Raw genomic sequence first — 112586 nt, 5'->3', positions numbered from 1 at the left:
TACCAGCCCTTCGTTCCCGGGAGTATGACAAAATACGAGGGATGGTCCCACCACCCATCAAATTCTTTGGAGGAATGTCCGCAATTCTGTATATGCAGCCTCGTACTCGTCGCGGAACACGTAGTGACCGGCGTCAGAGATGTGGACCAGACGACCATCCGGTACGGTGTCACTGGCATCAAGATCTCTCACACGCCGATCGACGTCGAGATCGGATCGTAACACGAGCGTTCGACATGATATTTCAGAAAGCGCATTCACAAGCGGCGATGGATACCCTTCACGGGCGATTTCAGCAACGTGTGGACTACATTCGGCTGTGTTGAATCACTAGACGGCGGCAGGATGGGTCGCTAAATCAAAGGCGCTGAAGCGGGAGACTTGAGTTAGCCATGACNGGCTGTGTTGAATCACTAGACGGCGGCAGGATGGGTCGCTAAATCAAAGGCGCTGAAGCGGGAGACTTGAGTTAGCCATGACGCAAATCTCCCGCTTCACTGAGCGGTGCGTAGTCATAGCTCAAAGGGTTACTGGTGATGGAGACGAATCCGCCGCCCCGAACGGTGGCGGCGGATTCGCCGATTACGCCTTTGTTTCCCTGCATTGTCTCCGGATTTACCTCGACGCGTCCTACCGCATGACCATCGACTTGTTGAAGGAGATGCCACAAATAACCGNAGAAATCACCCTGATGTGTGTCGTCTACAACATCAAACGCTCCGTCAAGCAGTGAAATCCACCGCCCTATGGCGATTCAACACAGCCGTTCAGTGCGATTCGCGTCGCTGGGCGTTTCGAACGCGGCCTGCAACTCGTCGACAGCTATCGAGTCCTCATCTGCGAGCTCCAACAAGCGGTTCCGGTGATCCCCGAGTTCATCACGTATGTCGGTTAGCTCGGTTCGAACATCGGTGTAGTCATCCTTTTCAATCGTGTGGATACAGACCATCTCACAAAGCGCCGCTCCGGAAGCACCACCGATGGCAGCGACTGCCCCACCGCTTGGCGTTACNGACAAGGGCTACGACAAGACCGTTCTCCGTGAACGACTGCGTGAGCTCGGGATTCGTCCGCTCATCAAGCACTGCATCCGCGCACCGTACGACCACGCTCACAACGCCCGAATCGACGAGGATCTCTACGCACAGCGGTCGATGACCGAAACCGTGAACTCGGCCGTCAAGCGCTCGCTCGGCTACGCCGTGCGAGCGCGTGACTGGTACCGTGAGTTCCGAGAAATCACCCTGATGTGTGTCGTCTACAACATCAAACGCTCCGTCAAGCAGTGAAATCCACCGCCCTATGGCGATTCAACNAGAAATCACCCTGATGTGTGTCGTCTACAACATCAAACGCTCCGTCAAGCAGTGAAATCCACCGCCCTATGGCGATTCAACACAGCCCTACATTCAAGAGAAGCAGTTGCAAGTCGTCGAGCGTGGGTTTGGTCCGGATCTGGGAAGTGTTCTTCAACGATCTCCTGAACCGTCTGACCGGCGACTTCTTCCAATCGTTCGTGCACGACTCCGGCCCGTTCGTCAGGATTGAGATCGGGCTGATCGTGCAGACCCTCCGGATCCTCAAGCACTACTGCTCGCGGAAAATCGGGGTACTTCGCAGCCGCCCAAGCGACGGTCGCTCCGCCCATAGAATGGCCGAGTAAAATCGGATTACTGAGGTCGAGTTCGTGAACAACAGCACGAAGATCCGTGATTCGATCATCAAGGCTGTACCCCGTCTTTGGAGCATCCGATTGGCCATGACCACGAGCATCGTACGCCACTACCTCGTAATCATCTGCGAGATCCTCGGCGAGCGGAATCCACCGTTGACCGCTATCGAAAAGGCCGTGGGCCATCACTAATGGCGGTCCATTGCCGATTCGGTAGCACTGGAGATCGACTCCATTGACACGCACAGCATCGGTCGTCCATCCATCTGGAAGAGTCATCAGCAACATCGGACAACACGTCGAATGATAAGGATATGGGAATCCACCCTGGCGTGCAAGAGATGCGCCCTCTATCCAGCAGTCGATTTCAGAACTATCACCAATGCGGCACCCAAACGAATGGCTACGAACCCATCAGTCCACGCCTGCCAAACCACTGGAGAGAACCCACTTGCTGGCTGTACTGCGTCATTCGATATCCATCCCGGCGACGATCTCGAACGTCTCACTCCCATCGAACCGTGTCGGATCGAACCGCCGAACACCGTCACCGCCGAGTATCTCGTCCGTGATTCGCTCACCGAGTGCCGGGGAACGCATGAATCCGTGCCCGTGGAACCCCGTCGCGACGAACAGTCCCGGTCGGATTTCTCCAACTAGAGGGTCGCCATCCGGGGTCGCAGTGCAGAGCCCCGCCCACGCCTCACGAACGCCGATCTCGTCCTGCCGGACCCGCTCGGCGATCCGTTCGCGTGTCTGCCGGACGAACGCCTCGTCGGCGTCGCGCTTCCAGTGTTCGGGATCGCTCTCGACTCGTTCCGTCCCGTCGCCAACGAGGAGACCGCCTGTATGCGGACGGAAGTAGTAGTCACCGGTGGCGTCGAAGCACATCGGCACGGTCTCGCTGTTCGGAATGGGGTCCGTCACGAGAGCCTGGACCCGATACGGCTTCAGCGGGATCGAGACGCCAGCGGTGTCGAGTATTCGTTTCGAATGGGCTCCGCCGGCGACCAGTACTGCATCGAACGATCGCTTCCCGTCCTCCGCGAGGATTTGTAACGGATCGGTGGCGATCTCGACCGACGTTTCGGTCCGGATCGATGCGCCGTTTCGTGCAGCTCGTTCCGCTATCGTTTCGACGTAGTTCTCGGTCTCGGCGTAGCCAGCCCCTCGTGCGATCGCCGCCACGGCGACGTCGTCGGTGACCAGGCCCGGAAACCTGTCGTGGAGGTCGTCCGGAGCAACGAGTGAGACGTCGAGCCCCAACTCACGCATCCGTCTCGATTGCGTTCGGATCGCGTTTGCCCGCTTTTCGTCACCGGACCGAGCCAGCCAGACGTAAGGCAGCTCGGTGAACACGTCCGGAAGCTCCCGAAACCGTTCCAGCGATCGAGTGGCGATTCTCGCATCGGTCCGATCGGCGAACGCGTCGTAGCAAACGCCTGCGGCCCGTCCACTACTCCCGGCTGCAAGCGATCCGCGCTCGTACAGCGTCACGTCCGCCCCTCGTGTGGCGAGCGCTGCAGTAGCAGTCACACCGATCGCTCCAGCCCCGACGACGGCGACCGTTGATGGTTCCATTGTCACCAGTCATGCTGCCATCTCAGGTCAACTTTCGGGGTCCGCGGTCGGACGGTTCGCTGTCGTCGAAACGTACTTGTCGTTGCCCGAACAGTCCGAGGGGTGTGGTTCGACGACTTCCGCAACCGGACGACGTGGAACACCGTCGCCAACCAGCGACGATACGACACACCGGCCGATCCGTGGGCGTTCGTCCACGTGGATCCGAGCGAGGTTGAACGGTTCACCGTCGTCTCGCTACGCTCGGGGCTCGGCAGCGTACACGACGGCGACTGGGATCGGCCGGAAAACTGCCACCGGGTCGACGAGAACTACATCCACGAGGGACTGACACAGCGGTTCGTGGCGGGAGACGAGTGGATCGAGACGGCCTACTACGAGGAGGCCAGAGAGCGCATCGACGAAAACGGAGCGTATCACGGCTGCGAGAGCGAAGCGGAGCTCGTCGAGGAGTATCTGCCGGCCCTCGACGATCTGTACGGGGACATCCGCGACGAGGGCTACCGACCGAATCTCGGGGTGGTGTATGATAGCCCCGAGGACGCCGACTACATCCACGATCTGGAGCCGATGGTGCTCGTCGGCCGCGACGGCGTGATCATCTGGACCGAGGGGTTCCACCGGCTCGTGCTCGCCGCCCTCGCAGGGGTCGAGACGATCCCGGTGTACGTCCTCCGACGTCACGAGGCGTGGCAGCGAGTCCGGGACGCGCTCGCGGGGACGACGCCCGAGGAGCGGCCATCCGAACTGGACCAGTACACGACCCATCCGGACGTTCAGGATCTCGTTTCGTCGCCCACGGTCGAAGAGTAATCCTCGAATTCGCGGGTCGAACCACAACCCATTACGCCGTGGAAGCCGTACAGACTGCATCATGCAGGCCCTGCCGGCCGCGACCCTGCTCCCGACTCAGATCGGTGGGTTCGGCGTCACGGCGGGCTACGGCCTCGCGGTGTTCTTCCTCATCGGGCTGTTCGGCGGCGCACACTGCATCGGGATGTGTGGCCCGCTCGTCGCGACCTACGCCGAGCGCATGGAGACCGACGACCGCTGGTCGGGTGCGCTCACCCTCTACGAAGTGCGCCAGCACACGCTGTTCAACCTCGGCCGGACGGTGAGCTACGCACTCATCGGGGCCGTTTTCGGAGCCGCCGGCGCACTCCTCTATGGGACGATCGGCCTCGCCGGGATTCTCGGGCCGTTCCAGGGCGCTATCGGAATCCTCACGGGCGCAGCGATCCTCGTGATGGGGCTCACCCGGCTGGCGGGCTACAGGCAGGGAGCCGTCGAGGGCGTCATCGCCGGCACCGGCATCGGGTCGGTGTTCGCCCGGAGCTACACGGCGATCTCGACACGGATCGATCGCTGGGTCAACGGTGTCGGCATCATGGGCCTCGGCGCGCTGCACGGACTCCTGCCGTGCATGCTGCTCTACCCCGCATTCCTGTACGCGTTCGCGCAGGGATCACCCGTCTACGGCCTGCTCAGCCTCGGCGCACTCGGACTCGGCACCGTGCCGAGCGTGTTCCTCTACGGAACGGTGATCGGGTCGGTGAGCGCCCGCCAGCGACAGGTCGTCCACTACGGGCTGGGCGTGTTGTTCATTGGGCTCGGGTACGTACTACTCGCGATGGGATTCATGCGCTTTGGCGTCATGCTCCCGCTGCCCGACATCCCGTACTACCAACCGCTCGCCGGGTCGGAGATGATGGCCTGAGATGGCGGCCTGCACGCTCTGTGACCTCCATATCGAGGATCCGATCACGAGTGCGGACGTCGACGGTGAGTTTTGCTGTCGGGGCTGTCTGGAGGTCGCACGCCTCGTCGACGACGGCGAGGACGTCGACCTCTCGATCGCGGCCGTCCGCGACCGCGTCGCGGCCGAGGACTCCCGACCCGACGTCCCCGACGGTGCCGAGACCGCCTACCTCTCGATCGACGGGATGCACTGCCAGACCTGCGAGGGGTTCATCGAGCTGCTCGCCGAGGAGGAAGCGGGCGTCCACGAAGCCAGAGCGAGCTACGCGACCGAGATGGTCCAAGTGGTGTACGATCCTGATCGGATCGACCGCGAGGGGATCAGTGCGGCCCTGAGCCGACTGGGCTATCAGGCTCACGGCCCGGACGAGGAGAACGACTCGCTGCGCTCGCGCGTCGAGTTCGGCAAGTACCGCGCGGCGCTCGCGGCCATCCTGATGATGCCGGTGTTGATCCTCTACGTGCTGTTCATCTACCCGGTGTATCTCGGGATCTACCCCGAGAGCTTCCTCTACGGAACCACCGTCGAGGCGATGGTGTTCGGTCCGCTTGCGGTCTGGAGCACGCTGATCCTCGTCGGGCTCGGCTATCCGATCTTCCGCGGAGCCTACGTCAGCCTGCGCGTCGGCCGCCCGAACATGGACGTGCTGATCGCCATCGCGGTGCTCGCGGCCTACGGCTACTCGATGGTTACCTATCTCACGGGCGGGCGCGATCCGTACTTCGACGTCGCGGTGATGGTGCTCGCGATCGTCACCATCGGCAACCACCTCGAATCACGGGTCAAACGCGCCGCGCTCGGCAACCGGGCCGATCTCACCGACTCGCGCGTCGACGAGGCCCGCCGGCTCGACGACGACAGCGACGCCACCGAAACCATCGAGATCGCGGAGTGTGAGCCCGGCGACCGCCTGCTGGTCAAACCCGGCGAGCGGGTCCCGATCGACGGACAGATCGTCGACGGCACCGCCGCGATCGACGAGGCGCTCGTCACGGGCGAGTCCGTCCCCCAGCGCAAATCCGTCGGCGATGAGGTGCTCGGCGGCTCGATCCTCACCGACAGCGCGATCGTCGTCGAAGTCGGCCCCGACGCCACTAGCACGATGGATCGCCTCGTCGAACTCCTCTGGAACGTCAAGAGCTCGGCGACGGGCGTTCAACGCCTCGTCAACCGCTTTGCCGTGCTGTTCGTCCCGTTCGTGCTCGTGCTCGCCGGGCTGACCGCCGCGGGCTGGTTCGTGCTCGGCAACGACCCGAACACGGCCGTGATGGCTGGCGTCTCCGTGCTGGTGGTCTCGTGTCCGTGCTCGCTCGGGATCGCCACCCCGCTCGCGCTCGCGGCGGCCACCCGCGACGCCACCGACAACCGGATGCTCGTGCTCAACGAGACGGTGCTCGAACGCGTTGACGACTCCTCAGTGGTGGTGTTCGACAAGACTGGGACGCTCACCACCGGAGAAATGGAGCTCGCGGACGTCGTCGGCGACGATCCCGACGAGGTGCTCGCGATGGCGGCCGCCGTCGAGCGCCGGTCGAGCCACCCGATCGCCGCCGCGATCGACGACGCCGCACCGCCGACGACTCGCTCGGTGTCGAGCTTCGAGCGCGCCGATCGTACCGTGTCGGCGCTCGTCGACGACACTCGCGTGGTGGTCGGCCATCCCGACTCCTTCGACGCCGACGAGTGGACGACCTCCTCGGAAATCGAGGCAGCCGTCGCGGACGCCTACGAATCGGGCACCCATCCCACGGCGGTCGCGTGGGACGGAGCCGTCCGTGGGATCGTCACGGTCCAAGATACGCCTCGGGAGAACTGGGAGGCCGTAGTTGCCGAACTCGCGGACGCGGGCCGGGAGATCGTCGTTTTGACTGGTGACGACGAACGGATGACCGGGACGTTCGCGAACCATCCAGCCGTCGATCACGTGTTCGCGGGCGTGCGCCCCGAATCGAAGGAAGCGATCGTCCAGGGCCTCCGCGAGCGCGGGACGACGACGATGATCGGCGACGGGACGAACGACGCCCCCGCACTCGCCAGCGCGGATCTCGGGATCGCGGTGTCGAGCGGCACCGAACTCGCCATCGAGGCGGCCGACGCGGTGGTGCTCGACGACCGCCTCGACGCCGTTCCTGAACTGTTCGATCTGGCGAGCAACACCCGCGGACGGATCAAGCAGAACCTCGTCTGGGCGGCCGGCTACAACGCGATCGCGCTCCCGCTCGCGATGGCCGGCGTCATCACGCCGCTGATCGCCGCCGTCATGATGGCGATCAGCAGTCTCATCGTCGTTTTCAACTCGAAACGCCGGCTCCTCCCGGCGAACGAGCAGCGGCCGGTCGAAACCGACCCGGACGACCGCGACGACCGCGACGATCGGCTCGGGACGCCGACACACTCCGACTGACACACCGAATCGGGGCGTTCTTCTCCTCCTCTCCCCCCGCTGCCGGTGCTCCTTCTCTCTCGTCATTCCTTTAAGTGACTCTGGCGATAAGGTATAGATACGAGCGGGACGCGACAGGAGTCGATTCGTGATGGTTTTTCGCAGTAACCCACCATTCAACTGTTAGCGGCGGCTACGCCGTCGGCATGACCGACGACGACACGGCCGAATCGCTCGCGGCGACGGATGCGGACGTGGACTCGGCCAGAGAGTCGACCATCGTCCAGTTGAGCCGTCGGCCTGGCGACAGCGCCGTCGCGCGGGCCGACCTCCAGCGCGATGAAACCGTGCGCCGGTGGGGGTTGGTCACACCGAGCGCGACCCGGATCGGCCGGGCCGACTCGCCCGACGGCGACCTCCGGGAGAACCTCCGCCGGCTGCACGACGAGCGCCATCCCGCGATGGAAGGGTACAGCGAGCGCGCCCACCGCCTCGAAAAGCTCCGGCTGACCCACGCGCTGTGCGGCGATTGCTCGCTCACGCCGTGGCAGCGTGATCGCGCCATCGGGATCATGGTCGATCTCGATCTCACCGCGTTCGGCAGCCAGCGTGCGATCGAGAAGGTCGCGCTGGTCGTGATCCGCCACGTGGTCGACCGCGAGCGCGAACGCCACCTCGGCCTCCACGACGACGAGTGGATCGCCGAACAGTCGCCCGAACGCCTCGCCGATCTCTACGATCAGTTCAGCTCGATCACCGATGAAGATCGATTCAGCGATCTCTGTGCGACGTACGATCTCGACGTCACCGCCCTCAACCGGCTGCGCCGAACCTTGACTGAGCAGCTCGACGAACAGGACCTCCACGGCGCGGTGTACGGCCGCAACCCCTACCGTGATCCGAGCCTCCCGAGTCTCGGATCGCCCGCTACCGCCGTTTCGACCGGTTCCGGTGGGTGAAAGCGGTCGAATCAATACCCGACCGGTGTGATTTCTCGAACGCTCACGATTCGATCCGTCGTCGGCGTTCCTGTTCGCTGAGCGACGTACTGACTCCCGACCGACAGGGTAATTGCCACCCAGTGGAATCACCGAGTAATGCAACGACGGCGATTCATCCGCCGAGCCGGTGCTGGCGTGGCGGGGCTGACGCTGCTCGCGGGCTGCACCGGTAGCAACGACGGTGGCGGAAGTGGGCAGAACGCGTCCAACTCGTCGAACGCATCCGGCACGGACGGGAGCGAGGGAGCGAACGGGACGGCCAGCGGGAACGGAACGACCGGCGGAAGCGGGACGAACGCCACGAACGAGACGGGTACGACGACCGGCAGCGCGTCCTCAAGCGGGACGCTGACCGTCGCGACGTACTCCTCGTTCACCGGCGAGGACACCGCGGGCAACTGGCTCAAATCCGCCTTCGAAGCGGAGTATGCGGACACAACTGTCGAGTTCGTGACCCCAGAGAACGGCGTCAACCAGTACATCCAACGGGCCAAACAGGGCGCGCCGATCGACGCCGACGTGTACGTTGGGCTGAACACGAGCGAGCTCGTTCGTGTCAGCCAACAGCTCGACAGCGCGCTGTTCCAATCCGTCGGCGACGGTCTCGACCGCGCCGACACCGTGAAGGATTCCCTCCGTGTCGACCCGAAGGGCCGGGCGATCCCGTACGATACGGGCTACATCAGCCTCGTCTACAACGAAGAGGAGGTACAGGAGCCACAGACCTTCGAATCACTCCTCGAATCGCGCTACGAGGGAGACCTCATCACCCAGAACGCCCAGCAGTCCGATCCCGGTCGGGCCTTTCTGCTCTGGTCGATCATCACCCAGGGCGAGGACGGCTATCTCGACTACTGGGAGCAACTCGTCGGGAACGGCGTCAACGTGCTCTCGGACTGGGAGCCGGCCTACCAGGCCTACATGGACGACGAGGCCCCGATGGTGGTCTCGTACTCGACCGATCAGGTGTTCTATCACGGGCCGGACGTGAACATGGCGAAACACCAGATCGGCTTTCTGAACGATCAGGGCTACGCGAACCCCGAGACGATGGCGCTGTTTTCCGACGCGGAAAACCCCGATCTCGCAAGGCGATTCATGGAGTTCGTCCTCACCGAGAACGCCCAGTCGAAGATCGCCGTCAAGAACGTTCAGTTCCCCGCCGTCGAGGGCGTCACTCCGAGTGAGGAGTTCGCGAAGTACGCGAAAGAACCGCCCGAACCGGTGACCTTCTCGTACGACGAACTCGCCGGCTCGGTCGGAACGTGGGTCGAGGAGTGGGCGAGGCTGGTCGCGGGCGCGTGACGACGCTGCGGCGGTGGACCGGCCGGCTCGCCCTTCCTTTGGGATTCGCGCTGACGCTCGCGGTACTGCTCGCGATCTTCTACTACCCAGTTGGAAGCGTCCTCGTCGAGGCCGTGGTCCGCGGCGGCCGACTGACGGTCGCCCCGCTGCTCGACGTGCTCGCTGACCCCTTCTACACCGGGGCTGCCCATTCGCTGTTCACCGATCCTGCTGGCGTCCCGGCCGGCGTGCTCGCGTGGGTCCGAGCCGGATTCTCACCTGTGGAGTTCGGGCTGTTCGGGTTCACGGCCTACCAGGCGCTGCTCTCGACGCTGGCGAGCGTCGTCGTCGGCCTGCCGGGAGCGTATCTGCTCGCGCGCTACGAGTTCCGTGGCCGGCGCGCGCTCCGCTCGCTCACCATCCTTCCCTTCGTGCTCCCCTCGATCATGGTCGCGGTCGGTTTCCTGGCGATGTTCGGCCAGACGGGGGTACTCAACGACGTTCTCGGTTGGCTCGGACTCGGCGAAGTGAACCTGTTGTTCTCGCTCGAAGCGATCGTGCTCGCCCACGCCTTCTACAACGCGCCGCTCGTGACCCGGCTCGTGACCGCCGCGTGGGAGACCGTCGACGCGCGACGCGTCGAGACCGCGCGCGCGCTCGGCGCGTCGCCGCTGCGTGCGTTCCGGGACGTCGTCGCGCCACAGCTCCTGCCCGCCCTCCTGACCGCGGCGCTGCTCACGTTCGTTTTCACGTTCCTCTCGTTCCCGATCGTGCTCGCGCTCGGGGGGCTCCGGCTCGCGACCGTCGAGGTCTGGCTCTACGCCCGGGTTCAGGACCTCGCGCTCGCCGAGGCTGCGACGCTGGGGGCCATCGAAACCACCCTCTCGCTCGGGCTGACCTATCTCTACCTCCGATACGAGGCGCGCCAGACGAGTATGCGCGGCGGTGGGGCCTCCCGTCCGCGACAGGCGTTCATCCAGGGCTGGCGGACGCTCCGCGATCCCGTAAGGGTGGGGCTCGGGATCTACGGAATCCCCGTCTTGATCCTGTTCGTCGGCCCGCTCGCGAGCATGATTCTCGAAAGCGTGACCGGTCCCAATGGAGGGCTCACGACGGCGTACTACGAGTTCCTCGTCCGCCAGCAGGCCGCAACGGGGGCCGGAACGGTCAAACCGCTGCCCGCGATCACGAACTCGCTCACGTTCGGGCTCGGGACGCTCGTCCTCGCGGTCCCGATGGGGATCGTGGTTTCGGTGGTCGCGGTGCGAGGCGGGGCCGGCTCGCGGCTCGCGGAAACGATCATGACCGCCCCGCTCGCGGTCAGCGGCGTCGTCGTCGGGCTCGGGCTGCTCCAGACCCTGGTTTTCGGCACCGAAATACTCGGCCACCGGATCGTCGTGAGCGGCGCGGTCGCGGTCGTCGCCGCCCACGCCGTTGCGGCCTACCCGTTCGTGACTCGCAACGTCACGCCTGCGCTCTCCGGGCTCGATTCCCGGTTGCTCGATGCGGCCCGCTCGCTCGGTGCGAGCCGGTTCCGGGTGCTCGTGGACATCGAGCTACCCCTGATCGCTGCGGCCGTGCTCGCCGGCAGCGCGTTCGCGTTCGCCATCTCGATCGGCGAGTTCGATACCACAGTGTTACTCGCAGAAGGTGTGAACAGCTACACGATGCCGGTCGCGCTCGAACGCTACATCGGGAACCGCTCGCTCGGGCCGAGTCTCGGGCCGGCGACAGCGATGGGCACAGTGTTATTGGCCGTGACGGCCGCGAGCTTTCTGGTGATCGAACGCCTCGGCGGGCGGTGGGAGCCATGACTCGATCCGAATCCGGCGTCGAAACGACCGACAACGGGGCGGATCCAGGGATCGCACTCGACGGCGTGAGCGTGACCTTCGGCGGCGTGACCGCGCTCCAGGACGTCTCGATCGCGGTCGGAGACGGCGAGTTCTTCACGTTGGTCGGGCCGTCGGGCTGCGGGAAAACCACGACCCTCCGCACGATCGCGGGGTTCGAGACGCCCGCCGCCGGGCACGTCCGGATCGGCGGCCAGCAAGTCGACGGCATGCCGCCCGAGGAGCGCGACGTCGGAATCGTCTTCCAGAATTACGCGCTCTTCCCCCACATGAGCGTGCGTGAGAACGTCGCGTACGGCCTCCGCTTTCGCGATCCGCCCGGTGACGTCAGTTCTGACGAGCGCGTCGACGAACTCCTCGATCTCGTCGACATGGCGGGGATGGGCGAGCGCGACCCGGAAGCACTATCGGGTGGCCAGGCTCAGCGGATCGCGCTCGCGCGGGCGATCGCCCCCGGTCCCGAACTCCTCCTGCTCGACGAACCGCTCTCGGCGCTCGACGCGCGCCTCCGCGAACGCCTCCGGGTGACCGTCCGCGATATTCAACAGGACCTCGGGATCACGACGGTGTACGTCACCCACGACCAGGCCGAAGCGCTCGCGATCAGCGATCGGGTCGCGGTGGTCAACGGCGGCCGGATCGAGCAGGTCGACACGCCCGAACGGCTCTATCGTGAGCCCGCTTCGCGGTTCGTCGCCGAGTTCGTCGGCGACAACAACCTCTTCGACGGCGAGGTGTCCGCAACCGCACCACTGCGCGCTCGCGTGGACGGCAAAGAGATTCGGCTCCCCAAGACCGCCAACGTGTCGACTGGAGACTCGGTAACGCTCTGTGTCCGTCCCGAGACGATCCGTCTCGGCGGGGCTGAGCGAAGCGAGTCGTCCGAAAGTGAGACGACGCTGACCGCGACCGTCGAGAACAGCGAGTTCCTCGGCGATGCCTACCGACTCCACTGTACGTGGAACGACCGGTCGATTCTGGTGAAGACCGAGGGCCGCCAGCCACCGGACGATACTGTAGAGTTGAAGTTCGACACGGCCGACGTTCACCTCCTGCAGGACAGCTAAGAGTTCGGAACACCCGCAGGACACACACTCGCCACAGTCAGGCGCTGACAGACGGAATTACGCCGGCGCGTCGGGGCGGTGTTGTCGGCTGACCTGCTTCCACTTGTCGGTGGCGAAGCGGTAGTAGTTGAGCACCGCGGGCACCGTCGTCTCGGCGAGGAAGGCGAGATACAGCCCGTAGAGCCCGAGCGAGGTCGTCGCGCCGAGGTAGGCGAAGGGGATGGCGACGCCGAAGATGCCGAGCGCCTGGCTGTAGAACGGCCACCCGGTGTCCCCGCTCGCGTCGAGCGGGCCGGCAGCGGCCCCCGAAACGCCCTGAAGCACGATCGCGACGCAGGCCGCCGAGACCAGCGACACCGCGACCGAGATCACGGTCTCGGAGCCGCCACCGGCGAAAGTGGCGACGATGGGCTCGGCGAACACGAAGACGATCACGGCCGAGACGATGTAAACCGCGACCGCGAACCGAACGATCTCGCGGCCGTACGCTTCTGCGGTCTCCTCGTGGCCGCTGCCGAGCGCCTGGCCAACGAGGCTAGAGGAGGCGAGGCCGAAGCCCCAGCCGGGCGTGTTCATCAGCCCCCAGATCCGGCGCGCGATCACGTACGCCGCCACGACCTGTGGGCCGAACAGCGCGACGATCGCGAGCATCGGGAACTCCGCGACCGTCCAGACGAGGTTCCGGCCGATCACGGGCGTCCCGATGTCGACGACCTCGCGGACGTCGCCGAGGTAGCTTCCTCGCGGGTCGATCTGCACTGTGAGCTCGCCGAGACCGGGCAGTCGTCCCGCGACGAGTCCGACCGCGAAGATTCCCGTCACGATCGCGTTCGAGAACACGGTGCCGAGCGCTGCGCCAGCGACGCCGAGGTCGAGACCGAAGATCAGGATCGCGTTGATGACGGCGTTCGCGACCGCGCCGCCGGAGCGGAGCACCATCGGCGTTCTGGCGTCGTCGACGCCGAGGAACACCCGGCTGCCGATGAGATTGAGCGCCGCAAAGGGGATGCCGAACGCGACGATCCGGAGGTAGGTCGCGCCGAGCGCGACCGCCTCGGCGTCGTTGCTCAGGAGAGCGACGAGATCGGCCCCGAAAAGCCAGAAGATCGCGATGAGCGGCAGCGTGAGCGCGACCACGACGGCGGCGCTCGATCGCACGGCCTGGTCGATCGCACCGAGGCGCTTGGCCCCGTAGCGCTGGGAGACCAGCGCGATCGTCCCGGCGGCGACCCCGCCGCCGGCGGCGAACGCGAGCCCCCAGAAGGGACTCGCGAAGCCCACGCCAGCGATGCCAACGGAGCCGACCGCGACGCCGACCATCGCGATGTCGACCGCGTTCTTCGACATCCGCGCGATACCAGTGAGAATACGCGGCCACGCGAGATCGGTCGTCCGGCGTGCCCGCTCCGCTTCGATGAGATCGGCACGCACGAGGGCGAGTCCGATATACAGTACGACTACTCTGATTGGGTTTGGAAGACGGACCACTACGAACAAGGGCTCTACTGGATGGGGGGATATAGGGCTTCCTTTCTTCTGTTTCGCTGATCTATTTATCGTTACATAGCCGAGAATGTTTCTGATTCGTGCTAGCATTCACCACAATATTGCGTCGGTCACGTAACTGCCGAATATCGCGTCAGAAGAGGATTTCACAGCAATGTACTGCAATCACGCTGCGGGCGGACAGTCAGCAGGAAGCTCGCCCGACGAGACGAACGTGAGGAGTTCTGGGTGGCTCGCTATACTGGGTCGTTGTGGATTCCGAAGTGGGCGAGCAAGAGGAGACTCACGAGAAGCCAAGAACCGACGACAACCCCAGTGACAACCCTCGGGACGACCGCACCGGCGACAGCAGACACCACGACAGCTGCGAGCCCGAGAACCGTGAGCCACCGATAAAATCGCACGAAGTTCTGCTTCGTTAGATACCGATCCTCGGAAGCAGTCTCTTCGGTAGCCATTGTGTGCTCATAGTGAGAGGCCGAACCATCATTCTTTGGCTGGTCTGATGGCCGCGTCCAGGGTTCCCTCCTCCATACTGCCATCCGCGACCTGCCTCACGACACCAGCGATACGTTCGCTCCGAATATTCCACTCGTTGGATCGCCTCACGAGAGCGTGAGAACGGTTCGACGACACACTCACCGAACGGATCGCGACTGCCTGGCTCGATGAACGAGAGCACACCGGAAAAATCCGATGACGCGATAGCCTGCCACAATCGCTGCCGTCGTTACTTGGTCGGTTCGACGGTGAGCGGCTCGTCGATCGAGGCGTGCTGGAGGACGACGCGATGGCGGGTGTGGCGCGCGTGGGTTTCGGCCCACCGCCGTGCGGGGCGTTCGGAGAGGAACGCCTCGTGGTCCGGACAGCGACGGCACTCCGCGAGCCACGGGGTAACGTCGTCGGGGAAGTGACCCGTGTGCTGGCGGTGATCGAGCGCGAACTGTTCGAGCGCCCCGTTGCCGGCGTGGAGTTCGTCGAGTTCGTAGGCGAGATCCCACTCGCGATCGCACCGGCTGCACGCGATCGTGGGCGTGTCGTCGATTTTCTCCCTAGCGTTGTCGATATCGCGTCGATCGGCCATGGACCGATCTACTGGCGTGACGGGCTTCGTTCCTCCGGTCCGGCCTGCCCCGTCTCGGGGAACTACGCAGGGCTCGGCGTCTGAACGTGCGAGATGTACCCCGTGAGATCGCTCGTCGTCACCATGCCGATGACGCCCTCGGGGTCGCTCACGACGGGCACGTGGTGGAACCCGTGTTCGATCATCGCGTCCGCGATGTCGCGAATCGAGTCCTGGGGCGTGGCCGTCACGACGTCGGTGGTCATGTATCGCTCCACCGTGGTCTCGGCCTTCGGGTGGCTCTCGGCGACGATCCCGACGTAGTCGGTGGTGGTGACGATCCCCAGGAGTTGGTTGTCCTCGTCGACCACGAGAACCGAGCCGATCTCGTTGTCGAGCATCGTCCCCGCCACCTCCTCGACGAGTGTCTCCGGACTGACGGTGTACAGATCAGTCGTCATGAGCTGGCCCGCGAAAATATCGTCCATAGCTATGGATGAACCCATCCATCCATAAGTATTTACCATTACTGTCTTGACCGGATATTTGCCGGATCAGAGGGAGGACGCGAGCGTACGATGATTTCCATTGCCTCCGCCAAGGCTGTCAGACGCCACGGGATAGCGGGACGATCCGATTCTCGGAACCAACAGTCGGCCTGACGACAGTGAAACAGGACGAAGTCAGTCGTCCGCCGCTCTCGCGGTCACGCTCTGCGGCGGCCCCCCGGCCAGCCGCTCGCGGTCGTGTTCCGCGCCGAAGTCGTGATTCGGCCCGACCGCGACGATCCGTTTCGGATTCAGATCCGTGTGGGTCTCGTAGTAGTGCTCGGTGATGTGATCCATGTTCACCGTTGCGGCCACCCCAGGCAGCTGGTAGAGCTCCTTCAGGTAGTTCCAGAGGTTCGGGTACTCCGCGATCTTCCGGACGTTACACTTGAAATGCGTATGATACACGTCGTCGAACCGGATCAGCGTGGTGAACAGACAGATGTCGGCCTCGGTGAGCACGTCGCCACAGAGATAGCGCTGATCGGCGAGCACGTCCTCCCAGTGATCGAGCGCGTCGAACAGTTCGGCGACCGCGTTCTCGTAGGCGTCCTGGGTGCCCGCGAAGCCCGCGCGGTAGACGCCGTTGTTGATCGGCTCGTAGACCGCATCGATGGTCTCGTCGATCTCGTCCCTGTGGCCGTCGGGGTAGAGCGTCGCGTCGTTCGCGAACTCCCCGAAGGCGGTGTCGAGCATCCGCATGATCTCCGCGGACTCGTTGTTGACGATCGTGTCCTGCTCTGTGTCCCAGAGGACGGGCACCGTCACGCGGCCAGTGACCTCGGGATCGGCTGCGACGTACGCCTCCCGGAGGTAGTCGAACCCGTTCACCATGTCGGGGGTCGCGCCCTCGCGCTCGGGCGTGAACTGCCAGCCGTCCTCGGCGCGGTAGGGGTCGACGATATCGACCGAAATGACGTCCTCCAGTCCACGCAGCGCGCGCGTGACGAGCGTCCGGTGGGCCCACGGGCAGGCCAGCGAGACGTAGAGATGGTAGCGCCCCGCCTCGGCAGGGAACTCGGCGTCCGGGTCCGGTTCGATCCAGTCACGGAAGCTCGTCTCCTGTCTGTCGAACTCGCCGTCGTCGTTCGTGGACTCGTAGGCGTCCGTCACCCATTCGCCGTCGATGAGTTGATTCACGGCCACAGTACGGTCTCGGGACCCAAAGCCCCGTCGGCGATGCAGACGGCACACGCCGGCTTCGAAGGCTTTATTCGCGCCGTCGGCCTCCCGTCGGTAAGATCATGTCCGAGAAACCTGCCTCGATGTATCGGGAGATCTCGAAGCCTCCCTACACCCGGAAGGAGTACATCACCGGAATCCCCGGCTCGAAGATCGCACAGCACAAGATGGGCGACGTTCGGGCCGATCCCGACGACTACCCCGTCCAGATCAGCCTCTCGGTCGAGGAGGAGCTCCAGCTCCGCCACGGCGCGATGGAGTCCTCGCGGCTGTCGGCCAACCGCCACCTCCTGAAGAACCTCGGCGAGGGCAACTACAAGATGATCCTCCGGAAGTTCCCCCACCACGTTCTCCGAGAGAACAAGCAGGCGACGGGCGCGGGCGCGGACCGTGTTTCCGATGGGATGCGCCAGGCGTTCGGCAAGCCCGTTGGCACCGCCGCGCGCGTCGGCGCGGGCGAGCGGATCTTCACCATCTGGTGTGACGTCGACCAGGCCGACGTCGCGAAGGAAGCACTCCGGCGTGCGTACAACAAGATCGGCTCGCCGTGTGACGTCACCGTCGAGCGCGGCGAGGAACTCCTCGTCGTCTGACGGCAGCCCTCGAACCGTCCCGCTTCTCGAACGCTTTTCCTTCCGGCCGCCGTCGATTCGCCATGCTGACCCTCGCGGTCGCCACACGAGAGGAGACCTTCGAGCGGATGGGCGATCCGTTAGCCGATCGTGGGATCGACGCCCGGCACGTCCAGTGTGAGGAACGGACGACGCACCTCACCGATCCACCGAGCGAGTTCGACGGGTTCGACGTCGGATTCGTCCATCCCTCGCGGATCATGGAGGGCGGGGTCGCCGACGCGCTGCTCGACGTGCCGTGGGTCAACGACCGCGAGGCGATCCTGACCTCCCGAAACAAGGCCGACGTCATCGCGCGGCTGGCTCGCGCTGGCGTTCCAGTGCCCGACACGGTGCTGGTCTCGAACCCGGTCGACGACGACGAACTGGAGGACGTTTTCGAGCGGTTCGAGCCACCCGTCGTGGTGAAACCGAACTCCACGACGCGCGGGACAGGGGTCGTGAAGGTCGGTGATCTCGATTCCTTCCTCGGGGTCGCGGATTACCTCGCGCTGGTCCACGACTACCAGGCAACCGGCGATCGGTCCTTCCTCGTCCAAGAGTACGTCCCGGACGCGAAGGACTACCGCGCGATGTGCATCGACGGCGAGTACGTCGGCGCGGTCGAGCGGCGGCTGCCCGATCCGGCCCGGAGCGTAGGGCGGTGGAAGCACAACGTCCATCGCGGAGCTGAGGCTGAAGGGGTCGATCTCGACGACGATCTCCGCGATCTCGCCGAGCGCACTGCCGACGAACTGGGGATTCCGTGGCTCGGCGTCGATCTGCTCGTGACTGACGACCGCACGGTGGTCTCCGAAACCAACGCGAGGCCGACGATCGACGATAAGACGAAGTACGAACCCGGATTCTACGACGATCTCGCGGCGCTCATCGAGGATCAGGTGTGACCGGCGATGCGGCGGCTGTGGCGGTGCGGGCCTGGCGTCTCGACGAGCGGAGCGAGTCGAGGCTCAGGAGAGCCTGCTCTCCTGGCGGATGAAGGGCGAGATCGCGAACGAAGTGAGTGATCGAGGGCTTCAGCGGTGCTGTGCAGTTGCGGGGGCGGAAAGTGCCGGCAATCCCACCGCGAGCAAACGAAGTGAGCGAGCGGGAGTTTTTGGTCCAGATTTTTGCGAGGGGTTGAGCGAGCCGAAGGCGAGTGAGGCCCCGAAGTAAAAAGGTGGGGCTTTAGAGATCGATGTCCGCGGAGGCGTCGGTCCGGTCGAAGACGACTTCGAGGATGCCGTTGTTGTAGGTCGCGTTCGCGGAGCGTTCGTCGACGCGGACGGGCAGGCGGACACGCTCGGTGGTCTCGCGGCGGTCGCCGGTGGCGTCGATCGTGAGCCGTTGGCCGTCGCAGGTGAGATCGATCGACTCCTTGTCGACGCCGGGGAGATCCGCGACGACGCGCACGCGATCCTCGTCTTCGTAGACGCTGACGTGGGGATCGCTGCCGCCAACGGTGTCGGTCTGGATGTTCACGTCGCCGCCGACCATGTCGTTCATCATCCGCTCGATCTCGTCGAAGATATCCCCGAAAGGATCGTGGTCGTCACGGTCGTCCCGTCTCATGGACGTCGGTAGGTCAGGACGGGACAAAAGGGTTCGCGTCAGAACCCCATGTCGAGTGCGTCGTCGGTGGTGGCGACGCTTTCGGCGGCGTCGGCGGAGCCCGTGACCGCGCGGATCGCGTCGACGTTCTCGGGCACGACGTCGGATTCCTGATGGATGGCCTGGAACAGGTAGAGATCGTCTCCGGCGGCTCCGCCGCCTCCGTTTCGGTGCGTCTTCGACGCACCGCTGTCCTCTACGGTGATGGACTCGCCCCAGATGCAGTTCTCCCAGAGGTCGCCCCGCGGCCGGCCGGCGTCGAGCGCGAACTCCTTCAGTGCGCCCGCGCCGTCGATATCGAAGCGTTCGGGGATCACGAACAGCCGGGATTCGTCACGGAGGAGGTCACGGACCGCGTCGGCGGTCGCGTCGGATTCGAGCGTGACGTTGATCGAGTGGGTGTGCATCAGCGTCGCCGGCACCTTGAGACCGAGGGTATCGATCGCGAGGTCGGGGAAGATCGTCTTGACGTCGGGACCGTGGTGGGAGGGCAGGGTTCGCGGGTTCGGCAGGATGTCGTTGATCGGGCCGCGTCCGCTCTGGGCGGGATCGCCGCCGCGCCGGACGAGCGTCGCGCGGACCTTCTCGATGCCGTACTCCTCTTCGATCGGTGCGACCAGGCGCGAGAGGCCGGTGGTGTTACACGAGACCACGCGGACGTGGTCGGCCCCGGCGGCGTCGGCGAAGTTCGCGCGCGCGTTGAAGCTCGTGTCCACGAGCTCGGCGTCCTCGCCGCCCTGATAGAGCGCGGGCGTGTCGTACTCCTCGTAGAGGGACTTGTTCTCCGCGCCGATTCCCGACGGTGTGGCGTCGACCATCACGTCCGCCGTCTCGATCAGCTCCTCGACCATTCCGGCGAGATCGATCCCCGCCTCCCCGAACTGATCGGCGCGCTCCTCGACAGCGGCGTAGAGCGGAAAGTCCTTCGCGACCGCACGCTCGGCCTCGAAGTTCGGACGGGTTTTCGCCACGCCGGCGACTTCCATATCCGGCTGGGCGCGGACCGCGTCCGCGACGCGCTTGCCGATGGTACCGTAGCCGTTGACCCCGACTCGAAGCATGATCGGCCCTGCACGGGCGAGCGGAATAATCGTTTCGAGGTGGGCCGAAAGCCTAACGCGGTCGGGTCCCCACCGTCGAGCATGAGCCAGGAACGGGAACGTGGGGAGGGCGAGGGGGCGCTCTCGACCGCGGCCGAAACTGCGGTCAACCAGTGTCTCGCGCTCAGGCCGAACGAGTCGTGTGTGGTAGTGACCGACGACAAACGTCGCGCGATCGGGGAGGCGCTGTACGACGCCGCACGCGACCTGACCGAGGACTGCGTGATCGCGTGCTACTCGCCGGGCGAACAGCACGGGACCGAACCGCCAGCCCCCGTCGCGGCCGCCATGCGGGGGACCGATGTCGTGCTCTGTCCGACGACGAAGAGCTTGAGTCACACGCGGGCGCGCTCGCGTGCGAACGAGGTCGGCGCACGAGTCGCCACCCTTCCCGGGATCACCGAGGACGTGTTCCGAACGGGACTCGACACCGACTACCGCGAGATCGAGCAGTGCTGTGAGGAGATCCACGACGCGGTCACCGACGCGAGTGAGATCCGCGTGACGTCGCCGGCTGGCACCGACATCACGTTCGAACCAGGTGATCGCGAGTGGCTCGAAGACACCGGGATCGTCCACGAGCCCGGCGCGATGTCGAACCTTCCCGCCGGAGAAGTGTTCGTCAGCCCCGAAACCGCCAATGGAACGTACGTCGTCGACGGCACGATGATGCCCCACGGGCTGCTCGACCGCGAGCTGGAGTTCGAGGTCGAGGACGGCTCCGTGACCGAGGTGTCCGACGACGCGATCCGCGACCAGATCGAAAGCGCGGCCGAGGAGGTCGGCGAGGACGCGTACAACCTCGCCGAGCTCGGCATCGGGACCAACCTCGCGGTCACGGAGCTCGTGGGATCGGTCCTGCTCGACGAGAAGGCTGCCGGCACTGTCCACATCGCCATCGGCGACGATCACGGCATCGGCGGCGACGTTGAAGCGCCGCTCCACCTCGACGGGATCCTCCGCGAACCGACCGTTTATGCTGATGGGGAGGTCGTAGACCTCCCGACGATCGAACAGTAACACCGTGAGATGGTGCGGAAGTGGAACTTCCGCGATAGTGCGAGCGGCGAAGCCGCGAGCAGGGCGACGAAGTGACGCTGCCGACGGTCGAAGGCTGACGGTTGCCGGTAGCTGAGGGTTCTTTGTCGTCGCCGCCCCGACTCACCGAGCATGGAGGCAGCTGTCTTTCGCGATCCCGGCGACGTTCGTATCGAAACCACTCCCGACCCCGAAATCGAGGCGTCGACGGACGCCGTCGTCCGCATCACCCACACGGCGATCTGTGGATCCGACCTCTGGTTCTACCGGGGCCAACAAGATCTCCCCGAGGGGTCGCCCATCGGCCACGAACCGATGGGGGTCGTCGAGGAAGTGGGATCGGACGTCCGCCACGTCGAGCCGGGCGATCGGGTGCTCGCGCCGTTCTCGATCTCCTGTGGCGAGTGTGAGTTCTGCCGGAAAGGGCTCTACACGTCCTGCGTCCACGACCTGTCGTGGGGCGAAGACGGCGGGGGTGCACAGGGCGAAAAAGTCCGCGCGCCGTTCGCCGACGGAACGCTCGTCCGGGTTCCCGACCGATACGCGAACGACGAGGACGTGCTCGAAGCCCTCCTCCCGCTGACGGACGTGATGGGGACGGGTCACCACGCCGCGGTCAGTGCGGGCGTCGGCGCTGGCGACACTGCCGTGGTCGTCGGCGATGGCGCGGTCGGGCTCTGTGGCGTGCTCGCCGCACAGCGTCTCGGGGCGGAGCGGATCGTCGCGATGGGCCATCACGAGGATCGCCTCGACATCGCGCGTGAGTTCGGGGCGACCGACGTGATCTCGGCCCGCGGCGAGGAAGCGATCGAGGAAGCACGCGAACTCACGGCGGGCGGCGCAAACCACGTTCTCGAATGCGTCGGCGCGGAGTCCTCGATGGAGACCGCTGCCGCGGTCGCCCGTCCAGGCGGCACGATCGGCTACGTCGGCGTTCCCCTCGGTGTCGAGAGCACCGGCTTCCTCGGCACGATGTTCGGGAAGAACGTCTCGCTCCAGGGTGGCGTCGCGCCCGTTCGTGCGTATGTCGACGAGCTGATGGCCGACGTTCTCCAGGGAACGCTCGATCCGTCGCCGATCTTCACGGAAACCGTCGATCTCGACGGCGTCCCCGAGGGGTATCGGATGATGGACGAGCGGGAGGCGGTGAAAGTCATGGTGAAGCTCGACTGACTGGATAGGGCGGACGAGCCCCACGGAGCGCCGTCCCGAACGAACGCTTTTGATGAATCGGAGTGAAATCGAGTGCCATGGACACCAGCAAACAGTGCTACGAGATCGAGGCGACGGGCCGCCAGCGTGGCGTCTACGACGACATCAAGCGGACCTTTCGCGCACCGATCGTCAACTGGATCTTCCGAACGACGATGGCGAACGCCCCGCGCTTTCTCGAGTACGCGTGGGGACAGCTGAAGCCGCTGTTCGACACCCGGGCGTTCGCCCGGTACTCGGTCGCGTACCGCGATACAGTCCTCTCGGAACTCGAAGAGGCAATCGGGATCCCGACCTACCGACGCTCGGTGGTCGACGTCTCCCCGGCGGAGTACGACACGCTCCGAGGCCAACTGGCCACCTTCGACGTCGTCGCGCCCCGGCTCGTGTTCCTCTTCGAAACGATGGATCGGGCGCTCCACGACGGAGCCGTCGGCACCGACCCGGCGGCGACGCGCGCGGCAACGGCCCCGTTTCCCGCGTGGCTCGACACCGACCGTGGCCGCTCGCCGACGATGATCGCCCCCGGCGCGGTTCCCGACGGTCTCGACGAAACCGTCTCGTCGATCCAGTCGTTTCACGGTCTCGGCGACGACCTACCGAGCATCTACCGCTGTCTCGCCCAGTGGCCGAGCGTTCTCGACGCCGCGTGGAACGATCTCGAACCGTTCTTCGAGTCCGACGGGTTCGATCGAGCGCGCGAGAACACGGCGGAGCTGACGACGACGCTCGTCGAGTCGACACCCTACACGCCCCGTCTCGCGCCCGAAGACCTGCGAGGCGCGGGGTTCGACGACGAAACGATCGAGGACGTACGAACGCTGTTCCGGGAGTTCAACACCGGGGCCGTCGAGACCGTCCTGCCGACGTTGCCGATCTACGCAGCGACGGTCGACGCGGAAGGGGTTCGCGACCCGCTCTGAGTGGGGACTGTCGGCCGAACGACCACGAGAATGCTGGTTCCGATCGGCGGGACGTGACCGTTTTGTGCCCGTCCCCCCACGTCCCTCCGATGGAGAAAGTCGATATCGACGATGTCGATCCCGTCATCCAGCCCGCAGCGATCATGCGGCCGCTGACCGAAGCGCTCGGCACGACCGATCTCGCGATCAACTACTACGAGCTCGAACCGGGCGACAGCTTCGCCTACGGCTACCACGTTCACGAGATCCAAGAGGAGGTGTTCTACGTGCTCTCCGGCACGGCGACGTTCGAGACGAAAACGGGATCGGTTTCGGTCGCGGCGGGCGAGGTCGTTCGATTTCCGCCCGGGGAGTACCAGCGTGGCGTCAACGAGGGCGACGAGCGGGTCACCGCGCTCGCGCTCGGCGCCCCCCTCGAATACGGCGAGCAGACCGTGCTGCGCGAGTGTCCGACCTGTGGCGAGCGCACCCCGAACCGGATCACGTCGGCAGACGAGGGCGACGCTCGTCTCACTCTCTGCGAGGAGTGTGGAACCGAAACTGGCCGGTGGACGCTGTGAGTGCCGCTCGACCCCGACCGCCGCCGAACCGGGCCCGACGACCGGCCCGCCACACCGGACGCTTTTACACACTCACGAAGTAGCGGTAGACATGAGCGAAGCTACAGAGCGCGTTGCGGTCGCCTGTCCGTCGTGTTCGCCCGCGGAGCCGGTCGTCCACGAAGTGCTGAAACCGGGCGGCCAGACCACGGTGCGGTGTACCGAGTGCAGCCACACCCACAAGACCAAAATCGAGGAACCAGAGACCGTCGACTGTGACGTGATCGTCTCCCAGGACGGCGAGTCCTTTTCGACGGCGACCGACGTTCCCGCGGGCGAGTCGCTCGCCGAGGGCGAGGAGTTCGTCCTCGACACGCCCGAAGCCCTTCTCACAGTCAGGATCACCAGCCTCGAAGTCGGTGACGACCAGCGCCCCGAGAGCGCCGCTGCCGAGAACATCGACACGATCTGGACTCGCGTCGTCGGGAACGTCGGCGTGGACGTCACGCTCAACCCACAGGACGGCCGCGACGAGTCCCGAAGCATCGAACTCCAAGTGCCGGGCGATTACGAGTTCACCGTCGGCGAGCGCGAGGACCTCGCCGACGAGAGCTTCACGGTGAAGGGGATCCACCTCCGAGCGGACGCGACGGGCTACGGCTTCGCCCGACTCGACCACGACGAGGACATGGCGTTCGCGAAGGACATCGATCGGCTCTACGCCGACGACGAGTCCTCGGGCGCGTGGTCGGTCTGGTGAGATGACCGACCGGGCGGCCCAGCGAGAGCGGCTGGTCGACCGGCTCGATCGACAGGGCCGGATCGAACGCGACGTGACACGGGAAGCCCTCCGCCGCGTGCCGCGCCACGAATTCGTTCCCGAGTCCCACCAAGAGAGCGCCTACGCCGACCGCCCGCTCCCGATCGGCGAGGATCAGACCATCAGCGCACCCCACATGGTCGCGATGATGACCGACCTGCTCGGACTCGACCCCGGTGATCACGTGCTCGAAATCGGCACTGGCTGTGGCTACCACGCCGCGGTCACCGCCGCGGCGGTCGGGGCCAGAACCGACGACACCGAGGCCGGGGGCGACGCCGGCGAGGTTTACAGCGTCGAGTTCCACGAACCGCTCGGCGCGGACGCCCGCGAGCGCCTCGACAGGTTGGGATACGCCGTCCACGTGCGGGTCGGCGACGGCCACGAGGGCTGGCCCGCGGGCGCGCCCTACGACGCCGCCTACCTCACCTGCGCCGCGGCCGACTTCCCAGAGCGTGTCGTCGAGCAGGTCAAACCCGGTGGGCAGATCGTCGCTCCGATCGGCCGGGGGCGACAGACGCTCGTGCGCGCGACCAAGCAGGCCGACGGCGGGCTCGATCGTGAGCGCCACGGTGGCGTGCGGTTCGTCCCGATGCAGTCGGAGTGAGTGCTCGCGGAAGTGAGGTGTGGCGTCGGCCCGGCGTCGACAGTCCGATCGTCAGTCGTTTCTCGTGGTCGGTGTGCGTAGCGGCACTGTCGGGCAGTTCAAGACGTTCGAGGGCGAATTTCGGTCATGGATGCCGCGACGCTTCGCGACGACATGGTCGCGGGCCTCGAGCACGAGAGCAAGGCCGTCGTCGAGAGCGAGCGGGTGAGCGCCGCGATGCGGACGGTCCCCCGCCACGAGTTCGTCGACGACGCGGCCGCATACGCCGACCACACGGTCGAACACGCGGGCACGCGCGTTCTCGCACCGAGCACCGCTGCACGGCTCGTCGAGGCGCTCGCGCCCGAGTCCGGCGACCGAGTGCTGGTGGTCGGCGCTGGTGTCGGCTACACCGCCGCGATCTGTGCGGCGATCGCGGGCGAGCACAACGTCCACGCGATCGATATCTCGCGCCGGCTCGTGATCGAGGCTCGCCGAAATCTCGCGCGTGCGGGCTACGACGGCGTGCTCGTCGACCGACGCGACGGCACACACGGACTGGCGGCGTACGCCCCGTTCGATCGGATTCTCGTCGAGGCCGCCGCCGTCAGCCCGCCGCGCGCGCTCGAAGAGCAGCTCGCCGCCGGCGGTCGTCTCGTCCTCCCCGTCGGCACGCAGGATCAATCGCTCGTCGCGGTCGAGGACGGAGCCACGGAGCGCTTCGGCCCGGTATCGTTCGCCCCGCTGCTCGTCGAGGGCGAACAGTCGGATACCGTCGAGCGAAACCGAACCCACCGTGAGGACCGCGAGCGTGCGGAACGGACCGCACAGCGTCGTTCGGGCTGGGAACAGGACTGGATCGATTGGGAGTAGTCGTCGTTGCAGCTTCGTCCATCCGAACGCACGAATGCGATGCTTCCCCTCGCGGTTCGCTCTCGCACCGTCGATCACCCGATTCGACCCACCATTTCCGACAGCACCCGCACCGTGGAAACACTCCACACTCGCGCGATGTTCCCCAGCTGAGGGATTGTTTCACACTATACCAGAACTAATTATGCAGTCTAGAACGTGAACAGCCAGCAACTACGATCGAATTAATAGTAAACGTAGGTAATTGGCCAGAACGGGTATCTTACAAATGCCTAATGAACAGGTGATGCCGCGCAACGGAGCACGAGGCGACAGCGATAGCACAGGCGAGGGCGTTCGAACGAACCGCCGTACGTATCTGAAGGCCGCCGGAGCGGCCGTGGCGTCGGTACCACTGCTCGCTGGGGAGGGAGCAGCGGAGTCGCGTCACGGAATCAGCTTCGACAACGTCGTCGATATGGTCGATGACGCCGGCTGTGACCCGAACGGCAACAGCGCGTGTGACGGCAAGCTGCAGTCGGCCGCGGGCAGCAACACGCTGCTCAAGTTCCCATCGGGAACCTACAAGTTCAACGGAAAGAACGCACTCAACGGGTACGATAACTTCGGGATCGTCGGCGAGGGCGACGTCACGTTCGTCGTTTCCGGCGGGTTCGACGACAAACTGCTGACGATCAACAACGGCAACGGGCTGCTGATCGAGAACATCACCGTCGACCAGAACGGCGCAACCCCGTTGGTGCAGTGTGCCCCGGACGACAACCTCCAGGTCCACGGTCTCTCGATCGTCGGTCAGGGTCGGGCGTCGAGCGATGCCGCGTCCGACGCGTTCGCCGCGGCCGTCCGGTCGTCCGGTGGCCAGGGCGTCGTTTCGAACCTCACCGCACACAACGCTGGCAAGATGGGTGCGTACGCCCGGACGGGTATCTGGGTCGGTAGCAACCACAAAGGGACACTCACCCTTCGGAACTGCAACGTCGAAGGCTTCTCGAACAACGGTGTGTACGCCAGCCGGACACCTGGTGCCGTCCAGGTCGAGGGCGGTACCTACAAGAACAACGACCTCTCACAGGTCCGGATCGGCAGCTCCGGCAGCTACGTCGACGGTGCCACCATCGAGACCGATCTCTCCGACAGCAACAGTCCGAACCCGGACGACATGCTCAACGGTTCGGGGATCCGGCTCGAAAGCGACCGTGGCGGCTCGGGCGCTGAGGTCCGCAACTGTGACGTCCGCATCGGCCCCGAGGTCAACGCCGACGGCGGGATCCAGATCTTCGGGAACTACCCCTCGTTCAGTATCAAGAACACCCGCGTGGAGTTCAACCCAGACAAAGCGTACGCGATCCGCGGCAAATCGCCCAACGGGTCGAGCGGCAACGCGGGCGGGACGCTCAAGAACGTGAGCGTCACGGGCAACGCCTCCAACGCGGTCGGCGTCCTGATCGAGGATCGACCGAACACCACGATCGAGGACAGCTGTATCCAGCAGACCGGCGGCGGTCGCGTCGGTATCGCGCTCCACAACTGTGACGGCAGCCGGGTGGCAAACACCACCGTCAACGCGAGCGCACAGGCGGTCCGCGTAAAGAGCGGCAACGTGAACGTCAGCAACATCCAAGAGAGCGGGACCTGTCCCGCACCGAGCCTCGGCTCGTCGAACTACACCGGTAGCTCGTCGTCGGGCTCGGATGGGTCGTCGGGTGAGGACACCTCGTCCGAATCGTCCTCGAACGACGATTCGAGTGACTCGTCGTCCGGTGGTTCCTCGGAGGACTCCTCGTCGAGTGACGGCTCGTCGGATGATTCATCGAGCGACTCGGGATCGTCGGATGAAGAGTCCAGTGACGATGGCTCGTCGGATAGCGACTCCTCGGAAAGCTCATCGGATGAGGCCTCGGACGACTCGTCCGACGATTCCTCGTCGGGTAACTCCGACGGTGCCGGATCGGACGACAAGTTGAGCGGCAACATCGACGAATCGGACGTTCCCAAACCGTCCGACAGCGCGAACTTCGTCGTCACGGACACCGACACGTCCGGCGGCCGCATCCCCTACGAGCTCGCGACGAGCGGCGATCTCGAAAAGGCAAAAACCGGCGGAGCGACCGCGGACGACAACGACGACATCTCGGAGAACACCGCCTCGGGCGGCGTCAACGAGTGGCGCGACAGCTACGAGTACGAGGGCGAGATCGTCGAGCTCGAAGTCGACGATCGCGCGATCCTCAAGCTCGACGCGGACACGCAGACGATCAAGGTGATCGGCAAGGAGAGCACCGGCCCAACGGACTACTCCCTCGAAGTCACCGGCGAGCTCGAACACGCCGACAGCTCGTCCGACCCGATCACGGACGACGGTCAGTCGGTCGAGGGTGGCGTTGGCAACTCTCGAGACGTCTACAACTACACTGGTCGGCTGCTCGAGGCTTCGGTCGAGGACTCGGTCTCGATCACCACCCAGCCTGAATCGCTCGACAACTAATCGTCCGCGTCCCTGCTGCGCTTCCGTCGACGGCCCTTCTTTGTTGACGTGCGATCGACGTTTCGACCCCGGTGATCCACGGTGATTCGGATCGATACCGAGAACGACACTGTTCGTCTCCAGTAGTTACTGTCCGCTTGATCGTTTCGCGGGCGTCACACGTCCATCTACAGGGGACAACCGATGGATGGAGCTCTCAGTACCGCCCCAGCGTTCGTCTGCCGATCAACGACGCTCGCGAATCGGCGTCGACAGGAAAGCGCCCGAAGCGGGATTTGAACCGGAGCCAGACGGTCGGCCTCACTCCGTTCGGCTGCGCGCGACCGGCAGGGTTCAAATCACCGGACAGTCGTTCTCGGAATTCGGTTGCTCGCGACACAGTAAGCTGGTCGCTCGTGGGTTGGATTCAGAGAAAGCGCCCGAGGCGGGATTTGAACCCGCGTCACGACCGTGACAGGGTCGTATGATGGGCCACTACACCACCCGGGCAAGCGACATCAGTTTCTTACCCGGAGATGCCCTTAAGGGTTTCCAAACTGATCCACCGCTCTCCGGGGAAGCCCGAAACGCTATGTTCCCCCCGACCGTCGGTGCAGCCACGATCGATTCGACGATCTCGAACCGAACGAGCGGGTCCGAACTGCGCCTGCCAGCCCACGCTGGCGGCGTTGACAACGCTTAAGTCGCCCCACGGCGTAGGCCCTGTAGTATCTCGTGATAGCCACTTCTCCCCCGGTCAGACACACATGGTGGACGTAGGTCAGCACACGCTCGTTCCCGAGCACACGATCGTCGAAGACGACGAGATCGACGAGGTGCTCGACGAGTACGACATCAGACGCACCGACCTTCCGAAGATCAAACGTACCGACCCGGCACTCCCCGACGACGCCGCCGCGGGCGACGTGATCCGGATCGTCCGGGACTCCCGAACGACGGACCAGGCGGTCGTATACCGACTCGTGGTAGAATGAACAGGCAAGACAGGCGTTCGATCTCGCGAGAGTACTTCTCCCGCGAGCGGCTCGCAGAGCACCATTTCCGGTCGTTCAACGCGTTCCTCGGCCGCGGAATGCAGCAGGTGGTCGACGAGAAGGAGACCATCGACACCGACATCGGCGACAAGGAGGGCGAGGAGCCCGTCTACGTCGAACTCGGTGACGTACGGGTCGTGACGCCCCGCGTCCGCGAGGCCGACGGCAGTGAGGAGCGGCTCTATCCCCAAGAGGCCAGGCTCCGGAACATCACCTACTCCGCGCCCGTTTTCATGGAGATGGCGGTCGTGGTGGGTGGCGAAGAAGAGGAAGAGCGCGTCGTCGACACCGCCGAGACCCAGATCGGGCGGCTCCCGATCATGGTGGGCTCGGACAAGTGCAACATCGCCGATGCGACCGACGAGGAGCTGATCGAGCTCGGCGAGGACCCCGCCGACCCCGGTGGCTACTTCATCGTCAACGGCTCCGAGCGCGTGCTGATGACCAGCGAGGACCTCGCACCGAACAAGATCCTCGCCGAGTACGACTCGAAGTACGGCGACGAGATCCAGGTCGCCAAGACGTTCAGCCAGCGTCGTGGGTACCGCGCGCTGGTGCTGTGCGAGCGCAATCGAGAGGGGCTGCTCGAAGTCAGCTTCCCCTCGGTGTCGGGCAGCATCAACTTCGTGACCCTCATTCGGGCACTCGGGCTCGAATCCGACGAGGAGATCGTCCATCGGGTCTCCGACGACCCCGAGATCGTGAAGTTCATGCTCGAAAACCTCGAGGCCGCGGAGGTCCAGACCGAGGAAGCCGCGATCGAGGACCTCGGAGAGCGTGTCGCGTCGGGCCAGGGCAAGAACTACCAGTTGAAGCGTGCGAACTACGTGATCGACCGGTATCTCCTGCCGCACCTCCACGAGGAGGGCGTTCCGGACGAGGAGACCCGGATCAACAAGGCGTTCTACCTCTGTCGGATGGCCGAGGCGTGCTTCGAGCTCGCCCTCGGACGGCGCGAATCCGACGACAAGGACCACTACGCGAACAAGCGCCTCAAAGTGTCGGGCGACCTGATGACCGACCTGTTCCGGACGGCGCTCAACAAACTCGCGCGCGACGTGAAGTACCAGCTGGAGCGGGCGAACATGCGGAACCGGCAGCTCTCGGTCAACACCGTGGTTCGCTCCGACGTGCTGACCGAGCGGCTCGAACACCCGATCGCGACCGGTAACTGGGTCGGCGGGCGCTCCGGTGTGAGTCAGCTCGTCGACCGGACCGACTTCATGGGCGTGCTCTCGCACCTCCGGCGACTGCGGAGCCCGCTGAGTCGGAGCCAGCCCCACTTCGAGGCGCGGGACCTCCACGCCACTCAGTGGGGGCGGATCTGTCCCTCCGAGACGCCGGAGGGGCCGAACTGTGGGCTCGTGAAGAACTTCGCGCAGGCGATGGAGCTGTCACAGGACGTCGAGGACGAACAGGGACTCAAACGAGAGCTGGCGTCGATGGGTGTCGAGGGGATCCCCGGCATCGAGGGCGTCACCCCGAGCGCTGATTGAGATGAGTCAGGCACGCGACGCGAAAGTCTACGTGAACGGCAGCCTGGTCGGCACGCACGACCAGCCCGAACAGCTCGCCCACCAGATCCGCGAGGCGCGACGCCGCGGGGACGTGGCCGAGACGGTGAACGTCTCGGTCAAGGGCCGCACCAACGAAGTCATCGTCAACGCCGACGCCGGCCGGGCGCGACGGCCCCTCATCGTGGTCGAAGAGGGCGATCCCCTCATCACCGAGGAGGAGATCGGAGCACTCGAAGACGGTGAGAGCGAGTTCGAGGATCTCGTCGAGCAGGGCTACATCGAGTTCATCGATGCCGAGGAAGAGGAGGACATCCTCGTCGGCGTCGACGAGGACGACCTCTCCGAGGATCACACCCACCTCGAAATCGACCCACAACTGATCTTCGGGATCGGCGCGGGGATGATTCCCTACCCCGAGCACAACGCCTCGCCCCGGATTACGATGGGGGCAGGGATGATCAAGCAGTCGCTCGGACTGCCGAGCGCGAACTATCGTATCCGGCCCGACACCCGTCAGCACCTGCTGCACTACCCGCAGCTCTCGATGGTCAAGACCCAGACCACCGAGCAGATCGGGTACGACGACCGGCCTGCGGCCCAGAACTTCGTGGTCGCGGTCATGAGCTACGAGGGGTTCAACATCGAGGACGCGCTGGTGCTGAACGAGGGCTCCGTGGATCGTGCGCTCGCGCGTTCGCACTTCTTCCGGACGTACGAGGGCGAGGAACGACGATATCCGGGCGGTCAGGAGGACCGCTTCGAGATGCCCGACGACGACGTGCGCGGCGCGCGCGGCGAGGAGGCGTACACCCACCTCGACGAGGACGGCCTCGTGAACCCCGAGACCACGGTCGACGAGAGCGCGGTGCTGCTCGGCAAGACCTCGCCGCCACGATTCCTGGAGGAGCCCGACGACATGGGTGGCCTCTCGCCCCAGAAACGCCGCGAGACATCGGTGACGATGCGTTCGGGCGAGTCCGGAGTGGTGGATACGGTGACGCTGATGCAGGGCGAGGACGGCTCGAAACTCTCGAAAGTTTCCGTGCGCGACCAGCGGATCCCCGAGCTCGGCGACAAGTTCGCGAGTCGACACGGCCAGAAGGGCGTCGTGGGCCACATCGCGCCCCAGGAAGACATGCCCTTCACCGAGGAGGGCGTCGTGCCCGACCTCATCATCAACCCGCACGCGCTGCCGTCGCGGATGACGGTGGGCCACGTGCTGGAGATGCTCGGCGGCAAGGTCGGCTCCCTCGAAGGGCGGCGGGTCGACGGCACGGCCTTCACCGGTGAGGACGAGGAGGAGCTCCGCGGGTCGCTCGAAGAGCACGGGTTCGATTCGAGCGGGAAGGAGATCATGTACTCCGGCGTGACGGGCGAAAAGATCGACGCCGAGATCTTCGTCGGGACCATTTTCTATCAGAAACTCTACCACATGGTCTCGAACAAGATCCACGCTCGCTCGCGCGGCCCGGTCCAGGTGCTCACGCGCCAGCCGACCGAGGGGCGCGCTCGCGAGGGTGGGCTCCGGGTCGGCGAGATGGAGCGGGACGTGCTGATCGGGCACGGCGCGGCGATGGCGTTGAAAGAGCGCCTGCTCGACGAGTCCGACCGGGAGTTCGTCTACGTCTGTGGGGAGTGTGGGATGAGTGCGGTCGAGAACGTCGAGCAGCGTCGGGTGTACTGCCCGAACTGTGGGGAGGAGACCGAGATCCACGAGATCGAGATGAGCTACGCGTTCAAACTCCTGCTCGACGAGATGAAGGCGCTGGGGATCGCCCCGCGGCTCGAACTCGAGGACGCGGTCTGAGGATCACTACCGACTACACATGAGCACGAACGCAACACCAAAGGAGATCGGTGCGATCGACTTCGGGCTGATGAACCCGGAGGAGTACCGCGAGATGAGCGCGACGAAGATCATCACCGCCGACACCTACGACGACGACGGCTACCCCATCGACATGGGGCTGATGGACCCCCGGCTCGGCGTGATCGACCCCGGTCTGGAGTGCAAGACCTGCGGTCAGCACTCGGGATCGTGTAACGGCCACTTCGGCCACATCGAGCTCGCCGCGCCCGTGATCCACGTCGGGTTCACGAAGCTGATGCGGCGGCTGCTTCGGGGCACCTGTCGGGAGTGCTCGCGACTCCTGCTCGACGAACAGGAGCGCAACGAGTTCGCGAACCGCCTCCAGCGGGCGCGCGAACTCGACGACGACGTGAACGACGTGACGAAGGCCGCGATCCGCCAGGCGCGAAAGAAGGATCGGTGTGCGTACTGCGGCGAGGAGCAGTACGACATCCAGCACGAGAAGCCGACGACGTACTACGAGGTCCAGGACGTGCTCGCGGCGGAGTACCCCGAACTGATCGCCGAGGCGATGCAGCCCGACGAGGAGTCGGACGAGCCCGGTAGCTCGCCCCAACAGCTCGCCGACGAGACCGACATCGACCTCTCGCGGATCAACGACATTCTGGGTGGGGAGTTCCGGCCGCGCGAGGCCGATCGCGAGGCGATCGAGCGCGCGCTCGACGTCGACCTCACCGAGGAGGACATGAACAAGCTGATGCCGAGCGACATCCGGGACTGGTTCGAAGCGATCCCGGACGAGGATATCGCGGTACTCGGGATCGATCCCGAGCGTTCGCGCCCGGAGTGGATGATCTTGACTGTCCTCCCCGTGCCGCCGGTCACCGCCCGGCCATCGATCACCCTCGACAACGGCCAGCGGAGCGAGGACGACCTGACGCACAAGCTGGTGGACATCATCCGGATCAACCAGCGGTTCATGGAGAACCGTGAGGCGGGTGCGCCACAGCTCATCATCGAGGACCTCTGGGAGCTGCTCCAGTACCACGTCACGACGTTCATGGACAACGAGATTTCAGGCACGCCGCCCGCTCGCCACCGTTCCGGACGGCCCCTCAAGACCCTCTCACAGCGGCTGAAGGGCAAGGACGGCCGGTTCCGAGGCAGCCTCTCGGGCAAGCGTGTGAACTTCTCGGCTCGTACTGTTATCTCGCCGGACCCGACCCTCAGCCTGAACGAGGTCGGGGTTCCCGAACGGGTCGCCGAAGAGATGACCCAGACGATGAACGTCAACGAGCGCAACATCGAGGAGGCGCGCCAGTACGTTCGCAACGGCGCGGAGACCCACCCCGGCGCGAATCGGGTCATCCGGCCCGACGGCAAGGTGATGAAGATCCTCGATCAGGCAAAGGAAGAGCTCGCCGAGCGGATCGAGCCCGGCTGGCAGGTCCAGCGCCATCTCTCGGATGGCGACATCGTGATCTTCAACCGCCAGCCCTCGCTCCACCGGATGAGTATCATGGCCCACGAGGTCGTGGTGATGCCGTACAAGACGTTCCGGCTGAATACTACTGTTTGTCCGCCGTACAACGCCGACTTCGACGGCGACGAGATGAACATGCACGCCCTCCAGAACGAGGAGGCGCGTGCAGAGGCCCGCGTGCTGATGCGGGTCCAAGAGCAGATCCTCTCGCCGAAGATGGGCGAGAACATCATCGGCGCGATCCAAGACCACATCAGCGGGACTTATCTCCTCACCCACGACGACCCCGAGACCGGTGGGATCCCGCGGTTCAACGAGACACAGGCGCTCGATCTCCTCCGGGCGACGGCGGTCGACGGGCTGCCTGATTCTGATGGTGAAGAGGACGGAAAGCCGTACTGGACCGGCCGGACGATCTTCTCCGAGCTGCTGCCCGGCGACCTCGACCTCGAGTTCAGCTCGTCGACCGGTGATACGGTCGTGATCGAGGACGGCCAGCTCATCGAGGGAACCGTCGACGAGGACGCCGTCGGCGCGTTCGGCGGCGAGGTCGTCGACCGCATCGTGAAAAAGCACGGCGAGACCCGTGCGCGCGTGCTCATCAACGAGGTCGCGTCGCTCGCGATGCGCGCGATCATGCACTTCGGGTTCTCGATCGGGATCGACGACGAGTCGATCCCGGAAGCGGCCGAGACCCAGATCGACGAGAGCATCGACAACGCCTACGAGCGGATCGACGAGCTCATCACCACCTACGAGAACGACGAGCTCGAATCGCTGCCCGGCCGCACCGTCGACGAGACCCTCGAGATGAAGATCATGCAGACACTCGGGAAGGCCCGGGACTCGGCGGGTGACATCGCGGAGGACCACTTCGCGGAGGACAACCCCGCGGTCATCATGGCCGAGTCGGGCGCGCGTGGTTCGATGCTCAACCTCACCCAGATGGCGGCCTGCGTCGGTCAGCAGGCGGTCCGTGGCGAACGGATCAATCGCGGGTACGAGGACCGCACGCTGAGTCACTACAAGCCAGACGACCTCTCGGCGGAGGCCCACGGGTTCGTCGAGCACTCCTACCGCGGCGGGCTCACGCCACGGGAGTTCTTCTTCCACGCGATGGGCGGCCGTGAGGGACTCGTGGATACGGCGGTCCGGACCTCGAAGTCGGGCTACCTCCAGCGCCGGCTGATCAACGCGCTGTCGGAGCTCGAAACCCAGTACGACGGCACCGTCCGGGACACCAACGACAACATCGTCCAGTTCGAGTTCGGCGAGGACGGCACCAGTCCGGTGAAGGTCTCCTCGGACACCGAGAACGACGTCAACGTCGAGGCGATCGCGGACGACGTGCTCGCCGCGGAGTTCGCGGACGACGGCGAGGCGTTCGTCGCCGAGCCGACGACCAATCTCTCGGAGGACGCCGACGACCGGATGGCCGACGACCGAACCGACACGCCGATCGAAGTGCCACAGGTGAACGATGACTGAGATCACGAGCGGGATCGAGTCGACGGTCGAGGGGACCGACCTCCCGAAACGACTCAAGGACGAAGTGTACGAAACGATCGAGGACCGGGACGTGACCGCAGAGGAGGCCGACGAGATCGCAACGGCGGTCGAGGAGCGGTATCTCGACACCCGGGTGGACCCACTCGATCCCGTCGGGACCGTGTCGGCTCAATCGATCGGCGAGCCCGGCACCCAGATGACGATGAACACGTTCCACTACGCGGGCGTGGCGGAGATCGACGTCACTCAGGGGCTGCCGCGGCTGATCGAACTCGTCGACGCTCGGAAGACCCCCGACACGCCGATGATGACGGTGCATCTGGACGGGGAGTACGCGACCGACCGCGAGAAGGCCCACGAGGTGGTCTGGGGGATCGAGGCGACGCGCATCCTCGCGCTCGGGGACGTCTCGACCAACGTCGCCGACATGCTCGTGCAGATCGATCTGAACGATCAGACCCTCGAAGAGCGGATGATCACGCCGGAAGAAGTCGCCGAGATCATCGAGGACAGCCTCGGCGTCGACGTCACCCAGTCGGGGACTACTGTGGAGTTCGGACCCGAGCAGCCGAGCTATCGTGATCTGCTCCAGCTCGTCGAGGAGCTGCGCGAGATCGTGTTCAAGGGGATCGACGAGGTCTCGCGGGTCGTGATCCGAAAGGAGGAGCTCGACACCGGCGAGGAGTTCGTGCTCTACACCGAGGGATCGGCCTTCGGCGACGTGCTCGACATCGAGGGCGTCGACGCCTCGCGGACGACGTGCAACAACATCCACGAGATCCACAGCAACCTCGGGGTCGAGGCCGCGCGCGAGACCATTATCGAGGAGACGATGGACACGCTCGAAGAGCAGGGCCTCGGCAACGTCAACATCCGCCACCTCATGCTCGTCGCGGACATCATGACCGCCGAGGGCACGATCGAGTCGATCGGTCGCCACGGCATCTCGGGCTCGAAGGACTCGGTGCTCGCCCGTGCCGCCTTCGAGGTCACGGTCAACCACCTGCTCGATGCGGCAGTCCACGGCGAGGTCGACGATCTCAACGGCGTGACCGAGAACGTCATCGTCGGCAAGCCGATCAAGCTCGGCACCGGCGACGTCAACCTCCGGATGGGCGGCACGAGCGGTGCGGCCGGCGGCGCGGACGACGAAACCAGCGCCGACTGAGATGCGCGTGACGCTCTCGGACGCGGCGCGCCGACACATCGCGCTGTTCGAGGACGTCACGGGAACGACCGCCGTCGACTGTCTGTTCGACGATGCGAACGATCGAGTCTGTTTTCTGGTGGCGGCCGGCGAGATGGCCGACGCGATCGGTCCCGACGGACGGATGGTCGAAAAAGTCGAACAGCGACTCGATCGGCCGGTCACGCTCGTCGAGGACGCCGACACGCCCGAGGCGTTCGTCGCCAACGCGCTCGCGCCCGCCGCGGTGTACAACGTCACGATCAGCGAGAACCGGGATACGGTGGCCTATGCGGAGGTCGATCGGGCCGACCGGGGCGCGGCGATCGGTGCGGACGGCCGGCGGATCGAGACCGCGCGGCGACTGGCGAAGCGGCATTTCGACATCGACGACATCGAACTAGCGTAGCGTTCTCGTGGAAGATGTGATCCAAAACGAGAGAAACGACCTCAGAGAATGAAAGAGGCCGAAACGAGAGCTGAACCGCGATTGCCGGTACAAGTGAGAAACCGCCACCGCTCCGCAAACCACACCGCACCGCGGCGCGCCCGCCGCGCGCCATCCGCACCCACACACGGTCTCAGTCGAAGCGCTTGCCACGACCCGAAAAGGGAGGCTTAAGTGCGCCCATCGGATACAGGAGTCCATATGGCCAACGGCAAGTACGCGGCGCGGAAACTCAAGAAGGACCGCCAGAGCCACCGGTGGTCCGACTCGGAGTACGCCCGGCGGGAACGCGGGCTGCGCGAGCAGTCGGACCCGCTTGAAGGCGCTCCCCAGGGACGGGGCATCGTGCTCGAAAAGGTCGGCATCGAAGCCAAGCAGCCGAACTCCGCGATCCGGAAGTGTGTCCGGGTCCAGCTCATCAAAAACGGCAAACAGGTCTCGGCGTTCTGTCCCGGCGATGGCGCGATTAGCTTCATCGACGAGCACGACGAAGTCACGATCGCGGGGATCGGCGGCGCGAAGGGCCGCGCGATGGGTGACATCTCGGGCGTGAACTACAAAGTCGAGAAGGTCAACGGCGTGAGCCTGATCGAACTCGTCCGCGGGAACGCGGAGAAGCCGGTGCGATAATGTCTGCCGAAGAGGATACCCCCGAGCCGGAGAAACCCGCTGGGACCGACGAGGAGAGCGAGACCGACGCGCAGCTGTTCGAGCGCTGGGAAGTCACGGGGTTCGAGTACAACGACCCCTCGACCAAGCGCTACATCACCGTCACCCCCGTGGAGCACACGATGGGTCGCCACGCCGGCAAGCAGTTCCAGAAGAGCGAAGTCTCGATCGTCGAACGGCTGATCAACCGGCTGATGCAGTCCGACGCGAACACCGGCAAGAAACAGCAGGCCACCCGGATCGTCCGGAAGGCGTTCGAGGAGGTCCACGACCGGACCGACGAGAACCCGATCCAGGTGCTCGTCACCGCGGTCGAGAACGCCGCTCCGCGCGAGGAGACGGTGCGGCTGAAGTACGGCGGGATTTCGGTGCCCCAGGCTGTGGACGTTGCCCCCCAGCGCCGGGTCGACCAGGCGCTCAAGTTCCTCGCTGAGGGCGCGTACAACGCGTCGTTCAAGTCGCCGACCGACGCCCACGAGGCGCTCGCCGACCAGCTCACCGGCGCGGCGAACTACGACGTCCAGACGTACGCGGTCAACCAGAAAGAGGAGAAAGAGCGCGTCGCGGCCGCGGCTCGCTGATCCGGTCCGAATCTGATTTCGGTTCGATCGTCGGTTTTCCTGTTTTCGGCCGCCAAGCAGTCGCGACGAGCAGCGGTGGTCAGTCGGCGGCGTAGTTCGATCGAGTCGCGTACTCACGGGTCGCCTCGACCAGCGCGCGACGGTACTCGCCCGCGTCGGGATCAGCCCCGAGATCCCGAAAGCGACGCTTGAACGCGGCGATTTCGATCCCGGCGGCGTCGTTCGCGGCGGCGTGGGCGAGGTCGTACAGCCGATGGTCGTCGCCGATGCAGTCGTGGCGTTCGAGGAGTGCGAGCGCGAACGCCGCGTTGACCGCGGTGATCTCCGGGTCGGCCGCGGGCGTGAGTCGCGTCCACGACGGCGGATCGGCGGGTCGGTCCGCGAGCGCGGCCGCGAGGCTCGACTCCAGAAACGCCACTAGCCTGTCGGCAGGAGCCACAGTAAGGGTGATGTCGTCGGCGTAGATGTCCTTCATGTGGTTCGCGATCTGATAGCACTGGGTGAGCGTCCGCCGCTCGACCGAGTGGCCCGCCAAGGCGAGATAGAGCGCCTCCCGCGTCGACTGGACGTGCGAGGGATGGTCGGTCTCGTGACGGCGCATGTGCGAATACTCGTGGAGCGCGAGCGGGCGCGCCATCGCGGAGTTCGCCGCCTGGCGGGAGATGTTGAGCACGTGGTGGTCGTCGTAGTGGGCGGTCCAGGTCCGCGAGTCGGGGTTGTCGCGAACGTGGACGTCGACCGGGAGATCGAGGTCGTGTTCGGTCGTGAAGAGGTCGCGCGCGCCGAGGAACGGTTCGGTCGGGCCGGCTGACTGCACGCGAACGTCCATGTGTACTCATCACAGGCTGGGACGGGTATGACTCTTGTGCCGGTGTTGCGCCCTGACAACAGTTTCCTCTCCCTACTCGGTGTGACCGATCCACTCACTGGCAGTAAAGCCTGCTGGTGGCATCTGGATCAGCTAAAATTTGCTGTGCAATCATTTCGATGACTGAAAACCCCCCGAGTGCAACGCCAGTAGTGAAACAGACAACTAGTGGAACCGACCGTGGGTTTTTACTACTCACGGGATTACTGGCATCTACTCAGCGAGCCAACCAGACGGTAGGTATTTAAAACCAAATGAAAATAAACGATTACTCGACCAAAAACGGTGAGACGGTTAATTTATCTGACTTTGTTATTTTAGTAGGCCCTAATAATACTGGGAAATCACAGACACTACGCGACATTTCTAGTATCATGTCAAATGGACAAGAGGCGTCGAATTCTACTATTGTGACGGATATTGATTATGAAGATACGAGTTATAGTGCGTTTATGCAGGAATTGTCTGTCGTAGAAAATCCAGATATGGCTAACAGACATAATGTAAGCGGAATTTCGCCCAGTCTTAACAATCGCAATACAGAGAATCTCAACACAAACCAATTAGAAGGGCTACAAACCAGTGGCGGCGATGTAACGAGTTCTGATTTGGTTCGCCGTAGACTAATGCAATTCAAAGTAGCTTTTCTAAACGCATCTTCAAGGCTCGAAATCGCCAATTCTTGTGAAACTTATAATTTCCATGAGGGAGATCCGTCCAATGTTCTACAGAAGCTTTACGAAGCTCCTTCTGCTCGCAGAGAACTCAATAGTGCTTTCAACAACATTTTCCAACAAGATATAGTACTTGATTTCAGTAGCACTCGCACCTTCTCACTCAGAGTAGATGACGACCTAGATAATATCAACGGAAACATAGTTACTCCGACTGGTAATCCGGAAAATGATCAAGAAATAGGTGAGAAAATAGATGATCAAGGGGCCGGTTATCGGAGTTTAGCGGGGGTAATCTTAAGTCTGCTTTTAGCACAACAACGTGTCGTGTTGCTGGACGAGCCAGAGGCTTTTCTGCACCCTGCACAAGCGAGAGAATTTGGCATTTGGTTATCTGAACACGCAAGGAGTACTTCTGGCCAGATTGTAATCTCTACTCACAATTCCCATTTCTTAGATGGAGTACTATCTGGAAATGCTGGCACCACAGTATATCGACTTAATCGATCCGATGATCATACGCAGTATAACAAAATTTCGGAAGATGTGATTTCTAACCTATCTTCCGACTCTCTATTATCTAGTTTGAGGGTGATGAACGGTGTATTCCAAAAAGGAATAGTGATTTGTGAGGGTGGCTCAGATAAGTTAGTTTACAGATATGTAGCTGACGAGATCCTTGGTGAAAGAAATGCCGAATATATACCCTGTAATAGGATACACAATGCACCTAAAATTGCCAACGTATTACGAGCAGGAGCGATACCTCAGGTGATCGTAGCCGATATTGATATTTTGTCGTCTCCATCAATATTTCGTGATTCTCTTGAAGCGCTAAGTGGGAAAATATGGGGAGTATGATGAGCGAGTGCAACCGCATATGTCAACAAATCCAATCAAGTAGTACTGAGTGGTCGGATTTCAAGCAGGATGGTATATCCTCAGTGAACAACGAAATCGCCAAAAATATTGGAGAACTCATACTCGCTGCTGAGAGTCATGGTCTCTATATTCTGAGTGTAGGAGCTGCTGAAGGATGGTTTGACATAAATGGGAAAGTATCTGAGAATATTGATGAAGTGCTTGACCAGATAGATAGTGACTGTCCTGACCAACTACAACGATTTGTACACCAATTTCAGAAATCACTTGTAGACCAATATGAAAATATAGTTGCAGTATAAAACATCACTGATTTTGAGAGTTCTGGTTCAAAAGGTCGCTCCTCTTCTCAATTAGGGGCTAACGAGAGAAAAGCGTATCACTACCCTTTTGACCCTGCTTCCGGTACGAATCGACATAATGGGCCGACGTAGAAAGATCGTACAGGAGTGCGAGCGGCTGATGGACGAACCGGAGAACATCCGGAACATCGCGATCGCCGCACACATCGATCACGGCAAGACCACGCTGACGGACAACCTGCTCGCCGGCGCGGGCATGATCTCCGAGGACCTCGCGGGCGAGCAGCTCGCGATGGACACCGAGGAGGACGAGCAGGAACGCGGGATCACGATCGACGCGGCGAACGTCTCGATGACCCACGAGTACCAGGACACCAACCACCTCGTCAACCTCATCGACACGCCGGGCCACGTCGACTTCGGCGGCGACGTCACCCGGGCGATGCGCGCGGTCGACGGCGCGCTCGTGGTCGTCGACGCGGTCGAGGGTACGATGCCCCAGACCGAGACCGTCCTTCGTCAGGCACTCCGCGAGAACGTCAAACCTGCGCTGTTCATCAACAAGGTCGACCGCCTGATCAACGAGCTTCAGGAAGGCCCCGAAGAGATGCAGGAGCGCCTTCAGGCCGTGATCGGCGACGTCAACGAGCTCATCCGTGGGATGGACGAGGAGAAATACGAAGAAGAGGGCTGGAAGGTCTCGGTCCAGGACGGCACCGTGGCGTTCGGTTCGGCGCTCTACAACTGGGCGACCAGCCTGCCCCAGATGCAGGCCACCGGGATCGACTTCGCCGACATCATCGACTACAACCGCAACGACGAGATCGACGAGCTCCGCAAGCACTCGCCGCTCTCGAACGTCGTGCTCGACATGGTGGCCGAACACTTCCCGAACCCCGTGAAGGCCCAGCCCGAACGGGTTCCCACCGTGTGGCGTGGCGACGACACGTCCGAACTCGCCGAGGGCATGCGCCTCGTCGACGACGAGGGCGAGGTCGTGTTCATGGTGACCGATATCGGGATGGACCCCCACGCCGGCGAGATCGCCTCCGGGAGACTGTTTTCGGGCACGCTCGAACGCGGCCAGGACCTCTACGTCTCCGGGACGGCGGGCACCAACCGCATCCAGTCGGTCGGGATCTTCATGGGCGGCGAGCGTGAGGAGGTCGAGCGCGTTCCCGCCGGGAACATCGCCGCCGTCACCGGCCTTCGGGACGCGATCGCGGGTTCGACGGTATCGAGCGTGGAGATGACACCGTTCGAGTCGATCGAGCACATCTCCGAGCCCGTCATCACGAAGTCCGTCGAGGCCCAGAGCATGGACGACCTCCCGAAGCTGATCGAGACGCTCCAGCAGGTCTCGAAGGAGGACCCCACCATCCGGATCGAGATCAACGAGGACACCGGCGAGCACCTCATCTCCGGCCAGGGCGAGCTCCACCTCGAAGTCATCACCCAGCGCATCGAGCGCAACCAGGGCATCCCCGTCACCACGGGTGAGCCCATCGTGGTCTTCCGCGAAGCCGTCCAGCAGCCCTCCGACATGGTCGAGGGCCAGTCGCCCAACCGTCACAACCGCTTTTACCTCACCGTCGAACCCCTCCCGGCGGACGTCGTCGAGACCATCAAGCGCGGCGAGGCGTCGATGGACATGCCCGAACAGGAACGCCGCGAGGCGCTCCAAGAGGCAGGGATGGACAAGGACACCTCCCAAGAGGTCGAGACCATCCACGGGACGAACGTCCTGATCGACGACACGAAGGGGATTCAGCACCTCAACGAGACGATGGAACTCGTCGTCGAGGGCTGGGAAGAGGCGCTCGACGACGGGCCGCTCGCCGCAGAGCCGGTCCAGGGCACCCTCATCCGCCTCGACGACGCGCGGCTCCACGAGGACGCCATCCACCGTGGGCCCGCTCAGGTCATCCCCGCCGTCCGGCAGGCGGTCCACCGCTCGCTGATCGACGGTCGGATCTCGATGCTCGAACCCATCCAGAACGTCCGGATCGACGTTCCCTCGGAGCACATGGGTCCCGCCTCGGGCGAGATCCAGGGCCGCCGTGGCCAGGTCGACGACATGTACCAGGAAGGCGACCTCATGGTGGTCGAGGGCGTCGCGCCGGTCGACGAGATGATCGGGTTCGCGAGCGACATTCGCTCCGCGACCGAGGGCCGCGCGTCGTGGAACACCGAGAACGCGGGCTTCCAGGTGATGGCCGACAACCTCCAGCCCGAGACGATCAAGGAGATCCGCGAGCGCAAAGGGATGAAGCTCGAACTCCCGCCCGGCGTGGACTACTTCTAGAACCCACCTTTCGTACCCACCTTTTTACTTCGGGGCATCGCTCGCCTTCGGCTCGCTCAACCCCTCGCAAAAATCTGGACCAAAAACACCCGCTCACGAGAACTTCGACCTCGTTCGCGGTGGGATCACTGGTGCTCTCCGCAACCGCACAGCACCGCCCGAGCCCTCGGACGCTCCCGTTGGTCGCGTCCTCGCCCTCGATCCGCCGAGGACCGCACCCGCCACCGTACTGCGGCCGCTGCCGCACCGCGACCGCCGCAGCAACCGCTCAAAACGGCAGATACTGGTCGTAGAGATCGTCCAACCGATCGTTGATCGCGTCACCGTTCTGGCTGCCCCACGGGTTGCGCGAGAAGTAGTACATGCTGGCGAGGATGACGCCGATCGTCACCGCGAGCCGCGGCGCGAACGCACTGAGCAGGAACGACGACAGCCCCGCGATCAATCCCGAGATGAAGACATCCATGATCTGATGGGCGACCGACATGGATAGTATTGGGACGGCGCGACCCTAAGCGGTTCGACTGGCAGCGGAGCGCTCGGGCCGGACGACCAACCGCGGCAACAACGAACCAGCCGAGAAGTGAGTGTTTAAGCCCGACGGCCCGCGAGCAGGGGGTATGAATACGACTGACGCACGCACGCTACGGTGGTCGCCGTGAGCGAATCGGCCGACGGCACGGTCTCGGCGTACACGGTGCGGCTCGAACTCGTCGACGAGCCTGGCGAGCTCCTCCGTACGCTCGAACCCATCGCCGACAACGGCGGGAACCTCCTCTCGATCTTCCACGAGCGGGGCTCGCTCACTCCCCGGGGTCATATCCCGGTCGAGGTCGATCTGGAGGCGACGCCCGAGCGCTTCGAGTCGATCGTGACCGCACTCCGCGAGGCGGGCGTGAACGTCATCCAGGCCGGCGCGGAACGCTACGGCGAGGAACTCTCGGTGGTGCTCGTCGGCGATCTCGTCGAGACCGATCTCTCCGATACCCTCTCGCGGCTCGAATGTGCGAGCGCTTCGGTAGCGGACATCGCACTATCGGCCCCGGACGGCACCGATGAACCCGCGAGCGCCCGCCTCCGGCTGGCGACTCAGACCGGCGAGCGCGACCGTGCGCTCGACACCGTTCGCGACGTCGCCGACGAGAAGGACCTGCTCCTCGTCGAGCCGCTCGTGGGGGCCGACCGATGAGACTCGCGATCATCGGCTGTGGCGCGGTCGGGAGCGCGGTCGCCGAGCTTGCTGGCGAGTACGGCCACCGCGTGACGGCGCTCGCCGACTCGACGAGCGCGACGGTCGATCCCGACGGCATCGATGTCGGGACCGCTCTCGAACGGAAGGCCGAGGGCCGAGGCATCGGCACCGACGAAATCGATCGCGCGCTCGATGCGGAGTACGACGCCCTGATCGAGGCCACGCCGACGACCCTCGGCGACGCCGAACCTGGATTCTCACACGTGCGCCACGCGCTCGATCGCGATTCCCACGCCGTGCTCGCGAACAAGGGCCCGGTCGCCGAGCGGTACGCCGACCTCCGGGCGGCCGAGCGCGAAAGCGAGGGCGAAGTCCTGTTCGAGGCCGCCGTCGGTGGCGCGATCCCGGTGCTCTCGACGATCGCGGATCTCGGCCCGGCGAACGTGACCGCCGTCCGGGGCGTGCTCAACGGGACCGCGAACTTCATCCTCTCGCGGATGAGTGCCGAAGGGCTCGCATACGACCACGTGCTCGCGGAGGCCCAGGACCTCGGCGTCGCGGAGGCCGACCCCACCTTCGACGTCGAGGGCACCGACGCCGCACTCAAGTGTGCCATCCTCGCGAACGTCCTCGGAAACGGCGAGACGACACTCGCGGACGCCGACGTCACCGGCATCACCGATCTCACCCCGAGCGCGCTCGATCTCGCCACCGACGACGGCCGCACCGTCCGGCTGGTCGGCGAGGTCGTCGACGGCGACGGGGGCCCCGAGGTCCGGGTCGGTCCCCGCCTCGTGCCCGAAAACGGGACCCTTGCCGTGACTGGGACCCAGAACATCGTCCAGGTCGAAACCCGCCACGCCGGCCAGTTGAACCTGAGCGGGCGCGGTGCGGGCGGTCGGGCGACCGCGACCGCAGTGCTCGGGGACGTGGGGCGACTTCCCTGAACGAGTCGGTCATCCGCAGCGACGAGGCCGTGGGCAGGCGTCCCAAACCGGCCGAGGCTGGCGTTCTCGGGCCGTGTATCGTAATCGTTTTAACCGGAACTACCGAACGCTCCCGGTACAGCGCACCCTGCGCGTGAGACACCTATGGCAGACAAACCGCACCAGAACTTGGCCATTATCGGCCACGTCGACCACGGCAAGAGCACGCTCGTCGGACGCCTCCTGTACGAGACAGGCAACGTCCCCGAGCACGTCATCGAGCAGCACAAAGAGGAAGCCGAGGAGAAGGGCAAGGGCGGCTTCGAGTTCGCCTACGTGATGGACAACCTCGCCGAAGAGCGAGAGCGAGGCGTCACCATCGACATCGCCCACCAGGAGTTCGACACCGACGAGTACTACTTCACCATCGTCGACACCCCTGGCCACCGTGACTTCGTGAAGAACATGATCACGGGCGCGAGCCAGGCCGACCACGCCGTGCTCGTGGTCGCGGCGGACGACGGCGTCCAGCCCCAGACCCAAGAGCACGTCTTCCTCGCCCGCACGCTGGGCATCCAGGATCTGATCGTCGGGATCAACAAGATGGACCTCGTCGACAACTCCGAGAGCGACTACAAACAGACCATCGAGGAGGTCAAGGAGCTCCTCGGTCAGGTCAACTTCGCCACCGAGGACGCGAGCTTCATCCCGATCTCGGCGTTCGAGGGTACCAACATCGCCGAGGCGAGCGACGACACGCCCTGGTACGACGGCGAGACGGTTCTCGAAGCGCTCAACACCCTTCCGGAGCCCCAGCCGCCGACCGACGCCCCGCTCCGGCTTCCGATTCAGGACGTCTACACCATCTCGGGCATCGGTACAGTACCAGTCGGGCGCGTCGAGACCGGCACGCTCGAAACCGGCAACAACGTCTCCTTCCAGCCGAGCGACGTCGGCGGCGAGGTCAAGACCGTCGAGATGCACCACGAGGAAGTCCCGAAGGCCGAGCCGGGTGACAACGTCGGGTTCAACGTCCGCGGCATCGGCAAGGACGACATCCGCCGGGGCGACGTCTGTGGCCCCGCCGAGGACCCCCCGTCAGTCGCTGAGACCTTCCAGGCCCAGGTCGTCGTGATGCAGCACCCGAGCGTGATCACCGCGGGCTACACCCCGGTCTTCCACGCACACACCACACAGGTCGCCTGCACCATCGAGTCGATCGACTCGAAGATCGACCCCTCCAGCGGCGAGGTCGACGAGGAGAACCCCGACTTCATCCAGTCGGGTGACGCCGCCGTCGTGACCGTGCGTCCGCAGAAACCGCTGAGCATCGAGCCGTCGAGCGAGATCCCCGAACTCGGGAGCTTCGCCATCCGCGACATGGGTCAGACCATCGCCGCTGGCAAGGTCCTCTCGGTCGACGAGTCATAATGCAGCAGGCGCGCGTCCGCCTCGCCGGCACGAGCCCGGAGGACTTGGACGATATCTGCGACGACGTCCGCGAGATCGCCACCAAGACGGGGGTCAATCTCAGCGGACCGATCCCGCTGCCGACGAAAGAGCTCGAAGTGCCGATCCGGAAATCCCCCGACGGCGAGGGGACCGCGACGTGGGAGCACTGGGAGATGCGGGTCCACAAGCGGCTGATCGACCTCGACGCCGACGAGCGCGCACTCCGCCAGCTCATGCGGATCCAAGTGCCGAACGACGTCAGCATCGAGATCGTTCTCGAAGACTGAACGCGACGGTTCGACTCGACAGCTGTCGGCCGCGGCACTGAGCTCGCTCACGCGCTCGGCCCACACCACCCGTGCAGTTTTCTATCACGAGACACAACCACAGGTATGGGTCGCCTCGCGGGAAGTCCGACGGTTCAGACGCTCGCGATCATGGCCGTCGTGTTCGTCGTCAACGAGGCCACCAAGCTGCTCGGTTTGCTCGGCCTGTCGCAGTTCCTGTTCGTTCTCGGTCCGACCTTCCCGCTTCGACCGTGGTCGCTGGTGACGAGTGTCTATGCTCACGCCGGCCCCGCACATCTCGTGAGCAACGCGATCATGCTCGTGCTGATCGGACTGATCGTCGAGCGCTCGACCACGTGGTTCCGGTATCACGTTTTCTTCATCACCACGGGCGTGCTCGCGGGCCTCGCCCAGGTGATGCTCCTGCCGGGGAGTCGGGTTCTCGGCGCGAGCGGCGCGATCTTCGCCCTGCTGGGGTACGTCGTCGCCGGCAATCCGGTGTCGGGCTCGGTGCTCGACGTGCTCCGATTGAACCGATGGGCCCAGATCGCGCTGTTCGCGGTGCTCGCGATCGTCGTGACGGTGATGACCGGCGCGCCCGGCGTCGCGCTGGTCGCGCACTTCACCGGCTTCCTGCTCGGACTGCTCGCTGGACGCATGGGGCTGTTGGCGGTTGGCAAACCTCGCGACAGAACGCAAGTTACAAGCGGACCGCCCGGATAGAAGCGGATGCGGGCTCGTAGATCAGTGGTAGATCGCTTCCTTCGCAAGGAAGAGGCCCCGGGTTCGAATCCCGGCGAGTCCACTCCTTCACTCGCTTCGCTCGTTCAGTCGTGGACTCGCCGACCCTCGCAAACGCTTCGCGTTTGCTCGGTCCCGGCGAGTCCGTCGTGGGCTCGGTATCGTTCGAGCGATTCCGATGTACTCCCTCAACAGCAGACGGCTCTGGCGGCTCACAGCCACGATCATCGAAGTCGAATTACGATACGACCACTCGCCACCGCACAGCCGCCGCTCACACTCACTCGGAGGGAGCGCTTATTACCGATCCGGGAGATATGATTGACGAATGAGTCAGACGGCCACGGTCGCCATCGATCCGCACGTCCATTCGGAGGGCTCGTACGACGGCCGGGAGCCGGTCGAACTCCTCCTCGAACACGTGGCCGATCTCGAACTCGACGGGATCGTCGTCACCGACCACGACGCGATCGAGGAGTCGCTCCGAGCGGCCGAGCTCGCGCCCGAGTACGGGCTGCTCGGGATCCCGGGCGTCGAGGTCTCGACCAGCCACGGCCACCTGCTCGCCATCGGGGTCGAAACCCGCCCGGAACGGGGGCGATCGCTCACTGAAACGGTCGAGCGGGTGCGCGACCTCGGCGGCGTCGCGGTCGTTCCCCACCCCTTCCAGCGGAGCCGTCACGGCGTCAGGAAACGCTATCTCACCGACTGTGATGCGATCGAAGCCTACAACTCGATGGTGTTCACGGGCTACCGGAACCGTCGGGCACGGGCGTTCGCGACGGCGCACGAGTACCCGAAAGTCGGCGCGAGCGACGCTCACACCCTCCCGAACGTCGGCCGGGCCTACACCGAGATCCGGATCGATCTCGACGCCGCGTCGCTTCGCTCCGAGGCCATCGACGGCGAGGCGGTCGTCGAGGCGATGCGTGCGGGCGCGACCGAGATCAAGGGCAAGCGAACGCCGATCCACCGCAGCGCACGTCAGTACACGAAAGGTGCGTTCCGGAAGGGAGCCTATCTCGCCACGTCGCGAATGCCGGTCGTCCCGACCGTCCCCGCCTCGATGAGCGAGTGATCGGCGTGGCGCGTTCGGACCGCGGAGCTGCACTTCGAAACTGATTCGATGCGACACTCGTTTTGGCCACAGAACTGGGAACAGTTCGTGTCAAGGGAAATTTGTCTCTCTGTGCCCGAGAATCGGCAACCGTTTCAGCAACCAAAACTTGTTATTAACGATAGAACGTGCTGTTAGAGGATGTCAGCCACGGGCACGGACAAGAACCGATGGGTGATCGCGGCGTCGGCCGTCGCGATCCACCTGTCGATCGGTAGCATTTACGCGTACAGTATCTACCAGATACCGTTAAACGAGACGCTGGGCTGGAGCACGGGGAGCGTGACGACCGCCTTTTCGATCGCTATCTTCGTGCTCGGCATCACGGCCGCCTTCCTGGGGAGTTACGTCGAGAAGTACGGCCCACGGCGATCCGGGCTGGCTGCGGCCGTCCTGTACGGCCTCGGGATGGTCGGCTCCGGCGTGAGTGTCCTCCTCGGAAGCCTCCCGCTCTTTCTCGCTACGTTCGGGGTCGTCGGCGGGATGGGAATCGGAGTCGGATACATCACACCGATCGGGACGCTCGTCGAGTGGTTCCCCGACCGCCGCGGAATGGCTACCGGCCTCGCAGTGATGGGGTTCGGGGCCGGCGCGCTGCTGACCGGTCCGCTCGGAAACTTCCTGATCCAGGGCTACGGCGTCGCGACGGCCTTTTTCGCCCTCGGCGCGTTGTACTTCGTCCTGATGGCGGCGGGATCGAGCTATCTCGCCAAGCCGCCGGACGGGTGGCTGCCTGAGGGGATGGAAGACACACCGGAAAACCAGGAGGAAGCGAGGAGCGCGCTGTCGGGAATCAGTAACCTCACCGCGAAGGAAGCACGCACGTCGCCACGCTTCTGGATGGTGTGGCTCATCGTCTTCATCAACGTCTCGGCGGGGATCATGCTGCTCGCGTTCGCCTCGCCGATGCTCCAGCAGATCGCCGGCGCGAGCGCAACGACCGCCGCGTTCATCACCGGCTACATCGGGATCTTCAACGGCGGCGGCCGCATCGCGTGGGCCTCCCTGTCGGATTACATCGGCCGGACGACGACGTATGCGGCGTTTTTCGCCATCCAGATCGTCGCCTTCTTCGTGATGCCACAGGTCACGGGCGTCTGGCTCCTCGCGGGAATCATCTTCCTCGTCATCACGTGCTACGGCGGCGGGTTCGCCTGCCTGCCGGCGTACCTCAGCGACCTCTTCGGCACCGAGGAGGTCAGCGCGATCCACGGCTACGCGCTCACGGCGTGGGGTGTCGCCGGCGTGGCCGGCCCGCAGCTCGCCTCGATAATTCTCGAATCGACGGGGAACTACACGAGCGCGCTGTACGTCATGAACGGTGCGCTCGTCGTGGGTCTCGTGACGGTGGTCGTCCTCCGCTGGCGGATCGGCAAGCTCCAGAACGCGAGTCGTGCTCCGAGCGCCACGGAGACGGCGACCGACTGAACGACCGAGATCGACGAACCACCGATCGACTTTGGCTTCGTCGGCCGATAGAACGGTGACTGCACGGCCCCGTTGCTTGCGCTGGCCGGCCCAGCGGTGAACACGCTTCGTCCCGGTTTTCGCCGCATGGGCGCTATCACCGACCTCGCCGAAAGCATCAACGACGCACGGCGATCGATCCGGGGCGACGCGAGCACCGTCGGGAAGATACCGATTCTCGTGGTATTGATCGCATCGGGCATCGACATCCCGGTCATCATCGCGCTGCTCGTCCAAGCGATCGCCGAGTAATCGTCGCCGCACGTTCACGCGATGGTTTAAATTTTGAGGATAGAGCGCCTGTCAACTACCACATCTATTAACAAATGATTAATATGGGTAGCGAATAGCAACCGATTCAATGGCATCAGAACAACCAGACTCAGATCAGGAGGAAACTACTGAATTAGAATCAGACCCCGAGGAATCGATTCAAGAAACCACTTCAACTTCTAACAGCAAGCCAAAACTGGGTCCTGACGAAGTCTATTGTACAAGTTGTGGAGCAGCTATCAAGAATCAGGCTGAAGTCTGTCCAGAATGCGGCGTTCGACAAACCACGGACGAAAGACAGACAGGAAAGCAAAAACAAGGCAGTAGCATCGAAATATCAGATAGACGTCAATATGAGTTGGAAAAGATGGCAAGCAAAGATATAACAACCACTATGCTGTGGGGGTTGTTTCTCACGCCGATTGGATACCTCAAGGTCGGTAAGACTGGGTTGGCCGTCCTGAATTTTCTCACCTTTAATTATATTCTTCTCGGGTTCGTTATCGTCCCCCTTCATACGAGAAAAATGATTAAAGATGCTAGAGAAGAACTCAGAAGGGCTGGGGTAGCAGGTTACTGATGTCGAGAGAAAAAGGCTATGACGAAGTCTTCTGTGCGTCGTGCGGAGAGGCAATTAAGGAACAAGCGGAACTGTGTCCTCACTGCGGAGTGAGAAATCAGGAGGTGAGTCAAACGTCATCTATCGAAGATAGTGAAAGCAGTTTGTCTTCTGGACTTGGAGATATTGATCAATCGACAGAGGTCGATATAGAAAAACTGTTCCGGTATGGGTTAAAATCTCTCGCGTGGATATTCGGTGTATTATTTGTTTTGGGAGGACTAGGCACGCTTTTCAGCGGAGCTGGAATCGTAGGATTGGTCATATCGTTCATACAAGGCGTGATCTTCATCGCTATTGGTGCAATTCTTCTTCCACCTGTTCGAGAACGAATCAGCATAAAACACCCAGTTACCACGGTAGGATGGAATCGTTCGACCGGAGAGGCAATCATTCGAAATGTCGAAGAACCCTGCAACGTGTGCTATGATAGTATCGACAAGGGCATCGCTCGAACCTATCGGGAACAATTTGTCCTTTTTGGAGTGCCGATAGCCACGAGGGATGAAGGTAGCAATAATTATTGTCAAAATTGTGCTGGTGGTGAGCCTTCGGTGGATATGACCGAGCAAGAACTCAGTCAGGCTTAACAAAACAAGATTCAACGAGTTTAGACTATCTAATTCATTGGTCCTTTTCCACGATCTCGATCCCACGGTTGTTCACCGCATCCGCATCCAGCCCGACCTCCTCTAGGAACTGCTTGTACTCGCGTTCGCACTTCTCGCCGGCCTGTTGTTGATCGGAGGCGTGATCACACAGTTGCAGCAGGTTCTCGGGCACGTCGTTCGCGTGGACGATCCAGTGGTTCACCAGATCGGAGAGCCGGCGGATCGGGCTGGTGAAATGCCCATAGATGTCGAAGTTGAGCGCGTGGTGCCCGCCGAAGGGGTCGTTCATGTAGCGGGCGCGCGGCATCACCTTCATCACGGCGTACTGGATCTTGCCGAGCTGGCGCTCAGGGGCCTCCTCCAGGGTGGCGTTCACCGCGATCCGGGGGTCGTCGCCCCATGCGTCACCGGGGATCGACACGCCGTCGAGTTCTTGGATCTCCTGCAGCGCGTCGTCCCACTGGTCGGGCGATGGCTGGGGGTGGACGCGGTACATCGCCTCGACCCCTTGATTCCACATCAGCTCGTGGGTCACGGCCTTGTTCGCTTTCAGCATGCACTCCTCAATGATGGTGTGGGCGCGATCGCGGCGCGGGTTCAATACTAAGGAACCGTCCTCCTTGCGCTGCTCGTGGAGCCGGTCGGCGAGTTCGAACACTAAGGAACTCTCCTCGTGGAGTGCGCTCTCGGGATCGTCGAGCCGGCGTTCGGCCTGGGTGTAGGTCAGCCGCTCGTCGCTCCGGATCACCGATTTGTAGATGTCGATCGACTCGAAGGAGAGGGTCTCGCGGTCGAGATGCATCTCGACGGTGTGGGCGAGGCGATCCTCGTCGGGCACGAGCGAACACACCGTCTCGGCGAGCGTCGCGGGCAGCATGTGGACGGTGTGATCCGGGAGGTAGACGGTGTTCGCCCGCTCGACCGCCTCGGTCCACATCTCACTGTCGGGGTGGACGTAGTGGGTCACGTCCGCGATATGGACGTGGAGCACGAACTCTTGCTCACCCTTCTCGATGCTGAGTGCGTCGTCGAAGTCCCGCGCGTCGACCGGGTCGGTAGTCCACGTCGTCAGGTCGCGGAGATCCTGACGATCGTCGAGTTCGTCGTCGATCTCGCTTGCGACGTCCTCGGTGCGGGTTTCGGCCTCTTCGAGCACTTCGTCGGGGAACTCCTCGTGGATGCCGAACTTCTCGAACAGCTCCTCGCGCTTGTTCTCGAGGTGGCGGGCGAGTTCCTCGTCGATCTCGACCGGCCCCTGTCCTTCGGTGGTGCCAGCGGCTGCTTGATCGCTCATGACCGGGCTACGGGCAGCCGACAATTAGTCGTTCTGGCACGACGACGGGTGCGGTGGGACGGTGACGAAGAAAGAACGGCGAGCCGCGAGTCAGCGCTCGCGCTCTTCGAGCGGACCGTAGCGTTCCTCGACGATCTCGTCGTACCGTCGGAGGAACGCGGTCCGCGACTCAGTGCCCTCGATGGCGTGGATCTCGACGAGCAGGGCTTCGAGATCGTCGCGCGGCTGGTGGCAGAGGTCGCGATAACAGTCCTTACAGAGGTGTTCGAACTCTTTTCCAGTGCGTTTCCATCGATCGCCGTGCTTGTCGTACTCGCGCGCCTCCGAGCGCCGGACCGAGCCGCCGCACGCAATACAGGTGATCGTCTTGCTCTCCCGGGTGCGCCGGGACCCCCACATACGATCTCCTTCGGTAGCCGCGCACTTACCTCTTCGCGTCGGCCACCTGTCGTATCCGGGTTGTGTCCGCGTCGCTGGCGCACGATTTATCACCGCCGATGGGTACGAGAGGGTATGCAGGTCAGATCCCGCCACCACCTCAGAAGCGACGCAGTCGACGAGATCGAGCGGACGCTCGCCGATCGGCTCGGCGTCGACCTCGCCGGTGACACCTACGAGCGCGTCGAGTTCGCCGAAAGTGATCGTGACCTCGTCCTCGTCGATGGCGAGCCGCTCGTGATCTACCTCGACGACGCACCCTTCCTCACCGTGCGCGGCGCGAACGCCCATCCGCCCGAGACGGGTGTCGTCACCGTCGACACCGGCGCGATCTCCTTTGTCTCGGACGGCGCGGACGTGATGCGGCCAGGTATCACCGAGGCCGACCCCGGAATCGAAGCGGACCAGCACGTCGTGATCGTCGAGGAAGCCCACGGCAAGGCTCTCGCGGTCGGGCGCGCGCTCGTCGACGGGAGTGAGATGACCGGGGATTCGGGGAAGGTCGTCGCATCGGTCCACCACGTCGGCGACGACCTCTACGAGTTCTCGATCTGAGACGCACACCGCTCTCGGCACCCGCACTCGGTTGCGAGCGACGGCACGACTCAGCAGATCGAACGCGGGTCGAGCCCCATCGCGTCGAGATCGCCCGCGAACTCGTCGTACGCGACGTCGATCGTCGCCGTGGCGGCTCCGCGGGCGCGCTCCCAATCGTCGTCCGCGCCACAGACCCCATCGAGCACCGCCGCCCCTTCGTCGAGGAGGTCGCCGGTTTCGGATCGAAGTTCTCGAAAGAGATCGGCGCGGCGCTCGTCCGCCTCGTTGACGAAGAAGCTCACGATCTGAACGGTGGTGCGGTCGCTCACGAGCGGCCGTCCGACGAGACCCGCACCGACGCGTTCTGCGGTATCGTCGAGACCTCGAAGATGCTCGTGGAGCGCGCCAGGCGCGGCGTCCGGTCCGGAATCGGTCTCCGATTCGGGATCGCCGTCGAGGTGGTCCGCGACTCGGGCCGCGTGGTCGCGTTCGAGCGCCGCGACCGACGCGAACGCCTCGCGCGCCCGATCGCTCCCCTCGTCGTCGGCCCACTGCTCGAACGTCTCGGCGGCGGCCGTCTCGCTTTCGGTCGCTACCCGAAGAACGCGCTCGGTTTCGAGGTCGGCCCCCGTCGCCGCGAGCAGCCATTTGGTCCCGCCGAGCCGATCGAGCCGGGTCGCCTTCGCGTCCCGCACGTCGTCGATCAGGGTCTCGCCGTCCATGACGTCCACTATCGTGGCTGACACTTATACTGTCGGGCACGAGGAATCGATGGTGACTCATCGTGGAGGGCGACGGCAGCCGACTCGCCGGAGGCAAATCACGACGCAAACGAGAACCGCAGGCCACACCCTCCCCAACCGATTCCTTCGCTTGCTCGCTTCGCTCGCCGCACTCAGTCATCCCTCGCACGAGCGGACGCTCTCCGCACCGCGAGCGCCACCACCGCGCCGGTGGACACTCGACCAACAGTATATCGGCCGTGGACACCTACCGCGCACATGAATGCATCTTCGTCCGGATCGACGGCGGACGACGCGATCACCCCCGCCGAACTCGCGCGCGCCATCGACGCCGGCGATCGGATGAGCGTACTCGACGTCCGCGACCGCGACGAGATCGCGTCCTGGGCCATCGAGGGATCGTCGATCGAGCGCGAGCACGTCCCCCACGCCCGATTCCTCCAGGCCGAGGTCACGGGCGAGATCGACGACCTCGCCGCCGATCTCGACCTCGACGAGCCGATCACGGTGGTCTGTGGTCGTGGCGAGGCGAGCGATCACGTCGCCGACCTGCTCACCGGGGTGGGCGTCACGGCCCGCAACCTGGCCGAGGGAATGACGGGCTGGGCACGGGTCTACCGCGCGAGCGAGATCGACTCCGGCGGTTCCACAACCATCGTCCAGTACCGCCGGCCGTCGAGCGGCTGTCTCGCGTATCTCGTCCACGCCGGCGGCGAGGCGGCGGTGATCGACCCGCTCCGAGAGTTCACCGATCGGTACGTTGCCGACGCCGCGGATCGTGGCGTCGACCTCCGCTATGCGATCGACACTCACCTCCACGCAGACCACGTGAGCGGCGTTCGACGGCTCGCGGCCGAAACCGGCGCGGAGCCGGTCCTCTCCGAGCCTGCCGCCGCGCGTGGCGTCGACGACGTCACGACGATCGCCGACGGCGAAGCACTCGAACTCGGCGACACGGTAATGGAAGCGATCGCCGCACCGGGCCACACCTCGGGCGCGTTCGCGTTCCGGGTCGGCAATACCCTGCTGACCGGTGATTCGCTGTTCCTCGACGGCGTTCCACGGCCGGACCTCGAAGCCGGAGCCGACGGCGCGCGCGACCTCGCCAGGACGCTCCACGGCACCCTGACCGAGCGCTTCGACGTGCTGGACGACGATCTGTTCGTCGCGCCAGGCCACTACGGCCCGTCGGAACGATCGGAGACCGACGGCGCGTACGCCACACGGCTCGGCGACCTCCGCGATCGACTCTCCGTGTTCTCACTCGATCGCGAGCGGTTCGTCGAGCGGGTGCTCGACGGGATGGGACCACGACCAGCGAACCACGAGCGCATCGTCGCGATCAACCGCGGACGGGAAAGCGCCGACGACGAGACCGCGTTCGAACTCGAACTCGGGCCGAACAACTGTGCCGCTGCGCCCACGGAGTGAACCGACCCACGTCCGCACCGGCCACCGTTCGCGAGCATCTCCTTACCACTCACGCCGACCTGCTCGACGCCGTGCTCGCGTGTGCCGACGCCGTTGCCGACTCGTGGGATGGTGCGACCACGTCCGACCGGGCGGCGGTGGTCGACCCGTTCAAGCGTGCGCTCGATCGTGCAGGTGTACTCAACCGCCTGGCGGCGGCGCTCGCCGGGGCCGTCGACACGCTCGACGAGGAACTCCCGGCCCAACCGGTCGCCGCGCCGCCGTACGTCGCAATCACGAGCGTCGGTCCCGTCCTGCGTGCGACGCTCGATTCCGAGCGTCTGGTGGTCACGATCCACGCCTTCGCGGTCGAGCGCGATCCCACGAGATACGTCCGCGGACCGGCCGACCCCGCCGACGCGCTCGCGGTCGAACTCAGAAGTCGCTGAACTTGTCGCGCCGGAAGAGGTCGAGTTCGCTCACGGTCGAACGGTCCTGGCGCGTGGCGAACGCGATCGCGTCGCCGATCTCGTCGGGTTCGGTGACCTCGCCCTCGTCGAACCGTTCCGCGAAGCTCTCGTCGTCGCCGAACTCCGTCCGCACCTCCGAGGGGTTGATCACGGTGACACCGACGCCCGCCTCACCGACTGCGCCAGCGACGCTATGGGCGAACCCGCGAACCCACCACTTCGTCGCGGCGTAGACCGGGTTGAACGGGCGGGGGTACTGCCCCGCGAAGCTCCCCACGAAGACCAGGTTTCCCTCGGACGCCCGGAGATGGGGGAGCGCCGCGCGCGTCGCGAAGAAACAGCCGTCGACGTTGACATCCATCATGGTGCGGTACTCCTCGGTCGAGAGGTCCTCCACGGCCGACCCGCGCGCGAGACCGGCGTTGTTGACGAGCACGTCGAGGCCGCCGAACGCATCGACCGTCCCATCGACGAGGTCCGCGACCGCGTCCTCCTCGGTGACGTCGGTCGGTGCGACGAGGGTCGCGACGCCGTGATCGGCTTCGAGCTCCGCAGCGAGTTCTTCGAGACGCTCCTCTCGTCGTGCGGCGAGCGCGAGGTCGGCCCCGTCGCGTGCGAGCGCGTGTGCGGTCGCGCTTCCGATCCCCGAGCTGGCTCCGGTGACAATCGCCGTGTCGTCGGCGAGTGGCTGGTCGGCTGCCATACGGTCCGATAGACGGCAGCGTGGTTCGTTCTTTCGGCGGTCGATCCGCGCTCACGATTGGGTTCACCCCGTCGATCCTCCGCCTACCGACGGCCCGTCCAACCATCTTGATCGTTCGTCCACGACCGATCGGGTTTATGCTGCCAGGCCGTGGCGACCTACCATGCGATTCGAGGATCAGACGGTGTTCGTGACGGGTGCAGGCGCGGGGATCGGGCGTGCGACCGCCGAGCGCTGTGCCGAGGAGGGCGCTCGGGTGATCGTCACTGACGTCGACCGTGAGGGTGGCGAGGAGACCGTCGAGCGGATCGCGGCGGCCGAGGGCGACGCGACCTTCCACGAACTCGACGTGCGCGACGAGGCGGCGTTCGCCGACCTCGTCGAATCCATCGCCGCCGAGGACGGTCTCGACGCACTCGTCAACAACGCCGGCATCGGCCAACCGCCGGCGGTCGTCGAGGAAACCGACACCGAGACGTTCGATCGAGTTCTCGACATCAACCTTCGGGGAGTGTGGAACGGCTGTCACGCCGCCCTGCCGGCGATGAAGGCCCAGGGATCGGGCGCGATCGTGAACGTCGGATCGCTGGCGAGCGTGCTCGGTCTGCCGAAACAGTCGGTCTACTCGCTCACGAAGGGCGCGGTACTCAACTTTACCCGGGCGGTGGCCGCCGAGGCAGGGCCACACGGCGTGCGCGCGAACACCGTCTGTCCGGGGTTCACCGACACCGCACTCGGCCGGGAGTTCTTCGAATCGCAGGGCGACCCCGAGATCGCCCGCGAGCGGCTGACGGCCCAGTACCCCCTGCGACGGCTCGGCGAACCCGACGAGATCGCCGACTGCATCGCCTTCCTCGCCAGCGACGAGTCCTCCTACGTGACCGGCCACGGACTCGTCGTCGACGGCGGGTACTCCGCGCAGTAGCGGATCGTTCGGTCCCCTCTCCTGTGATCAGCTACCGGCGACCGCGAACTCCTCGCCGAAGACGAGGAAGTAGCCCGTGCCGAGGAGGCCGACGACGGTCGCTGTGCCGAACGCGAGCGGTGGGCTCCCAGCGAGCACCTGCCCGACGCCTGGCACCGCCAACCCGCCGTAGAGTACGCCGCCGAGCGCCGCGCTCGGAATCACGACGACGTTACGGACAAGGTAGTACGAGCCGGTGACGCGTCCGCCTGCACCGCGTTCCGCGGGGCCGACGATGAGCGCCTTGTGCGCGGGCAGTCCCGCAAAGCGCAGCCCCGAGAACGCAAAGAGCGCCGCGAGCACCCCCGCGTCCGGCGGCGCGGCGATGAGCAGCGCGGGGAAGACCGCGTACACCGCGAACCCGACCGCGACCACGGGTTTGAGCCCCACCCGTCGGGTGAGCTTCGCGACGGGGATCATCGTCAGGAGCGCGACCGCCATCTCGATCCCGAGGAGAACGCCGAAGTACGCCTGGGGCGAGAGATCGACGGTCCCCACAACGGGAAGAGTGACCGAGAGGCCGACGCCCAGAAACCGGGTGACGACGATCACGAAGAAGACGTACACCATCCCGTTGGCGAAGCGAACCAGCGTGTCGCCGATCAGCAGCGGGCGGAGCTCCGGGGGGAGGTTCCGGAGGTCGTCGGCGACTTGCGAGATCCCTTCGAACTTCTTGCCGAAATCATCGCCAGCCGAGTCGTAGAGCACGTGCTGGGCGAGCGTCCCCAGAACAGCGAAGACAAACGCGATCGCGAGGATGGCGACGAACGCTTCGACCACCTGTGGATCGGTCATTGATCCGGTATCCGTCGTGGCAAGGGTGGCAAACACGCCGGCCGCGAGCAGCGGCCCCACCAGAAACGCGGTCCGTCGGAACGTCTCGGTGCTGGCGAACCCCTCCGCGAGCCGCGCGGACGAGACGCTCTGTTTGACGATGGCGAAGGTCGCGCCCAGCCCGAAGGACTTCCAGGCCTGGGCGAACACGAGCCCGACGAAGATCAGGGGGATGGCGAGCGCGCCGAAGGCTGGTGCGACGAGCCACACCGCGAAGCCGACCGCCGAGAGGAGGCCGAAGACGGTGAGCGCGTACCGCGAGCCGATCCGATCCGAGATCGCCCCACCGGGGTAGGGGTAGACCGCGCTGATGACGTTCGAGAACGTGCCGTACAGCCCCACAATGAACGCGCTCGCGCCGAGCGCGACCATGTACTCCCCGAGATACCGGCTCGTCATCTGGAAGCCGAGACTGAACGCGAACATCGCGACCGAGAGCACGAGCACGTCGCGTTCGAGTGCGAACAGCTCCCGAACACGGTCGCGAACGCTCGCGGGCTCGCTTGCCATGCTCAGGAATCGGAGGCCGGCGGAATAAATCACTCCCGCGTAGCGATTCGTATGACTATATTTTACACGCGACTACAGTTCACACAGACCTGCTATCCATCCCGCTGTCCGAGTCTTGGAAGTTGGATTGCTCGGGATCAGGTTCCGACCGGGACGCGGTGGCGCGCGGGAGTGTGCGGAGCGCACGACTCGCGCGAGGGATGACTGAACGGAGTGAGCGGTGCGAACGAAGTGAAGGAATCGGTTGGGGAGGGAGTGGCCTGCGGTTCTCATTTGAATCGGGATTCTGTTCGGGCGAATCGGCAATCGTCGCCGACTGCTGTTACAAAGACGCGAAACCAGTAGCTGCTGATAGGTCCGTCAATAACGGTTGTGACAGCCTCACTCCAACTGGTCGCTCGTTTCGCGGAACAACCCGTCCAGAATCTCGGGCGTCGTCGGGTGGTACGCCCGATCGGGGATCTCGCGAACGTCCATCCCGCCCTCGACGATCACCTGCATCGTCTTCGCCATCACGTCGGCGTGGTAGTGCAGGCCCTGGTAGCCGAGCACCGTGCCGTCCTCTTCGTCGACCACGAGGCGCGCCAGGCCCTCGGGAACATCCTTGGTTTTGAACACGCCGTCGTCGGCGGCTTCGCGAGTCGCGGTCACGACCTCCAAACCCGCCTCTTCGGCCGTCGCCTGGGAGTGGCCCACCCGCGTGAACGGGTACACGCCGAGCCCCGAGAACATCACGTGGTGGTGGACGTTCTCGTACGCTTCGAGCTCCTCGCCAGCGGCGTGGGCGAGGACGTTCCGCCCGGCAGTGAACCCCTGCTCCTTGGCGACGTGGAGGATCGGTTCCCGGCCGTTGACGTCGCCGACCACGAAGGTTTGGGGATCGTCGGCGGCCTGCATCGTCGGCCCGACCCAACCCACTTCGGGTCGCGGCACCGGCTCGTCACGGTCGCCGACCGTGGTGGTGCCGATCGAGTGTGTCGTGTTTTCGAGCCCGAGTCCGTCGAGCGTCGGTCGGCGGCCGGTGAAGAGGAAGAGCTGGTCGGCGTCGACCGTTTTATCCTGTCCGTCGCGCTCGACGTGGAGGCGCACGCCCCCGTCAGCTGTCGCCTCGACCGACTGCTCGTAGGTGTGGGTCAACACCTCGATCCCGAACTCCTCGCGATAGATATCGAGCAGCGCGTCGCCGAAGGCGGGATCGGCCTCGTCGAGCGGACGCGCGTCGTGCTCGATCACGGTGAGGTCCATCCCCGCCGCCTCGCTCAGGTAGGGAACCATCTCGATCCCGACGTAGCCAAAGCCCATCACGACCCCGCTGTCGGGGAACTCGGTACTATCGAGCACGTCCGCGCTGGTCATGTACTCGACCTCCCCCATCCCGGGGAGGTCGGGCACGTTCACGGTCGAACCGGTGGCGATCACGGCATAGTCGGCCTCGATCGTCCGATCGCCGACCGCGACCGTGTGGTCGTCGACGAACCGCGCGGTCTCGTGGAGGAATTCGACGTTCTCGCGCTCGGCGAGGTCGTGGACCGAACTCCGGCGGTGGGCCGCGAAGTTCGACGTGTGCTCGTTCTTGGTTTCGACCACCGATTCGAGATCGACGTCGGGGAGCGATCCCGAGAGTCGGTGGTCGTGGCGAGCTTGAAAGCGGTGTGCGCCCGCCGAGAGCACCTCTTTCGAGGGCATACAGCCACGGAGAATGCAGAGCCCGCCGCCCGGCTCGCCGTCGTCGACGAGCGTGAGTTCGACGTCTTCGGGGCTGTCCCGTCGCTCGACGAGTTCCTGTGCGACCGCGACTCCCGCGCTGCCGTACGCGCCGACGATCACGACGTGCATGGGAGTTCCACGCTCCCGATCGGCTTAGCCGTTGTCCGTGCTGGCCGCGGCGGCACACGCTCGGCGGCGCATCACTCGCTCATCCCGGGCTCGGCCATCGACGCGGTACACCGCTCGACCTCCGCGGCGGTGATCGCGGGGACGGGCCCGGGAACGGTTCGTGCGAGCGCCGCGCTCGCAACCCCAGCTTCGAGCGCCGTGTCAGCCGTGGCTCCCGCGGCCCGGTGAGCCAGAAATCCCCCACAGAACGCGTCGAACGCGCCGCGCTCGTCGACCGTTTCGGTCGCGGGGGACGCGCGCTCGTGGACGGTCCGATCGTGCCAGACCACGCCGCCGCGCTCGTCGCGCGCGATCACGACCGTTTCGAGATCGTGCTCGGCCGCCAGCGCGTGGGCGGTTTCGGTCGGGTCCGCACGATCGCCGAGCGCCGCCGCGCCCGCCTCCGCCGTGATCAGGGTGTCGACCGCCGGGAGGAGGTTCTGGGTCGCTTCGACCGTCGCCGACGGCTCCTGGCGACCGAGTCCGAGCACGGCTTCCGCTCCCGCAGCACCGGTCTCGGCGAGGAAGGTCGCGGTCGTGTCGGCGAGCGTCGTCGAGCGCGTCGGGAGGAGGGCGTCGACGAACACCATCCCCGGATCGCCGACCGCCGACAGCGAGAGGTCGTCGGGCGTCGCCGACGCGATCGCACTCGACGCCCGATCGACGATGCGGGCGTTCCCGCGCGGCGGTCCCGCCCGCTCGGCGAAGGCGAGTTCTTGACGGCCCTCGTCGGTCCAGTGGATCTCGGTTTCGACGCCGTGAGAGGCGATCCCGGCGGCAGCGCGCCGGCCGAGGTGGGTGTCGGGCAGCTTCGAGAGCCACGTCGCGTCGCTCCCGATCCGGGCGGCAGTCACCGCGGCGTTCGCCGCCGACCCCGTCGCCGCGACCTCCAGCCGATCGGTGGTTGCGAGGCGCTCGCGACCGGGCGTGGTGAGTTCGAGGATCGCCGCACCGAACGTGAGGAGGTCAGCCATCGTTTCGCAATCGCGACGTTCTATATTAACGCCCGTGATCCGTTTGTATCGAGTGGCGCTATTCCCGCCGGCCGGCGTGACCGGGGTAGTCGCGCTCGAAGCGGTCGTCGAGCTCGTCGTTCCCGACCTCGATCACGACCGGCCGACCGTGCGGACAGGCGTAGGGGTTCTCGCAGTCGTCGAGCGTCCGGAGGAGGTCGATCACGTCCCCCTCGGCGAGCGAGGTGTTGCCCGTGATCGAGGGGTAGCACGCGAGATCGGCGAGCAGCGCGTCGGCGTCGCGCTCGATCGATGCCTCGGGCTCTTCGTCGCCGACAAACCCCGAGAGTACGTCCCGGAGTCGATCGGGATCGGCCGCACCGTCGAGCACCGCCGGCACCGCCCGCACCTCGACCGTCCGATCGTCGGCCCGTGAGGCCTCGAACCCGAGTTCGGCGAGCGCGTCGGCGAACGATTCGAACAGCTCGACCTCCGCCGCCGTGAGTTCGATTTCGACGGGGTCGGCGAGTTCCTGAATCGCCGTCTCGCCCGCGACGCGCTCCCGGAGACGCTCGTAGTTGATCCGCTCGTCGGCAGCGTGCTGGTCGATCAGGACGAGGCCATCGGGCGATTCGCAGGCGATGTAGGTGTCGTGGAGCTGTCCGAGCACCCGGAGTCGCGGAAGCCGATCGAACGCGTGATCGTCCGGCACCCGATCGCCGGCGAGCGTGGTCTGTTCGGCCACGTCGGTGAACTTCCCAGGTTCCGCTGGACGTCGTGACCCGTCGCCAGCGTCGTTATCGCCGGCAGCGGGCGGTTCGCCGATCGGTTCGCGTGCCGCATCGCCCGCTGTTTGGTCGGATACCGTCGTCTCGGCCTCCGTCGGCTCCGGCCCTGTCGGCACGTTCGATTCGTTCGTCGAGGGGTGTTCGGGCCCAGCGTCGGCGGGTTCGGTCCCCGTCGTTTCGGTCCCGGAGTCGTCGAGATCCGTCCTCGTCGTGTCCCGCGCGTCGGGTGGTTCCGTCGATCGGGACGCCGAGTCGTCGGCGTCGGTCGATCGGTCCGATCTCGCCGACTCACCACCGTCGTCGGGCGGCCCTGCATCCCCGCTCTCGGGTTCGATCTCAGTCTGGTCGGGTGCCGATCGACCGCGTGGCGCGCCGGAGCGGACCACGCCCTCACGCATGAGCGCGTCCTCGACCGCCGTCCGGACCTGCTCACGAACGTCGGCCTCGTCGGCGAAGCGGATCTCGCGCTTTCGAGGGTGGACGTTCACGTCGATCGTGTCCGCCGGCAGCGAGAGGAAGAGTACGGTGAACGGGTACCGATCGGGCGCGAGCTGGCCGCCGTAGGCTTCCACGATCGCGTCCCGAACCGCGGTCGCGCTCACGTACCGGCCGTTGACGAACACCGAGCAGTACTCCGGGCTCGCGCGGGTCGTCTCGGGGTGGCTAACGACCCCGGAGAGTTCGTCGAGCGGTCCGTCGGTGTCGCGTTCCTCGTCGTTCCCACCGTCCGCACCGTCGGACTCGCTGTCCGCGTGTGCTTCGACCAGGATCATCGCCTCCGCGACATCGCGGCCATAGACCGAGAGGATCGTGGCCTCCAGACTTCCTTGCCCCGTCGTTGAGAACACCTCGCGACCGTCGTGTTCGAGTGCGAGCGCCACGTCAGGGTTCGAGAGCGCGTAGCCCGTCGTCACCCGATTGACGTGGGTGAACTCGGTGGCGTCCTGTTTGAGATACTTCCGGCGCGCGGGGACGTTGTAGAACAGGTCCTCGACTTCGACGGTAGTACCCTCCGGACAGCCCGCAGGTTCGACGCTTTCGATCTCGCCGCCAGCCATCCGGAGTTCGGTGCCGCGGCTCGTTCCCCGAGCCTTGGTCCGGATCGTGAGCCGCGAGACCGCGCCGATGGCCGCGAGCGCCTCGCCCCGGAAGCCCAGGCTCCCCACACCGGCCTCCAGATCGTCGATGTCCGCGATCTTGCTCGTGGTGTGTTTCTCGACCGCGCGCTCGACCGCTTCCGCAGTCATCCCCCGTCCGTCGTCCGTCACGCGGATCCCGTCGGTGCCGCCCGCTTCGACCACGACGCGCACCCGCGAGGCGTCGGCATCGAGGCTGTTCTCGACCAGCTCCTTCACCGCGGAGGCGGGTCGCTCGACCACCTCGCCGGCGGCGATGCGCTCGATCGTCGCCTGGTCGAGCCGGTGGATTTCGTCCGTCCGCTTGCCTCCATCCGCCCCGTCGCTCATCCGTCTTCCTCCGTGTCGTCGAGCTGTTGCTGCCACGCCGAAACCCGGCTCATGAGCTCGACCGGCGACGTCTCGTCGATGTTCGTTTCCTGTACTGCGTCGAGCACCGATTCGGCTTCGGGATCAAGCGAGTCGTCGACGGTTTCGTCCTCGGTCGTTCTCCCTTCGGAGAGTTCGTCCGTCGTCCGGCCACCGTCCGCGCTCGCCGACCCGCGGAACGATCCCGCATCGAGGTCGAACACGGCCTGGACCGACTGTCCCGACGACGACCCGCGCGCCTCGATCGCCTTCTCGGCCCGGAGCTTCGCGAGCACGTCCCGCGAGCGCCCGACCACCGGCTCCGGCACCCCTGCGAGATCCGCAACGTGGATCCCGTAACTTCTGTCAGTTGGCCCCTCTTCGACGGTCCGCAGGAACGTGACGTCGTCGCCCCGCTCGTCCGCCGCGACGTGGACGTTCGCCACCCGATCGAGGTGTTCGGCGAGCCCGGTGAGTTCGTGGTAGTGAGTCGCAAAAAGCGTCTTCGCGCGCACCTCGTTGTGGAGATACTCGGTCGCGGCCCACGCGATCGAGATGCCATCATAGGTTGCGGTGCCCCGACCCACCTCGTCGAGGATCACCAGCGACTCCTCAGTTGCCGAATGGAGGATGTTTGCGAGCTCGCTCATCTCGACCATGAACGTCGAGCGCCCCTGGGCGAGCTCGTCGAGCGCGCCCACGCGAGTGTAGATCCCGTCGACCGGCGCGATCCGTGCGCTTCGGGCGGGCACGAAGCTTCCGATCTGGGCGAGCAGCGTGATGAGCGCGGTCTGGCGCATGTACGTCGACTTCCCGCTCATGTTCGGCCCGGTGACCACGAGGAACGCGCGGTCGTCGGTGAGTTCGAGATCGTTCGGGACGAACTCGACCTCCTGTTCGACCACCGGGTGGCGGCCCCCGTCGATGTCGAGCCCCGACTCGACCAGCTCGGGCCGGGTCCAGTCGTGACCCACGGCGTGTACCGCGAGGCTCGCGAGGCAGTCGCATTCGGCGAGCGCGCGACCGACATCCTGGAGGAGTTGCGCTGCATCCGCGACCCGTCCGCGAAGCTCGCAGAACAGCTCGTACTCCAGGTCGCCCCGGCGCTCCTCGAACCGGAACACCTCTCGCTCGCGCTCTACGAGTTCGTCGGTGGTGTACCGGTTCGCGTTCTTCAGCGACTTGATTTGGTCGTACTTTTCGGGAACCTGGTCAGTCTCGGAGTTGCCGACCTGGATGTAGTATCCGTCCGTCTTGTTCCGGCCCGTGCTGAGGTGGGTGATGGAGTGGCGGCGCTTCTCGCGGTCGGCGAGGCCGTCGATCCAGTCGAGCGCTGCCTCGTGGCCTGCGATCAGTTCGTCCAGATCGTTGTCGTACCCCTGCTGGATGAGGCCGCCCTCGCGGACGCCTCCCGGAGGGTCCTCCGCGAGCGCATCGTCGAGCGCTCCCCGAAGCTCCTCGGCAGCGGCGCGGTCCGGCCGCGCGAGCACGTCGGCGATCGGCGACTCGCCGAGCTCCGGCGAGCCCGCGACGGCGTCGGCGAGCCGCGGCAGCACGGCGAGCGAATCCCGGACCCGGAGCAGGTCGCGCGCGTCGGCGCTGCCCGACACCGCCTTGCTCGACAGCCGCTCGACGTCGTACGCCCCGCCAAGCTCCTCGCGGAGTTCCTCGCGTGCGAGCGCCGCCGCAGCGAGTGCCTCGACGCCGTCGGCTCGCCTGGTGAGCTCCGCCCGCGCCCGTATCGGCCGACACAGCCACTCGCGGAGGAGTCGTCCGCCCGCGCTCGTCACGGTGTGATCGATGGTGTCGAGCAGCGTCCGGCCGGCCTCACCCATCGGCTCGACGAGTTCGAGGTTGCGCTGGGTGGTCGCGTCGAGCGCGACGCCCTCTCCCGAGTGGTAGGGCTGGAGCCTGGTCATCGACGCGAGCGTGCCGACGCCAGTCGCGTCGACGTAATCGAGCACTGCGCCAGCCGCCCGGATCGCTTCCCTCGCTTCGTCGAGACCGACGCTGGCGAGTGCCGCGCCGCCGAACTGCTCGTCGACGGTCGCGCGTGCAGTGTCCGGCGTGAACGCGTCAGTGGTGTGGAGCGAGAGCGTCCCCGCGGTGCGCTCGCGGAGCCGTTCGAGGAGGTCGTCGTCGGTGCGCACGGCAGGACCCGGGAGTATCTCGGCGGGTGCGAACCGGTAGCACTCGGTCAGCACGTCCTCAGCGTCGCCCGAAATCTCGGTGGCGTGAAACCGGCCGGTGGTAACGTCCGCGAACGCGAGGCCGTAGCGACCCTCGCCTGCCCCGTCGTTTCCGCCATCCTCGCGGACGATCGCCGCGAGATAGCGTGCCTCGCTGTCGGTCGTTTCGAGCAGCGTGCCGGGTGTGACCACCCGCTCGATCGCACGCTTGTGGCCGCCGTCGACTTCGTACTGGTCGGCGACGGCGACGCGGTAGCCCCGCTCGACGAGGGCCTTCAGGTAGGGTGTGAGTTCGGTGAGGGGAACGCCGGCCATCGGGTAGGCCGAGCCGTGCGAGGACTTTTCGGAGATCTTGAGGTCGAGCTCTTCGCCGACGAACTCGGCGTCGTCGCCGAAAAACTCGTAGAAATCGCCGCATTGCATCGCCAACAGGTCGGCATCCGTCTCTTCTTTGAGCGCGAGAAACTCCCCGACGATCCCCTCTGCCATACCCTCATTCGGCGCGCCCGAGCGCTAAAACCTGTGGGTTCGGTGGGAACGTGAAAGCGTCAAAGGCGCTACCGGCGTACGGTCGGCGATGCTCGTCGGGATCCCCATCGAGGAGACGGCGACGACGCTGCTCGCCCAGTACGGCCTGCTCGCGCTGTTCGTCTTCATGTTTCTCGAAACCTCGCTGCTCTTCCCGTTCGTCCCGAGCGAGCTCGTCCTGCCCGTCGGGGCCGCGGCGATCGTCTCGACGCCCGCGAGCTTCCTCGCGTTCGTCCTCGTCGTGGCGGCCGGTGGGACGGCGGGGAGTCTGTTCGCGTACTACGTCTTCGATGCGGCCCACCAGCCGCTCGTCGATCGCTATGGTGCGTACGTTCGGGTTTCCGAGTCGGATCTCTCACGCGCGCGGCGCTGGTTTCGCCGGTACGGCGAGTCGTCGGTGTTCTGGGGTCGCCTCCTGCCGGTGGTTCGTTCGGTGATCTCGATCCCCGCCGGTGTCGCGGGGATGCACGTCGGCACGTTCGCGCTCTACTCCGCCGTGGGGAGTGGCCTCTTCGCGACGGGCATCGCGGCGCTCGTCGTCACCGGCCGGGCGGTGCTGCCGTCACAACTGCTGGTCCAGTGGTCGACGACGCTGCTCGACCGCGCCGTGACGGCCGCGCTCTCGAACCCCGTGTTCGCGATCGCTGCGGGCGGCGTGGGGCTGTTCGCCGTGCTGATCGCCCGAAACGCCCTCACTCGCCACGTTCCGATCCGATGAGTGCCTGCCGTCGGTCGCGACTCGCCCGTCACGGCTAAAAAGCCTATAACGATTCTCGGGCCATATCCGAGCGATGTCCAAGACGCGATGTGGCTACGTCGAGGACGTGGAACTGCTCACGAATCGGGGCACGGCACGTTGCTGGCGGCCAGTGCGTGGCGACGACGATCGCTGTTTCTGGCACGACGGCAGCCCCAAGACGCGCGAGGCGCTCGATTCCCACCGACCCGAACCGGGTGAACGCCTCGACGGCGCTGACCTCCGCGGGGCGGACCTCACGGGCGCGTCGTGGTTGCGCGGGCGGAGCCTCGTCGGAGCGGATTTCACCGGTGCGACCCTCCGCGGCACCGATCTCACCGGCGCGGACTGTCGGCGGGCGACGTTCGATCGGGTGGACGCCCGCCGAGCGTGCTTCGACGGGGCCGACGTGGAAGGGGCGACGTTCGACGACATCGACCTCCGGGAGGCGAGTCTCGACGGGACGAAGCTCTACCGCGCCAGCTTCACCGACGTGCGCCTCGACCGCGCGACCGACTTCGGCGACCGGGTGATCTACGAGAGCCTCGTCGACGACGCCGAAGACCGCGAGACGCGGGTCGCAACGCTCGAAGCGGCGAGTTGGACCTACCGGGAACTCCGTCGGCTGTTCGAACAGGACGCCCTCCCGCAGCGGTCGCGGGCGTGTTATCTCGGTGAGAAGAGCACCCGGAGACGGGCGGCGTGGGCGGGCGGCGAGTACCTCCGTGCGCTCAAACTCGAAGGTTCGCGGTGGGTGATGCGGTACGGAACCAGCCCCACACGGGTCGTCACGAGCTCGGTCGTGGTAATGGGGTGTTCCGGAATCCTGTATCCGCTGACCGGTGGGCTGCGCACGGACTCCGGAACGTATGGGTTCGAACAGCCAGTCGCGGATGTTCTCGCGGCGACACCGGGCCAGCTGGTACGCGTGTTCTACAATGGTCTCTACTTCAGTGTCGTCACGTTTTCCACGCTCAGCTACGGCGACATACAACCGATCGGGGCGGGTGCGCGGGCGATCGCCGGCGTCGAAGCGCTCCTCGGATCGGTGTTGATGGCGCTGTTGCTGTTCGTGCTCACCCAGCGCGTCTGATGACGAGACGAGGGGACGCTCAGGCGGTTTCGAGCGCGTCGAGCAGCGAGAACACCCGCTCGGTCAGCGATTCCCGGTCCGTCGCGACGAGTTTGACGATCGCCTCTTTCCCCACCTCGCCGCGGTCGATCACCGCGGCCGGCGTCGCCGACCGATCGAACGCCTGGCGTGCGCCCCAGCCCATCGTGCCTTCCGCAGCATCTTTCACTTGCTCGGGTTCCTCGCTCCGATCGTACGTGGCGACCGACCAGTCGAGCCCGTCGAGCGCTGCCTCGACATCCCTATCGAACCGGCAGTTGACGGCGAACCGGAGGGCGGGATCGAACTCGCGGGCGGCGAGCAGGAATCGGGCGACGTGGCTCGACGCGCCGAAGCGGACTCCACGATTCGGATTCACGCCCGAGAACGTCCGCGTGATCCGCCCCTCGACCGCGGCGGTTTCGCCAGGCGTTTCGGCATAGGGCGTCGCGCCGACGACGTTCATCCCGACCTCCGGAACGAGCGGGCTGACGTCGCGCTCGACCAGAGCGTCGACCACGCTTGCGACGGTCTCGGCGGTCGGTTCGCGCGCCGCACGATCCCGGAGGTCGGCGTGGTGGTGGACCGAACCGGGCCCTTCGCCGACGTCGAGTGGGTATCGGATCGCGCGCTCCATGAGCGCCAGTCCGTCTTCGACCGCCGCATCGAGCGCGTCGCCCGCCGCGAGCCGTGCGGTGATCGCGCTCGCGAGCGTACAGCCCGAACCGTGGGTCGCCTTGGTCTCGACTCGTGGGTGCTCGAAGACCTCGCGTCCCTCGCTCGTCACCAGCACGTCGGTCGCCGTCTCACCAGGGACGTGTCCACCCTTGATGAGCGCCGCCTCGGCCCCCATCTCGATCAGCGCCTCGCCCGCCTCGCGCGCGCTCTCCTCGCCCTCAGGTTCGATTCCGGTGAGCACCGCGCACTCGTCGGCGTTCGGTGTCACCAGCGCCGCCTCCTCGATCAGGGCCTCGTAGGCGTTCTCGCCAGCGGGTTCGAGCAGTCGGTCGCCCGACGCCGCCACCATCACCGGGTCCACGACGAGCGGGGCGTCGAGGTCGCGAGCGTAGCCAGTCACGGTCTCGACTACTTCCGCGGTGGCGAGCATGCCGGTTTTGACGCCGCCGAGATCGAAGTCGGTCGTGATGGCCGTGTACTGGGCCTCGATCTCGTCGGTCGGGAGGACGTGAACCGACTCGACCCCCTGGGTGTTCTGAGCGGTCGTGGCGACGATCACGCTGGTCCCGAACACGCCGCAGGCCTCCATCGTCTTCAGATCGGCCTGGATCCCCGCCCCACCCCCAGAATCGCTGCTCGCGATCGTGAGCCCGACCGGACGCGAGACAGGGACCGGCTCGCGGGTCATGCCTCGTCCCCCAACACCCGCACATCCACCCCGAACGGACCCCGGAACGGGTCGCACTCGGAATATGGCTGGCAACATCTATCGACGAACTCGTGGTCGATCGCGCCAGGATCGCTCATACCAGAGATACCACTGAGTGATACTTAGCGCTGGCGCTCGACGATCGTGAGCCACGATTTCGGTAGCGATAGCCGCCAACGCAACGTTTTACGGGTCGGAACCCCGTTATGGAACAACCGACCAATGGGGGGTTCAACGATACCGACCGTTGCGATACTCGGCGGGGGCGTCGGTGGGCTGAGCGCGGCCCAGGAACTCGGCGAGCGCGGCTTCGACGTGACGGTGTACGAGACGCGTGAGCGTTTCGGCGGCAAGGCCCGTTCCATCCCGGTTCCCGACTCGGCGACCGACGATCGGAAACCGCTACCCGGTGAACACGGCTTCCGGTTCTTTCCCGGATTCTACCGCCACCTCACCGACTCGATGAAACGGATTCCCTACGGGAACAATCCCGACGGCGTCTACGACAACCTCGAGCCCACGACCCAGATGCTGATGGCCGAGGCCGGCCGACCGGAGGTGTTCCCGACCGAAACTCCCGAGTCGATTTCGGGCTGGCGACGGATGCTCGGCAACCTGTTCGCGCGCGATGCGATCTCCGAGCGCGAACGAGCGTTCTTCGCGAGCCGGCTGCTCCAGTTCGCGACCTCGTGCGAGCGTCGCCGGCGCGAGGAGTACGACAAAATCTCGTGGTGGGAGTTCATCGACGCCGAGAGCATGTCTACTGCGTATCAGAAGTTCCTCGGCTACGGCATTACCCAGTCGCTGGTGGCGATGCGTCCCGAGAAGAGTTCGACGAGAACCATCGGTCGAGTCTACCTCCAACTGTTCCGGGGGCTGGTCGATTCGACTGTCGATGCCGACTCGCTGCTCAACGGCCCGTCGAGCGAAGTCTGGATCGATCCCTGGGTCACGTATCTCGACGATCTCGGGGTCTCGCTCCGTCCCGAAACCACCGTCCGTGAGATCCACACCGACACCGAGCGGGTGACCGGCGCGACGGTCGGCCGCAACGGCGAGACCCAACGGATCGAGGCGGACTACTACGTCGGTGCGGTCCCGGTCGAGGTGATAGTCGATCTCCGGACGCCCGATCTCGTGACGGCCGCACCGTCGCTCTCCCGGCTCGACGGGCTCGACACCGCGTGGATGAACGGCATTCAGTTCTATCTCGCCGAGGATGCGACGGACGTCCACGGCCACGGGGTCTATCTCGACGCGCCGTGGTCGCTTACCTCGATCTCCCAGCGCCAGTTCTGGAGCGAGTTCGATCCCGACGACTACGGCGACGGCCAAGTGGAGGGAATCCTCTCGATCTGCATCTCCGACTGGAACGCCCCTGGAATCGTCTCCGACAAGCCGGCCCGCGAGTGCACTGCCGAGGAGATCAAGACCGAAGTCCTCGCCCAGTTCGACGACCATCTCGAAACCGGCAGCCTCGACGAGACCGACCTCGTGGACTGGTTTCTCGACCCCGCGATCGAGTTCGGTTCGGACGGGACCGTCGCGGCGAACCACGAACCGCTGCTGCTCAACACCGTGCGCTCGCTCCGCCACCGCCCCGACGCGCGTACGGCGGCCGACAACTTCGTGCTCGCCGCCGACTACGTCCGCACGACGACGGATCTCGCCAGCATGGAGGGCGCGAACGAGGCCGCACGGCGCGCCACGAACGCGATCGTCGCCGATGCGGACGTCGCTGCCGAGCCGTGTGAGCTGTTCGACTTCGAAGAGCCCGCGGTCTTCGACGCCCCGAAGCGCCAGGACGAGATCGGCTATCGACTCGGGCAGGACCATCCCGGCGAGGCCGGCCGGACGATCGCCCGTGCGGGCCAGCGGTTCACTCCCCAGATCCCGTCGATCGTGTCGTGGCTCAGCCCTCGATGAGCCGCCGGAGATGCTCGGGCGGGACGGCCCCGCGAGCGGCGTGGCCCTCGTAGGCGAACGTCGGAACTCCCGTGACGCCCGTCTGCTGGGCTTCCCGGAACCGCTCTTCGAGCGCCGCCTCGTGGTCGGGATCGTCGATCGCCGCCCGGAGTGCGTCAGTGTCGATCTCCGTCCCCTCGCCATCGGTCGGTCCGACGTCGGCCGCGATCTCGGCCAGCACCTCGGGATCGCCGATGTCGCGCTCGTCCTGCCAGAGCGCGTCGAACACCCGCTCGTGGAACGCCGCGAACGCGTCGGGATACTCCTCTCGAACGAACAGCGCGGCCTGCTGGGCGTGCTTCGAATCGACGTCCTCGGCGATCTCGAGGCTCATCTCGACGTCGTACTCCTCCTGGAGTCGCCGGACGTTCTCCCTGGCCTGCTCGTAATACTCGTCGTCCTTGCCGCTGTCGGCCGCCGGATCGATCTCGCCGTCCGGCCCACGCTCGCGGCTCCGGAGGTCGAAGGGGTGCCACGCGACGTCGAGGGGGTCGTCGCGCTCCTCGCGGTACTGCTCCAGCGAGGCCTCTCCGAGATAGCAGAACGGGCAGACGTAGTCGGCGTACATCGTGAGCGTCTCGTCGTCCGAGGCGGTGCTGGCGTCGCTTGCGGCGGTGTCGTGACTCATCGAGGGTGATACGTCCTCGCGAGTAAAGAGTGGTCGGGCTTACTTCCCGCGACCCTTGCCGCCGTGAACGCTCGGGCGGGTGTGTTCCGTGCCCTTCCCCTTCGTGCCGAGGCCACGTCCCTGCTTGCCGGCGCTCGTCAGCCCGCGGAACGCTCGACCGCGCTGGTCGTCGGCACAGATCCAGTTCAGGTCGTCGTCGTTCTCGATCGCGGGATGCTCGGGATCGACGAGGATCGCCTCGAACCACTTCTGGCTCCCGTCCTCGCCGACCGGGTAGGAGTTGAGTACCCGAAGGTTCGTGAACTTCCGGCTGGATCGCTCCTCCGCGATCCGCTGGATCGACTTCCGGCGGGTGACCTTGTTGACGCCCTGGCGCTTCGTCCGCCGGCCAGCGTCGTGGCGCTGTTTTCGGGCCGTGCCCTTCCGGACCGCGATCCGGGCGAGAACGATGCCCTGTTTGGCCTTGTAGCCGAGCGAGCGCGCCCGATCGAGACGGGTGGGACGGTCGATCCGCTCGATCGCGCCCTGGTCGCGCCACTCCTGAAGGCGCTGCCACTGGAGCTCCTCGTGCATCTCGTTGTCCGCGTCGTGCCACGCGTCGCCGATGTGGGAGTAGAAACTTCGTGCCATGGTTGCTGCGGGCGTTGATGGTTCAGCCGCGTGGTCCACCGGACCACGCTGGCCACATTCCGACCTGCAGTATCGCCACAGGTGCCCGCCGGTGCCCGTCCCAGCGAGTCACTGGATCTCCGCCAGTGGCGCTGTTAAGCGCTTCGGAACGCCGCGGTCCTCGTCCGGTTCGTGGACGTCGTTTTTATACAACCGGCTGGTGCAAGCCTCGAGTTGAATCCTCAAGGAGACGGTTGCACTGGCGTGATGCAACCGACACGTCCGCCGCTGACCAGCCGTACCGAGCCGCTCACACGAACCCCGCACGTCGGAGGGAGAGTCTGAAATGCTCGCAACACTCACCGGGACGGTACTACAGAGCGGCGGGTTCATCGAACTCGCGATCGGGTTTCTGGTCCTCGCGCTGATCGCGTACGTGGTCGGTGCGCAGGGTATCGCCGGCATCTCGATGGAGATCGCGCGGATCCTCGTCATCGTCTTCATCATCCTCGCAGTCGTCTCCTTCTTCCTCTGATCGGTGAATCGGCGCAGGCCGGCTATCCGGCCTGCACCGCACGCGAACGCCCCCAAAGTACCGGAACCGGTGTCACACTCGTTCCACCGGCAGTATATGTGACCGCTACGCGTATTCGACCCATGTACGAGACGATCCTGATCCCGACCGACGGCAGCGACCACGCACGCCAGGCGGCCGAACGCGGCTTCGACCTCGCGTCGACGTACGACGCGGCCGTTCAGATCGTCCACGTCATCGAGGACCCCGACAGCGGGGTGACGGTCCACGAGTACGACGAGGGCGTCCGCGACGACATGGAGCGCACCGGCGAGGGCTACGTCGACGACCTCGTGTCGACGGCCGAAGGGCGCGATGTCGCGGCCACGGGCGAGGTCCGCCACGGCGCGGCCCACGAGGAGATCATCGGGGCGGCCGACGACCACGCCGCCGATCTGATCGTGATGGCCACCCACGGCCGCACCGGCCTCGAAGGACTCGTCCTCGGCAGCACCGCCGAGCGCGTCGTCCGGCTCGCCTCGGTCTCCGTTCTCGTTGCTCGGCCGGACGACGAATCCCCTCCGAACGGCGAGTGAACAGACGCACGACAACGATGGAGAGGGGATCGCCTCAATCTGCGGTTTGTCCCGCCGACGAGTCGGTGCTCGCTGGTGTCCCCCAGCGATAGATGACGGCCGCGCTGGCGAGAAAACCACCGCCGAGCAGCGCGGTCGCGGGGATCGGGGCCGTGAGGTCGGCGATCCAGCCCACCACTGGTCGGAGCGGGAGGCGGACCACGGCGTACACCAGCGAGGCGGCGCTGAGCACCGTCGCCCGGCCGAGCGATTCGACGTGGTCGTTGATGTAGCCGCTCACGATCGGTCGGAGCACCGCCTGGCTCGACTTCATTCCGAAGAACAGCGGGAACGCGGCGAGCGGGACGAACGCGGGCACCACGAACAGGATCGCGGTCGCCACCGGCACGACCAACACGGCCCCGCGGGTAGAGAGTCGGTCTTCGATGTCGCCAGCGAAGTAGCTCGCGATCGCGGCGATCACGGTGAATCCTGCGTACAGCGGTCCGAGTCCGGTCGCGGGGAGTGAAAGAGTCCGCGTCGCGATCGGCTGGATGAACTCGTCGGCCGCGCGGATGATCGCGAAGAACAGCGCCACGTAGAGGACCAGGGATCGAAGCGGCGGTGCAGTCAGTCGCTCGCGGACGATCGGCACCGCGTCGAACACCGTCAGGTCGTCCTCGTCGGGATCGGTCGCCATCCGTGGAAACGAGAGCACCACTGGGATCGAGAGCACGAGGAGCGCGCCAGCGAGGAACGGGAGCCGATGGTCGATGCTGTACAGCCCGCCGGCAGTCAGCATCGTCGCCGCACTTACCCACTGATTGACTGACCCGCCGCGTCCGCGAACTCGGGTGTACTCGGCCTCGTCGAGGTGGGTTTCGAGCGCGTCGTAGAGCCACGCGTCCGCACTCCCCGACTGGAACGCGCCGCCGAGTCCCCAGAGCACCCACAGCACCGCGAACCCCCAGAAGGTGTTCACTACGACGAACCCGAGCAGCGAGACGGCGAGGAGAACCGCCCCGATCACGAGGCTGTTGCGCCGTCCGAGTCGATCCCCGACATACCCAGTCGGCACCTCGCCGACCACGGTCGCCCCGGCCGAGAGGCTCGACAGCAGCCCGATTTCGGTGTACGAGAGCCCCCGCGAGAGCAAGAACAGCGTGAACACCGGCCAGAAAAAGCCGAACGTCGTCGTGGCCTGGTAGATGTAATACTTCAGAACGAGCCGTGAGGGGAGCCGTCCCCCGAACCTCATCGTTCCACCCGATCCACGAGGAGGGTCGGTTGCACGGTCGTTCGCTCGGCCGGTTCGAACAAAACCGTTCGCTGATGTGAATTAACGTAACTATTTTGTCGTTGTCAGAGGCGTCGTCGGAGCATCAGTGTCGTGAGGACGACGAGCAGCGTACTCGGTCGACCGTTCGATCGGATGGATCACCGGACCGATTCAATATATCAAAATGGAGTTTATTACGGAGCCACGTCGTCGATCGATTCGAACTCCGCGTCGGTGATCGCGTCGGCGATCGCGTCGCTATCGGGCGTTTCTGCCATCCGTCGGGGATACTTCCGATGGAAGTAGCCGAGAACGTTCTCGACATCGCGTTCGAGGAGGTCGACGGCGTTCTCGTGATCGGTCGAGACCGCCTGAGGCCAGTCGAAGACGCAAACCCCATCACTGGCGACGAAGACGTTGTACTCGCTCATGTCGGCGTGGACGTAGCCCGCGTCGAACGCACGCGCGACTTCTTGGAGCACGAGATCGCAGACGCCAAGCACTTGATCGTCGTCGAGGTCGGCTCTCGACAGCTCGACGCCGTCGATCTTCTCCATCACGATCGCGTGGCGGTTGTGATCGATCGGCCGGGGCACCGAGACGTCTGGATAGAGGGTTTCGAGCGCGTCGTACTCGCGTTCGGCGGCCTTCCGCGCGGTGTAGAGCCACGAGACGTGATCGCGGTCGGCGGTGTACTCGCGCTCGCGCATCACCTCCCGGAAGTTCGTGTATCCCTCACGGTGGAACTTGAGCGCGAACGGGGTGTACGACTGGACTTCGTAGACGTCGCTTTCCTTCCCGACACCGAGGGGTGCGCCGACGCCCTCGATGGTGCCCCGCTCGGCGAAGGTGTGGAGCGCGAGCGCGTCGTAGCCCTCGAAGGTGAGCTTGTAGCCTTCGTACTGTATCGTTCGGCGTTCGAGCAGCCCGCGGTCCGCACACCGATCCAGGCGGTAGTCGACGTTCTCGGCGGTGAGATTAGCGAACTCCGGCAGTTTTCCCCGGTTGACCCACTCGCTGAACCGCATCCCCTGCTCGACGCCCGAAAGGAGGTGGAAATCCTCGGCTTCGAGCGCCGCCATCTCGCTTGCGACGTTGCGAACCATCATCTTCGCGTACCCCCGCGACGGGCAAAAGCATCGCGCGTGAGCGACCACCCCATCATAAATTACATAATACGATATAAAACTCGAACGACCTTCGCTCCGCTCTCCAAATCGATTTGTTCCGCCGCTGCGTTCGGGCGGTATGACCGACATCACCGATCGAGAGTGGCGGTTGATCCGCGAGGACCGGCGGCGAGGTGCGATGAACATGGCGCTCGACGAGATCGCGGCCGAGACCGCCGCCGAGGGCGGCCCGCGAACGCTGCGGGTCTACCGCTGGGATCCCGCCACGCTCTCGCTCGGATATCACCAAGATCCCGCGACGGTGGATTGGGAGTTCTGCGAACGCGAGGGGATCGACGTGGTTCGGCGGCCGACCGGCGGCGGCGCGATCTACCACGACACTCACGCCGACATCTCCTATTCGATCGTCGCGCCCGCCGAGGAGCTGCCTGGCGATCTGATGGACACGTACGAACGTCTCTGTGAGCCACTCTTTTCCGGGTTCGAGCGACTCGGGGTTTCGGCGTCGTTCGCGGACGAAGAGCGTCCCGCGCTGTTCGAGCCGGCGTGTTACCTGCGCGCGCTCAACCCGGCCCACGACGTCGTGGTCGACGAGCAAAAGGTGAGCGGGAACGCCCAGTACCGCCGACGCGACAGCGTGATACAACATGGATCCGTCATGTTCGACGATAGCTCCGAGCGTCACTTCGCGATGTTCGACGATCCGCCGGTCACCGCCGAGCGGTTCCGCGAGCGGGTGACGACGATCGGCGAGCACACCGATGTGGATCGGGCGGCAGCCGTCGACGCGTTCGAGGAATCACTCGCTGCGTGGGCCGACGCCGAGGTCGGCGAGTGGACCGACGACGAACTCGACCGTGCCCGCGAGCGCGCCCGCGCGAAGTACGACGCCGCGGCGTGGAATCGCGATCGTGAGGACCCCACCGCAGCGCGAGGTGCAACCGACCGCGAGGACCCGACCGAGTAGCCGGCGTATCGTACGCCGGCCGTCGGCTTCGAAGCCCCTTTGCCCGCCGGCGGCGAGGCGGGACCATGCACATTGGAGCACACGTCTCGGTCGCCGGTGGCGTCGACAACGCCGTGGGTCGCCAGCGCGACGTCGGCGGGAACTGCGGACAGATATTCACGACCTCGCCCCAGGTTTGGGCCGGTCCCGATATCGCCGAGAGCGAGGCCGCCGCGTTCCGCGAGTCGGGTGCCGACCTCGGGCCGTGGGTGATCCACGCTTCCTACCTCGTCAACCTCGCTACACCCAAAGACGACCTCCGCGAGAAGTCGATCCGGAGCCTCCAGGCCGAGTGCGACGCCGCCCATCGCTTGGGGATCGAGTACGTCAACGTCCATCTCGGCGCGCACACCGGCGCAGGGGTCGAGGGAGGTCTCGACAACGCCGCGAGCGCCGTCGACGAACTCGATATCCCCGCGGACGTCACCCTGTTGATCGAGAGCGATGCCGGTAGCGGGACCAAGTTGGGCGGCGAGTTCGCCCATCTCGCGGGCGTCCGCGACCGCGCCGACACCGATTTCGGAACCTGTCTCGACACCGCCCACGCCTTCGCCGCGGGCTACGACCTCTCGACACCCGAGGGAGTCGACGACGTGCTCACGGAGTTCGACGAGGTGGTGGGTCTCGACACCCTCCACTGCATCCATCTCAACGACTCGAAACACGCCTGTGGCACCAACAAGGACGAACACGCCCACATCGGCGAGGGATTGATCGGTGACGATGGAATGGGCGCGATCGTCAACCACGACGCGCTCGGCGAGGTGCCGTTCGTCCTCGAAACACCGACCGAGGACGGCCGTGGCTTCGCGTGGAACGTCGACCGGGTTCGAGAACTGCGCGCCGAGTAAGGTCAGCCGCTGGGTGTCGCCATCCGTTAGCCGTCTTCGTCGCCGCCACCTCCACCGTCTTCGCCACCCCCACCGTCTTCCCCATCTTCTCCGCCCTCGCCGCCGTTTTCGCCACCCTCTCCCCCACCCTCACCGCCGTCGCCTTCCTGTCCTCCTTCTCCATCTTCGCCGTCTCCATTGCCCTCCTCTCCTTCTCCGCCCCCACCGTCGCCACCCTCTCCGCTCTCACCGTCACCCTCTTCGCCGCCGCCGAGACCGATCTCCGAACAGCCCGCGAGGCCGAGCGCCGTCGCAGTTCCCGAGAGCGCTACTACCCGTCGTCGCGTCATCGTGCGATCGTGCATAGGGTCGATAGATCACGTCTGTCGCAATAGTCGTTTCCGTCGGCGCGCGGCGGTCGATCGAGATCGGTGGTTCGGGGGTGTCAGACCACGTCGCCGCGAACGGTCGCGCCCGCCTGACGCTCGCGGTAGTCCCGTACCGCGTCGGCAGCTTGCTCGGCCTCGCCGTCGTCCACCCCGATCATCGAGAGCGCCTCGGCGAGGGTGGGGAAGACGAACTCGCCGTTGCGGAGTTTTTCGAAGGCGTCCGTCGAGCGCTGGCCGTCGATCCAGAGACACGCCCCCCGCGGGTCGAGGACCTGTTCGTAGTTCTCGCGCGCCATCGCGCCCTTCAGTCGCTGGGTCACGTTGTCCTCGAAGCTCGCGTTGCAGATCTCGAGGTGGATCGGTTCCTCATCGCCGACGAGGTGGGCCGCGAGACACTTCTCGGGGGCGGCGTACCCGTTCGGGTTCGCGCGGATGAACTCGGGGTGCTCGTCGGCCCACTCGGCGCTCACCGTCTTGCCGATCCCCTCGACACCGTGTGATTCGCGGAACTCCTCCTCGCGGTCGCCGTCACCGTGAAAGAGCAGGTCCTTCGTGAGGTAGATGTCGAGGCGCTCGACGGGATCGAGCCCGAGCACGAGATCGCCGTAGACCCAGATCTCGCGGATCGGGACGGGCATCGTCTCGGTTGCAACCGTCTCGACGAGGCGCTCGATCCGGTCGACGGCCTCGGCGCGGGCGAACTCGGTCATTGGAGAGGGTAGCCGCCCACGATGCAAAACGGTTTCCGGACCGTATTGGCCTGCCGGAGACAGGGTAGTAGCGGTTGGCGCGCGGGAGTGCGCCGCAGGCGCACGACTCGCGCGAGGGATGAGCGAAGCGAGCATCGCGAGCGGAGCGAATCGGTTGGGGAGGGGGTGGTCGTCGCGGTGCGGTAGCGGAAAAGGCTAGTGACTGTACCGCGAACGAGGCTGTGCCGAGTGAGCGGGTGTTTTTAGTCCAGGTTTTTACAAGGACCCTGAGCGAGCGGAGCGAGCGAACGGGTCCTTGTAAAAAAGTGGAGGCGAAACCGTCAAGCGCCGTACCACCCCAGTTGAGATATGGACTGCACCAAGTGCGACCGCGAGGCGGTGCTGCACGCGGCGTACTCGGGCGCGCATCTCTGCGAGCACCACCTCCGCGCGTCGGTCGAGAAGCGGGTCCGCCGACGAATCCGCGAGGACGGCCTCATCGGCGACGACGCCACCCCCCAGGACCCCGAGACGTGGCTGCTCGGTCTCTCGGGCGGGAAGGACAGCGTCGTGCTCGGGTCGATCCTCACCGAAACGTTCGCCGACGATCCCCGGATCGAGCTGGTCGCGCTCACGATCCACGAGGGGATCGAGGGCTACCGCGACGAGAGCCTCGACGCCGCGAGTGCGTTCGCCGACGATCACGGGATTCCCCACGAGGTCGTCACCTACGCCGACGAGTTCGATCTCGAAATGGATCGCGTGGTCGAGAAGGATCCCGAGAACATGGCCGCCTGCGCGTACTGTGGGGTCTTCCGGCGCGAGCTGCTCGCCGAGTACGCCGACGCCTACGGAGCCGACAAGCTCCTGACAGGCCACAATCTCGACGACGAGGCCCAGACCGCGATGATGAACGTCCTCGAAGGCGATGTCGCCCAGATGGCGAAACACTTCGATGCGAGCCTCGGTCCCTTCCCCGAACGCACCAACACTACCGAGTTCGTTCCCCGGGCGAAACCCCTCAGAGACGTCCCCGAAAAGGAGGTCGCGCTCTACGCTCACCTCGCCGATCTCCCCGTCCACATGGCGGAGTGTCCCCACTCCAGCGAGGCCTACCGCGGTGAGATTCAACAGTTGTTGTTCGATCTCGAAGAGAATCATCCCGGCACTCGTCACTCGATCATGGCGGGCTACGAGGAGTTCGCCAAGCTCGCCGCCGAAGCCTACCGCGGCGACGGCCCGGACCTCGGCGAGTGCGAACGCTGCGGCGGCACCACCACGCGCGAAATCTGTCGGTCGTGCCAGCTCACCGAGGCCGTTCACGCAGCGTAATCATTGGTGTACTACACGGAGCCACGGCTGATCGTATCAGATCGATTGTCGTGATCTTTTCTGCCAAAATCGCCGTCCGAACAGCCGACAGTTACAGACAGAATTTGTATATATATCGTATTCGACAGCAACGGATCGTGTGGGTGGAGGGCCGAAGCGCGGATCAGCGGATGACGTCGAGATCGTCGTGGGAATCGTGGTCCGACACGTCGCGGCCGCCGTCGCTCTCGGCGTAGCTCGTGTCGAACGAGTCGGCCGCGAGCGCTTCACGCGACCGGTCGGCCTGCTGTTGGGCGTCGGGACCGAGGACCTGAGCGCTCTGGACACCGGTCATGATCGCCATCACCCGGACCTTGCCCTTGTACTCCTCGCGGATGCGCGAGCCCCAGATGACGTTCGCGCTGGGGTCGAGCCGGTCGGTGATGCGCTCGGCGATCGCCTCCGCCTCCTTCAGGGTGAGGTCGGGGCCACCGGTGATGTGGACCAATCCGCCGGACGCCCCGCGATAATCGACGTCGAGGAGCGGGTGGCTCATCGCGTCTTTCACGACTTCCTCGGTTTTGTTCTTGTCCTGGGTCTCGCCGACCAGCATGACCGCGACGCCGCCCTGGTTCATGATCGAGGTCATGTCGGCGTAGTCGAGGTTGATCAGCGAGGGCTGGGTGATCGTCTCGGCGATCCCCTTCACCGTCTCCGCGATGAGTTGGTCCATCACCGAGAACGCCTTGCCGACCGGGAGGTTCGGCACGTAGTCGAGCAGGCGGTTGTTGTCGAGCACGATGATCGAATCGGCCTCGTTGCGGAGCTCTTCGAGCCCTTCCTCGGCCTTGACAGTACGAGCGCGCTCGACGTTGAACGGCGTCGAGACCATCCCGACGACGATCGCGCCCTCGTCGCTCGCGATCTTCGAGACCACGGGTGCGGCCCCGGTACCGGTGCCGCCGCCCATCCCCGCGGTGACGAACACGAGGTCCGCACCGGAGAGCACCTCGCGGATGGTGGATTGGGCCATCTCGGTCGCGCGCTCGCCCATCTCGGGGTCGCCGCCCGCGCCGAGCCCCTGAGTGAGCGATTTGCCGACCAGCACCCGGGTGTCGGCCCGGATCATCTGGAGATGCTGCTTGTCGGTGTTGATCGCGATGGTTTCGGCACCCTCGACCTCGATGTTGTGGAGCCGATTGACGGTGTTGTTGCCCGCACCACCACAGCCGACCACCACGATCCGGGGGTCGCCGAACTCGTCGAGATCGGACTCGTCGCGTTGACGTTGCTCTTTCTCCGCGTTTTCGAGCGCCGATTCCACGATGTCCTGCATCGTTAGGCCCTCGCGAACGGTCGCTTGGTCGGGGAGTCGTCCCGACCCTCCTCGGCGACCATCTCCCTGACCGCCGCCCGGATCGCCTCGCTACGATTCGGGTACTCCCCGTGTTCGACCATCTGTTCGACCTCCGCGATCTGCTGTTTCGGGATCCGTAGTGTCACACGCTCCATATGTGGGTCCTCCGTTTTGGCGACCGCGCATCTTACACGCCGAAACCGCACGACGGAGACGCCATCGACATCGATCGGCGCTGGTGTAAGACGGCCGTCTTACGCAGGCGTATGCAATCAGCCCAGATGTAATAAAACTTCCGGCCAGCGTAAGACGAACGTCCGGATCGCCACGTAAACAGCGTTTCGAGGCCTTCAGTAGCGTTTACGCACCGTCGAGCACGTTCGCAGCGGGGGTTCGCCGGCCACAGCTCGGGCAGAATCCCCAGTCCGAGCGGAGCTCGTCGCCGCAGTCACAGAACACCCGTCGTGTCGCCTTCTCCCCGCAATTCGGGCAGTACACGTGCTCTGGACCGACTTCCTCGCCACATTGTGCGCACGTTTTACGCGCGTCGGAGTCCGTTTGCACGTCCGGTTCGGCCTCGGCGGCCTCCGTCTTACGTTCGGGTCCGTCCGCGTCCACGGAGGCGTCAGACGCGTCGGATGCGCCGTCGAGCGCGATGTTTACGTTGATATCCTGTGGCTGGGACGGCGTAAACGCACCATCGAGGCGTTCGTCGACGATCGCGTCGACACGCTGTCTGACGAGATCGTCGAGGCTGTCGGGGTCCGCGTCCCGCGCGCTCTCGAGGTAGGCCCGGAGCGCCTCGCGCATCGCCTCGCTCTTCGAGGCGTCGAGCGACTCGAGCTCGTCGATGAGCTCGTCGTCGGCGCGGAACGTGATTTTACTCATCCGTCGTGCGACCGCACGATACGTGGCTACTTGAATCTTCCCGGCCATCGAGCGGTGCGCCGATGCGTGTCGGACGGCGGGCGGGATGGCAATTCTTAAGTCCGACAGTCGGATTAGTCGGCATGTCCGCCCTTAGCTCAGACTGGTAGAGCAGCCGACTGTAGATCGGCTTGTCCCCCGTTCAAATCGGGGAGGGCGGACTACTTCTCCGCGAGCCAACGGCGAGCGGGAAGCACGTCCAACCGACCCGATTTGAGCAGGGAAGTCGCAGCCGACGAGCGAAGCGAGTCGGACCGTTTTCACGAGTTCAAATCGGGGAGGGCGGACTTCCACCTTTTGCTGCGCTCGTTCGCTCCCTACGGTCGCTCACTCGCTGGCAAAATCTGGACCAAAAGCCGTCGTCACCCCCTCGCTCCGCTCGGAGGTTCCTCGGCCCGCTCACTCGGCCTTCGGCCTCGTTCGCGGTGCAATCACTGGCACTACCGTCTAGCACCGCACCGCGACAGCCACTCCCTCCCCAACCGACTTACCCACTTGTTTCACTCGTTCGCTCATCCATCGTCAAAGCGAAGTCGTTCGGGAGAGCAAAGCTCTCCCGTGATGTCGTCAGATTCCGACGGAATCTGACTGCCTGCAGGAAATCACCGATTCCTGCAATGACGGAAGACGCGAAGCGTATTCCGAACCACTCTGAGGAGCCTGCACTCATTTCGCTCGTGCAAGCCTCGCGCGAGTCGCGTGCTCCGCACGCTTCCGCGCGCCGGCTGCTACCGGGATTGCACACGACGGTGGGACACTTTTTCGTCCGCGTGTCTTACGGGGCGTATGCCGATCGACGATCGAGCCGAGGACCCTCGCGATCGCCAGCACGAACGCGCCGAACACGTCGAGAACATTCTCGACGAAGTCGAGACCGACGTTCGCGACCGGAAGTACCCCGTCAGAAGCGAGGAACTCGCCACCGAGTACGCCGACCAACCGCTCGACCTCCCGAACGAGACCGAATCGATGGGCAGCGTGTTCGACCGGCTGGACGACGAGTACGACACGCCCGAGGAGGTTCGCGAGTCGCTCTACGACGAGCTCTCGGGCGAGGCGGGCGGACCAAACGAGTACAACGACGAGCGGGATCTCGCGGCGCTCGACGAGGCCGAGGAGTCGGACACCGCATAACGGACTCGGTCAGTCGCCGTCGATCGTTTGGCGGTGGCTGATCGGGTCCGACAGCTCTCGTCACCGACAGCCGCCATCGTTCGCCCCCGTGATCAGTCCATCCAGTTGGGGCGCGGTCTGGGCGGGCTGAAGCACTCGACACCGCGAACGATCGCGTCGCCACGGTTCTCGACCGCGTGCGCCTCGTCGGCGGGGATGGCGTACGATCCTTCGGGGCCGACTTCGTGTTCCTCGTCGTCAAGGACGAACGTCGCGTGGCCCGCGAACAGGTAGCCCGCCTGTTCGTGGTGGTGGCTGTGCGCCGGGACGCTGGCTCCAGAATCGATCGTGAACGCCTGGACGTTCATCGCCTCGCCGCTCGCGAGCACTGTGACCGAAACACCCTCAACCGCCTCGGTGGTCTCGCGATCGGCCGTCGCAACGGTCTTCATGCGGACATCACACGGCCGATGTACCTAAAGGTTCAACCGATCGCGGACCGGAGAAAGGGGCATGTATGCGGTGGTCGGCTGCAGCGAGTGCAGCGCGCTGTGGGTGGTCGAGGGCCGTCCCGAGACCACGTCCTGTCCCTCGTGTGGCGCGCGCCATCAGTACCCGAAGCTCACGAAATTTGCCGAGACTGACGCCGCCGACGCCGCGCGCGAGGCCCGCACCGCGCTGCTCGCCGACCGCAGCGACCACGCGCCCGACGACCTCGATTCGTTCGCAACGCTCGAAACGCGCGCCGAGAACGAACGGATGGACGAGACGACGTACCTCCAGGAGTCGGGCCTCGACGCCGAGGCAGTCTCCGAAGCGGGCGAGGGCGCGACGAGCGGGGCGGCCGCGGGAAGCCCGAGCCGGCTCGACACGGTCCGAAACGCCGTCGACGAACTCGATGAGCCGACCGAGGAGGCTGTCATCGCGTACGCGACCGCGCGTGACGTGTCCACCGCGTTCACCGAGCGCGCGCTCGACCGACTCGTCCAACAGGGCGAGGCGAGCCGGAACGACGGCGCGTACCGACTCCTGTGACGGGCAAGCGTGATCTCGACCCCGCGCCGCTCGTGGTCGGCACGCTGGTCGGGCTCGCCGGCCTGCTCTTCCTCCTCGAACCCGTGGTCGAACCGATTCCGATCTTCGGGACTCCGACCCCGCCGTTCGTCCTCTCCGGGGCGGTCCTCACGCTCGGGTTCGGGCTCGGTGCGGTGGTGTATCTCCGGCGCGGTCGCCGGTTGATCGGGCTCGCCCACGCGATCGGCGCGGGCGGGTTCGGTCTCGTGGTCGGTGCGACCGCGCTCGCCAGCGGCACCGTGCTGGTCGTCGGCGTTGCGGTGCTCGCCGGCGGCTGTGCGTTTCTCGTGGGGCAGATGCGATAGAAGGAGTCCGTCGTTCGTCGATCCGATCGAACCGGATCGTGACGCTGAACTACGGGTCGTTGGATTCGTACTCGACCGGGACGATGTGTTCGGCCTCGTCGCGGTCGGCGTTGAGATCGACGTCGTTCCGCAGCGCCGGTCGAACCTCCGAGCCGAGCCGCTCGCCGAGTGCCTCGATCGCCTCGTCGTCGAGATCGGCGTCGGGATCGGGGAGATCGAGTTCGTCGCCGACGAAGCGCTCGGGATGCAGATCGACACCCTCCGCGGGCTGTTCGAACCCGTCCTCGTGGACGAACAGCTCCGCCTCGCCGTCGGGCGCGACACGGATCGCGGGCTCGCCGACGGGGTTGGGTTCGAGGAACTTCTGCTGGAGCGCCGTCACGACGAGATCTGGCTCGGCACGGACGCGATCGATCTCGGTCATGGCTCGCCTACTGGCTCGCCGGTTATGTCGGCACCGGTCTCGTGTGGCGGCGGTCGCAGCGCCGGTCGGGCCTCACCGTCCAAGCTCTTCGTGGGCGCTCGACAGGTTCCGTGAGGCGAGCGCTCCGAGGAGGGAGAGTTCGCCAGCGAGCGCGCCCGCGGCGATCACTTCCGCGAGGCGGTCGGCGTTCGCGCCGGGCGGGTCGCCACCCCCAGCCACGCCGAGCAGCGAGAGCGCTGCCGACTGGGTGGGCAGTTTCGTCCCGCCACCCACCGTTCCGACTTCGAGACTCGCGAGCGAGACGCTGGCGTAGAGTTCGTCTCCCCTGGCTTCGACGGTCGTGATCGCGTTCGCTCCCTCGACCACCTGAGCGGCGTCCTGGCCGGTGGCGAGGAAGACGCCCGCCACCACGTTCGCGGCGTGGGCGTTGAATCCCAAACTTCCGGCTTTCGCCGACCCGATGAGGTTCTTTCGGGTGTTGACCTCGGCGATCGCGTCGGGCGTGGCGTGGAGTCGATCCTCCACCACCTCGTTCGGGATCGTCACGTCGGCCACCACGCTCCGACCGCGACCCTCGACCGCGTTGATCGCGGCGGGCTTCTTGTCGGTACAGAGGTTGCCCGACAGCGCCACGAGGTCGGCGGACGTCTCGGCTTCGACTACCTCGCTGGCCGCTCGCGTGGCGATGGTCGCCATGTTCATCCCCATCGCGTCCTTGGTGTCGTAACCGAAGCGGAGGAACACCGAGTCACCCACGACGTAGGGCGTCACGTCCGTGAGTTCGCCGTGGCTCGTGGTCTCCTCGGCGGCGTTCCGGAGTGCGTCGCGGTTCTCGCGCACCCACGAGACGACCGCCTCGGCCTCGACCACATCGGCCACTCGAAAGACTGGCGCGCGGGTCATCGAGCGCTTCGTGACCCTGGCGTTCGCGCCCTCGGCCGCGCGGAGGATCGAACAGCCGCGGTTGACCGAGGCGACCAGCGCGCCCTCGGTTGTCGCGAGCGGAAGGTAGTGTTCGTCGTCGGCCGCGCCGCCCGCCACAGGAAGAGGGCCGGCGACGCCGAGCGGGATTTCGACTGCGCCGATCATGTTCTCGATGGTCGTTCCGACGGCGTCGGTTGGATCGAGGGCAGTTGCTCCCACCCCGTCGAGATCGGTGTCGGTCGCGCGCGCGACGACCCGACGTCGGGCTTCGGTCGCGGTTGCGGGATCGGCGTGATCGTCGAGGTCGTGGAGCGCGAGGTCGCCCGATCGAACGCGCTCGGCGAGGTCGGCAGCGTCGCTCATACCTCGACAGCGGGTGGCCGCCGCCTAAGCGTTACCCTCTCTGGTGTGCTTGCTGGCTAGGACTGCTTCGTGTCATGAGGATGTCCGGTGACTATCACCGTCGTCGAGACCGCTACGATGCCGACACAAATGAGAACCACAAGCCACGAGCCTCCCCAACCGACTCCCTCGGTCGTTGCGCTCCCTCGGTCATCCCTCGCACGAGTCGCGCGCTTTGGCGCGCTCCCGCGCGCCAACCACAACTACCGCAGCAGCGACATCAGTACCATCGTACTCGGCATTGGCTCATCACCCATCCTACACGCCCGCTTCGCTGGCTGTATCCTTATTGCCCACCCGATCGTTCCAACGCCATGACCGACGCTGCGGATCTGGTGCTTACGAACGCCGCGGTCCACACGCTGACCGATCCCGACGAGACCGCCGAGGCGGTCGCCGTCCGCGACGGCGAGATCATCCGGGTGGGGTCGACGTACGAGATCGACTTCCTCGCGGGCGTCGACACCCACACGATCGACCTCGACGGCCGCGTGCTCCTCCCGGGATTCATCGACGCCCACACGCATATGGAGGAGCTCGGCAAGCGCCTCGTCCACGCCGACCTCGCCGACGCCACCTCGCCCGACGAAGCGGTCTCGCTGCTCGCAGAGCGCGCCGACGAACTCGACGACGGTGAGACCGACCGCGAGTGGGTTCTGGGCTTCGGCTACGACGAGAGCGCGTGGGAGGAGTCGCGCTATCTCGACCGGGAAGACCTCGATCGGGTGAGCGAGACGCGACCGGTGGTCGCGTTCCGCGAGGACATGCACACCGGGGGCGTGAACGGCGTCGCCCTCGATCGCCTCGGCGACCGGCTTCCCGAGGGCGATGTCCGAACCGAGAACGGCGATCCCACGGGCGTGCTCGTCGAGGATGCGCTCGGCCCCGTTCGAGAAGCGATCGCGCCCGACCGCAACGAGACCCGCGACCTCCTCCTTGCCGCCCAGGAACACGCCAACGAACGCGGCGTCACCGGCGTCCACGACATGATCCGGCACTCCCACGCACCGCGGGTCTACCGCGACCTCGATTCCGCAGGGGAGCTCGCGCTCCGAGTCCGAATCAACTACTGGAGCGATCACCTCGACGCCGCGATCGAAACCGGCCTCGCGACCAACCACGGCAGCGAGTTCGTGCGGACGGGCGCGATCAAGACCTTCACCGACGGGAGCATCGGCGCACGGACCGCGAAACTGACCGAGCCGTACGCCGACACTGAGACCGAAACCGCTGACGGCGGGGCCACTGGTCAGTGGGTCGTTCCGCCCGCCGAACTCCGTGAGATCGTCGAACGTGCCGACGGCGCCGGCTTCCAGGTGACGGCCCACGCCATCGGCGACAGGGCGGTCGACGAGGTCCTCGCGGCCTACGCGGCGACCGACGATCCCGGCGGCGCACGTCACCGGATCGAGCACGCCGAACTTCCCTTCGATGGGGCCATCGACCGCTTCGCCGATCTCGACGTGGTGGCGTCGGTCCAGCCGAACTTCCTGAAGTGGGCGGATGAGGGAGGGCTCTACGACGCCCGGATCGGTTCCGAGCGCCGGCGACGCTCGAACCCACTTCGAGAACTCCGCGACGCCGGAGTTCGACTCGCCTTCGGCAGCGACTGCATGCCGCTCGACCCGCTGCTTGGCGTCCACCACTCCGTGAACGCGCCCGCCGACGTCCAGCGACTCCCCGTGACCGAGGCGCTCCGGGCGTACACCCGCGGCGCGGCGTACGCCGGCTTCGACGAGGATCGGCTGGGAACGATCGAACCAGGCAAGCGTGGCGATCTCGTCGCGCTCGACCGCTCGCCGTGGGACCAGCCAGACGACATCGCGGCCATCGATGTCGCGGCAACGATCATCGACGGCGAGATCGTCTACGACGCGCGCTGAGCCCGGTTCGCGGCGATCGGATCCTCCTGTTGTCGAAATCGATAGCTTGTGGTCCCGGCAGATACGTTTTGAAGAGAAAATATTTTCAATAATGGCCACCGTGGGCTAGTGCTACCGGAGTCTCGAAACACATGCCAGAACTGGAAACAACGGACCTCGAAACCGACCTCAGCCTGTTCAAATACGACAATCTGGAACATCTCCCACCACGATACCGGGAACTGTCCGAATCCGAGCGTACGGAGCGCATCGGGCGGGCGCTCGACGAACTCGGCGACGACGTCCTCGTGCTCGGGCACAACTACCAGCGCGAGGAGATCGTCGAGCACGCCGACTTCATCGGCGATTCGTACGCCCTCTCGAAGCGCGCCGCCGAGGCCGACGCCGATCACGTCGTGTTCTGCGGCGTGACGTTCATGGCCGAATCCGCGGACATCATCACCGACGACTCTCAAACAGTCATCCTCCCCTCGATGGAGGCCTCTTGCCCGATGGCGGGGATGGCAGAAGCCCTCCAGGTCGACGCCGCGTGGGCGGAGATCACCGACGCTGCACCCGACGAGAACATCATCCCGGTGACGTACATGAACTCCTACGCCGACCTGAAGGCCTTTTGTGCCGAGCAGGGCGGGCTCGTCTGCACGTCTTCGAACGCCCACAGGGCCTTCGAGTACGCCTTCGAGCGCGGCGACAAGGTGCTCTTTCTCCCCGACAAACACCTCGGAGAGAACACCGCTCACCGGTTGGGGATGGAAGACGATACTGCTGTGTGGGACCCGTGGGACCCCGAGGGCAAGGACGCGAGCGAGGTCGCGGCGGCCGACATCGTGCTCTGGGAGGGGTACTGCCAGGTCCACGAGCGCTTCCGCGAGAGTCACGTCGAGGAGATTCGGGAGGACCACCCCGACGCGAACGTGGTCGTCCATCCCGAGTGCCGCCGCGAGGTCGTCGAGGCTGCGGACGTGGTGGGCTCGACCAGTACGATCACCGATACGGTGGCCGAGGCCGATCCCGGTGAGACGTGGGCGATCGGGACCGAAATCCACCTCGCGAACCACCTCGCGCGGTGGCATCCCGAGATCGAGGTCCTTCCCCTCTGCGGCGACGCGTGCATGGACTGCAACGCGATGCGCCAGATCGACCCGAACTACCTGACGTGGGTGCTCGAAGAGCTGGTCGAGGGCCGCGAGCGAAACGTGATCGAAGTCGCGCCCGACGAAAAGGAACTCGCCGGCGTGGCGCTCGACCGAATGCTGGAGATCTGACCGTGCCTGGCACCGAAGCGGACGGCAGCGAGGCTGCGAGCGAGACGGACGAAACCGACGACACGAACGCGACGACCGCCGAAACGCTGGTAATCGGCAGCGGCGTCGCGGGCTGTGCGGCGGCGCTCGCGGCCGCACGCGCAGGCCAAGACGTGTTGCTCGTGACGAAGGCCGAGCGCCCGGCGGACGCGACGAGCTGGTGGGCCCAGGGCGGCATCGCGGTCTCGCGCGAGCACCCCGAAGAGTTCAAGCAGGACATCCTCACGGCGAGCGACGGCGCGGCCGACCCCGAGGCGGTCGACGTCCTCGTGGAGAACGCGAACGACGCCGTCGAGGACGTGCTCGTGGAGACGCTCGACGTGCCGTTCGACACCGACGAGGACGACGCCGGGTTCGCATACGGCCGCGAGGCCGCCCACGGCGAGCGCCGAATTCTCCACGTGAACGCGAGCACCGGCCGCCACGTCCTCGGCCCGTTCCTCTCGCATCTCGACGACCATCCGAACGTGGCGATCCGCGAGGACACCGCGGCGCTCGAACTCCTCACCCGCGAGGGCCGGGTCCACGGCGCGATGGTCGAGTCCGATTCGACCGTCGAACCGATCTATGCCGGCGCGACCGTGCTCGCCACGGGCGGGATCGGCGCACTCTACGACCGTTCGACCAACCCCGAGGGCGCGACCGGCGATGGGATCGCGATGGCGGCGCTCGCCGGCGTAGATGTATCCGACATGGAGTACGTCCAGTTCCATCCGACGGCGTATGCGGGAGACGAACCGTTCCTGCTGAGCGAAGCCGTCCGTGGGGAGGGCGCACTGCTCCGGAACGACGAGGAAGAACGATTCATGCCTGACTACCACCCTGACGCCGAACTCGCGCCGCGGGACGTGGTCGCGCGCGCCGTGGCGAGCGAGCGCGACCGGACCGGCGATGTCGTGCTCGACGTCTCGCCGCTCGACTTCGAAGAGGAGTTCCCGGACCTCGCCGCGAAGTGCGACGAGCGCGGCGTCGACGTTGAGACAGGGATTCCGGTGTCGCCCGCCGAGCACTTCGTATGCGGCGGAATCGACGTCGATTCTCACGGGCGGACGAGCCTCGATCGGCTGTTCGCGGTCGGGGAGTGCTCCCGAACCGGAGTTCATGGCGCGAACCGGCTCGCCTCGACGAGTCTGCTCGAAGGGTTGGTGTGGGGCCTACGCGCGGGCCAGGCCGCCGCCGCGGACGATGCGTCCCCAGTGGTGGTCGAGGCTCCCGACCTCCGCGACAGCGACCCCGCGCTCCCCGAGGCATTCGCTGAAGAGAAGTTCGGCCGACTCCGGCGGACGATGGACGAGTACGTCGGCCTCGCCCGCACCCCCGACGGCCTCCGGCGCGCGAGCGCGGCGGTCCGGCGGCTGAAGGGCGAGGTCGACGCCTACGTCCGGACACGCACCTCGCGCGAACTCTACGAGCTCCGGGCTGCGACCGTCACGGCACTCCTGATCGTTCGGGCCGCGAGCGAGAACGCCGAGTCGCGCGGCTGTCATCATCTCGTCGACGAGAGCGCCGATACGACCGACGCCAGCGAAGAGAACGAGGTCCATGCCGGTCGCCCGTAGCCAGGTCGAGCGGTGGCTTCACGAGGACCTCGGCCACCACGACGTGACCAACGAGGTGCCGGGCGAGACGACGGGACGACTGGTCGCGAAGGAGTCGGGCGTCGCGGCCGGACTGGAGGCCGCCGTCGCGGTCTTCGACCATCTCGGGGTCGGGGTCGAGACGCACGCCGATCCGGGCGATCGGATCGAGTCGGGCGACACGGTTCTGACCGCCGACGGTGCGGCGCGCGAAGTTCTCCGTGGCGAGCGCGTTGCGGTCAACGTCGCGGGCCACGCCTCCGGGGTCGCCACTCGAACCCGGGAGGCCGTCGACGCCGCCCGCGAGGTGAGCGACGGGGTGCGGATCGCGGGGACGCGCAAGACCACGCCCGGTCTCCGCGGCGTCGAAAAGCGCGCGATCGTCGCTGGCGGCGGCGACACCCACCGGCTCGATCTCTCGCATATGGTGATGGTGAAGGACAACCACGTCGCGGAGATGGGGCTCGAAGACGCCGTTTCGCACTTCCGGGAGCGTGCCTCCTTCGCCACGAAGATCGAAGTCGAAGTCGAGCGCCCCGCCGAGGGCCGGCGGGCCGCCGAAGCGGGTGCGGACATCGTGCTGTTCGACAACCTCGCGCCCGCGGCGGTTTCGGAGGGCGTCGAGGCGCTGCCTGCGGGCGTGCTCGCGGAGGCGAGCGGCGGGATCACGCTCGACACCGTTCCCGAATACGCCGCCACCGGCGTCGACGTGATCTCGTTGGGCTCGCTCACCCATTCGGCCCCGGCATTCGATTACTCCTTCCGGACGGGGTGAGGGCGTTCAGTCACGTTTCTCGGCGACTGATTCGACAGTTACAGTTCGACGCGCTCGCCGATCTCAGCGGATTCGTAGGCCGCTTCGATGATGCGGAGATCGGTGAGTCCGTCCTCGCCGTCGGTCTCACAGTCCTCGCCGGTGAGCACGCAGTGCGCGAAGTAATCGAACTCCTCGCGGACCTCGTCGACCGACGGGCCGGCGTAGCGGGTGTGAGTGTCGCCGCGCTCGACCACGATCTCCTGGGAGACGTCGCCGCCGAAAGGGTCGGTGATGAGCACTTGGCCGTCGGTGCCGAGCACCTGGAGACGGCTGTCGGGGTGGGCGTCGAAACTCGCCGTACACGAGGCAGTCACGCCACCTGGGAAGGTGAGTTGGAGGGCGACATGCTCGTCCACGCGGTCGAACGGTGCTTCCCCGGAGTGAGTCTCGGCCACCACCGACGTGGGATCGGCATCGAGCAGGAAGCGGGTGGTGTTGAGCGGGTACACTCCCAGATCCATCAGCGCGCCGCCGCCCGCAACGTCGGGATCGAGCCGCCACGTGTCGGCGCTCATGTCGTCGAGCAGCCGTGCGGAGAACCCGCCGTGGACCTGGACTGGATCGCCGATCGCGCCGTCGGCGATCAGTTCGCGCATCCGCCTGACCGCGGGTTCGGTTCGGAGCCGGTAGGCTGTCATACACACCACGCCGGCGTCTGCACAGGCCGCGACGATGCGCTCGGCCGCCGCGTGATCCACGGCGAGGGGCTTCTCACAGAGGACGTGTTTGCCGCGGTCGGCGGCGGTCGTCGCGTACTCCTCGTGGAACGCCGGCGGAGTCGCGACGTAGACCGCGTCGTACGCGTCGCTGGCCTCTCCGTCGCGGAACGCCTCGTAGTCAAGCACCCGCTCGACGCCGAACGACGTGGCGAGGTCCGCAGCCTTCTCGGGCGACCCACTCACGAGGACGGTGACCTCGCAGAACTCCGCGTCGCGGATCGCAGGCAGGGCGCGCTCGCGGGCGAACCCACCGAGACCGATCACGGCGATTTCGACTTGCCCCTCGTCGATCGTCTGCCAGTCGCGCCTCGTGAACCCCTCGAAGTAGCCGTCGAGAGCCATTGCCCGCGCTACGGCCGTCGGCGGTAATACGGTTTCCCGGCGCGAGGGATGTCAGCGCAAGAGCAAAGGCCGTTCCCCACGTGGTTCCAGCCCATGTCCGGAACCGTCGCGGAGCAACTCATCGACGACCACCTCGTCGAAGGGGAGATGGAACCAGGCGAGGAGATCGCCCTCGAGATCGACCAGACGCTGACACAGGACGCCACCGGCACGGTGGTGATGCTCGAGCTCGAAGCCATGGACGTCGAGCGGACCGAGACCGAACTCTCGGCCCAGTACGTGGATCACAACCTGATCCAGGAGGACAACAAGAACCCCGACGACCATCTCTTCCTCGAAAGCGCCTGCGAGAAGTGGGGCGTCTGGTACTCCGCCGCCGGCAACGGCGTCTCCCATCCCGTCCACCAGCAGCGATTTGGAGTACCTGGAAAGACGCTGCTCGGCTCGGACTCGCACACGCCGGCCGCGGGCGCGATGGGAATGCTGGCGATCGGCTCCGGAGGGCTGGACATCGCGATGGCGATGGCCGGCGAACCCTACCACGTGGCGATGCCCGAGGTGTGGGGCATCGAACTGACTGGCGAACTCCCCGACTGGTGCAGCGCGAAGGACGTGATCCTCGAGATGCTGCGTCGCCACGACGTCGACGGCGGCGTCGGCCGCGTGATCGAGTATCACGGACCCGGACTAGAGACCCTGACCGCGATGGACCGGCACGTGATCGCCAACATGGGAACCGAACTCGGAGCCACTTCGACTGTGTTCCCCGCCGACGACGCCGTGAAGCAGTTCCTCGCCCAGCAGGGTCGAGAGGACGAGTTCCGTGAACTGCACGCCGACGACGACGCCGAGTACCACGTCACCGAGACCATCGCACTCGACGAGATCGAGCCGCTGATCGCCAAACCCTCTAGTCCAGGCAACGTCGTCCCGGTGACCGAGGTGGCTGGCGACGATCTCTACCAGGCCTACATCGGCTCCAGTGCGAACCCCGGTCTTCGGGATTTCGCGGTGCCGGCGATGATGGTCGCGGGCGAGCGCGTCCCGCCCGCGGTGAGCTTCGACGTGAACCCCACTTCCCGGCAGCTGCTCCAGAACCTGACCGAGATGAGATATTTGGGAGATCTGTACGCCAGCGGCGCGCGTGTCCACCAGGCCGGCTGCAACGGCTGCATCGGGATGGGTCAGGCCCCCGCCACCGGCAGAAACAGCCTGCGAACCGTCCCCCGGAACTTCCCCGGGCGCACCGGCACCCGCGAGGACAGCGTGTTCCTCTGTAGCCCGGAGACCGCGACCGCGAGCGCTCTCAGTGGTGAAATCACGGACCCGCGCACGCTCGAAGACACCCACGACATGACCTACCCCGAGTGGTCCGAACCCGAGGCGGTCATCGTGGACGAGGCGTCGCTGAGCCCGCCGCCCGAACAGCCCGGTGGCGACCTCGAAAAGGGGCCGAACGTCAAATCGCTGCCTACATTCGAGGCGGTTCCCGACTCGCTCGCTGGCCCGGTGTTGATGAAAGTCGGCGACGACATCTCGACCGACGAGATCATGCCCGCCGGATCGGATGTGCTTCCCTACCGATCAAACATCCCGAAGATCAGCGAGTGGGTGTTCGATCAGGTGGAGCAGGGGTTCTACCAGCGCGCCGAAGCCCAGGGCGCGCCGTGGCTGGCCGTCGGCGGGTCGAACTACGGCCAGGGGAGTTCGCGCGAGCACGCCGCCCTCGCGCCCTACCACCTCGGAATGCGGGCCGCGCTAGCCGTGAGCTACGCCCGCATTCACTGGCAGAACCTCGTGAACTTCGGGATCGTTCCCCTGGAGTTCGTCGACCGTGACGACTACGACGCCATCGAGCAGGGCGACACCCTCGAACTCCCCAGCGTCCGCGAGGAGCTACAGAACGGCTCCGACGTCACCGTGCGCAACGCTACGCGGGACACCACGTTCACGGCCGAACACACGCTGAGCCCGCGCCAGGTCGAAGTCGTGCTCCAAGGCGGGATGATCGAGGACTACAAGAACTGATCTCGCCGGTGGAGAGCGCGACGTGCGCGCCGACGAGACGGGGGATGAACCCCGAGCCGCGCGGCCTATTCATCCACGATCAGCGTCTCGCCGGTCATCACCTGGGGTACCTCGATGCCAAGCAGCGAGAGGAGCGTCGGCGCGATGTCGGAGAGTTTCCCGTCGGGGCGCACACGTCGGTCTTCCGACGATGCGTCGTCGGGCGTGAGGTAAACCAGCGGCACGGGGTTCAGCGTGTGCGCCGTGTCGGGGTCGCCTGGCGTGCCCATGTCGTCGGCGTTGCCGTGATCTGCGGTCACGAGGACGTGAGCACCCGCCTCGCGGCAGGTCGCGACAAGGCGTTCTAGCTGGGTGTCGACGGCCTCGCACGCGGCAACCGCCGCGTCGAAGTCGCCGGTGTGACCGACCATGTCGGGGTTCGCGTAGTTGAGAACCATCACGTCGGGATCGTCCGTCTCGATCACTCCGATGGCCGTGTCGGTCACCGCTTCGGCGCTCATTGCCGGCTGGTGGTCGTAGGTCGGCACGTCCGGGCTGTCGACGATCTCTCGGATTTCGCCGTCGAACTCCACCTCGCGTCCCCCATTGAGGAAGTAGGTGACGTGAGGATACTTCTCGGATTCCGCGATCCGGAGCTGTGTCAACCCGTTGGCGGCGAGGGTCTCGCCGAGGCTGTCCGTGGGCTCGTGAGGCTCGAACGCCACAAGAAAATCGAAGGTCTCGTCGTACTCGGTCATCGTCACCAGTTCGATCGCGGGCTGGTCGAGAGCGGACCCCCACTCGGGACGAGTGTCAGTCAGCATCCGGACGAGCTGGCGCGCGCGGTCGGCCCGAAAATTGAAGAACACGACCGAGTCGCCGTCGCCGAGCGCCGGTCCGCCCTGCTCACGGCTCCGCCGTTCGCTCTCCGAGGTCGTTCGAGAGGCGCTTTGCGCCTCGCCCTCGATCGTCGTCGGCTCGACGAACTCGTCGGTCTCGCCGCGGTCGTACGAATCTTCGACCGCCGCGACCGCCGTTCCGGCCGTGTGGTCGGCGTCGCGTTCCACGATCGCGTCGTAGGCCCGGCGAGTACGCTCCCAGTTTTTGTCCCTGTCCATCGCGTAGTACCGACCAGTGACGGTCGCCACGTCGCCGGTGCCGTGCTCGTCGATCGTGGCTTCGAGGTCCGCGAGGTAGCCCGCGCCGCTCTTGGGGGGTGTGTCCCGGCCGTCGGTGAACGCGTGGGTGACCGCGTCGACGCCGCGGTCGGCGGCAGCCTCGATCAGCGCGTGGAGGTGGCGCTGGTCGGAGTGCACGCCGCCGTCGCTCACCAGACCCATGAAATGGACTCGGCCGCCGTTCGTCTCGGCGTGGGCGAACGCCGACTCGATGGCGTCGTTCGTCGGGAGCTCGCCCGCCTCGACCGCCCGCGTGATCCGGGTGTACTGCTGATCGATCACTCGCCCTGCGCCGATGGTGAGGTGGCCGACCTCGCTGTTGCCCATCTGGCCGTCGGGGAGGCCGACCGACCGCCCCGAGGTGTCGAGAGTGCCTGTCGCTCCCTCGTCGGCGAGGCGATCCATCGTTGGCGTGTCGGCCGCTCGGATCGCGTCGAGCCGATCGTGGTCGCCGATCCCCCAGCCGTCGAGCACGACGAGCGCCGCTCGCATACGCGTCACTCTCGTCGTGGGTGGCTAATTACCTTCGCACTCGGGCCCACACGGTGGGCGGACTGGTGATGTCGACACCGAGTCAGCCGAACAGTCGGAGGCCGACGCCGATCGCGATCACGACGAGCCCGAGAACCGACGTGATCGGCTCGGGGAGGAACAGCATCACGACACCGATCGCGATCACCAGCGTACTGGTTTTGACCATACGATCGACAGCACCCGAAGCCCGATAGTCGCCCGGCTTTCGAGCGCCGGGCGTGGCCGAACCGTGGTCGTGGCGGGAGTACAGCCGTGTCGCTACCGCCGGAGTCAGAGGATCGGTTCGTCGTGGGTGTCGGGGTCGCGCTCGACGACTTCGATCTCGACGTCGGCCTCGGCGACACCGATCCGGGCGAACTGGGTCCGGAGATGCTCGTGTGCGCCGTCGACCGCGCGCTCGCGGGTCTCGAACCCGTGGGCCACCGGCGATTCGAAGGCGACGTTCACCGTTTCGCCGCCAACCATCTGGCGCTGGCCGCCGCTCTCGACCTCGTAGAAGGAGTCACAGACCCAGACGTAGGGCGCGTCCTCGTCGGGCGCACCGCTGAAGGAGGGAGCGTCCTCACCGCGCTCGTAGAGCGTCCCGGTCAGATCGGTTCCGCCGGCCCGTCCGCAGATCAGAAGCATACCCATTCTCGGTACCGAGCGGCCAAAACCTCGGTGTTCGCCGGCGGGCGGTCGATGGGGCGGTGGCCGATCCCCTCGGAGACAACAAGCCGTGGATTTAACTCGGATGCTATGCTACTACTCCACATGGCGAAACGCGTGTTGGTGCCGATCGACGGCTCGGACGGAGCGTGGGATGCACTGGAGCACGCCGTCACGGAACACCCGGACGCACACCTCACGCTGCTGTACGTCATCAACCCTGTCGGAGCGGGCGCAGGTGGCCAGGTCGGCGACGTCGGCTACGCCGAGGAGTGGTACGAGACCGCCGAACGTCGCGCCGAGGAGCTGTTCGACGTCGCCGCCGATCGTCTCGATGGTCATGCGTTCGACAGCGAGATCGTGGTCGGTCGCCCCTCTCGGGCGATCGTGGAGTTCGCCGACGAGCACCCGATCGACGCCATCGTGATGGGCAGCCACGGCCGCGAGGGTGTCTCGCGCATCCTGCTCGGCAGCGTCGCCGAAACCACCGTCCGGCGCTCGCCGGTGCCGGTGACTGTCGTCCGGTGAAGCCGCTCCGAGCCCTCGTTCGCTTCGTCTTCGCGCGGCGAAGCCGCGCGAACGGCCCGTGGGACCTTCGGTCCCACGCTGCTCACGAGGACATGAAAAACACCCGCTCGCTCCCTCCGGTCGCTCGCGGTACAACAACTAGCCTTCTCCGCACTGCTCCGCGACCGCACAGCACCGCCCGAGCCCTCGCGCCTTCGGCGCTCGCCCTCGATCCACCGAGGGCAGCCCCCGCAGCCGCAAACCGCTGAAGCCCTCGCTCGTTTCACTCGCTCACGGGTCGTTCCTCCCCGTTCGCGCGTTCGACGGTGCTCACTCCGTTCGCACCGCCCGACGCTCGCCCTTCATCCGCCAGGCCCGCACCGCTCTGCAACCGCCGCCACAGCCGCACCCGCCCCGCAACCGCCCCGCACCCGCCCCGCAACCGCCGCACGGCACGGCGGACCATGCGGCTTTTGTCTGGTGGGCGTTAGTACCGAACGATGAGAGTCGGGATCGTCGCGCGGCGAGGCAACGAACGCGCAGCCTCGCTCGCCAGCGACGTCCGCGAGCGCCTCCGCAAGGATGGCGTCGAAGTCCGACTCGACGAGGCGACCGCCGACGCGCTCGGTCACGCTGGCCACCCGGTCGATCGAATGAGCGAGTGTGACCTCGTGGTCTCGATCGGCGGCGACGGCACCCTCCTCTTCGCCGCGCGCGGCGCTGACGAGGCCCCCGTGATGGGGGTGAACCTCGGCGAGGTCGGCTTCCTGAACGCCACCCCACCCGAGGAAGCGGTGGCGACGGTCGAACGCGAGGTCGAGCGCATCGAGACCGACGGTCAGCCCCGCACACGCACCGTGCCGCGGCTCCGTGCGACCACCGACGGCCGAACGCTCCCGCCCGCGCTCAACGAAGTCGTGGTCCAGGGCCGGCGCGGGCCTGGCGGGGGGGCCGACGTCGCGGTCGAGATCGACGGTGCGTCGTATCTCGAGGGCCACGCCGACGGCGTGCTCGTCGCCACCCCGACCGGCTCGACCGCGTACAACCTGAGCGAGGGCGGCCCGCTGGTCCATCCCGACGTCGATGCGCTCGTCGTCACCGCGATGTGCGGGACCGAGACGATGCCCCCGCTGGTCGTCGACGCCGACGAGGTCGTCGTCCGAGTGACGAACGCGCCCGAGGCTGTCGTCGTGGGCGACGGCCGGACCCGCGAGACGATCACGCCGCCCGCCGAGGTCACCATCGACCTCGCTCCCGAACCACTGCGGATCGCGGGCCCGCCACTCGAATTTTTCAGCGCACTCGACAAACTCGACTGACCGCACCGCGGCCGCCCGACAGCTGACTGACTGGCTGGGAAAACACGAAACAGTTTGTGGCTTTCGCAAAACGTAACCAGCGCCACCACCAACACCGATCCAATGAGTCAGCAGCTGCCGGATGTCCAGGCCGCCCAGCCCGACGTCACCGTCGGCCTCAATCAGGTCGGCGTCACCGGGGTCGAGAAGCTCGTCGAACTCGATCGGCCCGACGACCGCCCGATCGTCCTGATGGCGGAGTTCGAGGTGTTCGTCGATCTCCCCTCGTGGCGCAAGGGCGCGGACATGAGCCGGAACATGGAGGTCGTCGACGAGACCTTAGAAGCCGCGGTCGCGGAGCCGGCCTACCGAGTGGAAGACGTCTGTGGCGACGCCGCCGAGCGCCTCCTCGAAAAACACGAGTACACCACCGAAGCCACCGTCGAGATGGAGGCCGAACTCGTCACGCGCGAGCGCACCCCCGCGACCGACCGCCCCACCCAAGGAACCGCAACCATCATCGCCGGAGCCTGTGCGACCGAGGAGGGCACCACCGAGGAGATCGGCACTCGCGTGACCGGGATGACGGTCTGTCCGTGTTCACAGGGGATGTCGAACTCGCGCGCCCGCGAAACCCTCGCCGACCTCGGCGTCGACGACGAAACCACGGAAGAGTTCCTCGATCGCGTGCCTCAGGCGGGCCACTCCCAGCGCGGCCACGCGACGCTCAGGGTCGAAAGCGACGGCGCACCCGAGGCCGACCTCTCCGATCTGATCGACGTCGCGCGCGATTCGATGAGCGCACGGATCTACAACCTCGCCAAGCGGCCCGACGAGGACTACATGACCGAGCACGCCCACGCGAACGCGAAGTTCGTCGAGGACTGCGTTCGCGACATGGCCGAAGGTGTGGTCCGGGAGTTCCCCGACCTCCCCGACGACGCGGTCGTGACGATGAAACAGTCGAACGACGAGTCGATCCATCAGCACAACGCTCACGCCGAACGGGTCGCCCAAGTGAGCACCCTCCGCGAGGAACTCGACGACACGGACACCCCGGCAGACGACTGAATCCGCTATCTCTCCGCCTATCTGTCCCCGAGCGCGAGCGGCTCGGCTTGCTCCCACCGCGGGGTGAACTCCTCTAAGATTTCCGTCGCGAACGCCGGGTCCTGGAAATCGATCATCGCGAACGACTCGCTACTGTCGAGCGGGTGAGGGACCTCGATACAGGTCTCGACCCCGTCGATCACCGTGAACGTCCGCTCGACCGCGTCGCTGGTCCGGGTGGCAAATCGCTCGTTCGGCGCAAGTCGGTCGAGATAGCGCTCGCCGACGGTCTCGGGCAACGCCGACACGAGGTCCGGGCGCATCAGCAACGATACCTCGACGCCGCGCTCGACTGCCGCATCGAGCTCCGCGGTGATCCGGTCGCCGACCGAATCGACGTCGAACTGCCTGGAGAGCGCCGAGGCCACCATGACCACGCTCTCGTCGGCTGTCGCGAGCCGCTCGACGAGGAGGTCAGCGGTGTCGGCCGGCCCGACCGCCGCCGTCCAGAACGTCTCGCTGGACTGGTCGGTCGCGTCGAGCTCGCCGATCAGGTCGTCGACGATCTCCTCGTACTGGTCGGCCTTGGCGTCGAGCTCGCGCTGGCGGTCCTCCAGCAGCCGCGAGAGCGCGGTGTCGGGCTCGACCGCGACGTACTTCTTGGGGCGGCTCGCGGTCTGGGCGCGCACCAGTCCGTGAGTTTCGATGCTCGCCAGGACATCGTAGATCCGGCCCATCGGGACCTCGCTCGCGCGCGAGAGCTCCTTCGCGGTCGTCGGCCCGGTGTCGAGCAGCGCCCGGTAGACCCGCGCCTCGTACTCCGAGAGACCGAGATCCCTGAGACTCGCCATACCACCATCCGTGACCGCGCGAGGATAAACCCACCGGCAGTTTACGCCGACTGCTCAACTCTCGCCGTAGTCAGGGAGTCGTGCCGATCGATCGCTGCCGTCGACGAACGGCAGCGGCTCCTTGGTCGCGTCGTGTTTTTCGTCCTCGGCTTCGATCGCGAGGTCGTCGGTCGGGGCGTCGAACGCGACCAGCGCGAGCGCGATCGGCGCTTCGAGCATCGGACTCTCGGCCGCGCGAGTCACTTCGCCGACCGACTCGCTCCCGGCGAGCACCGTCGCGCCCGCTTCGGGCAGCGTCTCACACCGGAGTCCGACCAGCCGTCGGCTCGGCTGTCCGCGGTTCTCGACGCGCGAGACGACTTCCTGACCGACGTAACACCCTTTCTCGAAGTCAAGCGCGTTCCGGAGGCCGAGCACGTTCGGAATCCGCCCTTCGAGTTCGGTGTGATAGAGCGGTGTCCCGGCTTCGAGGGTGAGCGCGTCCCACGTCCGATAGCCGAAGGGCGCGGCGTTCAGTCCGTTGTTGATGAGGGTGTCGAACACGGACTCGGCGCGATCGGCCGCACAGACCACCTCGTACCCCTCCTCGCCGACGAGGCCGTCGCCCCGAATCACCGTCACGCCGTCGTCACCCATCGTCCCGCGCACGAACTGGAGGTGTTCTTCGGGGGTGCTCGCGCCGTTGAGCACGCTCGCGATCTTCTCGGTCGCCTTCGCGCCGTGGACGCCGAACACGCCGAACGCCTCGGTGGCGACTTCGATATCGACGTCCTGGATGAACGTCTTCTCGCTCCAGTCATCGGCGACTGGTGCGGCGCGCTCGGGTGGGGTGAAGAGGAGGAGACGCTCGCCGGCGTTGTAGATATAGAGGTCGGTCTCGATCTTGCCCTGGGGATCACACAGAAGTGCATAGCAGCCCGCGCCGTCCTCGTGGGGAACACGGTTCGACACCGCGTTGTCCACGAACTCGACCCGGTCGTCGCCGGTGACGGTGAGCACACCGTAGCCCATCTCGATCGTGCCGACCACGTTTCGGACTGCACGGGCCGCACGATCGGGGCGGCCGTACTCGGTGGCGACCCGGACGCCACCGCGCTCTTCGAACGTCGCGCCGTGGGATTCGTGGACGCCGGCGACGAGCGTCATTTCCGTATCGTCGGCCCCGGGCGGGGATAAGTCGTGCTATAGGCCGAGCCGATCGCGGAGCTCATCGAAAAACGACTCCTCGGTGTCTTCGTCACCTGGTTCGGGCACCACCTGGTCGTCGGGTTTGATCAACATGCGCTCGCCGTCGTCGTCGGCCTCGATCAGGCCGTCGTCCTTGAGCGCGGCGAGCGCATCCTCCAGATCGTCGATGCCGACCGCGACGTGCGAGCGGAGTTCGAACACGGTCATGCCGTCCTGACGATCGACCAGCGCGTCGAGGACGGCCACCTCCGTGTCGTCGCGGTTCCGGAACTCCCGCTTTGCCTTCATGGACTGCGGGTTCGGTCGGATTCGACTTACCCTTATCCCCTCGATGGAGTGGTCGTCGCCACGACCATCTCGACCGCGTCGCCTGCTCTTCCGGTTTCGTTCGCCCGAAGGGGAGTCTTTATGTCACACAGGGTCCCAATGGCGTTTCAATGGGGCTTCGCTGTTCGGTGCTCGGGCACGACTACGGTGAGACCGGCGTCGAGCGCGAGCGCGACGAACGGGGAGCGGAGGTCGTCCGGACGGCAAAGCGGGTCCAGACGTGTCGACACTGCGGTCACGAACGGACCGTCTCGGCGAACACCGAGATCACGGCGCTTGAACCCGAGGCCGGCGTGGTCCGCGACGGGGATGGCCGCGTGGTCGCGGCGACCGCCGAGGAGAACGTGGCGGCCGACGGAACTGGCTCGATCACGATCGAGGACGGCACGCTCGATGGCGGAACCGCGACCGACGACGCGACGAGTTCTACGGGGGACACGGCGGTCTCACTCGACGAGATCTCGGGAACGGACGTCGAGGGGCTATCGACGAACGAGCCAGCAAGCGGCACGGCCGCGAACGAACACGAGCCCGACGCCACTGCAGCCGAGCCAACGACCGACACCACCGCGACCGAACGCGAATCCGACACCGCTGCGACCGAACACGACTCCGGCACCACCGCGACGGACACCGCTGTGGCGGACGACGAGAGCGAGATTCCGACCGTCGAGGCGTCACGGACTGACGACCCTGCCGACGAACCGGGCCGCGCACCCGGTGAGTGGCCAGCGGATCCAGGTACCGAATCGGCAGGATCGACGGGACGGACGGGGAACGGGGTGGGGTCGCTCACGCCCATCGGCGACGCAGCTGACACCGCGGCCGGCAGCGACCCGGGATCGAGGACACAGCCGCTCACCGAGGGGTGGACGCTGGAGAGAGCTGAAGCGCGCGCGAAAGAGGAAGGTGCAGCCGGGACGAACGGCTCGCCCGGGACGGCCGAGCCGGGAGAGACGTTCGTGTGCCGGCAGTGTGGGTTCACCGCCGTGGTCGTCGACTCGCCGCTGCGGGCGGGTGACAGCTGTCCGGAGTGTCGGACGGGGTATCTCGCGCGCGGGACGCGAAAGGAATAACCCCGCTGCTCGCAAACGAACCGTTCATGCGTGAGTACAAGATGCGGCGCGGTGAGCATCTCGACGAACGGATCCCCGACATGACAGGCACCGTCGAGGGGTACTTCGGGGAGATTACGGCGACCCAGGAGCACAACGGCAGCGATCTCCACGTCGTCGAGGATCCCGAGAACCCGGTGTTCGAACGGATCGTCGCGGGCACGGTATCCTACGGCAGCAAGAAAGACACTCTCGCAGTCGATTTCGAGGAACGGCCGGCCGAGGACGTGATCGCCGAAGGCAACGCCGATGCGGCCGCCGACGCGGTCGACGCGAAAAACGAGTTCCTGCTCGAAGCCACCGGCCGCGACGCGAAGAGCCGCCGCGAGTCGATGAAGCGAACGGTCGAAGACGACGCGGACACACCTGACAACGTCTGAGTGCGGCAGGGACGAGTACGCAAGAGCCGCGAGGACGGGCGAGGAAAGAACGACGGGACGGAGATTACTGGCCGAGTTTCGTGCGCGAAATGCCGATCGTCCCGGGCGTGATGATGAGCTGGTCGTCGGCCTTCTGGATGATGTCGCCGCCGACCTCGCTGGTGATCTCCTGGAGGTCCTGGGTGATGCGCTCCATCGTCTGGTCGGTGGTGGAGTGACGAGTGATGTCGGCGATCACGATGTCGCCGTCGTAGATGGCGTTTTTGATGTCGATGACGTCACGCTGGCTGTCGATACTGGCGATATGCACCGTAGTCGCCGTCTCGCCGACCGACCCCTCGACGTCGTCGGCATCGAGTTCGACGTACTCGCCGCCGCCGGTCCCGCGTCGCGGCTCGCGACTCCCGAGAAGGTTGTCCATCAGACCCATGCCCGCTACCGCGGCCGTCGGCGGTATATCTCTTACGACGCAGTGTCACGCCCGTCCCGAGTGAGCACCGCGACGGTCCGCCGACTCGGGGCGATTCCCCCGGCTCGGGGCGACTCCGTCGAACCAGGGCGACTCCGCCGACAGCGAGATCGATCACGGGGCGATTCTCCGGCAGTATAAGTGTCCACCAGCCCTACGCCGGGCGTGACCACGACGGCCACGGACGATCGCCCCGTCCGGACCCGTGCGGCCGATCGGGCCGATCTGCTGGCGGTGTTCCGGATCGAGAAGGCCTCGTTTCCGCAGCCGTGGCCGTATCGTGCGTTCGAGCGGTTCCTCGGCGAACCGGGATTTCTGGTGGCCGATTCCGGCGAGGTGGTCGGGTACGTGCTCGCCGACGTGACGCCGAACGGCGGCCGACGGATCGGCCACGTCAAGGACATCGCGGTGGCCCCGTTCGCCCGGGGGCAGGGCGTCGGCGCGACCCTACTCGGTCGGGCGATCGACGTCATGCGCGAGCGGAACGCAGGGTCGGTCAGGCTCGAAGTCCGCGAGAGCAACGAGCCCGCGCTCGCGCTCTACCGTCGGTTCGGCTTCACCCACCGCACCACCTCACCGGGCTACTACGCCGACGGCGAGGACGCATTCGTGTTGGTTCGAGATCTTGACGGGTGATGACACCGGTGCTGTCGGCGGTCAGCGCTCGTCGCCAACGTCGCCCCTCACGGCAGCCGCGTAGTCGGCGAGGCCGGCCCCATCGCGCGGTTGGTCCGGGATATCACGAGCAGCCGCCTCGAAGTCGCGCATGATCGTCTCCGGTTCCGTCGATTCCCCGGCGTCGAGATACTTCGCCACCATGCCGGCCACCTCGGGAGCCGAAAACGAGGTCCCCGACGATTTCACCCACGGCCCGTCGAGATCGGTTCCCATCGTCGTCCCCGACGCCTGGGCGAGTCGGTTGTCCTTCCCGATGGCGGCCACGTCGGGGTTGTCGCGGTCGGGGTTGTAGGAAGAAAACTCCGCGATCGCCCCGTCCTCGGTGCAGGCCGCGATCGAGAACGCGCGCTCGGCAGTCGCGGGGCTGCCCGATCGCTTCCCGGAGTTGCCGGCCGACACCACGTCCCGGATGCCCGTCTCGACGAGGCCGTTGTGGACGCGGTTGATCGCTCGTGAGTTTTCCTGCGATCCCCACGACATGTTCACGACGTCGTACGCGTCGGTGTTGTCGTGGAGCCACTCGTAGGCGCGCATGATGACGTTGTTTTTCGTCCGGCCCTCCGCGCCGAAGATTCGGAGTGCGATCAGGTCCGCTTCGGGGGCAGTTCGGGTGATCTGCCCCAGCACGGCAGTGCCGTGACCGACCGCATCGCCCGTCCCCGATCCCGTGACGTCGACCTGCTGGATGGCGACGTCCTCGAACACCGGATGGTCGGGATCGATCCCCGAATCCATCGCCACCACGGTGAGACCCGCGCCGGTGGCGTCGTCCTCGGGAACGTCGTGGAGTCGCCGGACGTCCTCGATCGTGGCCACCGTGTCGCGCTCCTCGCTCACGTGTGCGGGTTCGACGTGAGGTTCGATCTCGTAGTTCGCCTCGATCGCGAGCACCCGGTCGTCGTCGGCGATGGCCGACTCGTGCTCGGCCTCACACTCCACGAGCGCCGCGCTCCCGACATCGCCGAAGTGGTACGTCTCGACGACATCGCAGTCCATTCCTTCGAGGAACTCGGCCGGCTCGCGCGCGAAGACGATACGTTCGTTCATGATTCTCCACACGGACCTACCGCCCCCACCACCTTATCATTGTGCCACGATCCGAGAGAAAAACCATCCGACGATCGCTGCTTCGTGGCCTGGGTGCTACTTCTCGACGATCCGCTCGTCGACCGCCTCGCCGAAGTGGCGGGCGGTGTCCTCGTAGTAGACCCGCACCTCGTCGCCGGCTTCGAGATCGGTCACCGCCCGCGGCCCGTCGCGGGTGGCGACTTTGATGGTTTCGGCGTTCTGGAGCAGCGTCTCGATCCGGTCCCCCTCAGGCGGCGTACTGTCGCTGTCGTCCAGCTCGGCCTCATCGACCCCGCCGGAATCGTCCACATCGCCCGCCTCGGTGTCGCCGCCGACTGCGGCCTCGATCCGGAACATCGGCCGGCGCTCGATCTTGGCGCGTCCGACGACCGCCTCGCGCGCCCGGCCGTCGGTGTCGATCACCTGGACCTCGTCGCCGCTTCCTAGCTCCGCGAGGTACTTCGTCCCGCCGCCGGGCGTCCGGACGTAGGCGTGAACCGCGCCCGCGTTCACCCGGAACGGGCGGGAAGCGACGTACGGCGATTCGGCGGTCTCGGCGTGGACGAAGAAGAGCCCGCGGCTCATCGATCCCACGAGCATCCCCTCGTCGCTCTCCATCAGCGAGCCGGTGTCGACGCAGACCCGATCGGCGGAGCCGACCCGCTCGATCTCGGTGATCGTCGCCCACTGGAGGTCGAGCTGTTCGCGCTCGGCCTCGTCCCTGATTTCGACGGTTTGCCTGATCTCGTCGGGATCGTCCGAATCGAGCAGGACGCCGTCAGCCCCGGTTTCGAGCGTCTCGAACGCGGTGCGGGCCTCCGCCGCGGTCTCGACACCCGCGACGAGTTCGGTCTCGTCGCCGATCCGTGCGATCAGGTTTTCGAGCGGGATGATGGTCCAGTCCTCGCTCACCACGAGGGTGTGATCGGCGGCCTCGGCCGCGGTCTCGGCGAAAGATTCGTAATCCTGGTTGAACACCCGGACGTAGGCGGTGTCGGCGTCGCCCCGTCGGAGCGTCGAGAGGTCCGCCGATCCCGAGAGGTCGGGTGGGAGGTCGGCGGTGCCATCGCCCTCGCCGTCCTTGCCGACGGCGACCGCATCCGGCCCGTCGTCTGCGGTGTCGACGACATCGATCCCCCCGTTCCGGAAGGCGGCGATCGACACCGCACCGAGATCGCGCACGCGCGAGACATCGTCCTCGTCGACGAGGACCCAGTCGACGCCGGCCTCAAGCCCCGCGGTGATCCGCTTCTTTCTACTCTCCCAGTCGCCCACCGCGTCGTCGGCCTTGAGCCAGACGGAACGTGTCATAGCGTGGCGCTCGGTGCGGGGCGGCTTGAACGTGGCGAAACCGCCAACGGAAACCCGGACAGTGTGCGGCCGAACGCTTATCGCCGCCGCTCGCCAACGCCCGGCAGTGACGACACCTCCGATTTCGACGGTCTGTTTCGATCTCGACGGGACGCTGCTGACCTACGACCACGACCCCGACGAGGTGCTCGCGACCGCGTTCGACGACGCGGGCGTCGAGCAGTTCTGCGACCCGACTCAGCTCTGGGCCGCCGCCGACGACGTGGACGACGCCGACGACGACATCGACTTCCTGACGAAGACCTTCCGGGTCGCGGGCGAGCGTCAGGACGGTGAGATCGACAGTCCGGACGTGCTCGCACGGGCGTACGACGACGCGACCGATCACACCGACGTCTCCTTTCGCCCCGGTGCGCAGACAGCGCTAGATCGAGCCCGCGAGCACGGTCGCGTCGGCCTGATCACGAACGGCGGGCGAGCGACCCAGCGACAAAAGCTCGACGCGCTCGACATCCACGACGCCTTCGAGACCCACATCTACGCCGGTGAGACCACCCCGCCAAAGCCCGCCACCGAGCCGTTCGAGCGAGCGATAACCGCTCTCGACGCTGACCCCGAGCGGACGCTGTACGTCGGTAACTCGCTCCGACACGACGTGGCGGGCGCGCGAGCTGCCGGCCTTCAGGCGGCGTGGTTCCCGGTCATGGGCGATCGCGACGACCGGGGCGACGGCGATGGCCACGAGCCCCACCACGTCTTCGAGAGCCTCCACGACCTCGACGACGTGCTCTGAAGAACAGGAGGTCAGGCCTCGACCGCGAGGTCCGCCCGGTCGAGCGCCTCGTCGGCCGGGAGGTCGTCGTGGACGACGCCCGAAACCGCGCTGGTGATCGCCTCAGGATCGTCGTGCTGGAAGATCGTCCGGCCCATCGAGACGCCGGCCGCGCCCGCGTCCATCGCGCCCCGGACAGCGTCGAGCGTCGCGTGATCGCCCTCGGGTTCGCCACCCGCGATCACGACCGGGAGTCGGGTGGATTCGACCACGTGCTCGAAGCTCTCTGCATCCCCCGAGTAGCCGGTCTTCACCACGTCGGCTCCGAGCTCCTCGCCCAGCCGGACCGCGTGACCGAGGCGTTCGGGATCGGTTGCGTCGACGCCGGGCCCGCGAGCGTACGTCATCGCCAGAACGGGGATCCCGAACTCACCGGCTCGTTTGGATAGCTCCGCGAGGTCCTCGATCTGAGTCGGCTCGGAGTCGCTGCCGACGTTGACGTGCATCGAGACCGCGTCCGCACCCGCTCGAATCGCCTCCTCGACGGTCGCAGTCATCCGCTTGTCGTTGGCGTCGGGCCCGACCGCGGTCGAGGCGTTGCAGTGGACCACGTAGCCCGCGTCGTTTCTGTTGGGATGGACCCGCGGTGCGATCCCCTTCTGTGTCAGGACCGCGTCCGCGCCGCCGCGTGTCACTGCGTCGATCGTCGCCTCGATCTCTTTCAGGCCGCCGACGGCCCCGATGGTGATGCCGTGATCCATCGGGACCGTGAGGTAGCGACCGTCTGTGCCGATGCGATCGAGTCGTGCCTGCGTGCCGGATGTCATACTGGTTTTCGGTCGCACGGCGGTTATGTTCGTTCCGGTCGCGGTGTGCGTTGCGCGCCTGCGACCGCCCCGTCTTTGAGTTCGCGGGCCTTCGCTTCGAGTCGCTCGGCCACGGTCGCAGCATCCTCGCCTGCCTCGTAACCCTCGGCCACGATGTCGACGAGCGCGCTCCCAACGATGACGCCGTCCGCGCCCGCCGCGACCACCTCGCCCGCCTGCTCGCCCGACGCAATCCCGAACCCGACCGCCTTCGGGACCTCCCACTCAGCGAGCCGATCGAGGCTCTGTCCCGTCTGTGCCGAGACGTCCGCCTTCGCGCCGGTGACGCCGAGGCGCGCCTGGACGTAGACGTACCCCGAGACCCGCGACATGATCCGATCGAGGCGCTCGCCCTGGGTCGTGGGCGCAACGATGAACACGAGGTCACAGTCGAACTCGTCGCAGGCCTCGCGAAGCGGATCGGCCTCCTCGGCCGGCAGGTCGGGCACGACGAACCCTTCGATCCCCGCTGCGGCAGCGCGCTCGACGAACGCTCGGGGTCGTTCGGCGTCATCATCGCCGTACCGGTAGATCAGATTGTAGTAGGTCATACAGACCAGCGGCACGTCCACATCGAGCTCCTCGACGAACGCGAAGAAGCGCTCGGGGGTCATCCCGGCGTCGAGCGAGCGGTTGACCGCC

At 65.7% G+C, this 112586-nt stretch carries 111 protein-coding genes, 3 tRNA genes and 3 pseudogenes (1 of these 117 only partly in view); 69 read left to right on the top strand and 48 right to left on the bottom strand.

From position 1 onward, the window contains the following. Nucleotides 1-475 precede the first annotated feature (475 nt). Nucleotides 476-691 (top strand): annotated as a pseudogene (locus C450_RS16315) (IS5/IS1182 family transposase); the annotation flags it as partial. Nucleotides 692-766: 75 nt separating this feature from the next. Here C450_RS16315 and C450_RS16310 read toward each other — a convergent pair. Then, a pseudogene (locus C450_RS16310) lies at nt 767-1018 on the bottom strand (cyclodeaminase/cyclohydrolase family protein); the annotation flags it as partial. Here C450_RS16310 and C450_RS16305 point away from each other — a divergent pair. Continuing rightward, nucleotides 1014-1289: pseudogene (locus tag C450_RS16305) on the top strand (transposase); the annotation flags it as partial. The pseudogenes C450_RS16310 and C450_RS16305 sit on opposite strands and share 5 nt — an antisense overlap. Nucleotides 1290-1360: 71 nt before the next feature. Here the strand turns inward: C450_RS16305 and C450_RS20965 are convergent. Continuing rightward, nucleotides 1361-1951: an alpha/beta fold hydrolase gene (locus C450_RS20965; protein WP_080510323.1), complete on the bottom strand. Its 591-nt coding sequence runs from the start codon at nt 1949-1951 to the stop codon at nt 1361-1363. Nucleotides 1952-2140: 189 nt separating this feature from the next. Beyond that, nucleotides 2141-3253: an NAD(P)/FAD-dependent oxidoreductase gene (locus C450_RS16295; protein WP_005045348.1), complete on the bottom strand. Its 1113-nt coding sequence runs from the start codon at nt 3251-3253 to the stop codon at nt 2141-2143. Nucleotides 3254-3355: 102 nt separating this feature from the next. Here C450_RS16295 and C450_RS16290 point away from each other — a divergent pair, with 102 nt between their 5' ends. The 7 genes from C450_RS16290 to C450_RS16260 all read left to right on the top strand — a co-directional run bounded on the left by C450_RS16290 (nt 3356) and on the right by C450_RS16260 (nt 12600). Then, nucleotides 3356-4066 (top strand): hypothetical protein, encoded by a 711-nt coding sequence (locus C450_RS16290; protein ID WP_005045346.1) that lies wholly within the window; start codon nt 3356-3358, stop codon nt 4064-4066. A gap of 61 nt (nt 4067-4127) precedes the next feature. Then, a complete protein-coding gene (locus C450_RS16285; protein ID WP_005045343.1) occupies nt 4128-4970 on the top strand; it encodes a sulfite exporter TauE/SafE family protein in 843 nt (280 codons plus the stop codon). 1 nt (nt 4971) lies between these two features. Beyond that, nucleotides 4972-7416: a heavy metal translocating P-type ATPase gene (locus C450_RS16280; protein ID WP_005045342.1), complete on the top strand. Its 2445-nt coding sequence runs from the start codon at nt 4972-4974 to the stop codon at nt 7414-7416. Between the two features lie 185 nt (nt 7417-7601). After that, nucleotides 7602-8354 (top strand): hypothetical protein, encoded by a 753-nt coding sequence (locus C450_RS16275; protein WP_005045340.1) that lies wholly within the window; start codon nt 7602-7604, stop codon nt 8352-8354. Between the two features lie 138 nt (nt 8355-8492). Beyond that, on the top strand, nt 8493-9701 hold the full coding sequence (locus tag C450_RS16270; protein ID WP_005045337.1) for a thiamine ABC transporter substrate-binding protein: 1209 nt from the start codon (nt 8493-8495) through the stop codon (nt 9699-9701). After that, entirely contained in the window at nt 9674-11494 is a 1821-nt protein-coding gene (locus C450_RS16265) for an ABC transporter permease (protein ID WP_005045336.1), read from the top strand. Before C450_RS16270 ends, C450_RS16265 begins: the two co-directional genes overlap by 28 nt. Next, nucleotides 11491-12600, top strand: coding sequence for an ABC transporter ATP-binding protein (locus C450_RS16260; RefSeq protein WP_049910330.1), 1110 nt, complete (start codon nt 11491-11493; stop codon nt 12598-12600). Before C450_RS16265 ends, C450_RS16260 begins: the two co-directional genes overlap by 4 nt. A 57-nt stretch (nt 12601-12657) precedes the next feature. Here C450_RS16260 and C450_RS16255 read toward each other — a convergent pair whose 3' ends face one another. The 5 genes from C450_RS16255 to C450_RS16235 all read right to left on the bottom strand — a co-directional run bounded on the left by C450_RS16255 (nt 12658) and on the right by C450_RS16235 (nt 16857). Further along, the gene (locus C450_RS16255; protein ID WP_005045332.1) at nt 12658-14031 is read right to left on the bottom strand and encodes an MATE family efflux transporter; all 1374 of its coding nucleotides are present in this window, start codon (nt 14029-14031) and stop codon (nt 12658-12660) included. 311 nt (nt 14032-14342) lie between these two features. Next, nucleotides 14343-14564, bottom strand: a complete 222-nt coding sequence (locus tag C450_RS16250) for a hypothetical protein (protein ID WP_005045330.1) — start codon at nt 14562-14564, stop codon at nt 14343-14345. A 272-nt stretch (nt 14565-14836) separates the two neighbouring features. Next, complete coding sequence (locus C450_RS16245; protein ID WP_005045328.1) at nt 14837-15190, bottom strand: hypothetical protein; 354 nt, start codon at nt 15188-15190, stop codon at nt 14837-14839. A 62-nt stretch (nt 15191-15252) separates the two neighbouring features. Further along, entirely contained in the window at nt 15253-15657 is a 405-nt protein-coding gene (locus C450_RS16240) for a CBS domain-containing protein (protein WP_005045325.1), read from the bottom strand. A gap of 195 nt (nt 15658-15852) precedes the next feature. Further along, nucleotides 15853-16857, bottom strand: coding sequence for a glutathione S-transferase family protein (locus C450_RS16235; protein WP_049910341.1), 1005 nt, complete (start codon nt 16855-16857; stop codon nt 15853-15855). A 104-nt stretch (nt 16858-16961) separates the two neighbouring features. On the opposite strand from C450_RS16235, the gene C450_RS16230 reads away from it, so the two are divergent. Both C450_RS16230 and C450_RS16225 read left to right on the top strand, forming a co-directional pair. After that, entirely contained in the window at nt 16962-17492 is a 531-nt protein-coding gene (locus C450_RS16230; protein ID WP_005045320.1) for a 50S ribosomal protein L16, read from the top strand. Nucleotides 17493-17554: 62 nt separating this feature from the next. Further along, complete coding sequence (locus tag C450_RS16225) at nt 17555-18418, top strand: ATP-grasp domain-containing protein (RefSeq protein WP_005045318.1); 864 nt, start codon at nt 17555-17557, stop codon at nt 18416-18418. A 280-nt stretch (nt 18419-18698) separates the two neighbouring features. Here C450_RS16225 and C450_RS16220 read toward each other — a convergent pair whose 3' ends face one another. Continuing rightward, on the bottom strand, nt 18699-19082 hold the full coding sequence (locus C450_RS16220; protein WP_005045316.1) for an Hsp20/alpha crystallin family protein: 384 nt from the start codon (nt 19080-19082) through the stop codon (nt 18699-18701). A gap of 38 nt (nt 19083-19120) precedes the next feature. Continuing rightward, nucleotides 19121-20182, bottom strand: coding sequence for a type II glyceraldehyde-3-phosphate dehydrogenase (locus tag C450_RS16215; protein WP_005045314.1), 1062 nt, complete (start codon nt 20180-20182; stop codon nt 19121-19123). Between the two features lie 81 nt (nt 20183-20263). Here C450_RS16215 and C450_RS16210 point away from each other — a divergent pair, with 81 nt between their 5' ends. The 8 genes from C450_RS16210 (at nt 20264) to C450_RS16175 (ending at nt 28697) form a co-directional block, all read left to right on the top strand. Beyond that, a complete protein-coding gene (locus C450_RS16210; protein ID WP_005045312.1) occupies nt 20264-21241 on the top strand; it encodes an aminopeptidase in 978 nt (325 codons plus the stop codon). Nucleotides 21242-21391: 150 nt separating this feature from the next. Then, nucleotides 21392-22432, top strand: coding sequence for a zinc-dependent alcohol dehydrogenase family protein (locus C450_RS16205; protein WP_005045310.1), 1041 nt, complete (start codon nt 21392-21394; stop codon nt 22430-22432). A 77-nt stretch (nt 22433-22509) separates the two neighbouring features. Next, nucleotides 22510-23394, top strand: coding sequence for a halocarboxylic acid dehydrogenase DehI family protein (locus tag C450_RS16200; RefSeq protein WP_005045308.1), 885 nt, complete (start codon nt 22510-22512; stop codon nt 23392-23394). Nucleotides 23395-23483: 89 nt separating this feature from the next. Beyond that, entirely contained in the window at nt 23484-23954 is a 471-nt protein-coding gene (locus C450_RS16195) for a cupin domain-containing protein (protein ID WP_005045306.1), read from the top strand. Between the two features lie 91 nt (nt 23955-24045). Further along, on the top strand, nt 24046-24693 hold the full coding sequence (locus tag C450_RS16190) for an HVO_0476 family zinc finger protein (RefSeq protein WP_005045304.1): 648 nt from the start codon (nt 24046-24048) through the stop codon (nt 24691-24693). A gap of 1 nt (nt 24694) precedes the next feature. Continuing rightward, the gene (locus C450_RS16185; protein ID WP_005045301.1) at nt 24695-25360 is read left to right on the top strand and encodes a protein-L-isoaspartate(D-aspartate) O-methyltransferase; all 666 of its coding nucleotides are present in this window, start codon (nt 24695-24697) and stop codon (nt 25358-25360) included. Between the two features lie 126 nt (nt 25361-25486). Continuing rightward, on the top strand, nt 25487-26212 hold the full coding sequence (locus C450_RS16180) for a protein-L-isoaspartate O-methyltransferase family protein (protein WP_005045300.1): 726 nt from the start codon (nt 25487-25489) through the stop codon (nt 26210-26212). Nucleotides 26213-26498: 286 nt separating this feature from the next. Beyond that, the gene (locus tag C450_RS16175) at nt 26499-28697 is read left to right on the top strand and encodes a hypothetical protein (protein ID WP_005045298.1); all 2199 of its coding nucleotides are present in this window, start codon (nt 26499-26501) and stop codon (nt 28695-28697) included. A 416-nt stretch (nt 28698-29113) separates the two neighbouring features. On the opposite strand, the gene C450_RS16170 is transcribed toward C450_RS16175, so the two are convergent. After that, nucleotides 29114-29186, bottom strand: a tRNA-Asp gene (locus C450_RS16170). Between the two features lie 257 nt (nt 29187-29443). Here C450_RS16170 and C450_RS16165 point away from each other — a divergent pair. From C450_RS16165 to C450_RS16130, 8 genes are all read left to right on the top strand, one after another. Next, the gene (locus tag C450_RS16165; protein WP_005045296.1) at nt 29444-29671 is read left to right on the top strand and encodes a DNA-directed RNA polymerase subunit H; all 228 of its coding nucleotides are present in this window, start codon (nt 29444-29446) and stop codon (nt 29669-29671) included. Further along, nucleotides 29668-31227 carry a DNA-directed RNA polymerase subunit B'' gene (locus tag C450_RS16160; RefSeq protein ID WP_005045295.1) on the top strand — a complete coding sequence of 520 codons (1560 nt, stop codon included), beginning with the start codon at nt 29668-29670 and terminating at the stop codon, nt 31225-31227. The genes C450_RS16165 and C450_RS16160 overlap by 4 nt, the downstream gene beginning before the upstream one ends. Nucleotide 31228: 1 nt before the next feature. Beyond that, the gene (rpoB, locus tag C450_RS16155; RefSeq protein WP_005045291.1) at nt 31229-33055 is read left to right on the top strand and encodes a DNA-directed RNA polymerase subunit B; all 1827 of its coding nucleotides are present in this window, start codon (nt 31229-31231) and stop codon (nt 33053-33055) included. Nucleotides 33056-33074: 19 nt separating this feature from the next. Further along, on the top strand, nt 33075-36029 hold the full coding sequence (locus C450_RS16150; protein WP_005045288.1) for a DNA-directed RNA polymerase subunit A': 2955 nt from the start codon (nt 33075-33077) through the stop codon (nt 36027-36029). Next, on the top strand, nt 36022-37218 hold the full coding sequence (rpoA2, locus tag C450_RS16145) for a DNA-directed RNA polymerase subunit A'' (RefSeq protein WP_005045286.1): 1197 nt from the start codon (nt 36022-36024) through the stop codon (nt 37216-37218). Before C450_RS16150 ends, rpoA2 begins: the two co-directional genes overlap by 8 nt. A 1-nt stretch (nt 37219) precedes the next feature. Then, a complete protein-coding gene (locus C450_RS16140) occupies nt 37220-37645 on the top strand; it encodes a NusA-like transcription termination signal-binding factor (protein ID WP_005045280.1) in 426 nt (141 codons plus the stop codon). A 240-nt stretch (nt 37646-37885) separates the two neighbouring features. Next, nucleotides 37886-38314 (top strand): 30S ribosomal protein S12, encoded by a 429-nt coding sequence (locus C450_RS16135; protein WP_005045278.1) that lies wholly within the window; start codon nt 37886-37888, stop codon nt 38312-38314. Next, entirely contained in the window at nt 38314-38934 is a 621-nt protein-coding gene (locus tag C450_RS16130) for a 30S ribosomal protein S7 (RefSeq protein WP_005045275.1), read from the top strand. Before C450_RS16135 ends, C450_RS16130 begins: the two co-directional genes overlap by 1 nt. Nucleotides 38935-39013: 79 nt before the next feature. On the opposite strand, the gene C450_RS16125 is transcribed toward C450_RS16130, so the two are convergent. Continuing rightward, the gene (locus C450_RS16125; protein ID WP_005045272.1) at nt 39014-39763 is read right to left on the bottom strand and encodes a DUF5781 family protein; all 750 of its coding nucleotides are present in this window, start codon (nt 39761-39763) and stop codon (nt 39014-39016) included. A 293-nt stretch (nt 39764-40056) separates the two neighbouring features. Here C450_RS16125 and C450_RS20960 point away from each other — a divergent pair, with 293 nt between their 5' ends. The 3 genes from C450_RS20960 (at nt 40057) to C450_RS16120 (ending at nt 43965) form a co-directional block, all read left to right on the top strand. Then, nucleotides 40057-41337 carry an ATP-dependent nuclease gene (locus C450_RS20960; RefSeq protein WP_080510321.1) on the top strand — a complete coding sequence of 427 codons (1281 nt, stop codon included), beginning with the start codon at nt 40057-40059 and terminating at the stop codon, nt 41335-41337. Between the two features lie 83 nt (nt 41338-41420). Then, nucleotides 41421-41660, top strand: a complete 240-nt coding sequence (locus tag C450_RS21760) for a hypothetical protein (RefSeq protein ID WP_152424522.1) — start codon at nt 41421-41423, stop codon at nt 41658-41660. A 118-nt stretch (nt 41661-41778) separates the two neighbouring features. Continuing rightward, entirely contained in the window at nt 41779-43965 is a 2187-nt protein-coding gene (locus C450_RS16120) for an elongation factor EF-2 (RefSeq protein WP_005045270.1), read from the top strand. Nucleotides 43966-44233: 268 nt separating this feature from the next. Here C450_RS16120 and C450_RS16115 read toward each other — a convergent pair whose 3' ends face one another. Beyond that, entirely contained in the window at nt 44234-44452 is a 219-nt protein-coding gene (locus tag C450_RS16115; protein WP_005045268.1) for a hypothetical protein, read from the bottom strand. Nucleotides 44453-44614: 162 nt separating this feature from the next. On the opposite strand from C450_RS16115, the gene C450_RS16110 reads away from it, so the two are divergent. The 11 genes from C450_RS16110 (at nt 44615) to C450_RS21750 (ending at nt 52629) form a co-directional block, all read left to right on the top strand. Then, complete coding sequence (locus C450_RS16110; protein WP_005045266.1) at nt 44615-45154, top strand: hypothetical protein; 540 nt, start codon at nt 44615-44617, stop codon at nt 45152-45154. After that, on the top strand, nt 45151-46104 hold the full coding sequence (locus tag C450_RS16105; protein WP_005045264.1) for a homoserine dehydrogenase: 954 nt from the start codon (nt 45151-45153) through the stop codon (nt 46102-46104). The genes C450_RS16110 and C450_RS16105 overlap by 4 nt, the downstream gene beginning before the upstream one ends. A 144-nt stretch (nt 46105-46248) precedes the next feature. Continuing rightward, nucleotides 46249-47514 carry a translation elongation factor EF-1 subunit alpha gene (tuf, locus tag C450_RS16100; RefSeq protein WP_005045262.1) on the top strand — a complete coding sequence of 422 codons (1266 nt, stop codon included), beginning with the start codon at nt 46249-46251 and terminating at the stop codon, nt 47512-47514. Further along, a complete protein-coding gene (gene rpsJ, locus C450_RS16095; RefSeq protein WP_206536545.1) occupies nt 47511-47822 on the top strand; it encodes a 30S ribosomal protein S10 in 312 nt (103 codons plus the stop codon). The genes tuf and rpsJ overlap by 4 nt, the downstream gene beginning before the upstream one ends. Nucleotides 47823-47927: 105 nt before the next feature. Further along, nucleotides 47928-48545, top strand: a complete 618-nt coding sequence (locus tag C450_RS16090; RefSeq protein WP_005045258.1) for a rhomboid family intramembrane serine protease — start codon at nt 47928-47930, stop codon at nt 48543-48545. A gap of 10 nt (nt 48546-48555) precedes the next feature. Beyond that, nucleotides 48556-48627 (top strand) — tRNA-Ala (locus tag C450_RS16085). A 264-nt stretch (nt 48628-48891) separates the two neighbouring features. Further along, nucleotides 48892-49641, top strand: a complete 750-nt coding sequence (locus C450_RS16080) for a CehA/McbA family metallohydrolase (RefSeq protein WP_005045256.1) — start codon at nt 48892-48894, stop codon at nt 49639-49641. Between the two features lie 180 nt (nt 49642-49821). Then, nucleotides 49822-51108 (top strand): L-lactate MFS transporter, encoded by a 1287-nt coding sequence (locus C450_RS16075; protein WP_005045254.1) that lies wholly within the window; start codon nt 49822-49824, stop codon nt 51106-51108. Nucleotides 51109-51234: 126 nt separating this feature from the next. After that, a complete protein-coding gene (locus C450_RS22170; RefSeq protein WP_161606975.1) occupies nt 51235-51399 on the top strand; it encodes a hypothetical protein in 165 nt (54 codons plus the stop codon). Nucleotides 51400-51508: 109 nt separating this feature from the next. After that, the gene (locus C450_RS21755) at nt 51509-52000 is read left to right on the top strand and encodes a zinc ribbon domain-containing protein (protein WP_152424521.1); all 492 of its coding nucleotides are present in this window, start codon (nt 51509-51511) and stop codon (nt 51998-52000) included. Beyond that, on the top strand, nt 52000-52629 hold the full coding sequence (locus C450_RS21750; protein ID WP_152424520.1) for a hypothetical protein: 630 nt from the start codon (nt 52000-52002) through the stop codon (nt 52627-52629). The genes C450_RS21755 and C450_RS21750 overlap by 1 nt, the downstream gene beginning before the upstream one ends. A 34-nt stretch (nt 52630-52663) precedes the next feature. On the opposite strand, the gene C450_RS16065 is transcribed toward C450_RS21750, so the two are convergent. Together C450_RS16065 and C450_RS16060 are read right to left on the bottom strand one after the other, a co-directional pair. Then, nucleotides 52664-53944, bottom strand: a complete 1281-nt coding sequence (locus tag C450_RS16065; protein WP_005045251.1) for an RNB domain-containing ribonuclease — start codon at nt 53942-53944, stop codon at nt 52664-52666. Nucleotides 53945-54034: 90 nt separating this feature from the next. Next, nucleotides 54035-54343 carry a DUF7562 family protein gene (locus C450_RS16060; RefSeq protein ID WP_005045249.1) on the bottom strand — a complete coding sequence of 103 codons (309 nt, stop codon included), beginning with the start codon at nt 54341-54343 and terminating at the stop codon, nt 54035-54037. A 114-nt stretch (nt 54344-54457) separates the two neighbouring features. Here C450_RS16060 and C450_RS16055 point away from each other — a divergent pair, with 114 nt between their 5' ends. Beyond that, on the top strand, nt 54458-54937 hold the full coding sequence (locus C450_RS16055; RefSeq protein WP_005045247.1) for an RNA-binding protein: 480 nt from the start codon (nt 54458-54460) through the stop codon (nt 54935-54937). Nucleotides 54938-54987: 50 nt separating this feature from the next. Here C450_RS16055 and C450_RS16050 read toward each other — a convergent pair whose 3' ends face one another. Beyond that, nucleotides 54988-55641 (bottom strand): hypothetical protein, encoded by a 654-nt coding sequence (locus C450_RS16050; RefSeq protein ID WP_005045243.1) that lies wholly within the window; start codon nt 55639-55641, stop codon nt 54988-54990. A gap of 279 nt (nt 55642-55920) precedes the next feature. Between C450_RS16050 and C450_RS16045 the strand changes: the two genes are divergently transcribed. Both C450_RS16045 and C450_RS16040 read left to right on the top strand, forming a co-directional pair. Further along, on the top strand, nt 55921-57093 hold the full coding sequence (locus C450_RS16045; RefSeq protein ID WP_005045240.1) for an MBL fold metallo-hydrolase: 1173 nt from the start codon (nt 55921-55923) through the stop codon (nt 57091-57093). Further along, complete coding sequence (locus C450_RS16040) at nt 57090-57521, top strand: hypothetical protein (protein ID WP_005045238.1); 432 nt, start codon at nt 57090-57092, stop codon at nt 57519-57521. Before C450_RS16045 ends, C450_RS16040 begins: the two co-directional genes overlap by 4 nt. Here the strand turns inward: C450_RS16040 and C450_RS16035 are convergent. Further along, complete coding sequence (locus C450_RS16035; protein ID WP_005045236.1) at nt 57508-58245, bottom strand: SDR family oxidoreductase; 738 nt, start codon at nt 58243-58245, stop codon at nt 57508-57510. The genes C450_RS16040 and C450_RS16035 overlap by 14 nt on opposite strands. 163 nt (nt 58246-58408) lie before the next feature. Between C450_RS16035 and C450_RS16030 the strand changes: the two genes are divergently transcribed. Further along, nucleotides 58409-59170: an SDR family NAD(P)-dependent oxidoreductase gene (locus C450_RS16030; protein WP_005045234.1), complete on the top strand. Its 762-nt coding sequence runs from the start codon at nt 58409-58411 to the stop codon at nt 59168-59170. 27 nt (nt 59171-59197) lie between these two features. On the opposite strand, the gene C450_RS16025 is transcribed toward C450_RS16030, so the two are convergent. The 5 genes from C450_RS16025 to mutS form a co-directional block, all read right to left on the bottom strand. Beyond that, entirely contained in the window at nt 59198-60553 is a 1356-nt protein-coding gene (locus C450_RS16025; protein WP_005045233.1) for an MFS transporter, read from the bottom strand. 381 nt (nt 60554-60934) lie between these two features. Beyond that, entirely contained in the window at nt 60935-62389 is a 1455-nt protein-coding gene (locus C450_RS16020) for a dihydrolipoyl dehydrogenase family protein (RefSeq protein ID WP_005045231.1), read from the bottom strand. 71 nt (nt 62390-62460) lie between these two features. Then, entirely contained in the window at nt 62461-63402 is a 942-nt protein-coding gene (locus C450_RS16015; RefSeq protein WP_005045229.1) for a PfkB family carbohydrate kinase, read from the bottom strand. 58 nt (nt 63403-63460) lie between these two features. Further along, nucleotides 63461-65635: a DNA mismatch repair endonuclease MutL gene (gene mutL / locus C450_RS16010; protein WP_005045228.1), complete on the bottom strand. Its 2175-nt coding sequence runs from the start codon at nt 65633-65635 to the stop codon at nt 63461-63463. After that, a complete protein-coding gene (mutS, locus tag C450_RS16005; protein WP_005045226.1) occupies nt 65632-68331 on the bottom strand; it encodes a DNA mismatch repair protein MutS in 2700 nt (899 codons plus the stop codon). The genes mutL and mutS overlap by 4 nt, the downstream gene beginning before the upstream one ends. Before the next feature lie 88 nt (nt 68332-68419). Between mutS and C450_RS16000 the strand changes: the two genes are divergently transcribed. Together C450_RS16000 and C450_RS15995 are read left to right on the top strand one after the other, a co-directional pair. Continuing rightward, nucleotides 68420-69088, top strand: coding sequence for a DedA family protein (locus tag C450_RS16000; RefSeq protein ID WP_005045224.1), 669 nt, complete (start codon nt 68420-68422; stop codon nt 69086-69088). 73 nt (nt 69089-69161) lie between these two features. Further along, nucleotides 69162-70199 carry a pentapeptide repeat-containing protein gene (locus tag C450_RS15995; RefSeq protein ID WP_005045222.1) on the top strand — a complete coding sequence of 346 codons (1038 nt, stop codon included), beginning with the start codon at nt 69162-69164 and terminating at the stop codon, nt 70197-70199. Nucleotides 70200-70218: 19 nt separating this feature from the next. On the opposite strand, the gene thiD is transcribed toward C450_RS15995, so the two are convergent. Next, nucleotides 70219-71583, bottom strand: coding sequence for a bifunctional hydroxymethylpyrimidine kinase/phosphomethylpyrimidine kinase (thiD, locus tag C450_RS15990; RefSeq protein ID WP_005045221.1), 1365 nt, complete (start codon nt 71581-71583; stop codon nt 70219-70221). A 243-nt stretch (nt 71584-71826) separates the two neighbouring features. Between thiD and C450_RS15985 the strand changes: the two genes are divergently transcribed. Beyond that, nucleotides 71827-73530 (top strand): hydroxysqualene dehydroxylase, encoded by a 1704-nt coding sequence (locus tag C450_RS15985; protein ID WP_005045219.1) that lies wholly within the window; start codon nt 71827-71829, stop codon nt 73528-73530. On the opposite strand, the gene C450_RS15980 is transcribed toward C450_RS15985, so the two are convergent. After that, a complete protein-coding gene (locus C450_RS15980) occupies nt 73517-74197 on the bottom strand; it encodes a DsbA family oxidoreductase (protein WP_005045217.1) in 681 nt (226 codons plus the stop codon). The genes C450_RS15985 and C450_RS15980 overlap by 14 nt on opposite strands. A gap of 39 nt (nt 74198-74236) precedes the next feature. Then, on the bottom strand, nt 74237-74827 hold the full coding sequence (locus C450_RS15975) for a 50S ribosomal protein L15e (RefSeq protein ID WP_005045215.1): 591 nt from the start codon (nt 74825-74827) through the stop codon (nt 74237-74239). Nucleotides 74828-75152: 325 nt separating this feature from the next. Between C450_RS15975 and C450_RS15970 the strand changes: the two genes are divergently transcribed. Then, on the top strand, nt 75153-75341 hold the full coding sequence (locus tag C450_RS15970; RefSeq protein WP_005045213.1) for a DUF1328 domain-containing protein: 189 nt from the start codon (nt 75153-75155) through the stop codon (nt 75339-75341). 122 nt (nt 75342-75463) lie between these two features. Further along, nucleotides 75464-75916 carry a universal stress protein gene (locus C450_RS15965; RefSeq protein ID WP_005045211.1) on the top strand — a complete coding sequence of 151 codons (453 nt, stop codon included), beginning with the start codon at nt 75464-75466 and terminating at the stop codon, nt 75914-75916. A gap of 34 nt (nt 75917-75950) precedes the next feature. Here C450_RS15965 and C450_RS15960 read toward each other — a convergent pair whose 3' ends face one another. Further along, nucleotides 75951-77153: an MFS transporter gene (locus tag C450_RS15960; RefSeq protein ID WP_005045208.1), complete on the bottom strand. Its 1203-nt coding sequence runs from the start codon at nt 77151-77153 to the stop codon at nt 75951-75953. A gap of 215 nt (nt 77154-77368) precedes the next feature. Further along, on the bottom strand, nt 77369-78280 hold the full coding sequence (locus C450_RS15955) for a serine/threonine-protein kinase RIO2 (RefSeq protein WP_005045206.1): 912 nt from the start codon (nt 78278-78280) through the stop codon (nt 77369-77371). Nucleotides 78281-78422: 142 nt separating this feature from the next. On the opposite strand from C450_RS15955, the gene C450_RS15950 reads away from it, so the two are divergent. Together C450_RS15950 and C450_RS15945 are read left to right on the top strand one after the other, a co-directional pair. Further along, entirely contained in the window at nt 78423-79271 is an 849-nt protein-coding gene (locus tag C450_RS15950) for a lipoate--protein ligase family protein (protein ID WP_005045204.1), read from the top strand. A 65-nt stretch (nt 79272-79336) separates the two neighbouring features. Continuing rightward, nucleotides 79337-80161 carry a deoxyribonuclease IV gene (locus tag C450_RS15945; protein ID WP_005045203.1) on the top strand — a complete coding sequence of 275 codons (825 nt, stop codon included), beginning with the start codon at nt 79337-79339 and terminating at the stop codon, nt 80159-80161. A 26-nt stretch (nt 80162-80187) separates the two neighbouring features. On the opposite strand, the gene C450_RS15940 is transcribed toward C450_RS15945, so the two are convergent. After that, the gene (locus tag C450_RS15940) at nt 80188-80505 is read right to left on the bottom strand and encodes a hypothetical protein (RefSeq protein WP_005045200.1); all 318 of its coding nucleotides are present in this window, start codon (nt 80503-80505) and stop codon (nt 80188-80190) included. Between the two features lie 80 nt (nt 80506-80585). Further along, nucleotides 80586-81239: a DUF7095 family protein gene (locus C450_RS15935; protein ID WP_005045198.1), complete on the bottom strand. Its 654-nt coding sequence runs from the start codon at nt 81237-81239 to the stop codon at nt 80586-80588. A gap of 348 nt (nt 81240-81587) precedes the next feature. Here C450_RS15935 and ncsA point away from each other — a divergent pair, with 348 nt between their 5' ends. Next, complete coding sequence (gene ncsA, locus C450_RS15930; RefSeq protein ID WP_005045196.1) at nt 81588-82550, top strand: tRNA 2-thiolation protein NcsA; 963 nt, start codon at nt 81588-81590, stop codon at nt 82548-82550. Between the two features lie 163 nt (nt 82551-82713). Here the strand turns inward: ncsA and ftsZ are convergent, their stop codons facing one another. The 3 genes from ftsZ to C450_RS15915 form a co-directional block, all read right to left on the bottom strand. Continuing rightward, the gene (gene ftsZ / locus C450_RS15925; RefSeq protein WP_005045194.1) at nt 82714-83865 is read right to left on the bottom strand and encodes a cell division protein FtsZ; all 1152 of its coding nucleotides are present in this window, start codon (nt 83863-83865) and stop codon (nt 82714-82716) included. 2 nt (nt 83866-83867) lie between these two features. Beyond that, complete coding sequence (locus C450_RS15920; RefSeq protein WP_005045191.1) at nt 83868-84041, bottom strand: ribbon-helix-helix domain-containing protein; 174 nt, start codon at nt 84039-84041, stop codon at nt 83868-83870. A gap of 205 nt (nt 84042-84246) precedes the next feature. Continuing rightward, nucleotides 84247-84774: a double zinc ribbon domain-containing protein gene (locus tag C450_RS15915; protein WP_049910340.1), complete on the bottom strand. Its 528-nt coding sequence runs from the start codon at nt 84772-84774 to the stop codon at nt 84247-84249. 126 nt (nt 84775-84900) lie between these two features. On the opposite strand from C450_RS15915, the gene C450_RS15910 reads away from it, so the two are divergent. Together C450_RS15910 and C450_RS15905 are read left to right on the top strand one after the other, a co-directional pair. Beyond that, a tRNA-Tyr gene (locus C450_RS15910) sits at nt 84901-84974 on the top strand. A 625-nt stretch (nt 84975-85599) separates the two neighbouring features. Beyond that, nucleotides 85600-85947: a DUF5789 family protein gene (locus C450_RS15905; RefSeq protein ID WP_005045187.1), complete on the top strand. Its 348-nt coding sequence runs from the start codon at nt 85600-85602 to the stop codon at nt 85945-85947. Nucleotides 85948-86039: 92 nt separating this feature from the next. Here C450_RS15905 and C450_RS15900 read toward each other — a convergent pair whose 3' ends face one another. Then, nucleotides 86040-86378 (bottom strand): cupin domain-containing protein, encoded by a 339-nt coding sequence (locus C450_RS15900; RefSeq protein WP_005045185.1) that lies wholly within the window; start codon nt 86376-86378, stop codon nt 86040-86042. Nucleotides 86379-86439: 61 nt separating this feature from the next. Between C450_RS15900 and C450_RS15895 the strand changes: the two genes are divergently transcribed. Together C450_RS15895 and C450_RS15890 are read left to right on the top strand one after the other, a co-directional pair. Then, nucleotides 86440-86961, top strand: coding sequence for a DUF5817 domain-containing protein (locus tag C450_RS15895; RefSeq protein WP_005045183.1), 522 nt, complete (start codon nt 86440-86442; stop codon nt 86959-86961). After that, the gene (locus C450_RS15890) at nt 86958-87305 is read left to right on the top strand and encodes a hypothetical protein (RefSeq protein WP_005045181.1); all 348 of its coding nucleotides are present in this window, start codon (nt 86958-86960) and stop codon (nt 87303-87305) included. Before C450_RS15895 ends, C450_RS15890 begins: the two co-directional genes overlap by 4 nt. Nucleotides 87306-87354: 49 nt before the next feature. On the opposite strand, the gene C450_RS15885 is transcribed toward C450_RS15890, so the two are convergent. Then, nucleotides 87355-87729 carry a hypothetical protein gene (locus C450_RS15885; protein WP_005045179.1) on the bottom strand — a complete coding sequence of 125 codons (375 nt, stop codon included), beginning with the start codon at nt 87727-87729 and terminating at the stop codon, nt 87355-87357. 72 nt (nt 87730-87801) lie between these two features. Continuing rightward, nucleotides 87802-89016 (bottom strand): hydroxymethylglutaryl-CoA reductase (NADPH), encoded by a 1215-nt coding sequence (gene hmgA / locus C450_RS15880; protein WP_005045176.1) that lies wholly within the window; start codon nt 89014-89016, stop codon nt 87802-87804. 353 nt (nt 89017-89369) lie between these two features. On the opposite strand from hmgA, the gene C450_RS15875 reads away from it, so the two are divergent. From C450_RS15875 to nadC, 4 genes are all read left to right on the top strand, one after another. Next, the gene (locus C450_RS15875) at nt 89370-90938 is read left to right on the top strand and encodes an amidohydrolase (RefSeq protein WP_005045174.1); all 1569 of its coding nucleotides are present in this window, start codon (nt 89370-89372) and stop codon (nt 90936-90938) included. A gap of 131 nt (nt 90939-91069) precedes the next feature. Next, a complete protein-coding gene (gene nadA, locus C450_RS15870; protein ID WP_005045172.1) occupies nt 91070-92203 on the top strand; it encodes a quinolinate synthase NadA in 1134 nt (377 codons plus the stop codon). Nucleotides 92204-92205: 2 nt separating this feature from the next. After that, nucleotides 92206-93801 carry an L-aspartate oxidase gene (locus C450_RS15865; protein ID WP_005045170.1) on the top strand — a complete coding sequence of 532 codons (1596 nt, stop codon included), beginning with the start codon at nt 92206-92208 and terminating at the stop codon, nt 93799-93801. After that, entirely contained in the window at nt 93785-94594 is an 810-nt protein-coding gene (gene nadC / locus C450_RS15860) for a carboxylating nicotinate-nucleotide diphosphorylase (RefSeq protein ID WP_005045168.1), read from the top strand. The genes C450_RS15865 and nadC overlap by 17 nt, the downstream gene beginning before the upstream one ends. A 38-nt stretch (nt 94595-94632) precedes the next feature. Here the strand turns inward: nadC and gfo6 are convergent, their stop codons facing one another. Continuing rightward, nucleotides 94633-95697 carry a D-xylose 1-dehydrogenase Gfo6 gene (gfo6, locus tag C450_RS15855; protein ID WP_005045165.1) on the bottom strand — a complete coding sequence of 355 codons (1065 nt, stop codon included), beginning with the start codon at nt 95695-95697 and terminating at the stop codon, nt 94633-94635. A gap of 93 nt (nt 95698-95790) precedes the next feature. Between gfo6 and C450_RS15850 the strand changes: the two genes are divergently transcribed. Next, complete coding sequence (locus tag C450_RS15850) at nt 95791-97725, top strand: aconitate hydratase (RefSeq protein ID WP_005045163.1); 1935 nt, start codon at nt 95791-95793, stop codon at nt 97723-97725. Nucleotides 97726-97790: 65 nt separating this feature from the next. Here the strand turns inward: C450_RS15850 and gpmI are convergent, their stop codons facing one another. The 3 genes from gpmI to C450_RS15835 form a co-directional block, all read right to left on the bottom strand. Next, on the bottom strand, nt 97791-99374 hold the full coding sequence (gene gpmI, locus C450_RS15845) for a 2,3-bisphosphoglycerate-independent phosphoglycerate mutase (protein ID WP_005045161.1): 1584 nt from the start codon (nt 99372-99374) through the stop codon (nt 97791-97793). 82 nt (nt 99375-99456) lie between these two features. Then, entirely contained in the window at nt 99457-99582 is a 126-nt protein-coding gene (locus tag C450_RS15840; protein WP_049910325.1) for a hypothetical protein, read from the bottom strand. 104 nt (nt 99583-99686) lie between these two features. After that, the gene (locus C450_RS15835; protein ID WP_005045159.1) at nt 99687-100043 is read right to left on the bottom strand and encodes a DUF7113 family protein; all 357 of its coding nucleotides are present in this window, start codon (nt 100041-100043) and stop codon (nt 99687-99689) included. A 126-nt stretch (nt 100044-100169) separates the two neighbouring features. Between C450_RS15835 and C450_RS15830 the strand changes: the two genes are divergently transcribed. Further along, nucleotides 100170-100592, top strand: a complete 423-nt coding sequence (locus C450_RS15830) for a universal stress protein (protein WP_005045157.1) — start codon at nt 100170-100172, stop codon at nt 100590-100592. A gap of 262 nt (nt 100593-100854) precedes the next feature. On the opposite strand, the gene C450_RS21745 is transcribed toward C450_RS15830, so the two are convergent. Next, entirely contained in the window at nt 100855-101037 is a 183-nt protein-coding gene (locus C450_RS21745) for a hypothetical protein (protein WP_152424519.1), read from the bottom strand. Nucleotides 101038-101071: 34 nt separating this feature from the next. Here C450_RS21745 and C450_RS15825 point away from each other — a divergent pair, with 34 nt between their 5' ends. Continuing rightward, nucleotides 101072-101890 carry an NAD(+)/NADH kinase gene (locus tag C450_RS15825; RefSeq protein ID WP_005045155.1) on the top strand — a complete coding sequence of 273 codons (819 nt, stop codon included), beginning with the start codon at nt 101072-101074 and terminating at the stop codon, nt 101888-101890. Nucleotides 101891-101992: 102 nt separating this feature from the next. After that, nucleotides 101993-102940 carry a GTP cyclohydrolase MptA gene (gene mptA, locus C450_RS15820; RefSeq protein WP_005045153.1) on the top strand — a complete coding sequence of 316 codons (948 nt, stop codon included), beginning with the start codon at nt 101993-101995 and terminating at the stop codon, nt 102938-102940. A 17-nt stretch (nt 102941-102957) separates the two neighbouring features. On the opposite strand, the gene C450_RS15815 is transcribed toward mptA, so the two are convergent. The 3 genes from C450_RS15815 to C450_RS15805 are packed head-to-tail and all read right to left on the bottom strand — an operon-like array spanning nt 102958 to nt 105246. Then, complete coding sequence (locus C450_RS15815; RefSeq protein ID WP_005045151.1) at nt 102958-103770, bottom strand: TrmB family transcriptional regulator; 813 nt, start codon at nt 103768-103770, stop codon at nt 102958-102960. Nucleotides 103771-103824: 54 nt separating this feature from the next. Further along, nucleotides 103825-104916, bottom strand: a complete 1092-nt coding sequence (ygfZ, locus tag C450_RS15810; protein ID WP_005045148.1) for a CAF17-like 4Fe-4S cluster assembly/insertion protein YgfZ — start codon at nt 104914-104916, stop codon at nt 103825-103827. A 36-nt stretch (nt 104917-104952) separates the two neighbouring features. Further along, entirely contained in the window at nt 104953-105246 is a 294-nt protein-coding gene (locus C450_RS15805; protein WP_005045146.1) for a DUF6432 family protein, read from the bottom strand. A 149-nt stretch (nt 105247-105395) separates the two neighbouring features. Here C450_RS15805 and C450_RS15800 point away from each other — a divergent pair, with 149 nt between their 5' ends. Both C450_RS15800 and C450_RS15795 read left to right on the top strand, forming a co-directional pair. Beyond that, nucleotides 105396-106361, top strand: coding sequence for a DUF7093 family protein (locus C450_RS15800; protein ID WP_005045144.1), 966 nt, complete (start codon nt 105396-105398; stop codon nt 106359-106361). Nucleotides 106362-106387: 26 nt separating this feature from the next. Further along, a complete protein-coding gene (locus C450_RS15795) occupies nt 106388-106780 on the top strand; it encodes a DUF5611 family protein (RefSeq protein WP_005045142.1) in 393 nt (130 codons plus the stop codon). Between the two features lie 64 nt (nt 106781-106844). On the opposite strand, the gene C450_RS15790 is transcribed toward C450_RS15795, so the two are convergent. Next, nucleotides 106845-107210: a cell division protein SepF gene (locus tag C450_RS15790; RefSeq protein ID WP_005045140.1), complete on the bottom strand. Its 366-nt coding sequence runs from the start codon at nt 107208-107210 to the stop codon at nt 106845-106847. A 204-nt stretch (nt 107211-107414) separates the two neighbouring features. On the opposite strand from C450_RS15790, the gene rimI reads away from it, so the two are divergent. Next, nucleotides 107415-107885 (top strand): ribosomal protein S18-alanine N-acetyltransferase, encoded by a 471-nt coding sequence (gene rimI / locus C450_RS15785; protein ID WP_005045138.1) that lies wholly within the window; start codon nt 107415-107417, stop codon nt 107883-107885. A 21-nt stretch (nt 107886-107906) separates the two neighbouring features. Here the strand turns inward: rimI and C450_RS15780 are convergent, their stop codons facing one another. Next, nucleotides 107907-108974, bottom strand: a complete 1068-nt coding sequence (locus tag C450_RS15780; RefSeq protein ID WP_005045136.1) for a S8 family peptidase — start codon at nt 108972-108974, stop codon at nt 107907-107909. Nucleotides 108975-109070: 96 nt separating this feature from the next. Continuing rightward, complete coding sequence (locus C450_RS15775; protein WP_005045134.1) at nt 109071-110306, bottom strand: 3-dehydroquinate synthase II; 1236 nt, start codon at nt 110304-110306, stop codon at nt 109071-109073. A gap of 106 nt (nt 110307-110412) precedes the next feature. On the opposite strand from C450_RS15775, the gene C450_RS15770 reads away from it, so the two are divergent. Continuing rightward, nucleotides 110413-111099, top strand: a complete 687-nt coding sequence (locus C450_RS15770; RefSeq protein ID WP_005045133.1) for an HAD family hydrolase — start codon at nt 110413-110415, stop codon at nt 111097-111099. An 11-nt stretch (nt 111100-111110) separates the two neighbouring features. Here C450_RS15770 and C450_RS15765 read toward each other — a convergent pair whose 3' ends face one another. Together C450_RS15765 and trpA are read right to left on the bottom strand one after the other, a co-directional pair. Continuing rightward, nucleotides 111111-111905, bottom strand: coding sequence for a 2-amino-3,7-dideoxy-D-threo-hept-6-ulosonate synthase (locus C450_RS15765; RefSeq protein WP_005045130.1), 795 nt, complete (start codon nt 111903-111905; stop codon nt 111111-111113). A gap of 23 nt (nt 111906-111928) precedes the next feature. After that, nucleotides 111929-112586: the 3' portion of a tryptophan synthase subunit alpha gene (gene trpA / locus C450_RS15760; RefSeq protein ID WP_005045128.1), read on the bottom strand. Its footprint extends 182 nt past the window's final position; the window shows 658 of its 840 coding nt (coding positions 183-840); its start codon lies beyond the right edge, outside the window; the stop codon is at nt 111929-111931.

It is taken from the genome of Halococcus salifodinae DSM 8989 (genome assembly GCF_000336935.1).
Classification (GTDB): domain Archaea; phylum Halobacteriota; class Halobacteria; order Halobacteriales; family Halococcaceae; genus Halococcus; species Halococcus salifodinae.
The sequence above is the reverse complement of the archived record's forward strand: the minus strand, read 5'-3'. Positions and strand labels throughout refer to the sequence as shown.

Coding starts and splice junctions, on each gene's coding strand:
- C450_RS20965 (WP_080510323.1), bottom strand. CDS start 1,951: ATGACTCTTCCAGATGGATGGACGACCGATGCTGTGCGTGTCAATGGA.
- C450_RS16295 (WP_005045348.1), bottom strand. CDS start 3,253: ATGGAACCATCAACGGTCGCCGTCGTCGGGGCTGGAGCGATCGGTGTG.
- C450_RS16285 (WP_005045343.1), top strand. CDS start 4,128: ATGCAGGCCCTGCCGGCCGCGACCCTGCTCCCGACTCAGATCGGTGGG.
- C450_RS16280 (WP_005045342.1), top strand. CDS start 4,972: ATGGCGGCCTGCACGCTCTGTGACCTCCATATCGAGGATCCGATCACG.
- C450_RS16275 (WP_005045340.1), top strand. CDS start 7,602: ATGACCGACGACGACACGGCCGAATCGCTCGCGGCGACGGATGCGGAC.
- C450_RS16270 (WP_005045337.1), top strand. CDS start 8,493: ATGCAACGACGGCGATTCATCCGCCGAGCCGGTGCTGGCGTGGCGGGG.
- C450_RS16260 (WP_049910330.1), top strand. CDS start 11,491: ATGACTCGATCCGAATCCGGCGTCGAAACGACCGACAACGGGGCGGAT.
- C450_RS16250 (WP_005045330.1), bottom strand. CDS start 14,564: ATGGCTACCGAAGAGACTGCTTCCGAGGATCGGTATCTAACGAAGCAG.
- C450_RS16245 (WP_005045328.1), bottom strand. CDS start 15,190: ATGGCCGATCGACGCGATATCGACAACGCTAGGGAGAAAATCGACGAC.
- C450_RS16240 (WP_005045325.1), bottom strand. CDS start 15,657: ATGGACGATATTTTCGCGGGCCAGCTCATGACGACTGATCTGTACACC.
- C450_RS16230 (WP_005045320.1), top strand. CDS start 16,962: ATGTCCGAGAAACCTGCCTCGATGTATCGGGAGATCTCGAAGCCTCCC.
- C450_RS16225 (WP_005045318.1), top strand. CDS start 17,555: ATGCTGACCCTCGCGGTCGCCACACGAGAGGAGACCTTCGAGCGGATG.
- C450_RS16220 (WP_005045316.1), bottom strand. CDS start 19,082: ATGAGACGGGACGACCGTGACGACCACGATCCTTTCGGGGATATCTTC.
- C450_RS16215 (WP_005045314.1), bottom strand. CDS start 20,182: ATGCTTCGAGTCGGGGTCAACGGCTACGGTACCATCGGCAAGCGCGTC.
- C450_RS16210 (WP_005045312.1), top strand. CDS start 20,264: ATGAGCCAGGAACGGGAACGTGGGGAGGGCGAGGGGGCGCTCTCGACC.
- C450_RS16205 (WP_005045310.1), top strand. CDS start 21,392: ATGGAGGCAGCTGTCTTTCGCGATCCCGGCGACGTTCGTATCGAAACC.
- C450_RS16200 (WP_005045308.1), top strand. CDS start 22,510: ATGGACACCAGCAAACAGTGCTACGAGATCGAGGCGACGGGCCGCCAG.
- C450_RS16195 (WP_005045306.1), top strand. CDS start 23,484: ATGGAGAAAGTCGATATCGACGATGTCGATCCCGTCATCCAGCCCGCA.
- C450_RS16190 (WP_005045304.1), top strand. CDS start 24,046: ATGAGCGAAGCTACAGAGCGCGTTGCGGTCGCCTGTCCGTCGTGTTCG.
- C450_RS16185 (WP_005045301.1), top strand. CDS start 24,695: ATGACCGACCGGGCGGCCCAGCGAGAGCGGCTGGTCGACCGGCTCGAT.
- C450_RS16180 (WP_005045300.1), top strand. CDS start 25,487: ATGGATGCCGCGACGCTTCGCGACGACATGGTCGCGGGCCTCGAGCAC.
- C450_RS16175 (WP_005045298.1), top strand. CDS start 26,499: ATGCCGCGCAACGGAGCACGAGGCGACAGCGATAGCACAGGCGAGGGC.
- C450_RS16165 (WP_005045296.1), top strand. CDS start 29,444: ATGGTGGACGTAGGTCAGCACACGCTCGTTCCCGAGCACACGATCGTC.
- C450_RS16160 (WP_005045295.1), top strand. CDS start 29,668: ATGAACAGGCAAGACAGGCGTTCGATCTCGCGAGAGTACTTCTCCCGC.
- rpoB (WP_005045291.1), top strand. CDS start 31,229: ATGAGTCAGGCACGCGACGCGAAAGTCTACGTGAACGGCAGCCTGGTC.
- C450_RS16150 (WP_005045288.1), top strand. CDS start 33,075: ATGAGCACGAACGCAACACCAAAGGAGATCGGTGCGATCGACTTCGGG.
- rpoA2 (WP_005045286.1), top strand. CDS start 36,022: ATGACTGAGATCACGAGCGGGATCGAGTCGACGGTCGAGGGGACCGAC.
- C450_RS16140 (WP_005045280.1), top strand. CDS start 37,220: ATGCGCGTGACGCTCTCGGACGCGGCGCGCCGACACATCGCGCTGTTC.
- C450_RS16135 (WP_005045278.1), top strand. CDS start 37,886: ATGGCCAACGGCAAGTACGCGGCGCGGAAACTCAAGAAGGACCGCCAG.
- C450_RS16130 (WP_005045275.1), top strand. CDS start 38,314: ATGTCTGCCGAAGAGGATACCCCCGAGCCGGAGAAACCCGCTGGGACC.
- C450_RS16125 (WP_005045272.1), bottom strand. CDS start 39,763: ATGGACGTTCGCGTGCAGTCAGCCGGCCCGACCGAACCGTTCCTCGGC.
- C450_RS20960 (WP_080510321.1), top strand. CDS start 40,057: ATGAAAATAAACGATTACTCGACCAAAAACGGTGAGACGGTTAATTTA.
- C450_RS16120 (WP_005045270.1), top strand. CDS start 41,779: ATGGGCCGACGTAGAAAGATCGTACAGGAGTGCGAGCGGCTGATGGAC.
- C450_RS16115 (WP_005045268.1), bottom strand. CDS start 44,452: ATGTCGGTCGCCCATCAGATCATGGATGTCTTCATCTCGGGATTGATC.
- C450_RS16105 (WP_005045264.1), top strand. CDS start 45,151: ATGAGACTCGCGATCATCGGCTGTGGCGCGGTCGGGAGCGCGGTCGCC.
- tuf (WP_005045262.1), top strand. CDS start 46,249: ATGGCAGACAAACCGCACCAGAACTTGGCCATTATCGGCCACGTCGAC.
- C450_RS16090 (WP_005045258.1), top strand. CDS start 47,928: ATGGGTCGCCTCGCGGGAAGTCCGACGGTTCAGACGCTCGCGATCATG.
- C450_RS16080 (WP_005045256.1), top strand. CDS start 48,892: ATGAGTCAGACGGCCACGGTCGCCATCGATCCGCACGTCCATTCGGAG.
- C450_RS16075 (WP_005045254.1), top strand. CDS start 49,822: ATGTCAGCCACGGGCACGGACAAGAACCGATGGGTGATCGCGGCGTCG.
- C450_RS22170 (WP_161606975.1), top strand. CDS start 51,235: ATGGGCGCTATCACCGACCTCGCCGAAAGCATCAACGACGCACGGCGA.
- C450_RS21755 (WP_152424521.1), top strand. CDS start 51,509: ATGGCATCAGAACAACCAGACTCAGATCAGGAGGAAACTACTGAATTA.
- C450_RS21750 (WP_152424520.1), top strand. CDS start 52,000: ATGTCGAGAGAAAAAGGCTATGACGAAGTCTTCTGTGCGTCGTGCGGA.
- C450_RS16065 (WP_005045251.1), bottom strand. CDS start 53,944: ATGAGCGATCAAGCAGCCGCTGGCACCACCGAAGGACAGGGGCCGGTC.
- C450_RS16060 (WP_005045249.1), bottom strand. CDS start 54,343: ATGTGGGGGTCCCGGCGCACCCGGGAGAGCAAGACGATCACCTGTATT.
- C450_RS16055 (WP_005045247.1), top strand. CDS start 54,458: ATGCAGGTCAGATCCCGCCACCACCTCAGAAGCGACGCAGTCGACGAG.
- C450_RS16050 (WP_005045243.1), bottom strand. CDS start 55,641: ATGGACGGCGAGACCCTGATCGACGACGTGCGGGACGCGAAGGCGACC.
- C450_RS16045 (WP_005045240.1), top strand. CDS start 55,921: ATGAATGCATCTTCGTCCGGATCGACGGCGGACGACGCGATCACCCCC.
- C450_RS16035 (WP_005045236.1), bottom strand. CDS start 58,245: ATGGCAGCCGACCAGCCACTCGCCGACGACACGGCGATTGTCACCGGA.
- C450_RS16030 (WP_005045234.1), top strand. CDS start 58,409: ATGCGATTCGAGGATCAGACGGTGTTCGTGACGGGTGCAGGCGCGGGG.
- C450_RS16025 (WP_005045233.1), bottom strand. CDS start 60,553: ATGGCAAGCGAGCCCGCGAGCGTTCGCGACCGTGTTCGGGAGCTGTTC.
- C450_RS16020 (WP_005045231.1), bottom strand. CDS start 62,389: ATGCACGTCGTGATCGTCGGCGCGTACGGCAGCGCGGGAGTCGCGGTC.
- C450_RS16015 (WP_005045229.1), bottom strand. CDS start 63,402: ATGGCTGACCTCCTCACGTTCGGTGCGGCGATCCTCGAACTCACCACG.
- mutL (WP_005045228.1), bottom strand. CDS start 65,635: ATGAGCGACGGGGCGGATGGAGGCAAGCGGACGGACGAAATCCACCGG.
- mutS (WP_005045226.1), bottom strand. CDS start 68,331: ATGGCAGAGGGGATCGTCGGGGAGTTTCTCGCGCTCAAAGAAGAGACG.
- C450_RS16000 (WP_005045224.1), top strand. CDS start 68,420: ATGCTCGTCGGGATCCCCATCGAGGAGACGGCGACGACGCTGCTCGCC.
- C450_RS15995 (WP_005045222.1), top strand. CDS start 69,162: ATGTCCAAGACGCGATGTGGCTACGTCGAGGACGTGGAACTGCTCACG.
- thiD (WP_005045221.1), bottom strand. CDS start 71,583: ATGACCCGCGAGCCGGTCCCTGTCTCGCGTCCGGTCGGGCTCACGATC.
- C450_RS15985 (WP_005045219.1), top strand. CDS start 71,827: ATGGGGGGTTCAACGATACCGACCGTTGCGATACTCGGCGGGGGCGTC.
- C450_RS15980 (WP_005045217.1), bottom strand. CDS start 74,197: ATGAGTCACGACACCGCCGCAAGCGACGCCAGCACCGCCTCGGACGAC.
- C450_RS15975 (WP_005045215.1), bottom strand. CDS start 74,827: ATGGCACGAAGTTTCTACTCCCACATCGGCGACGCGTGGCACGACGCG.
- C450_RS15970 (WP_005045213.1), top strand. CDS start 75,153: ATGCTCGCAACACTCACCGGGACGGTACTACAGAGCGGCGGGTTCATC.
- C450_RS15965 (WP_005045211.1), top strand. CDS start 75,464: ATGTACGAGACGATCCTGATCCCGACCGACGGCAGCGACCACGCACGC.
- C450_RS15960 (WP_005045208.1), bottom strand. CDS start 77,153: ATGAGGTTCGGGGGACGGCTCCCCTCACGGCTCGTTCTGAAGTATTAC.
- C450_RS15955 (WP_005045206.1), bottom strand. CDS start 78,280: ATGGTTCGCAACGTCGCAAGCGAGATGGCGGCGCTCGAAGCCGAGGAT.
- C450_RS15950 (WP_005045204.1), top strand. CDS start 78,423: ATGACCGACATCACCGATCGAGAGTGGCGGTTGATCCGCGAGGACCGG.
- C450_RS15945 (WP_005045203.1), top strand. CDS start 79,337: ATGCACATTGGAGCACACGTCTCGGTCGCCGGTGGCGTCGACAACGCC.
- C450_RS15940 (WP_005045200.1), bottom strand. CDS start 80,505: ATGCACGATCGCACGATGACGCGACGACGGGTAGTAGCGCTCTCGGGA.
- C450_RS15935 (WP_005045198.1), bottom strand. CDS start 81,239: ATGACCGAGTTCGCCCGCGCCGAGGCCGTCGACCGGATCGAGCGCCTC.
- ncsA (WP_005045196.1), top strand. CDS start 81,588: ATGGACTGCACCAAGTGCGACCGCGAGGCGGTGCTGCACGCGGCGTAC.
- ftsZ (WP_005045194.1), bottom strand. CDS start 83,865: ATGCAGGACATCGTGGAATCGGCGCTCGAAAACGCGGAGAAAGAGCAA.
- C450_RS15920 (WP_005045191.1), bottom strand. CDS start 84,041: ATGGAGCGTGTGACACTACGGATCCCGAAACAGCAGATCGCGGAGGTC.
- C450_RS15915 (WP_049910340.1), bottom strand. CDS start 84,774: ATGAGTAAAATCACGTTCCGCGCCGACGACGAGCTCATCGACGAGCTC.
- C450_RS15905 (WP_005045187.1), top strand. CDS start 85,600: ATGCCGATCGACGATCGAGCCGAGGACCCTCGCGATCGCCAGCACGAA.
- C450_RS15900 (WP_005045185.1), bottom strand. CDS start 86,378: ATGAAGACCGTTGCGACGGCCGATCGCGAGACCACCGAGGCGGTTGAG.
- C450_RS15895 (WP_005045183.1), top strand. CDS start 86,440: ATGTATGCGGTGGTCGGCTGCAGCGAGTGCAGCGCGCTGTGGGTGGTC.
- C450_RS15885 (WP_005045179.1), bottom strand. CDS start 87,729: ATGACCGAGATCGATCGCGTCCGTGCCGAGCCAGATCTCGTCGTGACG.
- hmgA (WP_005045176.1), bottom strand. CDS start 89,016: ATGAGCGACGCTGCCGACCTCGCCGAGCGCGTTCGATCGGGCGACCTC.
- C450_RS15875 (WP_005045174.1), top strand. CDS start 89,370: ATGACCGACGCTGCGGATCTGGTGCTTACGAACGCCGCGGTCCACACG.
- nadA (WP_005045172.1), top strand. CDS start 91,070: ATGCCAGAACTGGAAACAACGGACCTCGAAACCGACCTCAGCCTGTTC.
- nadC (WP_005045168.1), top strand. CDS start 93,785: ATGCCGGTCGCCCGTAGCCAGGTCGAGCGGTGGCTTCACGAGGACCTC.
- gfo6 (WP_005045165.1), bottom strand. CDS start 95,697: ATGGCTCTCGACGGCTACTTCGAGGGGTTCACGAGGCGCGACTGGCAG.
- C450_RS15850 (WP_005045163.1), top strand. CDS start 95,791: ATGTCCGGAACCGTCGCGGAGCAACTCATCGACGACCACCTCGTCGAA.
- gpmI (WP_005045161.1), bottom strand. CDS start 99,374: ATGCGAGCGGCGCTCGTCGTGCTCGACGGCTGGGGGATCGGCGACCAC.
- C450_RS15840 (WP_049910325.1), bottom strand. CDS start 99,582: ATGGTCAAAACCAGTACGCTGGTGATCGCGATCGGTGTCGTGATGCTG.
- C450_RS15835 (WP_005045159.1), bottom strand. CDS start 100,043: ATGCTTCTGATCTGCGGACGGGCCGGCGGAACCGATCTGACCGGGACG.
- C450_RS15830 (WP_005045157.1), top strand. CDS start 100,170: ATGGCGAAACGCGTGTTGGTGCCGATCGACGGCTCGGACGGAGCGTGG.
- C450_RS21745 (WP_152424519.1), bottom strand. CDS start 101,037: ATGGTCCGCCGTGCCGTGCGGCGGTTGCGGGGCGGGTGCGGGGCGGTT.
- C450_RS15825 (WP_005045155.1), top strand. CDS start 101,072: ATGAGAGTCGGGATCGTCGCGCGGCGAGGCAACGAACGCGCAGCCTCG.
- mptA (WP_005045153.1), top strand. CDS start 101,993: ATGAGTCAGCAGCTGCCGGATGTCCAGGCCGCCCAGCCCGACGTCACC.
- C450_RS15815 (WP_005045151.1), bottom strand. CDS start 103,770: ATGGCGAGTCTCAGGGATCTCGGTCTCTCGGAGTACGAGGCGCGGGTC.
- ygfZ (WP_005045148.1), bottom strand. CDS start 104,916: ATGACGCTCGTCGCCGGCGTCCACGAATCCCACGGCGCGACGTTCGAA.
- C450_RS15805 (WP_005045146.1), bottom strand. CDS start 105,246: ATGAAGGCAAAGCGGGAGTTCCGGAACCGCGACGACACGGAGGTGGCC.
- C450_RS15800 (WP_005045144.1), top strand. CDS start 105,396: ATGGGGCTTCGCTGTTCGGTGCTCGGGCACGACTACGGTGAGACCGGC.
- C450_RS15795 (WP_005045142.1), top strand. CDS start 106,388: ATGCGTGAGTACAAGATGCGGCGCGGTGAGCATCTCGACGAACGGATC.
- C450_RS15790 (WP_005045140.1), bottom strand. CDS start 107,210: ATGGGTCTGATGGACAACCTTCTCGGGAGTCGCGAGCCGCGACGCGGG.
- C450_RS15780 (WP_005045136.1), bottom strand. CDS start 108,974: ATGAACGAACGTATCGTCTTCGCGCGCGAGCCGGCCGAGTTCCTCGAA.
- C450_RS15775 (WP_005045134.1), bottom strand. CDS start 110,306: ATGACACGTTCCGTCTGGCTCAAGGCCGACGACGCGGTGGGCGACTGG.
- C450_RS15765 (WP_005045130.1), bottom strand. CDS start 111,905: ATGACATCCGGCACGCAGGCACGACTCGATCGCATCGGCACAGACGGT.